This window comes from Arthrobacter sp. MYb221 (genome assembly GCF_002979835.1).
Lineage (GTDB): Bacteria > Actinomycetota > Actinomycetes > Actinomycetales > Micrococcaceae > Glutamicibacter.
The window spans coordinates 399737-486396 of record NZ_PCPW01000001.1; the positions used below are offsets into that span (position 1 = coordinate 399737).

64 protein-coding genes, 2 tRNA genes and 2 pseudogenes are annotated in these 86660 nt (G+C 55.6%); 12 read left to right on the forward strand and 56 right to left on the reverse strand.

Features of this window, described 5'->3' with window-relative positions; genetic code table 11:
* Positions 1-9: 9 nt before the first annotated feature.
* From CQ015_RS01925 to CQ015_RS01935, 3 genes are all read right to left on the reverse strand, one after another.
* On the reverse strand, positions 10-783 hold the full coding sequence (locus tag CQ015_RS01925) for a gamma-glutamylcyclotransferase (protein WP_105649203.1): 774 nt from the start codon (positions 781-783) through the stop codon (positions 10-12).
* A 10-nt stretch (positions 784-793) separates the two neighbouring features.
* Positions 794-1297: an SH3 domain-containing protein gene (locus CQ015_RS01930; RefSeq protein WP_181150326.1), complete on the reverse strand. Its 504-nt coding sequence runs from the start codon at positions 1295-1297 to the stop codon at positions 794-796.
* A 334-nt stretch (positions 1298-1631) separates the two neighbouring features.
* A complete protein-coding gene (locus CQ015_RS01935) occupies positions 1632-3764 on the reverse strand; it encodes an acyltransferase family protein (protein ID WP_181150327.1) in 2133 nt (710 codons plus the stop codon).
* 569 nt (positions 3765-4333) lie between these two features.
* On the opposite strand from CQ015_RS01935, the gene CQ015_RS18855 reads away from it, so the two are divergent.
* Positions 4334-4492, forward strand: coding sequence for a hypothetical protein (locus CQ015_RS18855; protein WP_181150328.1), 159 nt, complete (start codon positions 4334-4336; stop codon positions 4490-4492).
* 83 nt (positions 4493-4575) lie between these two features.
* On the opposite strand, the gene ftsY is transcribed toward CQ015_RS18855, so the two are convergent.
* Positions 4576-5766 carry a signal recognition particle-docking protein FtsY gene (gene ftsY / locus CQ015_RS01945; protein ID WP_105569187.1) on the reverse strand — a complete coding sequence of 397 codons (1191 nt, stop codon included), beginning with the start codon at positions 5764-5766 and terminating at the stop codon, positions 4576-4578.
* A 186-nt stretch (positions 5767-5952) separates the two neighbouring features.
* Between ftsY and CQ015_RS01950 the strand changes: the two genes are divergently transcribed.
* Both CQ015_RS01950 and CQ015_RS01955 read left to right on the forward strand, forming a co-directional pair.
* A complete protein-coding gene (locus CQ015_RS01950) occupies positions 5953-7206 on the forward strand; it encodes an MFS transporter (RefSeq protein WP_181148275.1) in 1254 nt (417 codons plus the stop codon).
* Between the two features lie 107 nt (positions 7207-7313).
* Positions 7314-9476 (forward strand): cell wall-binding repeat-containing protein, encoded by a 2163-nt coding sequence (locus tag CQ015_RS01955; RefSeq protein WP_105649207.1) that lies wholly within the window; start codon positions 7314-7316, stop codon positions 9474-9476.
* 38 nt (positions 9477-9514) lie between these two features.
* Here the strand turns inward: CQ015_RS01955 and CQ015_RS01960 are convergent, their stop codons facing one another.
* A complete protein-coding gene (locus tag CQ015_RS01960) occupies positions 9515-10945 on the reverse strand; it encodes a glycosyltransferase (protein WP_105649208.1) in 1431 nt (476 codons plus the stop codon).
* Positions 10946-11024: 79 nt separating this feature from the next.
* Positions 11025-14597 (reverse strand): chromosome segregation protein SMC, encoded by a 3573-nt coding sequence (gene smc, locus CQ015_RS01965; protein WP_105649209.1) that lies wholly within the window; start codon positions 14595-14597, stop codon positions 11025-11027.
* Between the two features lie 150 nt (positions 14598-14747).
* Here smc and CQ015_RS01970 point away from each other — a divergent pair, with 150 nt between their 5' ends.
* Positions 14748-15563: a serine hydrolase gene (locus CQ015_RS01970; protein WP_105649210.1), complete on the forward strand. Its 816-nt coding sequence runs from the start codon at positions 14748-14750 to the stop codon at positions 15561-15563.
* A 12-nt stretch (positions 15564-15575) separates the two neighbouring features.
* On the opposite strand, the gene mutM is transcribed toward CQ015_RS01970, so the two are convergent.
* Genes mutM through CQ015_RS01990 form a run of 4 tightly spaced genes read right to left on the reverse strand, consistent with a single transcriptional unit; the run spans position 15576 to position 17983 of the window.
* Complete coding sequence (gene mutM, locus CQ015_RS01975) at positions 15576-16502, reverse strand: bifunctional DNA-formamidopyrimidine glycosylase/DNA-(apurinic or apyrimidinic site) lyase (RefSeq protein ID WP_105649211.1); 927 nt, start codon at positions 16500-16502, stop codon at positions 15576-15578.
* Between the two features lie 9 nt (positions 16503-16511).
* The gene (gene rnc, locus CQ015_RS01980) at positions 16512-17210 is read right to left on the reverse strand and encodes a ribonuclease III (RefSeq protein ID WP_105649212.1); all 699 of its coding nucleotides are present in this window, start codon (positions 17208-17210) and stop codon (positions 16512-16514) included.
* A 3-nt stretch (positions 17211-17213) separates the two neighbouring features.
* The gene (gene rpmF / locus CQ015_RS01985; protein WP_060701450.1) at positions 17214-17417 is read right to left on the reverse strand and encodes a 50S ribosomal protein L32; all 204 of its coding nucleotides are present in this window, start codon (positions 17415-17417) and stop codon (positions 17214-17216) included.
* A 2-nt stretch (positions 17418-17419) separates the two neighbouring features.
* Positions 17420-17983, reverse strand: coding sequence for a DUF177 domain-containing protein (locus tag CQ015_RS01990; protein WP_374954785.1), 564 nt, complete (start codon positions 17981-17983; stop codon positions 17420-17422).
* A gap of 349 nt (positions 17984-18332) precedes the next feature.
* Here CQ015_RS01990 and CQ015_RS01995 point away from each other — a divergent pair, with 349 nt between their 5' ends.
* Positions 18333-19529: a CDP-glycerol glycerophosphotransferase family protein gene (locus CQ015_RS01995; RefSeq protein WP_105649213.1), complete on the forward strand. Its 1197-nt coding sequence runs from the start codon at positions 18333-18335 to the stop codon at positions 19527-19529.
* On the opposite strand, the gene CQ015_RS02000 is transcribed toward CQ015_RS01995, so the two are convergent.
* From CQ015_RS02000 to coaD, 12 genes are all read right to left on the reverse strand, one after another.
* A complete protein-coding gene (locus tag CQ015_RS02000; RefSeq protein ID WP_181150329.1) occupies positions 19526-23200 on the reverse strand; it encodes a CDP-glycerol glycerophosphotransferase family protein in 3675 nt (1224 codons plus the stop codon). The two genes, CQ015_RS01995 and CQ015_RS02000, sit on opposite strands and share 4 nt — an antisense overlap.
* 337 nt (positions 23201-23537) lie before the next feature.
* The gene (locus tag CQ015_RS02005; protein ID WP_105649215.1) at positions 23538-27047 is read right to left on the reverse strand and encodes a CDP-glycerol glycerophosphotransferase family protein; all 3510 of its coding nucleotides are present in this window, start codon (positions 27045-27047) and stop codon (positions 23538-23540) included.
* A 61-nt stretch (positions 27048-27108) separates the two neighbouring features.
* Complete coding sequence (locus CQ015_RS02010; RefSeq protein ID WP_146113997.1) at positions 27109-28224, reverse strand: stealth family protein; 1116 nt, start codon at positions 28222-28224, stop codon at positions 27109-27111.
* Between the two features lie 696 nt (positions 28225-28920).
* Positions 28921-29382 carry an adenylyltransferase/cytidyltransferase family protein gene (locus CQ015_RS02015; protein ID WP_105649217.1) on the reverse strand — a complete coding sequence of 154 codons (462 nt, stop codon included), beginning with the start codon at positions 29380-29382 and terminating at the stop codon, positions 28921-28923.
* 66 nt (positions 29383-29448) lie between these two features.
* Entirely contained in the window at positions 29449-30339 is an 891-nt protein-coding gene (locus tag CQ015_RS02020; protein WP_105649218.1) for a glycosyltransferase family 2 protein, read from the reverse strand.
* 18 nt (positions 30340-30357) lie between these two features.
* The gene (locus CQ015_RS02025; protein WP_105649219.1) at positions 30358-31182 is read right to left on the reverse strand and encodes a CDP-alcohol phosphatidyltransferase family protein; all 825 of its coding nucleotides are present in this window, start codon (positions 31180-31182) and stop codon (positions 30358-30360) included.
* Entirely contained in the window at positions 31179-32186 is a 1008-nt protein-coding gene (locus CQ015_RS02030) for a glycosyltransferase family 2 protein (RefSeq protein ID WP_374955673.1), read from the reverse strand. The genes CQ015_RS02025 and CQ015_RS02030 overlap by 4 nt, the downstream gene beginning before the upstream one ends.
* Positions 32187-32224: 38 nt before the next feature.
* Positions 32225-33109 (reverse strand): ABC transporter ATP-binding protein, encoded by an 885-nt coding sequence (locus tag CQ015_RS02035; RefSeq protein WP_258138435.1) that lies wholly within the window; start codon positions 33107-33109, stop codon positions 32225-32227.
* Positions 33099-33947, reverse strand: coding sequence for an ABC transporter permease (locus CQ015_RS02040; protein ID WP_105649221.1), 849 nt, complete (start codon positions 33945-33947; stop codon positions 33099-33101). The genes CQ015_RS02035 and CQ015_RS02040 overlap by 11 nt, the downstream gene beginning before the upstream one ends.
* Before the next feature lie 144 nt (positions 33948-34091).
* The gene (locus CQ015_RS02045) at positions 34092-35153 is read right to left on the reverse strand and encodes an LCP family protein (RefSeq protein WP_105649222.1); all 1062 of its coding nucleotides are present in this window, start codon (positions 35151-35153) and stop codon (positions 34092-34094) included.
* A 120-nt stretch (positions 35154-35273) separates the two neighbouring features.
* A complete protein-coding gene (galU, locus tag CQ015_RS02050) occupies positions 35274-36176 on the reverse strand; it encodes a UTP--glucose-1-phosphate uridylyltransferase GalU (RefSeq protein ID WP_105649223.1) in 903 nt (300 codons plus the stop codon).
* 77 nt (positions 36177-36253) lie between these two features.
* A complete protein-coding gene (gene coaD, locus CQ015_RS02055) occupies positions 36254-36727 on the reverse strand; it encodes a pantetheine-phosphate adenylyltransferase (RefSeq protein ID WP_105649224.1) in 474 nt (157 codons plus the stop codon).
* Between the two features lie 113 nt (positions 36728-36840).
* On the opposite strand from coaD, the gene CQ015_RS02060 reads away from it, so the two are divergent.
* Both CQ015_RS02060 and CQ015_RS02065 read left to right on the forward strand, forming a co-directional pair.
* Positions 36841-38052 (forward strand): aminotransferase class I/II-fold pyridoxal phosphate-dependent enzyme, encoded by a 1212-nt coding sequence (locus CQ015_RS02060; RefSeq protein WP_105649225.1) that lies wholly within the window; start codon positions 36841-36843, stop codon positions 38050-38052.
* Positions 38049-38831: a spermidine synthase gene (locus tag CQ015_RS02065; protein WP_105649226.1), complete on the forward strand. Its 783-nt coding sequence runs from the start codon at positions 38049-38051 to the stop codon at positions 38829-38831. The genes CQ015_RS02060 and CQ015_RS02065 overlap by 4 nt, the downstream gene beginning before the upstream one ends.
* On the opposite strand, the gene rsmD is transcribed toward CQ015_RS02065, so the two are convergent.
* The 4 genes from rsmD to CQ015_RS02085 are packed head-to-tail and all read right to left on the reverse strand — an operon-like array spanning position 38802 to position 43635.
* Positions 38802-39392: a 16S rRNA (guanine(966)-N(2))-methyltransferase RsmD gene (gene rsmD, locus CQ015_RS02070; protein WP_105649227.1), complete on the reverse strand. Its 591-nt coding sequence runs from the start codon at positions 39390-39392 to the stop codon at positions 38802-38804. The genes CQ015_RS02065 and rsmD overlap by 30 nt on opposite strands.
* A 29-nt stretch (positions 39393-39421) precedes the next feature.
* Complete coding sequence (gene recG, locus CQ015_RS02075; RefSeq protein WP_105649228.1) at positions 39422-41611, reverse strand: ATP-dependent DNA helicase RecG; 2190 nt, start codon at positions 41609-41611, stop codon at positions 39422-39424.
* A complete protein-coding gene (locus tag CQ015_RS02080) occupies positions 41601-42566 on the reverse strand; it encodes a DAK2 domain-containing protein (RefSeq protein ID WP_181148279.1) in 966 nt (321 codons plus the stop codon). Before CQ015_RS02080 ends, recG begins: the two co-directional genes overlap by 11 nt.
* Before the next feature lie 22 nt (positions 42567-42588).
* The gene (locus tag CQ015_RS02085) at positions 42589-43635 is read right to left on the reverse strand and encodes an LCP family protein (RefSeq protein WP_105649229.1); all 1047 of its coding nucleotides are present in this window, start codon (positions 43633-43635) and stop codon (positions 42589-42591) included.
* A 66-nt stretch (positions 43636-43701) separates the two neighbouring features.
* Between CQ015_RS02085 and CQ015_RS02090 the strand changes: the two genes are divergently transcribed.
* Positions 43702-44223 carry a DUF3515 domain-containing protein gene (locus CQ015_RS02090; RefSeq protein WP_308727283.1) on the forward strand — a complete coding sequence of 174 codons (522 nt, stop codon included), beginning with the start codon at positions 43702-43704 and terminating at the stop codon, positions 44221-44223.
* Positions 44224-44288: 65 nt separating this feature from the next.
* On the opposite strand, the gene CQ015_RS02095 is transcribed toward CQ015_RS02090, so the two are convergent.
* The 6 genes from CQ015_RS02095 to leuC form a co-directional block, all read right to left on the reverse strand.
* Positions 44289-45401, reverse strand: a complete 1113-nt coding sequence (locus tag CQ015_RS02095) for a D-alanine--D-alanine ligase family protein (RefSeq protein WP_105649230.1) — start codon at positions 45399-45401, stop codon at positions 44289-44291.
* Complete coding sequence (locus tag CQ015_RS02100) at positions 45401-46435, reverse strand: NAD(P)H-dependent glycerol-3-phosphate dehydrogenase (RefSeq protein WP_258138427.1); 1035 nt, start codon at positions 46433-46435, stop codon at positions 45401-45403. The genes CQ015_RS02095 and CQ015_RS02100 overlap by 1 nt, the downstream gene beginning before the upstream one ends.
* 27 nt (positions 46436-46462) lie before the next feature.
* Positions 46463-47236, reverse strand: a complete 774-nt coding sequence (locus CQ015_RS02105; protein WP_258138425.1) for a 1-acyl-sn-glycerol-3-phosphate acyltransferase — start codon at positions 47234-47236, stop codon at positions 46463-46465.
* Positions 47237-47250: 14 nt separating this feature from the next.
* The gene (gene murA / locus CQ015_RS02110) at positions 47251-48570 is read right to left on the reverse strand and encodes a UDP-N-acetylglucosamine 1-carboxyvinyltransferase (RefSeq protein ID WP_105569207.1); all 1320 of its coding nucleotides are present in this window, start codon (positions 48568-48570) and stop codon (positions 47251-47253) included.
* 247 nt (positions 48571-48817) lie between these two features.
* Complete coding sequence (leuD, locus tag CQ015_RS02115; RefSeq protein ID WP_105649231.1) at positions 48818-49423, reverse strand: 3-isopropylmalate dehydratase small subunit; 606 nt, start codon at positions 49421-49423, stop codon at positions 48818-48820.
* 14 nt (positions 49424-49437) lie between these two features.
* Positions 49438-50877 (reverse strand): 3-isopropylmalate dehydratase large subunit, encoded by a 1440-nt coding sequence (gene leuC / locus CQ015_RS02120; protein WP_105649274.1) that lies wholly within the window; start codon positions 50875-50877, stop codon positions 49438-49440.
* 122 nt (positions 50878-50999) lie between these two features.
* On the opposite strand from leuC, the gene CQ015_RS02125 reads away from it, so the two are divergent.
* Positions 51000-51722 carry an IclR family transcriptional regulator gene (locus tag CQ015_RS02125; RefSeq protein ID WP_096287226.1) on the forward strand — a complete coding sequence of 241 codons (723 nt, stop codon included), beginning with the start codon at positions 51000-51002 and terminating at the stop codon, positions 51720-51722.
* A 12-nt stretch (positions 51723-51734) separates the two neighbouring features.
* Here the strand turns inward: CQ015_RS02125 and thiL are convergent, their stop codons facing one another.
* The 11 genes from thiL to CQ015_RS02180 form a co-directional block, all read right to left on the reverse strand.
* Positions 51735-52751, reverse strand: a complete 1017-nt coding sequence (gene thiL, locus CQ015_RS02130) for a thiamine-phosphate kinase (protein ID WP_105649232.1) — start codon at positions 52749-52751, stop codon at positions 51735-51737.
* A gap of 6 nt (positions 52752-52757) precedes the next feature.
* A complete protein-coding gene (locus tag CQ015_RS02135) occupies positions 52758-54332 on the reverse strand; it encodes a GTPase (RefSeq protein ID WP_181150330.1) in 1575 nt (524 codons plus the stop codon).
* Positions 54333-54397: 65 nt separating this feature from the next.
* Positions 54398-56167 carry a dynamin family protein gene (locus tag CQ015_RS02140; protein ID WP_105649234.1) on the reverse strand — a complete coding sequence of 590 codons (1770 nt, stop codon included), beginning with the start codon at positions 56165-56167 and terminating at the stop codon, positions 54398-54400.
* 95 nt (positions 56168-56262) lie between these two features.
* Positions 56263-56335: transfer RNA gene (locus CQ015_RS02145), tRNA-Glu, on the reverse strand.
* 48 nt (positions 56336-56383) lie between these two features.
* A tRNA-Gln gene (locus CQ015_RS02150) sits at positions 56384-56455 on the reverse strand.
* A gap of 129 nt (positions 56456-56584) precedes the next feature.
* A complete protein-coding gene (locus CQ015_RS02155; RefSeq protein ID WP_105649235.1) occupies positions 56585-56932 on the reverse strand; it encodes an HAD family hydrolase in 348 nt (115 codons plus the stop codon).
* 312 nt (positions 56933-57244) lie between these two features.
* The gene (gltX, locus tag CQ015_RS02160; protein WP_105649236.1) at positions 57245-58750 is read right to left on the reverse strand and encodes a glutamate--tRNA ligase; all 1506 of its coding nucleotides are present in this window, start codon (positions 58748-58750) and stop codon (positions 57245-57247) included.
* 122 nt (positions 58751-58872) lie between these two features.
* The gene (locus CQ015_RS02165; RefSeq protein WP_105554566.1) at positions 58873-59637 is read right to left on the reverse strand and encodes a fumarylacetoacetate hydrolase family protein; all 765 of its coding nucleotides are present in this window, start codon (positions 59635-59637) and stop codon (positions 58873-58875) included.
* A 66-nt stretch (positions 59638-59703) separates the two neighbouring features.
* Entirely contained in the window at positions 59704-61887 is a 2184-nt protein-coding gene (locus CQ015_RS02170) for a hypothetical protein (protein WP_146113998.1), read from the reverse strand.
* A 258-nt stretch (positions 61888-62145) separates the two neighbouring features.
* A complete protein-coding gene (locus CQ015_RS02175) occupies positions 62146-63240 on the reverse strand; it encodes a branched-chain amino acid aminotransferase (RefSeq protein WP_105649238.1) in 1095 nt (364 codons plus the stop codon).
* Between the two features lie 118 nt (positions 63241-63358).
* Positions 63359-64417, reverse strand: a complete 1059-nt coding sequence (locus CQ015_RS02180) for a 3-isopropylmalate dehydrogenase (protein ID WP_105649275.1) — start codon at positions 64415-64417, stop codon at positions 63359-63361.
* Between the two features lie 254 nt (positions 64418-64671).
* Between CQ015_RS02180 and CQ015_RS02185 the strand changes: the two genes are divergently transcribed.
* On the forward strand, positions 64672-65790 hold the full coding sequence (locus CQ015_RS02185) for a sensor histidine kinase (protein WP_258138417.1): 1119 nt from the start codon (positions 64672-64674) through the stop codon (positions 65788-65790).
* A gap of 5 nt (positions 65791-65795) precedes the next feature.
* Positions 65796-66485: a response regulator transcription factor gene (locus tag CQ015_RS02190; RefSeq protein WP_105649240.1), complete on the forward strand. Its 690-nt coding sequence runs from the start codon at positions 65796-65798 to the stop codon at positions 66483-66485.
* A gap of 54 nt (positions 66486-66539) precedes the next feature.
* On the opposite strand, the gene wecB is transcribed toward CQ015_RS02190, so the two are convergent.
* The 12 genes and pseudogenes from wecB to CQ015_RS19210 form a co-directional block, all read right to left on the reverse strand.
* Positions 66540-67739 (reverse strand): non-hydrolyzing UDP-N-acetylglucosamine 2-epimerase, encoded by a 1200-nt coding sequence (gene wecB, locus CQ015_RS02195; RefSeq protein WP_105649241.1) that lies wholly within the window; start codon positions 67737-67739, stop codon positions 66540-66542.
* Positions 67740-67742: 3 nt separating this feature from the next.
* Complete coding sequence (gene wecC, locus CQ015_RS02200; RefSeq protein ID WP_105649242.1) at positions 67743-68981, reverse strand: UDP-N-acetyl-D-mannosamine dehydrogenase; 1239 nt, start codon at positions 68979-68981, stop codon at positions 67743-67745.
* Between the two features lie 68 nt (positions 68982-69049).
* Complete coding sequence (locus tag CQ015_RS02205; RefSeq protein ID WP_105649243.1) at positions 69050-70726, reverse strand: glycosyltransferase family 4 protein; 1677 nt, start codon at positions 70724-70726, stop codon at positions 69050-69052.
* The gene (locus CQ015_RS02210) at positions 70726-71922 is read right to left on the reverse strand and encodes a glycosyltransferase family 4 protein (protein WP_105649244.1); all 1197 of its coding nucleotides are present in this window, start codon (positions 71920-71922) and stop codon (positions 70726-70728) included. The genes CQ015_RS02205 and CQ015_RS02210 overlap by 1 nt, the downstream gene beginning before the upstream one ends.
* A gap of 42 nt (positions 71923-71964) precedes the next feature.
* On the reverse strand, positions 71965-73173 hold the full coding sequence (locus CQ015_RS02215) for a glycosyltransferase (protein WP_146114000.1): 1209 nt from the start codon (positions 73171-73173) through the stop codon (positions 71965-71967).
* A 32-nt stretch (positions 73174-73205) separates the two neighbouring features.
* Positions 73206-75956 (reverse strand): glycosyltransferase, encoded by a 2751-nt coding sequence (locus CQ015_RS02220; RefSeq protein ID WP_105649246.1) that lies wholly within the window; start codon positions 75954-75956, stop codon positions 73206-73208.
* 16 nt (positions 75957-75972) lie between these two features.
* Entirely contained in the window at positions 75973-77229 is a 1257-nt protein-coding gene (locus CQ015_RS02225) for a nucleotide sugar dehydrogenase (RefSeq protein WP_105649247.1), read from the reverse strand.
* A 213-nt stretch (positions 77230-77442) separates the two neighbouring features.
* Entirely contained in the window at positions 77443-78993 is a 1551-nt protein-coding gene (gene metG / locus CQ015_RS02230; protein WP_181150331.1) for a methionine--tRNA ligase, read from the reverse strand.
* A gap of 57 nt (positions 78994-79050) precedes the next feature.
* Positions 79051-80055 (reverse strand): NYN domain-containing protein, encoded by a 1005-nt coding sequence (locus CQ015_RS02235; RefSeq protein WP_105649249.1) that lies wholly within the window; start codon positions 80053-80055, stop codon positions 79051-79053.
* 640 nt (positions 80056-80695) lie between these two features.
* A pseudogene (locus CQ015_RS02240) lies at positions 80696-82010 on the reverse strand (transposase).
* A gap of 424 nt (positions 82011-82434) precedes the next feature.
* A pseudogene (locus CQ015_RS19205) lies at positions 82435-83295 on the reverse strand (reverse transcriptase domain-containing protein).
* Positions 83229-83477 carry a hypothetical protein gene (locus CQ015_RS19210; protein ID WP_258138411.1) on the reverse strand — a complete coding sequence of 83 codons (249 nt, stop codon included), beginning with the start codon at positions 83475-83477 and terminating at the stop codon, positions 83229-83231. Before CQ015_RS19210 ends, CQ015_RS19205 begins: the two are co-directional and overlap by 67 nt.
* 1020 nt (positions 83478-84497) lie before the next feature.
* Between CQ015_RS19210 and CQ015_RS02250 the strand changes: the two genes are divergently transcribed.
* Positions 84498-85445 carry a hypothetical protein gene (locus CQ015_RS02250; protein ID WP_146114001.1) on the forward strand — a complete coding sequence of 316 codons (948 nt, stop codon included), beginning with the start codon at positions 84498-84500 and terminating at the stop codon, positions 85443-85445.
* 61 nt (positions 85446-85506) lie between these two features.
* On the opposite strand, the gene CQ015_RS02255 is transcribed toward CQ015_RS02250, so the two are convergent.
* Positions 85507-86235: a DUF6270 domain-containing protein gene (locus tag CQ015_RS02255; RefSeq protein ID WP_105649251.1), complete on the reverse strand. Its 729-nt coding sequence runs from the start codon at positions 86233-86235 to the stop codon at positions 85507-85509.
* Between the last annotated feature and the right edge of the window lie 425 nt (positions 86236-86660).

An 86660-nucleotide genomic window follows, 5' to 3' on the forward strand; every position in this document is an offset into this window, starting at 1 on the left:
GGCCTGTGCCTAGGAGCGCTTCAAGAAGTCGCCGGAGGAGATGTATCGGCCCGAATTCTTGACAACTTTTTCGGAGAAGGCGGTCGTCTTATAGGTCCAGGACTGCGAGCCATCGATCAGTCGCACGTTTTGCCGCGTGTACATGGGCCTGCCCTGGTAGCGCAGCTGGCTTTCGTAGATATCCAGTTTCCTGAGCATGCCCGGTCCCTTGGCATCCGAATACTGGAACTGTTCGGTCGCCACCGTCTTGGGTCCGTTGGTCAAGAACGTCCAGTTCCGGTCCCAGAGCTGGTAGAGCGATGACTGGTGGAATCGCTGATTCATCGCCTTCTGCTGGAATCCACCCATGACGTTATAGGCGGATTGGCCCGTGCGCAACGTCCCGTAGGCCGCCACCGAGTAGGGCGAATGCAGTCGCAGGTTGTCCTTTTCCTTGATGAAGCCGGAAAGCGATCTTGTGGTGAAGCGGGCGTAGTCGGAAACGTTGCTGACCGGCGGGAGCATGCCTGCGGGTTTGTGGCGGTTGTGCACGTCGGTCCAGACCCATTTGCCGTTGACCTTGACCTCGTTGCGGCGGTTTTTGGCGTTCCAGGTCCCCCACTGAGCCTTGGTCCCGCGGCGGATGGTTCCGGTGGCCTTGCCGCTTGCGGTGTAGACCGGACCGGTGCTTTGCGTATAGCGGTATTGCAGGTCCACTCGTTGGCGGTCCGTCACCGAGGTCCAAACCCATTGGCCGTCAACCAGGATTTCGTCGCGCCGGCTGCTGGCAGCCCAGCGGCGCACCTCGTACCTTTCACCGAGGTGGATGCGCCCGAGGACCGTGAATTTCTTCGGGTTCCAGTGCGAGTAGGTGTGAGCTTTGCTGCACGTAGCGATATTGCGTGGACGCCGGCTTGCCGCGCAACAGGCTTTGGGGCTCCTGCTGGGCTTCGCCGCCGGTGTTCAGGTACCGGGTGGCAGACCAACCGGTCTTTGATCCCCAGGTGAGCTGGCTCCAGTTGCCCTGCTCTTTGCCGGTGAGGCTCACGACGGTTCCCTTGGCCATGGTGCCCAGGGATGCGGAACTAGTCTCGGGGCGCTCACGCAGCTTCAGGTTGACCGTGGTGCTGGCCGCGCTGGCTTTCTTCCGGTCCTTCACCGGTGCTATTTGCTCGGATTCCTGCCCGGCGGCTTGAAGCGGTACGGAGTCGACCGGCGCTAGGCCAAGTGCCGGGGGTGCCAGCGACAGCGGCGCCGCCAACGCGAGGAAGCCAACGATTGCCATCAATCGTTGGCCGAGTTTAGGTTGCTTGCGCATTGGACAGCGCGCTCGGCCCATCGCCCACCTAGGAACCGATTTTCTAACCATCGATTACCCACCGGAATCTGTCACGATTCCGAGCAATAGAAAGTCCGGTGATGCCCGCAAGCTTTTTATCGATTGTTTGTAATTTGTTCATCCTTGCAAGCAGTTCACTTGCCAAATTCCTACGCGGCCGGCCGCGCAACGGGGCCGGTCCGCAGGTACCGCTGGGCAAGCACTGGGCGCGGCATGGCTGTGGGGCACGTTTCGCCGACGAAACGTGCCCCACAGCTTTATTCGATTGCCTGCCGCCGAACCGTACTGACGAGGCGCTGGGTTGCATTTACCCTTAGGACGAGGCGAACAGCTTGTCGTTGTCGAGCACCGATTTCAGTCGGGCATCCAGTGGTTTGGCCAGGTGCGCGGCCATGGTCTGCGACAGATGAGAGTGATCCCAAAAGGCGATCACCCCGCCAACAACGCCGTGGCACAACTCGTCCCGGCAGAATTTGTCATTCATGCTCAGCGAGACGATATTCGGATCGTCCAGAGAATTCACCGCATCGACCTGTGGATCCATGGGAATCCATTCTTCGGCCGCACCGCTGCATTCGCCCAAGCGTTGCTCATTTTCGGCTACGCAATCGGGCAGGTTATCCATGGTGCTTCCGGGGAATGGGGTATCACGGATGACCGCGACCTGCGCTCCGGTATTCTCCCACTCACGCAGGGTCTTTTCGAATGCTTTTCTTGCTGGCCCTGCGGAGCCTTCCAGATCTTCCCCGACAACCGGCAACGACTGTCGACTCGATGAGATGACCAAGTCGTAGTCCTTTTTCTCAATCTCACTGGTAACCCACCCGGCGTACTCAGTGCAGCCATCAATGGAGGCTTGCTCGTCATAGTCCTGCGGCTCGCCCATCACTGCGCAGCGACTGATCAGGTAGGTGTCTAGCGCCCAACCGCGTTTTTCTGCAATGGACTTCAGCGCAGGAACCCACTGCCCAGCATGCGAGTTGCCGACGAGAGCAACCTTGATTTTCCCTTCGCCGAAGCTGCACACGGGACGCTCGGCGTAGTTGTCACCTTGGCCGGCGAAGCAGTCGTCCTTGTAGATATCGGGCTTGTCCTCCTTGGCCATGATGGGCGCCGGAGCCAGTTGCTGATATCTGTCCGGAATGCCCTTTTTGGCCACGCAATCATCCGTCAGCCCGTTGGACGCAAAGCAATCGACGCCGACTTGGGCGCTAACCCGCTTGACGGACGCGGAGATGTCCTTGGACTCCTCCATAATGGCGCCGCTCATCGAATAGAACGCGCCGGCGGCCAAGGCCAAGGTCGCGGAGCCTGCAAGCAAGAATCGCGGAGCGCTGAAATGCTTCGATACCTCGATGAACTTGCGGAAGCGGACTTCCACGAGCTTCTGCGTGAGCACCGACAGCATCAAGGTCAAAGCCAGCGCACCGAGCTGGGCCGCCATTCCAAAATCTGCCACCACGTAGGGGGCAAGGATCAGTATCGGCCAGTGCCACAGGTAGATGGCGTAGGAATTATCGCCGAAGAAACCCATGAAGCGGTTTGCCAGCAATTTGTTCGGAGACCACTTGTGTGTCGAATGAGCTAGCAGCAGCAGAGCGGTGCCAAGGACCGGAAGGAGTGCAATGTATCCGGGGAAAGGCATCTCGCCGTCGAAGCTCAGCGCGCTGAACACGATGGCCGCTAGCCCCACCCAGGTGGCCAGCATACTCAGCACGCTGTTCTTTGCGGCGTAGGCTCGCTTGCCCAACGCAGCGACCAACGCGCCTGCGGCAAATTCCCACGCACGGGTGAAGGTCGAGAAGTAGGCGGTACCCGCATCATTGGCCGTAGCGTACATGGAATACCCCAGCGACAAGGCGAAGATCAGCCCGACGCCGGCCAAGGCAACGTTGCGCCGGTTCCATCCCAAACGCACGGCCGCCATGATCAGCGCGCCAATGAGAATCGGCCAGACCAGATAGAACTGCTCTTCGCCCGAGAGGGACCAGAAATGCTGGAAGGGGCTTGGAGAATCCGCTTCGGCGAGATAGTCGACCTTGGAGGTGGCCAGATACCAGTTCTGGAAATAGAAGGTGGCCGCGATGGCCTGGAATCCCCAGTCCTGCCAGAGGGTGATCGGCGCCAGCAACCAAACTCCGACGAGTGCACTGAGGATCACCAGAAATGAGGCGGGCAGCAGGCGTTTGACGCGGCGCATCCAAAATTGCGCTACGTCCTTGAGGTTCTGCGGTGGACGTTTGATCAGGTGCGTGGTGATCAAGAATCCAGAGATCACGAAAAAGACGTCGACCCCGACAAATCCGCCGGGCAGGGCGGTGGGCCAGAAATGATAGAGCACCACGATTCCCACCGCAATGGCACGCAGCCCTTGGATGTCCCCACGAAAAACCGCCGGTTTGGGTTGTGGCGCGGACGCGACAGTCTTGGTTTGCTGCAGGCTCACGTGCGGCGGGATCCTTTGTCCGGGGATAGATTCGCAAGGCAAGACGGGATATGCGCGGCTTGCCAACGTAGAAACGGCCTCGAATACTCGAGGCCTACTTTTCATGTCTATCGATCTAAGCTGAACAAAGACTGAACAGTTACCTAATCTTAGCTTGACGCGGGAGCGGCTTGATCTGCATCTATATATAAACTTCCCTACCCATCGGTGCATTCAAGGTGGTTGTTGCCCATCTGCATCGATGGCATTGTGACCCAAGGCTCAGGAAACTCCTATTAGCTGCGGGCCAAAAAGGTCCCGCGGTGCGCAAGCATGCCTGGCAGCACCGGCAGTTGCCGCTTGCTAAACGCGCAATTGCTCACCAGCTGCCTACTGGATCTGACTCCGGCCGCGCATGGCACACCGCGTGCGGCACCTCGCAAGAACACCCAGCAATGGCATCCGAGGTTGCACTGCTGCAGAATTGGAAGATGGCTCCGCGTACGGATTCGAGCTGATGCCCGCACCTCCACTGGTGCCACATCTCCAATAGTCTGGATCTTGGAGGCCGCGAGTTCACACGAAGACGCTTGCCCACACTCGGCGGCGGGCTTTCCAGCCTCGTCGGCGTTCTTGGCCACCTGCCATTCGAAATCAAGCAGATCTTCTCCCCGGCCAGCGGATCGGTGGCCTTCGCTCGCGAAATCACCAGGCGCCGAGGCGATACCTCGAGCTCTGGCTTCTGTTGAAGTATCCCTCGCCGGTTAATGCAAGAGACACCTGGCCCTGTACGGAAGCACAGGGCCAGGTGCCTCTTGCCGAATTTCGAAGATTAGTCTTCGAGCAATGCGTCCACAAATGCTTCTGGATCAAAGGGCGCCAGATCATCCGGGCCCTCGCCCAGACCCACGAGCTTCACCGGAACACCGAGCTGGCGCTGGATGGCCACGACGATGCCGCCCTTGGCGGTGCCGTCAAGCTTGGTCAGCACGATGCCGTTGACGTTGACGACCTCGGAGAACACCTTGGCCTGGGCCAAGCCGTTCTGACCGGTAGTCGCGTCCAAGACGAGCAGCACCTCATCGATGGTTGCCTTCTTTTCGACCACGCGCTTGATCTTGCCAAGCTCGTCCATCAGGCCGACCTTGTTCTGCAGGCGCCCGGCGGTGTCGATCATGACGATGTCGACTTCCTGGTCGATGCCGGCCGAGACCGCTTCGAAGGCTACGGATGCCGGATCCGCGCCGTCGATCTGCGAACGCACGGTGGGCACGCCCACCCGGTCACCCCAGGTAGCAAGCTGCTCGGCGGCTGCGGCACGGAAGGTATCCGCCGCTCCGAGCAGAACGTCCTTGTCCTCGGCAACCAGCACGCGGGCGAGCTTGCCGATGGTGGTCGTCTTGCCGACACCGTTGACGCCAACCACCATGATGATGCTTGGACGGTCCGGATGCGGGGCAGGCAGGTAGCTGCGGTCCAGAGTGGGGTCCACCAGCTTGAGCAGCTCTTCACGGAGCATTGCCTTCACCCGCTGCGGGTCGCGGCTGCCTTCAACCTTCACTCGCTCGCGCAAGGCGTCCACGAGTTCGAGGGCTGGTTCGGTGCCCAGGTCCGCCAGCAGCAGGGTCTCTTCAATCTCTTCCCAGACGTCCTCATCAATCGAGTCCTGGCTGAGCAGGGCCAGCAGGCCCTTGGAGAACATGTTGTTCGACTTGGTCAGGCGAGCGCGCAAGCGCGCCAGACGTCCCTGCACCGGCTCCGGAACATCCAGTGCCGGGGCGGCGGGAGCCGCCGGCGCAACGGGAGGTTCTTCGGTCAGGACTGCGCCAGCTGGGCTCTGCCCCTCTGCCGGGGTATCGCCTGGCTCGGCTGGGGACGCGCTGGTTGGCGTATCGTCTGCGTCGCGCTCGGAAGTGTACGGAGTCTTGGGCTTGCGCCCCTTGGCCACGAACGCGATGACACCAATGGCCACCACGGCGATGACCGCGACAATGATAATGGTAAATAATAGCTGATCGGTCACGAGTGAAATTCTCTCATAGTCTTGCCAAGCCGATGCTCTTAGGACCCGCACGAGTCTTCGGTCACCAGTTGAACGCCGGCTCGCCAAGACGGCATAGACTTGCTGTGGCCTTACCGCCAGCAGTTTTCATTGTCCTCAAGAAAGGTCTCGCCACGCTGTCGCGATGACAGTTTGGAACCGGTCACCATGCCACGTCAACGTTCGTCTAAGCCACGTCCGCCCATCCCCCGTGAAATCGGGATCCTCTTGGTCGCAGCCTTCATCATTGCCTTGGGCTTCGGGCTCATTGCACCGATCTTGCCGCAGTATGCGGTGAGCTTTGATGTCGGCGCAGCCGCCGCCAGCGTGATCGTCAGCATCTTTGCCTTTACCCGGCTGATCTTCGCCCCGGTCGCGGGCGTGCTGGTGGGCAAGCTGGGCGAACCGCGCATCTATGTCACCGGCGTGCTGCTGGTTGCGGTCTCCACGCTGCTGTGCGCGGTGGTCCAGGATTACACGCAGCTGCTGATCGCGCGCGGGCTCGGCGGCTTCGGCTCCACCATGTTCACCATCTCGGCCATGGCGCTCATTGCCCGTCTGGCACCGCAGGAATCGCGCGGCCGGATCTCGGGCATGTATGCCGGTTCCTTCTTGCTCGGCAACGTGATCGGCCCGGTGCTGGGCAGCCTCTTGGCACCCTTTGGCATGCGCATCCCCTTCGTCATCTACGGCACCGCCCTGGTGATCGCCGCGGCCGTCGTCTATTTCGCGCTGGGACGCCGGCGTGACCTGGACAAGGACCCGGCAAAGAACGGCGCCGCCTCCGCGGTGGAGGTGGTCACCACCCGCGAAGCCTTGAGTTCACCGGCCTACCGGGCGGCCCTGGCCTCGGGCTTCAGCTATGGATGGCTGGCTTTTGGCATTCGCACCAGCATGATTCCGCTCTTCGCGCTGGCGGTCTTCGGCGAGGACCTCGGCCCGAAGGTCGCCGGCATCTCGCTGGCCATCTTCGCCGTCGGCAACGGAATCGCGCTGATCTTCTCGGGCAAGCTCACGGATCGAATCGGACGAAAAATCCCGATCCTGGTCGGTATGACGGTGCTGCTCGGCTCCATTGTGGCCATGGGCTACTTCACCTCGCTGACCGGGTTCATCATCCTCTCGGTCTTGGCTGGTTTCGGCGGCGGCATCTTGGGCCCAGCCCAGCAGGCGGCCGTGGCAGATGTCATTGGCTCGGGACGCAACGGCGGCAAGGCGCTGGCCGGATTCCAGATGTTCACGGACCTTGGGGCGATTATCGGCCCGCTGATCGCCGGGGCCATGGCGGATGCCATCAGCTACCAGGTGGCCTTGAGCGCTTCGGGGGCCGCTTGCCTCGTCGGCGTGGTCGCGTGGTTGCTGGTCCCCAAAACCATTCGCCCGGTTGCCGTTGACGCGGAGAACGCAAACCAAGGCAAATAACTGAAGTCTCCCGGACCCGCACGCGGAACAGGGCGACTTTCGTTTGTCGGTTTTATAGACTGTGGGGAATCACCGCTGACACACTCGCATTCCCTACAGGAGATTTTATGCCTGAACACCGTTGGGCAGGCACACGCCTGCTTGCGCTATCCCTGGGGGCGGCATTAGTTTTGCCGCTGGCCGCCACAGCACCAGCCGTGGCTCAACCCGCCGAAGAAACCGCCCCTAGCGCTTCGCCCTCCCCCACGCCATCACCGGGCGGCTCCGCAGAGCCGGATACCCCCGAACCTTCCGCGCCAGCAAGCACCCCTAGCTTTGCCGGGTCTGCAGCCAAGGCCATTGAAGACGGGCTAGCCAAGCGCACCGATCTTTCGGCGGAGGAACGTATTTCGCTGGCCGACCTGGCCCTGGATGCCCTCGGCGAAGATTTCATCGACGCGACCATGGGCCAAGGCCAGAAGCGAATCGATGAGTCCGGGGATCCAACCGCTCCGACGCTGGCAGAGCTCGCAGACCTCGCGCAAGAGGTGGCCGACGAAACCGGGCAGAAGGAAGAGCTGGACCTCGCGGTGCCGGGGTCGCTCGAAGAACTGCGCACCTGGCGCCCGCCGGGGACATTGGGAATCGACGTCTCCCACCACCAAGGGACCGTCGACTGGACGCAGGCCTATAAGAATGGTGCGCGCTTCGGCTACATCAAGGCCACCCAGTCATGGCCTTCCACCCTCTTCAAAGATCCAAGGTTCAAAGCGAACTACGCCGCTTCGCGCAACGCAGGAGTCATCCGCGGCGCCTACCACTTCGCCATGCCCGCCCACTCTTCGGGTGCCGCGCAAGCAAAAGAGTTCCTGGCCAATGGTGGCGGATGGTCAGCCGATGGCAAGACCATGCCACCGCTGCTGGACATCGAATGGAACCCATACTCGGCCAAGGCCTACCCGCAGGGCAAGGGCGATGTCTGCTACGGCATGTCTCCGGCCCAGACGGTGAACTGGATCAAGAGCTTTGGCAGCACCATCAAGGCTAGCACCGGACGCCTGCCGATGATCTACACCGCCCAGTCCTGGTGGGATAAGTGCACCGGCGATTCCGAGGTCTTCAAGTCCTGGCCGCTGCATGTTTCAGTCTTCCCCACCGCAAACGTTCCCAAGAACCCACGTGAGCTTCCCGAAGGATGGAAGACCTTCAGCGTGTGGCAGTATTCATCGAATTCGAACCTCATTGGCAGCGCAAAGAATGTGGATGCCAATGTGTGGAACGGGGACCTCACCTCGCTGCGTGACTTCGCCAAGAACACGCGCAGCACCCCTTACCGGATGGTGACCTCATATCTTGGCAATGCGGATGTGTGGCCTACCCGGCTGGAGCCCGTACGCCTCTACGGGCACCGCTGGTTCGATACCCCGGTGGCGATTTCCAAGCGCACCTTCCCGTCCTCGGCATCCACCGTGGTGATCACCTCCGGCGAACGCTTCCCCGACGCCCTCGCCGGTTCGCCCCTTGCCTCGTTGAAAAATGCGCCGCTGCTCTTGACGCAGAAGAATTCCTTGCCCTCTTCCGTGGCCGCCGAACTGAAGCGGTTGAAGCCAAAGAACATCGTCGTCTTGGGCGGTCCGATTGCCATCAGCGAGAGTACCGTCAAGAAGATTAAAGCCTACGGCCCGGTGACCCGAATTTGGGGCAACGACCTCTACGACACCAGCGCCTTGATTTCCAAGAATTGGAAGAGCTCCAACCAGGTGTTCCTGGCCACCGGCGAGCGATTCGAAGACGCGATGTCGCTGGCAGCCGTGGCCTCCGGACGCGAGGCCCCGATGCTGCTGACCAAGAAAGCCTCGGTTCCGGCGGCAACCATTCGCGAACTCAAGCGCCTGAAGCCAACGCGCGTGTATCTGGCCGGCGGCCCGCTCGCCATCTCCGCGAAGGCCGAACGCCAGGTACGCAATGCGGTTCCCAACGCGAAGGTGATTCGCTACGAAGGTGCTACGCGCTATGACACGAGTGCGCTGATTGCCAAGACCTTCTGGCCTAAGGGCTCGCAGCGTCAGTTTGTGGCCACGGCCGACGATTTCCGGGACGGGCTCACCGGTGCCGTGATCGCTTCTTACAATGATGCGCCCTTGTTGCTGACCAAGAAGAGCTGCATGCCCTCTTCCGTGGCCAGCGCCATGCGGTCCATGAAGGGCTGGACCAATGTCTTGCTCGGCGGCCCGGTGGTGCTGGACGAGACCGTGGCCTATAAGAAAAATGGCCAGCAGAATATCTGCTGACCATTTTAGCCAGGTAGTACCGAGAGGCTCGGCGGGCGTTAGCCCCGCTGGGCCTTTCGTGTATCCACGCTCAAATAACCGTAGGCGGTGCGGTAGACCCGCACGCCCCCGTGGACCACTTCTCCGGCTTCCTCCGGGAGGCTGATCCGGCGGCGGTCCGTCTCGGAGTAGTGGACAAGTGCATTGCCCAAGCGCGGGATCTGCGCTATCAGCGCGTGGTGCGCGAACTTCGCGACGTACGTATGGGAAGCGGTCGCCACCAGTTCGGCGTTCACGGTAGTTTTTGACTCGCGGTCTTCGAACAGCAGGGCCTTGGGCACCGGGGCTCCGGCCGGTGAGGTCAACACGACCTCGAGAGTGGAATCGGCGGCGCGGATCTTCTCCACCACCGGGTTGGCGGTGGCCTCGATTTCACCGGTGGCCAGGCGTTCCAGAGCTGCCAGGTCTCCGCGGGCGATGAGCTCGACCTTGACCAGCCGGGCAGGATTGAATACCGTCTCGCGGTCGGTGGCGATGAACTCGTCGAGGTATTTCCGGTGATGATCCACCCAGGCTTGGCGTGCCTCGGGCGTGTATTTCATGAAGCGCCGCCCTTCGTAGAAGGACAGGGCCTTGCGCGTGAATAGTCCTGCCATCAGGCGCCGGGTATAGGCGGCATCCTGCTGGGTGTGGTTGCGTACGGTCCGGGCTATGTGGCTGAGCGAAGCGACGTAGCCGGCCGGGTCGATTTTCCCCACGCTGATATTCTGCCCATCGGAGCGCAGCCGAATCTCGTAGTAGTCGTAGTCGGCGAGGATGCTGATGCGTTCGGCCGCCACATAGGCTTGGACCATCGCCATGCCGTCCTCTAGGCGCACCTTGTCTTCGCGGAAGCGTATCTGGTGCTGCTCGATGAGCCGGCGGCGAATCATCTTCTGCGGGGACAAAGAGGCCAGCACGAATTCGAGGGAGATCTCCGGGCGCGTCTTGGCGAAGAATCCTTGCTGGACACGGCGCCCGCCGATTCCGACCATCCGCGGTATGAGGATGTCGAGGTCATGGGTGGTGGCGTAGCTGGTCATCCGCCGCAGTGCTTCGGAACCCAAGCGGTCATCGGCGTCGCAGAAGAAGACGTAGTCGCCCCTGGCATGGTCGATGCCGACGTTTCGCGGTTTGCCGGGCCAGCCGCTGTTGTCCTGATGGATGATCCGGAAGTTGGCGTTCCGCTTGGCGTAGATATCAAGAATTTCATCACCGAAGTCCGTGGATCCGTCGTTCACGGCGATGACTTCGAACTTCTCGGCTGCCAGATCTTGGGTCTCCAGCGAATTCAGCAGCTCGGTGAGGTAGGGCATCGAGTTGTAGACCGGGATGATCACGCTGATCAGCGGCGCCGTGCCGGGTTGTGCTTCCAGGCCAGCGTTTTTCGAACCGTCCGCAGCCGAAGGAACAACGGTTTTGTCCCGTTTGCGATTACTGAACAATGCCATGGAACACCCGCATAATCATTTGTCACTGAATTCGACCAGATGGCCTATGACCAGTATATCGACAGACGTGAAATAGATGCTAAACGGGCTGGGATCGAGCCATCTTCTGGCTGATCACCGTGGAGACACCGTCTCCGCGCATGGTCACCCCGTAGAGCGCGTCGGCAACTTCCATGGTCTTCTTCTGGTGCGTGATGACGATGAGCTGGGAAGCTTCCCGGAGCTCCTCGAAGACGGTGATCAGGCGCCCCAGATTCACGTCATCGAGTGCGGCCTCAACCTCGTCCATCACATAGAAGGGCGAGGGGCGGGCCTTGAAGATCGCCACCAGCAGCGCAACGGCGGTCAGCGAGCGTTCGCCGCCGGAGAGCAGGGAGAGCCGCTTGATCTTCTTGCCTGCGGGTCGCGCCTCGACCTCGATGCCGGTGGTGAGCATGTTCTCCGGATCGGTGAGCACCAGCTGGCCCTCTCCCCCGGGGAAAAGTCGTTCGAAGATTCTTTTGAACTGCACCGCGGTGTCGTCATAGGCCTCGGTGAAGACTCGTTCCACATGTGCATCTACATCCTTGATGATCTGCTGCAGATCGCTTCGCGACTTCTTCAGATCCTCCAGCTGACCGCTGAGGAATTTATGCCGCTCTTCAAGAGCCGCAAATTCCTCCAATGCCAGCGGGTTGACCTTGCCCAGGGCGGCGAGGTCGCGCACGGCCTTTTTCAGCCGTTTTTCCTGCTCCGCGCGGTCAAAGGGCTTGGTCCCCAGGAGGTTGCCTTCTTCATCCACGTTTTGGCGAAGCTCGGCCCATTTGTCATCGGGGTCCGCTTCTTCGGGAATCAGCTGGTCCGGGCCGAAGTTGGCGATCAGGTGATCCGGGGAGAGCCCCAGATCTTCCAAGGACTTGCTCTCCAGGGCCTCGATGCGCATGCGCAGTTCGGCGCGCGCCATTTCGTCGCGGTGCACCGCATCGGAAAGGCGGGCGAGTTCCGCGGTCAATTGCTCGGCTTCGACCCGCTGGCTGGAAAGCAGCTGGTCCAGATCATGCTGCTTGCCGGTCAGCTCTTCGCGTTCCTGGGCCGCCAGGCCCACCGAAACCTCGATGAACTGCAAGACGCGTTCGGCGGCTTGCGCTACGCGTTGCGCGTTGGCCGCTTGCGCCCGGCGTTCCTCGGCTCGGCGGGCGGCCACCTGGCGGTGGGTACGCTCGGCTGCGGCGGTCCGGCGCAGCCCCTCCACGCGCGAGCGCAGGGCGCTGACGCGTTCCTCACTGCTGCGCAAGGCGAGGCGAGCTTCGAGTTCGCGCTGGCGGGCCGAGGAGGCGGCATCTGCCAAGGATGCCCGCCCTGCATCATCTACGGCGTCTTCCTCTTCGTCTTCGGAAGCCATCTCCATGCGTTCGGTGATCTCTTCCAAGGACTCTTGCTCGAGTTCAAGCTTTTCCCGGGTCGCCAGAACCCGCTCGTGCAAGGTCTCTTTATCGGTGCGCGCGGTGCGAAGCTTCTGCCCAAGCTTGGCCAGGTAGCTGGAGATCTCATCGATGCTGGCATCCGACTCGGCCAGCGCACCTTGGGCGTCCTCGTACGCCAGTTGCGCCTCGGAGAGCACCGGGGCCCGGGCTGCCAGGCTGGATTCGCAGTCTTCCAGCTCACGCTGGGCGGTGGCCAGCTCGGAGGCCGTCTGCTCCACCAGAGCCTGCTGGGCAATGAGCGAAGCACCGGCCGAGTCCCCCACGGAGCTGCGCAGCGCGGAGACCGTGGTGCCTTCCAGGGTCGTGAGCTGAGCGAGTGGGTCGACCTGCAGCAGGGCTGCGGCTTCGGCGAGATCCTCCACGACGTAGTGATGCGCAAACAGCGCGTCCAGGAGATTGCCGAGCTCCGGGCCCGCAGCGACAACGTCCCGGGCGGCAATCGCCGCAGACTCTGGCGTCGGGGTGCTTATATGAGTTGCCGAGGCATGGACGAAGCTCGCATGCGTGGCTTCGTCCGAGCCGATGGCCTGAAGCAGCTGCAGCGCCGACGCTTGATCCCGGGTGACCAGGGATTCTGCCGATTCGCGCAGGATTGCAGAAATTGCCTGCTCATATCCGGGAGTCACCGATATCAGCTCGCCGAGCCGGCCCAGGATCGCCTCCGGAGCCTGCTGGATCATCCTTTCGGAATGATCGTCGCGTTTGGTGTTGAGTTGCAACGCATCAAGGCGGGCCTTCAGTCCGGAAATCTGGACCGACAGTGCGCGTTCCTGCGCGGCGGCCTCGGACTGTGCCTTGGTGTGCAGGGCGTAGTCCTTTTCCGCGCGGTCGAATTCGTCGTTCAACGCGGATTCCATGGCCAGGCGATGTTCTAGGTCCACCGACAGCTCGGCATGCGACTTCGCGTCCGCGTCGAGATCCGCGTCAAAGGAGCGCAGCCCGTCTTCCAATCGCGCAATCTCTGCTCGCGTGACATCCACACGGCTGCGCGCCGAGGCTACCTGGGAGGCCAGGCGCGACATGCCTTCGCGGCGGTCGGCGGCCGCGCGCAGCAGCGCGGCCATCCGCTGCTGTTCGGCCCGCGATTGCTCCTCGGCCAGTTCCTTGGCTTCGATTGCTTCGGCCAGGATTTCGTGCCGGTCTTCGACCGACTCCTCGAGCTCTGCCAGCTCTTCGGCTAAGCGCTCCGCTTGGGATTCCAGCCTGTCCGGGTCGCGGCTCGAGTCGAAGTGCGCCTGGTTGCCTTCCAACAGCTTCCCGCGCTCATGTGCCAAGGCGGCCAGGGACCGGAACCGCTCGGACTGGGTAGTCAGTGCTACCCATGAATCGTTGATCAGGCCGAGCCGTGGCGCCAGCAGTTCCATTTCTCCGCTCAGCTTGGCCACATGCTTCTTCACATGTTCCAGCTTGAGGTTGGTGTCTTGCTGGCGAGCTTGGATCTTGGTCTCGTCGTCAATGTCCTGAGCCAACTTGTTATTCAGCGACACCAGGTCATCGGCTAGAAGCCTGGCCTTGGCATCACGCACATCGAGCTGCACACTCTGCGCACGGCGCGCTATTTTTGCCTGGCGTCCCAGCGGCGCCAGCTGCCGGCGCACCTCCGAATTCAGGTCCTCAAGGCGGTCCAGGTTGCCCTGCATGCCCTGAAGCTTGCGGAGGGTCTTCTCCTTGCGCCTGCGGTGCTTGAGCACGCCCGCGGCTTCTTCGATGAATCCGCGGCGGTCTTCGGCCGTGGCGTGCAAGATTCTATCCAGCTGGCCCTGGCCGACAATGACGTGCATTTCTCGGCCCAGACCGGAGTCCGAGAGCAGTTCTTGGATATCCAGCAATCTGCACGACGAGCCATTGATAGCATATTCGGATCCGCCGGCGCGAAAGAGGGTCCGTGAAATGGTGACTTCCGCATAATCGATGGGAAGCTTGCCGTCGGCGTTATCGATGGTCAGCGACACATGGGCACGGCCCAACGGTGCGCGTCCGGAGGTGCCTGCGAAGATGACGTCTTCCATCTTGCCGCCACGCAGGGTCTTGGCCCCTTGCTCCCCCATCACCCAAGCCAGTGCATCCACCACATTGGACTTCCCTGAACCGTTGGGGCCGACCACGGCGGTGACGCCGGGCTCGAATTCAAAGGTGGTCGCCGAGGCAAAAGACTTGAATCCGCGAACGGTGAGAGTCTTCAGATGCACGGCGTAAAGTTCCTATGTTTGGCGTTGTGTCGCTATGGTTGGCTAGGGAAATCTATCCAATCCTTGCTCGTAATTCTAGCGAAGCGATGCCTCGATTGGGTGTTTCCCGCTCGCTTTCACGAGAACGAATATTGAGGGATTGGTCAAATCATGAGCGTCTTAGCCGAGATCGAACAGTGGCCGGCAGATAACGCGGTATCGGTCGTGGTCCATGGAGATGGTTCGATATCCGACCAGCACGGCGACATGCAGCGCGTATATCCTTTAGCCTCCGTGACGAAACTACTGAGCACCTACGCGTTCCTCATCGCCCTCGAAGAAGAAGCAATAACGTTGGAAGATCCTGCCGGCCCGGAAGGTTCCACGGTTCACCATCTGCTGGCGCACACGGCCGGCTACGACTTCGACTCGACCACCATCCGTTTTGCCGTGGGAACCAAACGAGGCTATTCGAACACCGGCTTTGAGGTACTGGCGGAGCATCTGGAACGCGAAACCGGCATGAGCATTTCGGAATACGCCCGGGAAGCCGTCTTCACGCCACTCGGAATGAGCAATACCGAGATTGCCGGAAGCTGCGCCAAGGACGGCAGGTCGACCGCGTCCGATCTTGCGTTGTTCGCAGCAGAATTGCTCAATCCAACGTTGCTGGCTCCGCAGACCATGGCCGATGCGACCAGCGTCCACTTTGAAAACCTGGCCGGCATCCTGCCCGGATACGGAAGGCAGAATCCGAATGATTGGGGCTTGGGCTTCGAAATCCGCTCCACCAAGAATCCGCACTGGACCGGCCCAAGCCACCCGGCAACGACCATTGGACACTTCGGACAATCAGGTACGTTCCTGTGGGTTGATCCAGAGAATCGGATTGCTTGCGTGGCTTTGACCGATAAACCATTCGGGCAATGGGCCGTGGACGCATGGGCGCCATTCAACGAAAAAGTACTTAGCGAATTTACCCAGTAATTCGCAGATAGGTTATCGGCGCCGCCGAGGCCGCGGCTGACATACAGGGCAGCTGTACGAGGAGCGTCCCATGAAAGGATCTCGGCGGATCACCGATTCTCGTCCGTTTCCGGCGCAGCGTTGGCAGGTCTTGCCCTCGCGACCGTAGGCGTTCAGGGAACGGGAAAAGTAGCCACTAGCGCCGTTGACATTGACGTATAGGGAATCGAAGCTTGTCCCTCCGGCGTCAAGCGCACGGGACATCACATCGATCAGTGCCGCGTCCAGGCGTTCGACCTCTGGGCGCCTGATGGTCGCGGTGTTACGGAGTCCCGATAGTCCTGCCTGCCAAAGCGCCTCGTCGGCGTAGATATTTCCAACCCCGGAGATCACCGTCTGGTCAAGAATCGCCCTCTTCAGATCGGTGGTGCGTTTACGCAGCGAAAGATAAAGCGAATCAGTGTCCCTGTAGGGGTCCAAGACATCTCGGGCTATATGCGCGGCGGCTTGTGCAATACACGGTTTATCGCTGCCTGCACCGCCTGGATGCCCATCCACGGTCGGCACCAGCGGGGACAGGAACATTCCGCCAAAAATTCGCTGGTCGACGAAGCGCAGCTCGGATGGTGCGTCGCTGCGTTCGCTGAGCGACAACCGGACCTTCAGGTGCTTTTCATCCGGCGCATCTGGCTCTTCGACCAGGAGCTGACCGCTCATTCCAAGGTGCGCCACTAAGGCTGCCGGCGCAGAAAGGCCTTCGAGGTCCATCCAGAGAAACTTGCCCCGACGTACCACCGAAGCCAGGGTGCATCCGGCCAGGGTTTCTTCGAAATCGCGCACACCGTCGGTATGCCGCCGAACGGACCGTGGATCCAAGACCTGGGCAGATTCAATCAATCGCGCGCGAACCCATTTATCTAGTCCTTCACGGACAACTTCTACCTCTGGCAGCTCAGGCATATCCGTGCCTTAGCGTTTCGGAAGATCTTCACCGGGGTGAAGCATATTCCACGTGTTCCGCGCGGCTTCTTGCTCGGCTTCCTTTTTCGACGGACCGGTGCCTTTGCCGTGCAGCTTATCGCCAATGAGCAGTTCCGCTACGTATAAGCGAGCATGGTCAGGGCCGGATCCGGTGACCGCATAGCGCATTTCACCGTTTTTAGCGGCGGCGACTTCTTCTTGGATGACGGTTTTCCAGTCGGTGGCAGCGCCGAGCAGCTGCGGGTCGGAAAGCAGCGGTCCGACGAGGCGCATCACCATGTCACGCGCTTCATCCATGCCGTGCACCAGATAGACGGCGCCAATAAGGGCCTCTACGGTGTCTGCGAGGATGGAAGACTTGTTAGCACCGTTGGACTGGCTTTCTCCGCGGCCCAGGAGAATGTGCTGGCCAAGTTCGAGGCCTCGGGCAATATCTGCCAAGGCGCGGGTACTGACTACTGCGGCACGCAGCTTTGCTAGATCGCCTTCAGGGAGATCGGGGCACGTCTTATAGAGGTGCTCTGCAACGCTAAAGCCCAAGATGGAGTCGCCAAGAAACTCTAGGCGCTCATTAGTGGGTATGCCACCGTTTTCGTATGAGTACGAACGGTGGGTCAACGAAAGATGAAGCGTCTCGGAATCGATGTCGATTCCGAGACGCTTCAAAAGTTCTTCTTTAGAAGACATGTCTTAGACGTCTGCGACCTTGCGACCCTTGTATTCAAGGAACAACTCGGTACCTGCTGAGTCAGTGACAACCTTTGCCTGGTGAGGCAGGCTGTAGGTTACGCGGCCGTTTTCAACGGTCTTCACCAAGCTCGGTGCGGTAGCCTTCCACTGTGAACGGCGGGCACGAGTATTCGCACGGGACATCTTCCGCTTTGGAACAGCCACGACTACTTCTCTTCTCTCTCGTCTGACGTTTTATCTGTTGCCACATCTTCTGTGGCGGCCTCGGACAGCTGCGCAAGCGCTGCCCAACGAGGATCTACTACCTCGTGGTGGTGCTCAGGTTCATCGTTGAGGCTGACTCCGCATTCATTGCAGAGGCCCAAACAATTATCCCGGCATACCGGCTGGAACGGTAGGGCTGTGCCCACTGCGTTCCGCAATACCGGATCGATGTCAATATAGTCACCGACAACCCAATACTGATCTACATCATCATCTTCTTCGAATTCATCGCTCTCTTCATAGTAGAAGAGTTCCTGAATATCAGCCCCGTAGTTGAACCCGATAGGCGCAAGGCACCGTCCACATTCGCCAGCGATTTCCACCGTGGCAATGCCGGATACCAAAATGCCCTCGTGCACAGCTTCGAGGCGAAGATCTAAGGAAATCTCAGATCCTCCACGAATACCAATGAGTGCGTTACCCACATCAGCGGGTGCCGGAACTTGTTCGTTAAGAGCCTTCATGGAACCTGGCGCTCGGCCAAGGTCCATGGCTGATATAACCAATGGCGAGTTGCGATCGAGTGCGCCATGTGACGATCGATCAGAACGCTTATCGCTAATGATGACTCCTATAAAAACATAGTCCGACATTTCATCTTAGCTTGATTGAAGCTCAGTTCCCAAACCAGGAACGCTTCAAACGGCATAGAATCAATGTTGCACTAAACACACAATATCGCACCTTCCTCTCGCATCGAGACAAGAAGGGGCCCAATTCCGCGATTTTTGCTCGAATGAGCCCAGATCATCACACGATTTGAAATTTTTCTGCCATTTGGCCTGTCCACCAATTCCCGAAATAATCTCTTGCATAGAATGATTCATGAGTTTCTGAGGTTCATGAGAGGGATAAATGCGCGCGATTCCAGTTTTGGCCGGTGCAGCTAAATTTGCCAAGATGCGTTTGGACGCCCGCCAGCAGCGCGCTCATGTCCAGCGGCACGCTCGTCACCTATTCCATCAGCCCACCGGTGAGCAACGGTATCGAGTGGCACTGTACTTTGCCGATGCGATGGTCAATGCGTATCAGATCCGCCAGTGGTATGAGCCGTTGAAGCACCTGGCCGAGTCCGCTCCGGTCGTGGTGATTACCCGCAACGCCGGTACCGCGCTGGCCTTGTCTGATGAATGCCCGCTTCCCGTGTATCTTGCACCCACAATTGGCGATATCGAAGAATTAGTTGATTCCCAGAATCTCAACGTGGTGTTCTACATCAACCAGAACATCCGCAACTTCCAGATGCTCCGCTTCAACGAACCCAACCACGTGTTCATCTGCCATGGGGAGAGCGAAAAGGCCTATATGTGGTCTAACCAGCTCAAAGCCTATGACTATGTTTTCAGTGCAGGCCAGGCCGCTCGTGACCGGCTAGCGCTGAACTTGCGTAGCTATGATGTCGAGCAGCGAACCCGATTGGTTGGCCGGCCGCAGATTGATGCGGAATATCTGGCTCCCTATGCGCTGAATAGCGCGCTGCCCACGGTGCTCTATGCACCCACTTGGGAAGGGGACCGTCCGTCAATGAACTACGGATCGGTATCGAGCCACGGCGTGCAGGTCATCGATTCGTTGATCAATGACGGAGGCTTCAACGTCATTTTCCGCCCGCATCCTCGGTCCGGGGTCAACGTTGAACAATACGGCGCGGACGTTGCCAAGATCCGGGAAAAACTCAACTCGGCGAATTCAAGATCAACTGGACGGTTGCTCTTTGACGACACCGCGCATTGGGGATGGCAATGGCATAAGGCGGACGCCTGCATCACGGACATCTCGGCTGTAGCCTACGATTTCTTTGCTACCGGGAAACCCATATTCATCACCACGCCTGTGTCCTCGGAGGCTGTCGTGGCCGACTCCCCCGCATTGGAACAGCTACCGGGCCTAAGCTCAGTTCAAGCCGCGCACACTGCAGGTCTAGTCCGTGAAGCGCTGGAAACCAAGGATGCCGAGCGTGATGCCCTCATTGAGAAGTACTTCGGGGACATCACGCCCGGCGCGAGCATGACGCGGTTCCTGACGGAGTCGCTCGCCCTGCTCGACTCCTAGCCCAGGCGCGAACCGGTAGGCACTGGCTTTTTCACCAGAGTTTCGAATTGTTCTAGCGCCTGCAATTGGTAGCGTTCGGCATTAAACTCAAGCTCGGCCTTGTACCCGTTGAGATGACGCTCCATGCCTTCGGCCAATCCCTCGACGGAATTTTCGACAAGCAGTCCGAATCCTCCGGTCAAGACGCTGCGCGAACCGACGACGTCGGTGGAGACTGCCGGTAGGCCCAGCATCATCGCCTCAATCATTGCGAGTCCTTGTCCTTCATAGTCCGAGGAGAAGACGAAACAATCGGCAGATTTCAAGGTCGGGAACGGGTTGGCTAGCAGACCGGTGATAACTACTTGGCCGGATAAGCCAAGTTCGGTTATCTGCTCTTCGAGGCTCAGACGCAACGGTCCGTCGCCGATGAGCAGCAGGCGGGTATTTGCATGAGCGGCGTGCACCCGAGCGAATGCGTGCAGCAGCTTTGCCTGCCCCTTTTCGGGGGAAAGACGTGCCATATTCGCGAAGACCGTCAAACCCTCTCCGCTGAACTCGTGCACCGGTTCGGACAGTTCTGCCCAATCCGAAGGCTTGTTCAGATCCAGCAGGTTTTCCGAGACGGTGAATTTTGATTCGTCGATACCGAACCGTTCACCTAGTTGCCGTTGATTGATCTCCCCCACGCTGTCGGTCACCGAAACGAGGGCGTCATAGTGCCCGTAGGTGGCGAACAAGCCTGGCATGGTGCCGAAGCGCAGCAGCCATTCGCCCACCATATCGTTGTGAAGGTAGATGCTCGTGCTAGCTGCGTGGCTGTGGGCCGCGGCGAAGAGCGCGGCCCAGAACCGTGAATATCCTTCAAAATTGATGGCCATGTCAAAGCGAGCGGAGCCGAAGCTGCGGTTCATTTCCCGCGCCATGGTGCCCAGATGAATATTTTCAGCCTCCGCCGAGCTGAAACCGCGCTGCGCATGGAAAGAATCAGATACCCAGCGTTCCTCGGCGGACATCGCCGTGGCTCCTGCGCGCGGCAGCACCTTCACATGGCTGGGCAGCGAATTGAGGATTTCCATGGCAGCAGGGTCGGAACCCGTCGCGTTCATGTCCACTGCCACCGCGACGAGATACTTGTCGGGATCCAAGGAGCCAATCAGGTTCACGAAAGCAGTTGCGATTCCGTTGGGCTTGAATGGGCCCTGGTAGAAGAGGAGTTTGGTTCGAGTGTCGGCCTCTGGGGCGAGTACGTGCGCCTGATCTTCAAAGAAGAAGAATTCGATGACCCGTGCGCTCGCGTTTCCATCCTCCATCGGAGCGAACTCTGCAAGATTCTCCTCGAAATTTGGGTGCGCGATGCCTGCAGTGGCTTCCAGCGTCTGGCGCAGGCTGCTGACCAAATCGTCAATGTTGTCGCTAACTTCTCCGGGCCAGCTTTCGCGCTCGAAATACAGCCCGCGTTCGGCATCATAGGCTTCGAAGTCCGGGGTGTAGAAGAGTACGGGCTTTCGCGCCGGGAGAAAATCATAGAAAATCGATGAATAGTCTGTGATCAGCACGTCGACAACGGCTAGAAGTTCGTTGGTATCAATCGATGCCGGAACCACTGTGGCGTCCAATTGCGCGTCGCCAATGAGCTGTTCGGCGAAGCGGTGCGCGCGGAACAGCATCTGGTGGTCGCCGCGCGCCATTTTGGCTACGTCCGTCACCAACGAATCCACGTTATAGCTTCGGTCATTGAGCTGTCCGCGCCAGGTGGGGGCAAAGAGCACGACAGGTTCATGGTTCTGCGGATCAATCCCCAGCTCGGTGAGTATTTCTGCACGGCGCTGCGCGCTGAGGTTCACCATCGAGTCAACACGTGGGCTGCCGGTCAGTGCCACGGTAGCCGGGAACATCCCGTCCAGGTCGTGATCCTGCGACAGCGTCTTCAGCGTGTGCCGGTTCGGCACCATCAGGTGTGTGGTGTGCAGGAAGTTGCGCTGCACATTTCTATGTTCTCCAACGGCGCCCTTGACGAGCTTTCCCATGAATTTCAGCGGGGTGCCATGCCAGGTATTCAGGACTTGCTGCCCCTCGCGCCTTGAGTAATATGCCGGGAAGGTAGCGTTATTCACCAGGAATTTAGCGGTTCCCAGCACCCGGATATAAGCATCCGAGTGTTGCTTGATAATCGCTACATCCAGATCTTCCGAAAGCTGCGCAGGGACCTCGTTGTGGTCGTTGTAGACCCACGCGTAGCGGAACCCGTCGAAGCGTTCGTCTTGGCGCATGGCCTGGTAAATGGCCAGAGGGTGGCAATGCACGTTTTTTCCATGAGAAGACTCAAAAAGCACCAGCTTCTCATCCAGCGGAAGCTGTTCGCTCGCGTGAATGTATAAGGCGCCCCGGTGCCGCCCCACGCCCTTGAGTGCGGTTCCTAGACCTGCCACCGAAATCTCGGTGAAGAGCAGCATATTCTCAAAATAGCCGCAGGCAACTCGCGGCTCACCGCTCTTGGCTAGCGCTTGTCCTGCACGTGCCTGCCACGTCCGTTGGGTCGTAGAGGTGTGCCATAGCGCATCTCGATACGCTTCCGCGGCGTCATCCCACTGCCCGCGTTCTTCGGCCGCCTGTGCTAGGTCGATATGGTGGGCGGCGCGCGGCCCGGCTGCGGCCGGGACCTTCAGCGTTCCGTCGAGGTAGCCCCACGCGCTAGCCGCCCGAAGGTACACTCTTGCCGCTTGTTCATAATCGTTCATTCGGTGCAGGGCATGGGCATAACGGTAGAGCGCTACAGGTTCTTCCACACGGCTTTGCTCCGGCAACAATTCGACAAAGCTCGAGTAGGTATCCGCGGCACCGGCGGAATTGCCGACACGGGCGTAGACCCGGGCTTGGGCGTATGCCGATAATACCTGCTCCTCTACTGTCGTGGCGGTTGCCCGAGCTTCGCCGAAGTACTTGGCTGCCGCTTCGAGATTGAACAGTTTGCTGTTCACTTCGCCTGCGCGATAGTTGAGTCCTTGCCTCGTCCCCGGGCTGCTGGAGACGGCCAACGCTTCCCGGTAGGATTCCGAGGCTCGCACCCAGTCGTTTGCTCGTTCGTGCAACCGTCCGACACCTAGCGTCGATATTTGTTCGTCATTGCTGGTGAGCACGGCTTGGGCGTCGGCTCGTTGTGCGTTCTCGTATTCGCCTAGTTCCTCGTAGGCACGAGCTAGGCCATACCAGGCCTTGGAATACTCCGGATCCAAGGCCGTGGCCTGCTGGAAATAGTCTCGGGATATTTCGAACCGAGCCATGAATTGTGCCGCCTGGCCGGTGAGCAGCATCCACTTGGCTTCATGCTCGTGCACCGGGGCGTATGCCTGGCGTACTTCGAGCTCACGCCACCGCTGCCCGGTTTGAAGCAGATGATCTGCGAGGGAAGCGGAGCTCGAAGGCTCGGAGGGGAACCTGACGACGAGATTCTCTAATATTGACCCGGCAAGATCCTTCTTGCGGGCAGCAACCGCGCACTTGGCGTAACGGGTGTGCCACCGAATATTTTGCGGTTGTCCAGCGCAAGCCGCCGCGAACAGCTCCAGGGCGCGGTCGAACTTTTTCATCCGCTGCATGTTCATGGCAAGGGCTTGAATCCAGCCGAAGCGGTGGGGTTGGTGGGCAATGGCGGATTCCATATTAACCATGGCCAAGGAATACTTTTTCATCTTGAACTGACAGAATCCCAGCCGGAAACGAATTTCGTCGGATTTCAGGAGTTTCGTTGCCAGCGCCCGTTCATAGAATATTGCGGCAAGGCGGAATTTGCCGCGATGTTCGATACGTCGTCCAATTCCTAGGATGACGCGGGTACTAAATCTATTCACAATGTTCCTTAAAACCATCGGTCCGCGCTGGATCACGCAGGCTGTCCATCGGTGGCTCGCGAGCTACCTGATGATTCTTCCCTATTTACCCGGACAATCAGCTATATTTCAGCCGTGTTGGCCGCCCTTCGCAGTAAAGCCCGGCATCGATAGATCAATGCCGGGCTTTACTGACTAGCTATGAACTGCGTGGGAAGAAGCGTTCAACGACGCGCTGTGAGGCTGATCCGTCGTCGTGTGGCGCGAAACGGGCAATGAAGCTCTCACGGTCCACTCCCCCAATGTCCTTGCCATCCAGAGCTCGCTGCACCGTATCCCACAGCTCCGTTTCGGTCTCGACAATCGGGCCAGGCATTTCTTTCTGGTAATCCAGATAGAACCCGCGAAGGTTATCCCGATAATTTTCCAAGTCATAGGCGTAGAAAACGATCGGTCGACGCAGCAGGGAATAGTCGAAGAACACAGATGAATAGTCCGTGATCAGAACGTCTGCCGCCAGGTACAGCTCCTGGATGTCCGCGTAGCTCGAGACATCCATGATCCGCGTTTGGAGCTCTTCCGGAATGCTGATCGCGTTGGAGACGAGCACGTGCATGCGCAGCAGCAGCACGGTGTCCGCACCGAAGCGCCGGTCAAATTCCTCCAGATCCATGGGAAGTTCGAAGCGGAATCGACCGCGGCCCGTTCCTGCGTCATCTCGGAAGGTGGGCGCATAGAGGATGGTTTGCGCTCCCGGTGCAAGACCGAGCCCTTCACGAATCTTTGCCTCCCTGGCTGGTGCGTCGATGGACATGAGAATGTCGTTGCGCGGATAGCCAAGTTCGGCGGCGATCCCTGAGAATGAATACGCCGATTTCATGATCTCGGTGGTGTACTGCGACGGCGAGATGAGGTGGGACCACTGCTTGGTTGCATTGAGCACACGCTGGACATATCCCTCATCGCGGCCATGGATCTCCTCGATATCCAGGGCCATATGCTTCAGCGGCGTTCCGTGCCAGGTCTGCAAGAAGATGCCATCCTTGCGACGGCGCAGGTAGTGCGGGAAGCTCTGGTTGCTCACCCAGTATTTAGCCCTCGCCAAGTACCAGAAGTACTCGGGAGAGAGCCGTTTGATGGTGATCGTGTTGGAATCGGTGAAGCGATGAGCACCCGAATAGATCCAGACCTTTTTACGGGTATCGCCGCTGCGAACCAGTTCCTCATAGATGTACCGCGGAGAGTCGCCGTATTGCTTGCCCAGACCCGACTCGAAAACAATCAGGTTATCGTCGGCCGGCGTGCGCGACACCGCCTTGAACAGGGCGCGCATGACCGAGAAGTAGCGCTTGTCCTTCCGGAATCGGCGCATGAGCTTCTCGGGCAGTTCAGCCTTCCATCCGTCCTGTGCACGGCGGCGCAACGCGGCCTGCTCGATCTCAGCGGTAACGCGCTGGCTGTTACGTTGGTCCCGGTGGGTCATGAAGGCGTCTGCTCGCAGGACGTATTCGGCCTCCATGGCCTTGTCGCGGTCCATCGTCTGCGCAAGATCCTGCAGGAGGGTAGCGCTGTCAAACGCGATACGCCCCGGCAGCTCGGCATCCAGGTCAAGATGCGAGCCTTGCCTGCCCAGGAAGCGCGCACGGTCGAATTGGAAGTAGTGCACCGGTTTGTGCAGGAAGCTGAAGTCGAAAGCCACCGAGGAGTAATCGGTAACCATCACCGCAGCAGTTTTGATCAGTTCCTGGACATCGACTTCGCCCTGAACGATCAGTCGCGCGGGAGTATCCTTGAAATGCTCGCGGAAGTGCTGCATATTCGGGTGCAGGCTGAAGACAACCTCCAGCGAATGCTCGGCAGCCAATGCCGCGAGTTCCGGAGACGAGAGCAGATCCTTCCACTGCTGCAAGTACTCTGATTCGAGGAATGCTTCCTCGTTCTGCAGCCAATCCCGCCAGGTGGGAATGATCAGCAGCATGTTCTGGTTGGTTGGAATATCTTCGGCAAGCAGGGAGTCGAACCTCGACAGGCCCGTGACTTTGACATCTTCCGCGGAATACAGGAAGTCCGAGACGATGTACTGCTTTTCGCGCTCGGAGGACACCATGAACAAGTCCGTGGTGAAGCCCGGGGAGTTCTTTCCGTAGTTGGGCACCATCCATTTGGTGCCCATGACACCGTGCTGGAGGAAGACTCGGGTCGCGCGGGTTCGGGACGAGAAGCTTTGGTGACGGGTGGGGTACAGATAGTCCGCATGGTGGGTGCCGACAAATCGGGATGCTCTAATGGCCAACTCGAAGTGCTCTTTGCTGCCATGGAACACTACATGATCCATCGAGTCGAAGTTGCGCAGATCCGGGGCATTCTCGTCAATGACATAGTAGGCATCGATGTCCTTGCGCTCGGCACGCAAATAGCGGAACAGATGAAGCCCATTGTCTTGAGCTTTGTAGGACAGCTCTCCGACAATCCAGATGGGCTTGCGCCCGGCCTCAAGAATCGGGAAATGCCGCGCCTTTGAATCGGCCAGGACCGCGAAGGCCTCCTTGTCGAAGACTTCTAGAGTCAAGGACGTGGATTTGGCCTTGAAGGTGAAGTACGGCGAGATTGCCAGCGTCTGGTTCCCCACCTGTACTGCACCGGCACGGGTGGTTGAACGGACCACGAACGGGGTTCTGGTGACACGGATGCGACGTGGTTCGTCGCTTCCCACGGAGGTGACCATCAAGTAGACATCGTAGTTGTCACCCCGGTCGATCAAAGACCAGTCTTCTTTGGAGAAGTCCAGAGAAGTCTGCCAAGAGTACGTAGCCTTGCCAAACCGGCGGTCCGCAAGAGCATCGTCCAATGCCAATTCCACGGGCGACTCGAAAACCAGTTGGGAGCGGCGCCCGACAATGCTCAAGTGCGCCCCGGTCAGCCGATCGGTTTGCGTGTCAAGAATCCCGGCAAGGCTGAAAACTCCCTCATGGACTTGCGTCTTGTCGGTTCGAATCCGGTAGGAGTGCGAAACATCGCGGTTCAACCCGATGGAAACCTCGGCGCGTTTGTTCACGTAGACGCCGGCGCTGCGTTCTCCCGCATGGAAGTGAGCGGCACTGCGCAGTTCGGTCTTTTCGAACCTTCCCATAATGCGGTGCGCGATCACCGGTCCGTCGAGGACCAACGCTTCCTCGGCGAGAAGATCCTTGACTTCCTTGCGGCGCAACAACTCGCCATTGGGTTCTAGCTGTACCCAGGCGATCCCGGTTGGCAAATCTTCAAAGAGGCAGTTGAAGCTGAATGCCAAGCGTACGGTGCCCGCGGGAAGACCCTCGTCGTCCACTGCGGACTCTTCGGATACCGCAACGTCGTCATCATCCGGGACGGTGTTCCCCGCCTCTGCAGCTTTCTGGGCGCGGTAGTCTTCCCATGCATCAAGCAGTGCTGCTAGCTCGATCTTTGCTTTGGCAGTGATCCGTCCGGTATCTGCGTGCTCCTCGTTATCCGTGGGCGTGCTGAACACGAGGGTCCGGCCATGCAGCACCGAGACGCCGGAGGGAGCGTAGTCCAGGCCCGCGTCCACGAGCAGGGCACCGTCGCGTGATTCCAGGCCTAGCGCGTGATGACCAGCGTAGTAGCGGAATGACTTCCTTTTCAGTCGCTGGCCGCGGACATCGCTGACGAGCGACTGGACCAGCGTTTGTGCGGAAAGCTTCTTAAGAACCACTGACGATATTCCTTAAAATTGTGCGTCACTAACTTTCAGATGCTGGCGTTGCGGCCAGAACCTATTTTTCGAATGAAGAACGATACGGATACAGGACTTCGAGCAACTGCTTCACCACGCGCGCTCGCTGCCGGATGTCTGTTGGCTGCCGGACTTCATTCAGGCAGAACATTTGCGGCGGTTTACGCCGGGCTAGCCGAAGCGCCTGCACTGAAAGACTAGGGCTGCCTATATCTAAGTAAGCGTAGTCGAATTCTGCAGGGTATCCGTGACCGGTCCGGGCAGCTAGCTGATGCGCAAGCGACGACGGCAGAGAAATATCGGCGGGGTTTCGAAATTTGTTCATTGCCGTCGCGGCCAGCTCTTCTTCAAATATTTCATGGGCTAGCCGGTGAACGCTGAGTCGCTGGGGGTGCGCGATGTGCTTAAATTTACGCGAGGTAGTGCGTCCGTAGGACGAAACTACGAGCTCGCGATTATTTGCCGCAGCCACGTTGACTGGAAGTTCTGCCTCTGCGGCATCCGCAAAGTGCCCTTGAGCCAGGGAGAACTTCGCTTGCCCAGTCGGTCCGAAGAAGGTGTGGGGCGAAAGCGGTTGCCCGAAGAAGACATCATCATTGACGTAAATAAAATGTTCGCTGAGGCCCGAGATGAACGATAACCGCGATTCGATGGCATGAGAGTTGAACGTTGGCAGGCAATGTGGGTCGAAGATCTCTGCGTGGTCAACCACTGTGAGTTTTGGGTGCTCAGCTACAAGCCACTCGGGCACTTGAGCAGCAGTAACCAGATATATGTTGTTGACCCAGGGAAGATGCATTTCCAGCGAACGCAGCGAATACCGGAGCTCATCATGAGAAACGAATCGCCCTAAGTCCGCCGCACTTGATTCGAGTTCGCCCTGTTCCTCCAACAGTGCCTGCCGATACTCGGTCCGCCAAGTCGGGTCGTCGGCATCTACCCAGGTGTAGACCACATCGATGGGGCCGACAAAGTCCAAGGCATCGTGCGTTGGTTCTATTTCTCCCGGAAATACATTCCATCTCGCTCCGGTGCCTTGGGAACGAGAATCGAGCCGCGAGAGACCCACTGCCCAAGAGCTGGAAGCTGCGTATGAACCAAGCTCCGTGATGGGGTAGCAGAACATTCCAGCCAGTTGGAGCTCTGCTTCCAACACGCGCCAAGAGTCTTGGTTCGTGACGTAGCTAGTGGAATTTTGATCCCAAGAGTAGTTTATGCCCAGCCGATCGGCGACGGCCCTTACTGCATCTTCATTCTCAGAACGCACGTTGGATATAGAAGCCAATGGCGGTAAATCCCCGGATTGCTGGGAAGCTAGGATCTTGCGCAGCAGTGCCGACGGCAGGATCCTGCCTAGTCTGCCACGCCATCCAGCGAATTCCACGACTCTCCCGATTCTTGGTCAACTTAATAGTCCGTACCCATTCTATGGATTGCTGGGTCCGCAGCGGCGAGAACATCCGGGCGTAATCGCCTAGTATTCCCTGATAGTTTTATCCAAGTCTGCCCCGTAGAAGTCCAAGCGTTCGAACTGCTCCATGAACATTTGTCGTGGGTTTCGCAAAACTTATGGCCGGGTCTGTGGCATAAACCCGACCCGAAAAACTCGTCGTACGGGTTCTATTCAAATCACGACGTGACTTTCAGCCCGCCTCGTGCCGGTGAGCGAAGCAGTCAAGGAAATATTCGGAATGCGGAGCAGCCAAGCAGTTCCGGACTTTCTGCGGATACAAGCCGAGTCATTAGGAATGCTCTGTGACTAATCGATGTAGCCGGTTGCCAAGCGACAGCATTCCGGGCAATCAATCGCTTCTTGGGGCATCTTCCTCGGGGAGAAAACCACTCACTCCGACTAGCTCAGTTCCTTAACGATTTGGCTCAACGAGTCCAAGGTATTTTTCAATGATTCAACATGCCGCTCATCGAATTCGCTCAATACGCGTTTCATCTCGGTAGTCGAGATCCCGGCGGTGCGCGGCAAGTAGACTACTTCTACTTCGTCGCCCAGGTCATCAAATTTGCCCTTCCAGTCTTCGCCGATGCCAAAGACCTTCGCATCATATTTTTTGATGTCCAAACGCTTCTGCTCCCAGTTCTCTTCCGGGATCGCCAAATCAACATACTTGATGGCTTGGACGATTTCTAGACGCTGCGCAAACGGAACAACGGGCTTCTTGCCCTTGATCGCATTGAATTCATCAGTTGATACGCCGACGACGAGTCGGTCACCTTTTTCCTTCAGGCGCTTGAGAATATTCAGGTGTCCAATATGGAACAAGTCGAAGGTTCCGTAAGTGAGAACTGTTTTAGTCATGTTTACCTCCGCGCCATTTAGCTGGTGCATAGTTATAGTGGCGAGCTATGTCGCTCGCCATAAGTTTTAAAGTACTGGTGGTCTTCCCGCCATAGTCATTCTAAGCACGGTTGACCATCTAAGCTTAGGCCGAGCTTCTCGATGCCAGGGGCTTCCACGCCAGCCAGCGCGCCAACCAGCCACATATTGACTGACTGCAGAACGATTTTTCCTCATCCTGAGGCACTCAACCAAGAGCCATGAAGTTGGATAGATCCAGCACAAGGGAGCCGGCAGATTTCGACGTGCCAGCCATACCCTGTTTCGTGCGTTGAGCCGGTAAAACTCGTCGTGGCGACGCGGGTCAACCACTGGATGGCCGATCCTCATGTCTCCGGCATACCAAACATAGTGTCCGGTGTCCCAGATGCGCCAAGCTAGTTCGATTCCCTCATGTGCGTACCAGAAACCGGCGGCCCAGCCCCCAGTTTGGTCAAATAGCGCGCGAGGGCTGACCAAGCAGGTCTCCCCCACGTGGAAAACCTTGCTTGGTTCTTCTGCCGTGCGCTTATTCAAGCGAGGGATCCAACGGGTGGGATCATTCTCGAAAGATTTCGGATCGGTAATACGCGGCTGCAGCAATCCCATCTTCGGATAGCTCTTGAAGCGCTCAACTGAGGTAATCAAAAAGTCATCGTCAAGGAACCAAGAGTCATCATCGAGAAAGCAGAGAAATTCGCCTTCAACTAGACTCACACCGGCATTGCGGCCCGCAGGAATTCCAAGGTTCTCCGGAAGGAAATGCGTCTTTATGGATGAAGGGATATCAACAGGGTCCCAACCATTGCCAACGACCACGGCGTCAATCTGTACTGACTCCTGGGCAAGTAGGGAGTCCAAAGCACGCCGCAACTCTGCGGGGCGATTTCCCATTGTCAGCACTACGACACCGACGCGAGGTAATTCTTTTTCAGACATCTTCTTCCTCCCTTCGAACTAACTAGCTTTAAGCCGTGTGGACGCCATGTTCGCGATGAAATGACCAACATTAACCAAGACGGTTGCTGGCAATAGAATCCAAATCATCCACTTTTCGGCAATTCCAGGAACTCCTGCCAGAGCGGAGATGATTGAACAAGCCAAAATTACCAAGCTGAGTTCCACCGCGTGAAGCATCCGGTGGAAGGGCAAGAAGCGGGCCAGCGAACGCAAGCGACCTACGATGGATGTCACTGGAATTGAACGCGCATCCGCGGTATCTGGAAGTTTCGCCAGTCCAGCCATGCTCCGTGCAGCATGCACCATCAAGGACTGGGACCTGTTTAATACAAGCAACACAGCTAGGCACCCAGCCATGAACAGTGTTGGCCAGGCTTGGACTGAGCTTGCTCCGCCTGCCGATAGTTCCAGGAAAACGCGATATCCCAAGGCAATAGGTATTAGGGCTTCGGTCGTATGGTGACCGACCATGTCGATAAAAATGCCACGTGGTGACTGCGTACCACGCCACCGAGCGACTTCCCCGTCCGAACAATCAAAGTAAAGCTGGACTTGCGACAGTACCACCGCGAGAATGGGGCCCCAGATCCCCGGGATCAGCAATGCCAGGGACATGCACCAACCGGCAAGAATCATCAACCCGGTAACACCATTGGCCGAGATACGGGTGCGGACCAACACTGCGGTGAGATAAATCGAGATATGGCGCAGGTACAGCTCAGCTGTCCAGTGTTCCGCGTTCTTGCGCGCGCGGACTTCAGGGGGTTGGCAAACGGCCCGCAGCTCTTCTAGCGTGGGCCGAGTCGGGCGCTCGGCAATCATTTGATTCGCCCTTTGTCGAGAGTACTTCCTGCTCCCACTGCACGGCCCTTGATATAACCGGCGGCCCATGGAAGGTGTATGGCCGGGAAGGTGGCCGCGGTAAGCAGCTTTTCCTTGAGGCCTTCTCCCTTGGCACGAAAGCCGGCGAGCAAGGTGCACACGCCGTAGAGAACCGGAATTGCTTTACTGAGCGTCAGCAGGATATTGACTGGCTTCGGAAGTCTTTCACCAGCCATCGGCTGAATTACTGTTGAAGCTATTCCCGCGCCAATCCCGGCAAGGAGCAATGGAGGAAGGTCATGGCGCAACGACTTGCCCTCTGGGAAACGACGAGCAATTTCCCCGCGCCAAGTTCCGGAGGCAAATGACTGCTTAATCAGGGAAGGGAAGTTGTCCCGCGGGTAGTAGCCAACTTTAAGTTCCGGATCAAACCAGACCTTATGCCCAGCCTGCCGAATTCGCAGGCATAGCTCCCAGTCTTGAGCACGCCACATGTTTTCGTCGAAATAGCCCACTTCTTCAAAAACTTCGCGACGGAAGATACCTAGGTATGCTGACTCCGCTTCGCCCTCGGGTGCGCCCGAATGGTAAGCAGGTCCGCCAAAACCGAACTTCGAGTGATAAGCCGCGGCAACGGCCCGTTGGAGTACAGTGCGGCCACGGGCGTCCATAAGGCCACCCACGTCGTGTGCGCCTACTCGATTCAAAGTCTCAATGCCCTGCTTCGTGTACGAAGCGGGCAGTTCGCTATGCGCATCGACGCGAATAACAATCGGATTCGTCGAGTTGCGGATGGCGAGATTCAGCGCAATCGGGGTTCGCCCTTGCGGGTTGTCTACCAAGGTGATGCGAGAGTCTTGAGCCGCGAGGCGCTGTGCGACATGATTCGTCTCATCCGTGCTTGGACCCAATGCAAGCACCAGCTCCTTGTCACCGTCGTAGTCCTGAGCCAAGATCGATTCAACTGCTTCTTGAAGGTAGTTGGCTTCGTTCAGCACAGGCATTACGTAGGCAACGCCAGGATATTCAGTCATCCGTCCCTTTATTTCTTCTTCAGGTGTGCTTGATAGGCCTTGATCACGGAGTCAGGGTCGCCATCCATTTTCTGGACGCCCTTTTCAATCCAGATGCAACGGTTGCAGGTTTCCTTGATGGAATTCATGGAGTGGGACACGTTGAAGATCGTTCCCGCGTTCTCACGGATTTCGCGGATCTTCGCTTCACTGCGTTTTTTGAACTTCGCGTCACCGACCGCCAAGGCCTCGTCGATAATCAAGATGTCGTGCTGCTTCGACGCCGCTATTGCAAATTTAAGGCGCGCGCTCATGCCGGAAGAGTAAGTTCGCATGGGCAAATCGATAAATTCTTCAAGTTCGGCAAACTTGATGATATCTTCGCGCATCTTCTCGACTTCTTGACGGTTGTAGCCAAGGGCGAGTCCACCAAGAGTAATATTCTTATCTCCCGAGAGTCCAGGGATAAGGGCAGCGCCGACGCCCAAAAGGCTCGGGCGCGATCTTGCAAACACGCTTCCGGAAGCAGGAGGAGTCAAGCCCGTTATGGCCTTGAGCAACGTCGACTTACCTGAACCATTTGATCCGATAACTCCGATTGACTCATTCTCATAAGCTACGAAGGAGATCCCTTTCAGGGCATGAACCGTACGGACACCGCGCATATTTGACTGGAGCAACCGACGAGCGCCAGAAGCTCCCACCGCTTTGCCACTTGAGTACACCTGGTACTTCACGTGGAGGTTATCCACCATGACTACAGGTTGGCGGCTGGAATCAATACTGAGATTCGAGCTCGTGACGTCTTCCGCGCCCACCACATCAATAAATGACGTGTCGTCTGAAAAAATCCGTTCTGGCTCATATTCCGGGTGTAATTCAGGATTGATGAGGTCATCAAAATTAATCCGCACGGCCGTAACGCTCCTCAGCTTTCCAGAAGTAAACAAGCCCGACCACCAAAGTTGCTAATGCCCAAAGACCAACAACAAACCAAGCACGCGGATCATAAGGACTATTATCCATAATCATTGCTCGTGCAATGCTCAGGGTCTGGTACAGCGGGTGATAGTCAAAGATCGCGACCATCCATGGCCATTGGTTCAGGATTCGATCAACACTGAACAACACGCCTGATGTATAGAACAGGACTCGTCCGATCAGCGGCAGAATGTTCGTAAAGTCTCGGATATGAACGGTAATACGCGCACAGATAAGGGCCACACCCATGTTAAACACGCTGAATATAAGCACGAGAGGAATGATCACGAACCAGGTCCATTTCGGAGCTGTGCCCAATATGAGCGCGTAAACGAACATTACGCCTAGCATTGGCGCCAAAGTTAGAAGATTTTGAGTAACTTGCGCTACCGGGAGCGAAAGCCGTGGGAATGCTAACGACTGCACAAGTGCCGTATTTCCTGTAATCGACTTTGCACCGCCATTCATCGAAGTCGTAAAGAATTCGAAAAGGAACACACCGATGACTACGAAGATCGGGAAATCCGCCGGCTTACTCTCACCCTGCAGGACGCCGAAAATGAACCCATACATCAAGGCATTGAAGGTTGGCTTAAGTACCACCCAAATCATCCCAAGACGGTTGCGTTCGTTCTGCGATTGTACGCGGGCCTTGGCAAGTTCATAAATGAATTCGCGACGACTCCAAGTCTGCTTCAGGTAATTAGCCAATGACGGCCTTGCCCCTACTCGGTGCAAGCCGTACTTCTCGGCCTCCTCCGCAACTGTCATGTGCAAAATGTCCTCTTGTCGAATGCTAACTACTACTTGAATTCGTAAGCACAGATGATCAAAGTCTAGTTTACGAGTGGTGGTTACACGTGATTTCGCGCTGCGTACGCGAGTGCAATTGCTCCCACTCGTGCTTGGGCAGGTCTACTCTGGCGGGTATTCAGCCAAATAATTTGCCATCGTATCGGTTTGCAGTGCCTCAGAAATTTGAGCGACTGCAAGTTCGCTGACAAGTTCGATTGACTGCCCATCGGCACTAGTGGAACTACCTGCAGTCGGCATCGTGAACATCTCCAGGTTTTCGGTGTCCACGTTTTTGAGCTGCATGCCCAAACCAACTAGTGTCGCCGCATCGAATTGTGAGTCGAAGGTGAGGTAAGGCGAAACTTTATCTACAATATCGTAGAGCTTCACCGGATTGGTGAGCGTATCGTTGGACAGCATCTGGTTCACAGCCGCAACGAGGAATGTCCGTTGATTCTTGACGCGCTGGTAATCACCGTCGCTGAATGACTTTCGTTCACGTACGAAACGCAAGGCACGATCCCCTTCAAGAGTGACCTCGCCTGCAGGATAGAAGTAGTCCGTGTCATTCGCGGTGAAGGGTATTTCATTGGAGACCGTAACGCCGCCCAGGGCCGTGGAAAGCTCTCGGAAGCCCTCAAAATCTATCATCGCCACGTGATCAACTTTCGTGTCGAATAGACCTTCCACGGTTTGCATCAGTAACGGTACCCCTCCAAGCGACACCGCAGCGTTGAGCTTGTTCTGGCCATATCCTGGGATATCTACCCACATATCTCTGACCAAAGACATGATGTAAATTTGCTCTCGGTTTTCTGGAATATGCACCAGCATCATGGAGTCACTGCGTTGATTCACCGCGCCGTCTAGCGCCGCTGCGTCCGATTGCTCATCATCAGCATGATCTACTCCTAGCATCAAGATATTCATGGAGCCATCGTCGGGATCTTTGACAGGTCTCGAACTCTGCTGCTCATCGCTGTAGTCGATGGACAAGGTATTGGTTTTCGAATTGAACTGATGTTGAAGACTAAATAGGTAGAACCCTGCACTCAAGGCTGCAACGACTACGACCGCAACGACGGATAATAAAACGCCGCGCAGGCGGCGCTTCCGCCGTCGCTCCACACCGTAGCGCGCGCTACGAGACGTAAAGCTTTCACTTGTGTTTTGGGTATTCATTCCTGCAGCTTCTCAAAGAAAATCTAGGGTATGCCCATGTGGCAAGTTCAATGCTCGCTACAGGGGCAAAGAAAAAGACTACTCAAGATAAATGTGATTATCCTGAGTAGTCCCTTATGATTAGTCTTCGAGGTTTGCGACAAACGTCCTTAGCCACGTCTTCATGCCCGCGCCTAGTTCCTCGTTTTCAACGGCCAAAGTCACGTTTGCCTGGAGATAGCTCAGCTTGTCACCAGTGTCATAACGTCGGCCGCGGAAAACTACGGCATGCACTCCGGCTCCTTCATCGCTGCCCACAGCAAGCTCCTGAAGAGCATCCGTCAACTGAATTTCACCGCCGCGCCCCGGAGCCGTGTGCTCAAGCACTTCGAAAACTCTGGGGTGCAGCAGGTACCGGCCAATGATTGCCAGATTGCTTGGGGCTTCCTCCAAGCTCGGCTTCTCAACCAGGGCGTTCACTTTCACATAGTCTTCGCCCTCGACGACAGAAACGTCCGCACAGCCGTAGGCGCTAATCTGTTCAGGCTCGACCTCCATGAGCGCGATCACCGATCCACCGGTCTTCTGCTGGGTTTCTACCATGAGTGAAAGAAGTTCATCGCGTGAATCAATTAAGTCGTCCCCCAGCAAAACCGCGAAGGGTTCCTGCCCTACGTGCTGCTTTGCGCATAGGACCGCATGCCCAAGGCCTCGCGGGTCGCGTTGGCGAACGTAGTGAATATCGCCAAGTTCCGTTGCTTCCTGAACCGAACGCAACTTCTTTACGTCGCCTTTGGCTTCCAAGGATGCCTCCAAGGAAGGAACCCGATCGAAGTGATCTTCGAGAGCACGCTTGCTACGTCCGGTAATCATCAGCACATCATTCAGTCCCGCGTTCACGGCTTCGGCAACGACATACTGGATTGCAGGCTTATCAACTACGGGAAGCATCTCTTTAGGCATTGCCTTCGTTGCTGGCAAAAACCGAGTTCCCAGCCCGGCAGCTGGAATGACTGCCTTGGTAATTTTTGGAGTCAACGCCATTTTGATAATCCCTACTGTTCTCAAAAGGTAATTTAAATCTGATGAAGTAAGCAATCTTCATCTCTCGAGCAATGTTTCTAGCTCTTCTTCGACAATCGCTTGATAACCGCGCGTGGAAAGTATTCATTGACATCGCCACCGAGTGCCTGCACTTCTTTGAGCAGTGACGAAGACAAATGAGTAAATCTCGTGTCCGCCTGCAAGAAGACGGTTTCCACGCCGGTGAGGTGGCGGTTCATGGTGGCCATGGGGATCTCATAGGCATAATCCACGGTGCTGCGCAGCCCCTTGACAATGGCTTCGGCGCCCTGCTCCTTGCAGAAATCCGCGAGGAGCCCTTGGCCCATGGGCATTGCGGAAACTCCGCGAAGACCTCCTACTGTCTCTTCGACAATGGCTACTCGTTCTTCTTCGCTAAAACGATACTTCTTGGAGTAGTTCGTCGACACAGCAACGATTACCTCGTCAAAGAGGCTCGCCGCACGGGCAATGATCTCAACATGGCCATTGTGAATGGGATCAAAAGATCCTGGGCATACAGCTCTGCGCATATATTGAATCTATCAACAAACCGCTGATAGCGCGTGATTTTGAAGGGGCTGTCACGTAACGATTCATGCGTGTTACCTAACGCCAAAATCCTGATACGAAGCATAATTGACCTATGACCTACGAATCCACGCCATGGCGGCGTACCGCACACAGTGCAAACCTGATGGGACCAACGGGAGAACCCGGGGTCACAATCTTCGAGGAGATTACCGGTCTGGCAAATAAACACCAGGCAATAAATTTAGGTCAAGGATTCCCCGACACCGAAGGCCCTCAAGAAATTCGCGAATTGGCAGTCAAAGCCATACATGACGGAGCCAATCAGTACGCTCCAGGCAGCGGTATTCCTGCGTTGCGGCAGTCTATCGCGGCGCACCAGAATCGTTTTTATGGTTTGAAAATTGATCCGGATACACAGGTGGTAGTCTCCACCGGCGCCACGGAAGCTATCGCGGCGACAATTTTGGCATTTGTCGAGGCTGGTGACGAGGTAGTCACTTTTGAGCCTTACTACGACTCCTATGCAGCCATGATTGGGTTGGCAAATGCTGCGCACAAGGTGGTGAAACTGCGAGCACCATCATTCGCGCCAGATCTGGTTGAACTTCGGGCTGCCGTCACCGACAAGACACGATTAATCATTGTCAATAATCCGCATAATCCCACGGGCACGGTTTTCGACGAAAACGTCTTGAATGAAATCATTGCCCTCGCGCATAAGCATGATTGCATCATTATGGCGGATGAAGTCTATGAACACCTCACCTTCAATTCGCCGCATATCCCCGTCGCCTCTCTTGCTGGCGGTTTTGAACGCACGGTCACGATTTCCTCTGCCGGCAAATCGTTTTCCTTCACCGGATGGAAAGTTGGGTGGGCGTCTGGGCCTCGGGAACTCATTACCGCAGTACGAACAGTGAAACAGTTCCTTTCGTATTCCTCTGGACCAGCTTTCCAGCCAGCCGTCGCTGAGGCTCTGGCGCTTCCGGATTCATTCTTCAACAACTTTTCTGCCGATCTCGGTGCGCGAGGTGCACAACTTGCGGACGGGCTAGAAAAGGTGGGGATCCCGGTGATGCGCCCTAAAGGCACCTATTTCTTGGTCGCCGATCTCAAGGGACAGGGTGCAGAAAGCGCCGTGGACGTGGCGAAGCTAATGCCCGAACGAATCGGTGTGGCCGCAATACCGCTATCGGTTTTTGCGCACCAAGAAAATCAGTCGGATTATGCTTCTTTACTGCGTTTTGCCTTCTGCAAAAAACCCGAAGTCATTACACGCGCAGTAGAACTGCTGCAGAACCTACCCGGAGAGCTCGCTAAATGAGCAATAGACCCATCAAACGCTGGCTCGGTGGTGTTCAGGCTCATGCGACCATTTATGACGATGATCTAGTTCCCGGTGCCAAGATTCTCGCCATTGGTGGCGCCGAGCAGTCACATGTAAATTTGGCTGATCCGGAACAGATTTTCTATGAATACTTGGCTCGGATTGCCAATCATTTGAGCGTGTTGCGCCCCGAGCCAGAACCGTTAAAGTTCCTCCATCTGGGTGCCGGAGCGCTGACCTTAGCCCGTTGGGGCGCCCAACGCTATCCAAATAGCACGCACGTTGCTGTTGATATCGAACGCGAACTGCTCGACTTCGTACAGTCGCACCTTCCCTTGCCAAAAGAATGCGATTTACGGGCCATTGTGGCCGATGCCCGTGCGGTGCTTTACGAAGAACTGGCAGGTGAGCTCTATGACGTCATTGTCGTCGATATTTTTAGCGGACCAGAGGCACCGGCGCATCTGACCACGGCAGCGTACTATGCAGAACTTGCGAACTCGCTGGTTGCGGATGGACTGCTCTTCGTGAATATCGGAGATGACCCGCCCTTGGCCTTCACCGATCGCCAGGTGGCGGCCGCGCAAACTGTTTTCGAACACGTACTGCTCAGCTCAACTCCAGAAATGTTTACCCGGCGATTCCCCGGAAACCTCATCCTTACCGCGTCGAAAGCCAGGATCGACGAGCCGGCTATAGAGGCTTGCCAAGCTGCAGGTCCCTATCCGTCAGAGATCAAACATTCTCTAGCCTTGGACCGGTTCGGCAAACCATAGGTGCGTCTCTCCGTATTTCTTATCCGCGATCTTCTCAAGGCTCGACGGCCATTGCGGTTCAGGAGAACGGCTGGAACGTTCAACAATAAGGGTCGCGTCCTCGGAAAGAACCTTGGAGACTTTCTTCAAGGTCGCCGAGAGCTCCTGCTCTGTCAACGGGTACGGCGGATCCATGAAGACCAGGTCAAATGTCTTGCGGGGCAGGGAAGTTTCTTCGTCGAAGAAACCTGCGAGTATAGAATCCACCTTGCCTCGTTGGACCGAAGCAATCTTGTTCTTCAAGGCCTCATTGATTTTTGCGGCATTCTGCTGGCACACGCTTACAGCTTTTGGTGCCAGTTCCACCAGCAGCACCTGACGCGCGCCACGGCTGGCGGTTTCTAGCCCGAGAGCGCCGGAACCGGCAAAAAGGTCCAGCACTCGCGCCGAAGAAATGACGTTCCAGCTTTCCAGCCGGGAGAACAAAGCCTCCTTGACCCTGTCGGTGGTGGGCCTCGTGGCATCTCCAGGAACCGACTTCAAGGTAGTGCCACCGGCTATGCCGGAGATAATACGGCTCATGTGATGCTGCCACTTTCGAAAGATAGATATTAGTTTTTATTCAAGAATTCGCTGGTGGACTGATCGATCCACGATCCTACAACCGAGGCGAGCTGTGAGTGCTCGGTAGCCCAATTCCCGGATCGCATGAGCAGTTGAACGTCGTCACGGGCCGATTCGATCAAGCCACGATCTTTGATGATACTCAATTCACGCAGTGTTGACCGGCTACCGGACTGTTGAACGCCAAGGATATTTCCTTCCTTGCGTTCGGCAAGGTCCGCTTCGGCTAATTCGAATCCATCCAAAGTCGATTCAATGGTGCGCAGCCTATTCACCGACTGGTGATCGGCATCCAACCAGGTAGTCAGCAGGCAGGTACCCGGCAATCCTCCACGGCCGACACGACCGCGCAGCTGGTGGAGTTGTGAGATCCCGAATCTTTCGGCATCCATGATCACCATCAAGGTTGCGTTGTGCACGTCCACACCGACTTCAATCACCGTGGTGGATACCAGGACATCTATCTGCCCGGCTGCAAATTCATCCATGATCTCTTGCTTTTCATAGGAGTCAAGCTGCGAATGCAAAGCTTCCAGACGAACGTCCGTGAACGAAGGCATAGAGGATAGAAGCTCAAACATTGCTTCAACGCTCATGGTTTGGTTGGCCCCGTCTTCGGCGGTGGCTACCAAGATTCCTTGCTCCGCTGCCGTTTCTGAAATTCTCGGACAGACCACATACACCTGATGCCCTTTGGTGACTTCTTCTCGTATCCGTGAGAACAGCCGGTCCCGGTATCCGGTGAGCTGCATGGGAACGATATGCGTGGAGATGGGGGCGCGACCGGCAGGAAGCTTCCTGATGGTGGAGGTGTCCAAGTCGCCGAAGACAGTCATCGCCACCGTCCGTGGAATGGGCGTAGCGGTCATGACAAGGGTGTGAGGTACTGCGTCTTCACCCTTGGCCCGCAACGCATCACGCTGTTCGACACCGAATCGATGCTGTTCATCGATGACGACTAGGCCGAGCTCGGCAAATCGCACGTGTTCGCCGAGCAGTGCGTGCGTGCCGATGATCAGTCCGGTCTCCCCGCTGGCAATGCCTAACAAGGCTTCCCGGCGTTGAGCCGTTTTGGCGGAACCGGTCAGCAGCGCTACCCCAGTTCCCTCGCCCTCACCGAAGAGGCCTGGTTCGGCTAGGTCCCCCAGCATCTTCTTAATCGAGGAAAAATGCTGCGCGGCGAGGACCTCCGTCGGTGCCAACAGCGCCGCTTGTCCCCCGGCGTCAATGACTTGCAAGATTGCACGGAGGGCAACGACGGTTTTACCCGAACCAACTTCGCCTTGCAGCAATCGGTGCATGGGATGCGCTCTAGCTAGGTCGGCGGTGATCGCAGCCCCGACCTCTAGCTGATCGTCAGTGAGTTCGAAGGGCAATCTTGATTCGAATTTATCGGCGAGCCCGTCTTTGACTTGCGTTCGGGCGATTGCTGGCTGACTTCCCAGCTTTCGATTTCGTTCGGCGAGCGAAAGTTGCAGCAGAAAGGCCTCTTCGAAGGCAAAGCGCTGCCGGGCAATATACGCCTGTTTGATTTCGCGCGGGCTATGCCTATCCAGGTAGGCCTTCGCCCGACGAGGGTAATGATGCTGCTCGAGGATCTTCTCTGGCAGGAACTCCGGAAGCTGCTCTTCGGTGAACAAATCGGTGAGCAGGCCCATCAGGTCACGAATTTTCTTATTCGGCATTTTGGCCGAGGCCGGATAGATCGGTATTGGCCGCGGATCGGCCTGCTCGGCCGTGTCCAGAATTGCGTAATCCGGCTGGCTCAGCTGCAAATGATCTTGGTACCAGCCCACCTTGCCGCTGAACATCGCGATGGTTCCGATTTGCAGATCATTGCGCGCTTGGTAACCGTTGAAGAAGGTCATTCGCAGTTCTTGCCCATTGCTGGCAAGTTCATCGCTCACCGTCACTTCAAAGATGAAACCACGCCGTGAGTGCATCTGCCGCTGGCTGACGTTGACCACCTGGGCTACTACGGTGACATGTTCGTCAAAGGGCAGCTCGGCAATGGGGGTCAGCTCCCCTACGTCCACATAGCGGCGGGGAAAATGCCAGAGAAACTCTCCGACGGTGGTGTACCCGAAGGCCTTCTCTAGGGCTCCAGCATTCTTGGCGCCCAGAACCTCGGAGAGTTCGGCAAGCTCAAAAGTCTTCAAACGGACTTCATCCATCATGGGTACACAGATCTGTGACGCTGACGTTCACCGGCTCGCCCTGTTGACGGATGAGGTCTAGCGCAGCCTCTGCTTGGGCAACATGAACGTGGACTCGCCAACGGTAGAATTCTTCGCTGGTCGAATTGACCGGCGACATGATGACCGAATCTCCGACTCGATCCAGTTGGCCACGCAAGGTCGCAGCTCCCAAAGCGTCCAAGGTGATGGTGCACATGACCTCTACACCCTGGGCGTCGTTTTGGATCAGATGCACATGTGGGTCTTGGATATGGTACCCATGGAATCCTTCATAATATTCGAAATCCGTCTCGGTGCCGCGGACTGCAGCGCAAAGCTCATCAAGAATAACCAGCATCCCAACCGCCCCGGCATCTACTACGCCGGCACTTTCAAGGCTGGGCAACTCGTTTTCAGTGCCGTGCACGGCCATACGTGCGGCTTGGGATACCTGGCTTAGCACCGAATCCAGCGCTGCACGGCTTTCGGCATCGGTTTTCAGGTGGGCTAGCGTGGATCCGGCTGCCAGCGCGGCGGCACTGATCACCGAGAGCATGGTGCCCTCCACTGGCTCGCTTAGCGCAGACCATGAGCGGACCTTGGCGCGTTCCAGCCCCTTGGCCAGAATGCTGGCATTCAGCCGGTCATGACCCAGCCAAGGTTCCGCTAGACCGCTGAGGAAGACCGCAAGCAGCGTCCCCGAATTGCCACGCGCCGACTCCATGGCGGCGCGGGCGGCAACTTCCAAAAAGGCGCCGATATCATCGCTTTCCAACTTGCTGACCGCGTCTTGCCCCGCCCGGGCGGTGAGATACAGGTTGCTACCTGTATCTCCATCCGCCACGGGGAAAACATTAATGGCATTCAGCCGATCGGAATGATTCCCGAGACTCTTCACGCTCCGCTGCAACCATTCACCGATGGCGCGCACGGAGGTATCGAGTTTTTGTGTCATGGGAAATCGGGTCTTTCAGTTCTTAGCGGGAAAGGTCCGTGGTATTCACGAATTCTTCCATCTTGTCTTCCTGCAACGCGGTACCAAACTTGTCTATGGTTGCCATATCCGGAATGACAATCGACTGACCGTCCGCCGAACGGCCAGGGCCATTGTTCGGGAGCGTAAAGAATGTCATGTCGTTTGGACGCACATTCATCATCGAGGTGGCATAACCGGCCACGGTAGATGCATCCAACGATTCATCAACCGCGATAAATGGTGCCATCTCACTGACCACGCTATTAAGCTTAGCCGGATTGGTCAGGGTTTCCTTAGACATAATCTGCCCAAGCATTGCTTTGACAAACAGCTGCTGGTTCTTGACTCGTCCATAGTCGCTGCCCGGGAACGATTTGCGTTCACGAACAAAGGCCAAGGCCTGTTCTCCATCAAGGGTCTGGACACCAGCCGGGAAATACATGCCATTGGTAATTGACTGGCGGAAAGCCTGAGGATTGTTAACGGTCACGCCGCCAAGCGCGTCCGTCAATCCCTTGAATCCCTCAAAGTCAATTGATGCTACGTGGTTGATGCGCACCCCGAAGAGGCCCTCTAAGGTCTCAACTGCTTTTGGAACACCTCCGCTGGCAAAAGCACGGTTGATCTTCGCAGTACCGACGCCCGGAATTTCCAGCCAGGTATCGCGCATGACCGACGTGACATAAACGCCGTCGCGGTCAGCCGGAATATGCACCAGCATCATCGTGTCCGAACGACCACCATTGGGCAGTGTGCCAAAGTCATCTTCCGCATCATCAACATCACGAGTGGCTCGTGTATCGCTGCCAAGGAGCAGAATGTTTACGGCGTCCTTTGACTCTTCCTTAACTTCTGGACGAGTCTCCTCGGCCGGGAAAGCCTCGGCGATCTTGTCGCTCTTCTCATCGAAGGTGCGACCAAGATTCCATACGTACCCGCCGGCTACCAATCCGGCAATAACGACCAGTGCCAGAATACCGATAAGGATCCCACGCCCCGTACGTTTCTTCTTCGCACGCGGGCGTACAGGCTGTTCTTCAAAGGACATATGCTACCTTTCACAGTTTCAACTCTTTACATCCTATCTTTCAGAAACGAACGGTAGGCTGATAAAGTGCCAGTTTTCAGTAATAAGAGTCAAGAGTCATCAAAACTTAATCTAAGGATTAGGCGTACAGGAGCGCTATTCGTTGGAGTAGCAGTACTTGCACCGACGCTCTCCGCGTGCGCATCAATTGCCGCCGTTGAGCCTGCCGCAGATGCAGGAAATCCATTGTGCGCCGAGATGATGGTTATCCTCCCCGAATTCGTCGGCGATGCCGAGCGTCGAAGTACCAATTCACAGGCAACGTCCGTGTGGGGCGACCCTTCGAAGGTGGTCCTGCGATGCGGTGTCGAGGTGCCCGGACCAACTACGGATCCGTGCGTATCAGTCAATGATGTTGACTGGATTGCCCACGAGGGTGACGACGGGATTTGGACGCTGACCACCTACGGCCGCACGCCAGCTACCGAAGTTGTGTTGGATCCGCAAGTCATTCCATCCAGTACGGTCCTGGCTTCGCTTTCCCAAGCAGCCTCGCGCATTCCGGCCGAGGGTGCTTGCCTGACCGTCGATAAGAATGTGAATCTCTGATTAATGCAAAAGAAGTGTTTGACCGCGATCCTAATTCTTGCGCGGTCAAACACTTCTTGAGCGGTTTAGCGTAAACCGATTTTCCGCTCGCAGGCCAACGCAATCAACTCGTCAATCAAAGCGCTGTAGCCAATCCCGGTTTTGTCCCACATCTGCGGGTACATGCTGGAAGGCGTGAAGCCAGGCATGGTATTGATCTCGTTGATGATCCACTGGCCATCTGGCGTGTAGAAAAAGTCCACCCGAGACAATCCCTCGGCATCGATGGCTTCGAATGCTTTGACCGCCAGCTCACGAATGCTCGCCGTAGCCTCATCGCTGAGTACCGCCGGGCAGCTAAGTTTCGCGGCAGTGCCATCAACGTATTTGGCTTCGAAGTCATAAAAGGTATGACCATTATCAGCAACGGCGATTTCTCCGGGCATTGATGCACGGGCAGGCGCTGAGCGACGGCCTTCCAGTACCCCGCACTCAATTTCACGGCCACTGATTCCTTGCTCAACAATGACCTTTGGATCTTCAAGACGTGCCGTTTCAATGGCCGCTCGGAGATCTGAGAATTCATCAACTTTGGTGATGCCCACCGAAGACCCGGCCCGTGCAGGCTTGACGAACAAGGGGTACTGCAAGTTTTCGCAACGAGCCAGTGCGGCTGCGCTGTCGCGCAGCCATTGCTTGCTGGTTATCACTTCGTAGGGACCTACATTGAACCCCGCGTTTTCGAACACGACTTTCATAAAATGCTTGTCCATGCCCATGGCGCTGGCAGCAATGCCTGAACCTACGTAGGCGACGCCAGACATCTCAAGCATGCCTTGGATGGAGCCATCCTCGCCAAAGGGCCCGTGGAGCAGAGGGAATACAACGTCGATCTGTCCCAAATCCGTGATTTGAGAGTCCGAGTAATGCAGCAGGGATGTACGTTCAGAATCATTTGAGAGGTGGACCGGCCTGTCAGCCACGGCGATTTCGGGAAGTTTCCCGGAGCTCAACGTCCACCCCGATGAATCTTCATCGACTAAGGTCCAAGCACCATCGCGAGTAATCCCGACGGGGATCACATCAAATCGATCCTTGTCGATTTCCTGCATCACGCCGGCTGCGGTTACGCAGGAGACCGAATGTTCAGAGGAACGGCCGCCGAAGAGTAATAGCACCCGTGGTTTACGCTGACTCATTAATGCTGTTCCCCTTCAGATTTCAATTCTCGTGCCAGAAGTCGCTCAGCCATGTTCTCCACGCTTAAGTTTCCTTCCAGGACCATCACCACTGCTTCGGTGATAGGCATTTCTACCCCATGACTGCGTGAGAGATCAAAGACCGCACGGGCGGATTTGATCCCCTCGGCCGTCTGCGACATCCGGTCATTGACTTCTTCGATGAAAAGCCCCTGACCGAGCAGACGTCCGGCGGTGTTGTTTCGCGAAAGCGAGGATGAGCAGGTTGCGACTAAGTCGCCCAGACCGGACAGGCCAGCCAAGGTGTCCAACCGTCCGCCTAAGGAAATAACCAGGCGAGTGGTCTCCGCCAATCCACGCGTAATGACCGTGGACTTGGTGTTGTCCCCCATCCCCATGCCGTCGCACATTCCAACTGCCAGGGCAATGATGTTTTTTACAATGCCCCCAAGCTCTACGCCGAGCACGTCATCATTTGTATATGGACGGAAATAAGGCGCGGAGCATAACTGTGCGATCCAATGGGCGGTTTCATTGCTGGTGCAGGCAACCACCGAAGCGGTTGGTTGCTCGCGGGCAATTTCCATGGCCAAGTTCGGACCGGAAAGCACTGCAATGCGGTCTGCAGGAATTCCAGTGACCTCTGCCATGACTTCGCTCATACGCAAATCCGTACCGCGCTCCAGGCCCTTCATCAGGGAAAGCAAAACCACGTCTTGCTCAAAGTGCGCGGCGAACTTCGCTAATTCCTCACGAAGCGACTGCGCCGGAATTGCCAAGACCACCAGGTCTGCATTGGCCAGCACTTCTTCAACATTGGAAGATGCAGTCACATTTGCGGGAAGCCTCGTGTCACGCAAATAGCGCGAGTTCGTGTGCCGCTCATTGATTTCCTGTGCGGCTTCATCCCGACGAGCCCAAATTTGCACCGGAATGCCTTGTTCAGGCACCGCGTCCGCAAGCACCTTCGCAAAGGTTGTTCCCCAGCTTCCGGCACCCATGACGGCGATCTTACGTGGTAGCGGCTTACTCAAGGCATTTCCTTCGCTAGGTATTGAGACTTAGTCGTTCGGAGGTTTTGGGGCATCAAATTCCCGACCCGTAGCTGTTTGTCCATGTTCGGTCGGATTCCAGAGCTTCTCGGGCGGAGTCTGCTGTCGCAGTTCGGACTGCAACTCGGTAATCGAAGCCATGATTCGCTCGGTTGCTGCTTGCAGGACCGAACGCGTTCGCGGACCACTACGCAGATCGTCAAGTTGCACCTGATCCCCCACGCTCAAGGTGACGTGTTTTCTCGGGAATGGGTACATCTTCTTGGCATAGCGAGGGAACAGCTCTTGGTCACCCCAATGCGCCATGGGAACTACTGGGGCACCAGTTTGCAACGCGAGTCGCGCGGCCCCGGTGCGGCCGACCATTGGCCACAAGTCAGGATCACGGGTCAAGGTACCCTCGGGGTAGATGACGATGACACCGCCTGCTTCAAGAACCCGTTTCGCCGCACTTAACGAATCTGCCGCGTTGGATCCACTACGTGAGACAGGGATCTGACCGGTGGCACGCAAAGCCGCGCCGAAGACCGGAATCTTGAACAAGGATTCCTTGGCTAACCAGCGAGGCAGACGACCACTGCTATAGATCGCGTGACCGACAACGAGCGGGTCAATTTCAGTGAGGTGATTGGGGCAAAGAATAAATCCTCCGGAGGGAAGCTTGTCAAAGTCCTTCCAGGTCTTGCCGATCAACACGTTCATTGCCGGTCGGACAACCCCGGCCAAGATGGCAAAGACAGTCTTGGTTTTAACTGTTTCCCGGTGCACTAGATTATCTGTCACGATCCAGTGTTCCCCTAGTTGCTCAGTTCAACATTTGCGCCCAGGGCAGTGAGCTTCTCCATGAAGTGCTCGTAGCCACGGTTGATGATTTCAATTCCGGTAACTTTGCTGGTGCCTTCGGATGCAAGCGCGGCAATCATATGGGAGAACCCGCCACGGAGGTCCGGGACATCAATGTTTGCACCTTTGAGCTGCGCTGGGCCCAGCACCACTGCAGAGTGCTTGAAGTTCCGCTGCCCAAAGCGGCATGGGGTGGATCCCAAGCAATCCGTATGCACCTGAACCGTAGCGCCCATGCGCACCAAGGCGTCAGTGAAGCCGAAGCGGTTTTCGTAAACGGTTTCGTGGATCACCGAAACGCCATTGGCCTGCGTCAACGCGACAACCAACGGCTGCTGCCAGTCCGTCATGAAGCCTGGATGCACGTCGGTCTCCAAGATCAACGGATTTAGCTCGCCGCCTGGGTGGAAGAAACGTATACCGTTGTGGGCGACCTCGAACTCGCCACCGATCTGGCGGTAGACATGAAGGAATGCGGTCAGATCCCGCTGCTGAGCATCTTCTACGAAAATGTCACCCTTGGTGACCAGCGCTGCCGAAGCCCATGAGGCTGCCTCATTGCGGTCGGGCAACGCGTAGTGGTCATAGCCGCGCAGTTCATCAACGCCCTGGATACGGATGACACGGTCACGGTGAACCGAAATGATGGCACCCATTTTTTGCAGCAAAGAAATGAGATCCAAGATCTCAGGCTCGATAGCAGCGTTGCTGACTTCGGTCACGCCCTTGGCGCGTACCGCAGAGAGCAGGACTTGCTCAGTGGTTCCAACACTTGGGTATTGAAGTTCAAGCTTGGCGCCGGTCAGCCCCATGGGTGCAGAAATGCGGATACCTGCCGCTTCCTTGTCCACGACCGCGCCGAATTCGCGCAGCACCTCTAAGTGGAAGTCGATTGGCCGGTCACCAATACGGCAGCCACCCAGATCAGGAATGAAGGCTTCACCTAGGGAATGGATGAGCGGGCCGCAGAAAAGAATTGGAATACGCGAGTCGCCTGCGTGGGCGTCAATCGCCTGATTCGAGGCACTCTTCGCCGCGACCGGATCCATGGTCAGGTCGCCTGTTTCAGGATCCTGGGAAACCTTGACACCATGGATCTCCAAAAGGCTACGCACTACCGCGACGTCTTTGATTTCCGGTACGTTGCGTAGTACCGAGGGAGAGCTTCCGAGCAGGGCTGCAACCATTGCCTTAGGGACCAGGTTCTTAGCGCCGCCTACTCGAACGGTACCCTTCAAGGGGACACCGCCATGGACCGTTAGAATCTTACCCATGTATGAATAAACCTCATCGCGTAGTCGTTTTTCCTGCCCGGACCGGTGGGCCAACAAAACAGGCAGGACTTAGCAAGCATACCGCCATCGTGGGAGCAGTTCTGGGCAGTTTAGCCCGTGGCGCACACATTGTGAGCATGCTTTCAGGGTTGGACCATCGATGGACCCGCTCGCAATTGCGACAAAACGAGAAAAGCCTCGCCCGCAGACACTTACTAGTGGGTACGGACGAGGCTTAAATTCGTTGTTAGCCGGCAGTTCTTGCAGGTAAGGTCTGCGGCTTGAACGCTGGACGAGTAGCTTCGAAGGATGTGATGTCTTCCTCATGCTGCAGGGTCAGGCCAATATCATCAAGGCCCTCCATCAGACGCCAACGCGTGTAGTCATCGATCTGGAATGGTGCCAGGATCGAACCGCACTGCACGGTGCGTGCTTCCAAATTTACGGTGACCTCGGTACCGGGATTGTTCTCCAGTTCCTTCCAGATCAGTTCGATATCGCTCTGCGCGACCTCGGCAGCAACTAGGCCCTGCTTACCCGAGTTGCCGCGAAAGATATCGGCAAAACGTGAGGAGATAACCGCTTTGAAGCCATAGTCCTTCAAGGCCCAGACCGCGTGTTCACGGGATGAACCGGTGCCGAAGTCCGGACCGGCAACCAGCACCGAACCATTCGTGTACGGCTCGGTATTCAGGATGAAATTTTCATCCCGGCGCCAGCCGGCAAACAACGCATCTTCAAAGCCCGTGCGAATGATTCGCTTGAGGTAGACGGCCGGGATGATCTGGTCGGTGTCGATATTGCTCTGACGCAGTGGGACACCAATCCCGGTGTGGGTAATAACTTTTTCCATGATGGTGTTCCTTCCTAGACCGATACCGGAGCGTTAATGAGATCCGAAGGCGAAGCCAGCGTGCCACGGACGGCGGTGGCCGCTGCGACCAGCGGGGACACCAGGTGGGTGCGCCCGCCCTTGCCTTGACGTCCTTCAAAGTTTCGGTTTGAAGTGGACGCGCAGCGTTCCTCCTCAGCCAATTGATCCGGGTTCATCCCCAAGCACATGGAGCAGCCAGCAAAACGCCACTCGGCACCAAAGTCCTTGAACACTTGGTCAAGGCCTTCCGCTTCGGCTTCGAGTCGAACTCGTGCCGAACCTGGAACCACGATCATGCGGATCTGCGGGTCCTTTTCACGGCCCTTGATAATCTCGGCCGCGGCGCGCAGGTCTTCCATCCGCGAGTTGGTGCAGGAACCCAGGAATACGGTGTCGACACGGATTTCCTTCATCGGTGTTCCACCGATGAGTCCCATGTATTCGAGTGCGCGTTCGCAGGCCTTGCGATCGTTTTCGTCTTCAAAATCTTCAGGTACCGGAACCCTGGAGGAAAGTGAAACGCCTTGCCCCGGGTTGGTTCCCCAGGTGACGAATGGTTCCAATTCATCCGCGTTCAGGAACACTTCATTGTCGAAGCGTGCGCCTTCATCGCTTTGCAGGGTCTGCCAATATTCAACAGCGGCATCCCAGTCGGCACCCTGTGGCGCATGCGGGCGGCCCTTGACATATTCAAAGGTGGTTTCGTCCGGCGCAATCATTCCTGCGCGCGCACCGGCCTCAATCGACATATTGCAGATGGTCATGCGTGCGTCCATGGACAACGCACGGATCGCGGAGCCACGGTATTCCAACACGTAGCCCTGCCCGCCGCCGGTGCCGATCTTGGCGATGACAGCCAAGATAATGTCCTTTGCGGTCACTCCGGGCTTGAGCGTGCCTTCAACATTGACGGACATGGTCTTGAATGGCTTCAGGCTCAACGACTGGGTTGCCATCACGTGCTCAACCTCGGACGTACCGATGCCGAAGGCCAATGCACCGAAGGCGCCGTGGGTTGAGGTGTGGGAGTCACCGCACACCACGGTCATGCCCGGCTGCGTCAGACCCAGCTGCGGGCCAACCACGTGCACGATCCCCTGTTCCTTGTCACCCAAGGAGTGCAGGCGAACACCGAATTCCTTGCAGTTATCTCGCAAGGTGAAAATCTGTGTCCGGCTGGTCAAATCCGCAATGGGCTTGTCGATGTCGAGGGTCGGGGTGTTGTGATCCTCGGTGGCGATAGTGAGATCTGGGCGGCGCAGCTTGCGCCCGGCCAACCGCAGGCCTTCGAAGGCTTGCGGCGAGGTGACCTCGTGTAGCAGGTGAAGGTCAATGTAGATCAAATCGGGCTGACGGGCTTCGCCCTGCCCTTCTCCCTGGCGCACTACGTGCGCGTTCCAGACCTTTTCTGCCAAGGTCTGGGGCGACTGCATGGTGGACATGCGACACACTCCTCAAGCTACGAACTATCAACACCATTACTTTGACACTTCACAGAACTCCATTTCCAGTATCTGGACTTGAATCTCAAATACTGAGACATGATAATGGTTTTATGACTACAGGTAGCGGTGTTGGTGTTCTGGATAAGGCAGCAGCCATTCTCAATGCATTGGAAAATGGGCCAACGTCCCTCTCGCAGCTGGTAGAGATCACGAGAATTTCCCGGCCAACGGTGCACCGCATCGCCCAATCATTGGTGCACCATGGCCTGGTGGGCCGCGACTTGCACGGCCGATTTGAGCTCGGTGGACGACTTGTCGAACTCGCCAGCGCGGCCGGTGAAGACAGATTGGTCAGCACTGCGGGGCCGGTATTGACCAAGCTGCGCGACCTGACCGGTGAGAGCACACAGGTATTCCGCAAGCAGGGTGAATTCCGTGTGTGTATCGCCAGCGCAGAACGTCCTGTGGGATTGCGCGACACCATTCCGGTGGGTACTCAGTTGTCCATGAAGGCAGGTTCCGCCGCGCAGGTTCTCTTAGCCTGGGAAGACAACGAACGCATGATCGGCGGCTTGCAACACGCTCGATTTACCCCGACCATCTTGGCCGGGGTACGTCGCCGCGGGTGGGCCCAGTCGCTAGGCGAACGTGAACCAGGTGTCGCCTCGGTATCGGCTCCCGTGCGCGGCCAATCGGGTCGGGTCATTGCAGCATTATCGATGTCTGGCCCGATTGAACGACTGACCCGCCAGCCGGGAAAGATCCACCACGATTCCATAGTCAATGCCGCGCGCGAGCTTTCGGACTTGCTGCGGATCCAATCAGAAGGATAATACAGCGGGTGTTTAGCCGAAGTGGTCGAAGCCGCTTCGGTAGTCCAGTTGCTTTCCATCGAGCAAAACATTGGAACGCCGACCCGTCAGAGGAACCACTTCGCCCACCACCGAGAATTCCTCTGGAATCCCAATGCCTGCCGGGAAGCAAGCGAGCAGCCCGAAGTCCTCACCGCCGTGCAGTACCCACTGCATAGGATCAAAGTCCAAGAGCTTTGCCGCTGGTTCCAGCCGATGTGCAAAGACTTCAAGAGCGGAACTATCTAACTCGATGCTGACATGACTCGCCTTGGCCAGTCGTCCGGCATCTCGGACGAGTCCGTCTGAAATATCCATCATGGCGTGGGCGCCGGCTTGGGCAGCCCGCGGGCCAGATTCCAAGGGCGGGGTTGGCTTGCACTGGGCATCGGCAAGACGAAGCACCGCGCGGCTCCAGGACGTTGCTTCGTGCTTTCCCTCTAGCAAGGCTAGCCCCGCCCCAGCTGCACCAAGCCGGCCTGCTACGGCGAGCCGATCTCCGGGCTTAGCCCCCGTGCGAAGGACTTTTCCATATTCGCACTCGCCCAACACGGTGGTAGTCACCGAAATCTCAGATGAACGGCTGAGGTCACCGCCTAAAACGGCCAAGCGCTCGGCCCCGAGCGAAGAAATCGCGGCAGCAATTCCACGAGCGAATTCCTTGGCCCAAAACAGCGAAACCTCCGCTGGCATGGAAAGTGAAATGACGGCACCTGTAGGGACGCCGCCCATGGCGTTGATGTCAGAAACATTTTGAGCTATCGACTTCCAGCCGATGTCATACGCCGCATGTTCGTGTCCGCTGGGCCAAACCAAACGGAAATCTTGGTCTTGGACAATGGTATCCACGGAGACGACCACTTCTCCCCCGGCAACGCGTAGCGCTCCGGCATCATCTCCAGGCCCGAGTCCCGCATCCTTGGCGTCCAAGAGCGGAAGGATCTCGTTCAAGATTCCTTGTTCACCAATGTCGCCCACGGTCGGGCTATTGTCAGTCTGTTGATTAGTCACAGGTTGCTATTCGGCTTTCTTCGCCGCGTTGGAAATCAACGCTGCATAACTGTTGTATTGCTCTAAGTGGTGTGCTGTGGGGTCCACGATATATCGCCGGACGACCCCCGACACTGAATTCTGCAGGTTTCTGAGTGCTTTCCTACGCTTCAGTCTAGCGACCATTCTATTGACAAAAGAACCAAGAATCCCGAGGACTATACCCAGAAGTATCCCGGTGAAGACCATCAGCGTGGGAATCGCGATCCCTTCAACTCGCGGCGTCTGCGGCAACTCGAATTGGAAGTATGCGGCCAACGCTATTCCGCCCAGCCATAACGCGCCGACCAGAGCCACGATGACGCCAAGCCATTGGACAAACTTGGTGACCGGCCACCACCAGGACTTCTTTTCAACGCCCAAGGTGGTGCTGGCAATGGCTATATCAATATCGTTGGCTAGTTCTTCTTTCCGCTCATGAACGCCATCCTTCAATGATTGGGACCAGCGCGGCGACAGATCTTCGGTGGCTTCGCTAAGATAGCGCCCTACCGATTGGTCAACAGCGGCATTTTCGGCCATCGAAAGATCTGGACGAGACGTCAATGAAATTTCTGGCTTTTCGATTCCACGCCCAAGGTTCATGCGTTTGAGCGGATCGTTGCGCAGCCGGGTGAGCCAACTAGTGATTGGCCAGCCCGTATTCGTTGACGCACGTAGCTTATATGAAGTCTGCACAGCCTCGGCGATGCGGTGCGTTCCATGAGCTTTGGCGATATTGCGCTCCAGATCGGATTGCTCCATCACTCCTGGCATTCTGACCTTTGGCACGGCGAGTTCGCCTTCAAGCGTGCGCAGCAGTTCGTCAACATCAGCGCGTAAGCGCCGGGTGGCTTGCACCTTGGTTTTCAGTGCCGAGGCGAACTTTCCGCGAATTTCTTCTAGTCCCTCGCCCGTACGCGCTGAGGCCAAAATAACGGGAACCTGGCCAACCCCTTCGCTTTCAAGCAACGCCGCCAAGGAGCCGCTCACTGGTGCCCGATCATTAGTTGCAATGGTGTCTATCTGGTTGAGCACGACTAAGAGGTTTCCGCGCTGTCCTGAAAGTTCGCTGAGGTATCCATGATGAATCGACGCGTCGGCATACTTCTGGGGATCTAGAACCCATACTAGATAATCGACTTGCCCAGCCAATCGCGAAGCGATCTGATGGTGCTCGGTGGAGGTTGAATCCATATCCGGCAGGTCGAGCAGGATCAGTCCTCCACTTTGGTCCTGTGGTTTTTTTGCTTCCGCACCAAGCACCTGCGAATCAAGAACATGACGCTCGCTGACTTCCAGCCAATCGAGCAGCTCACCGGCGCCTTCCGGCTGCCAAATGGCGGCCACCGTCTTGGTAGTGGTGGGCCGAATGACGCCGGTTTGTGCAATATCTGACCCGACAAGCGCGTTGAAAAGCGATGACTTGCCGCTGCCTGTCGCACCGAACAGCCCGAAGACCACGTGGTCTGCCGACAGTTGGCGGCGGGCTTCCGCTCGTTCGATGACCACCGCAGCGTGATCAACTACTTCAGGTTCAAGATAGTGTTCGGCAATCTGCATTGCCGAAACCACCGCGTTGATTTGCTCGCTAAGCCCCGAATGAGCACGATTCACCTTGCGCTCGCTCATGCCTTGAATCCTCCCTTGCGCAGACCGTTGACCTGTTCGCGTAGTTCTTGCACGATTAGCGGCTGAAGATTAGCTTCGATCTGTCCCCGATAGACAGCCAGGTTCTCATCCATGAGTTCGCGTGTTCTGGCTTCCAGCATGGTTCGTGCGCGCGTGGCCATACGCCGGACTGCCTCTTCACCGAATATTGCTTCCAATAATTTCTGTCCCACAACGGCAGAGCCACCGGCGATGCCTAGTTCCAGCCCGGTCATGCCGGCGGTAGAAGCGAAGACGACAACCATGAGCGCTACCGCCACACCATTGACGCCGAAGGCAGCAATCCTCGCGGTTTTTCGTTTGCCAGCTCCCTCGCTCCGGATCATTTCCAAGACATCTTTCTGCCACGCCCGGATGCTATCCGCAGCCCGAACTTCGAGGTCTTTTCCGGGGCGCTCTGCCGGGAGCGATGCTAAAAGATGTGTCCCGATGGGTGTATTGCGCCAATTACGATCAATGTCTTGGAAGGCATTGGTGATTTCGCTGACCAACACGGTGTGAAGCCCAGATTCTATTGCTTCTTCCACCCGATGGGTCGCCACCGGCTTCCCGCTGAAAAAGGAACCGACTCGGTCTCGAATTCTGCCTATGACGCCTTCAATGCCGCGCAGTAGTTCGCCGGCTCCCACAAAATCTTGCCATCTGGCGAGGATCTCGCCACGAAGGAGCGAACCGTCGTTCAGGGCTTCAGTGGTTTTGCCCACGGCGAATTCAAAGCGTTCGGTCGCGACCTTCCCCAGGGCTTTGAGTTGCGAGTCTTGGTCTTCGGCTTCTTCGCTGAGCGCGTGGAGATCTTCGTGCAATCTCCTGATTGCGCCTTCGAGTGTTTGCTCAGCGATGCGTTGGCGTTCGGTGGCGTCAGCAGCCAAGGAATTCAGCCAAGCCGAAAATGGTTCAATTCGTTCCCCGGGAATCATTGCTTGTTCGTCCAGCTGAACTTCATTGATTACATGGAGTAGTTTGGGGTCCAGGTTTTTTGCGACAAGCAACCGTTCGAGATCTGGAACGATATCCGTTTCGGCGCCGGCCGGGACACGGTTGAGAATCACGCATACCGTGATTTCCCGGACGCCTGCTTCGGTCAGGACTTCCCACGGAATAGCGTCGGCATAGCGGTTTGCCGTGGTGACGAAGATCCAGAGGTCTGCGGCGTTCAAGAGCTGTCCGGCTAGGGCGCGATTGTCATCGGAAACCGAATCGATGTCCGGTGCGTCGAGGATTGCAAGCCCGCGCGGAACGTTCGGATGCGGCACAACAAGCAGCGCGTCGTGGCGGTCCATCCCATGCCCTGCGCTGAAGCCTGCGCCGCTCAGCCGGGTCAGTTCGGGAAGTACCCGTTCGTTTGCGAACCAAGGTTCGTCTGCGGGGTTGACCGCAAGCACGGGCGTTCGCGTGGTGGGTCGCACGGCGCCGGAGCGGCTTATCTGGTCGCCGAGCAGGGAGTTCACCAAGGTGGATTTACCGGCACCGGTTGATCCGCCAACAACAGCCAGCAGCGGGGCGTTCAAGTTCTTGAGCCGAGGTTCCAGATAATCATTAATCTGGTGCAAAGCCTTTACTCTTAGCTGTTCGCCGCCGGGAGCTGAATGCGAGGTGGAGAGGATAAAGTTCAGATCATTCAATGACGATTCGAGCTTGGCAAACCGATCCAGTAACTGAACGGCACCGGCGTCAGGTAGCTGGTTCGCCGGTTCGGTCGGCTCCTGCGGCAATGATGTGGACTCCATAAGCTCCATCATGCCTTATGGAAAGCGCTCTGCCATCAGCACACGAATGCTTTGGCCGGTTAAAGGAAAAAACCACGACCGTGTCGTGGTTTTCGTGACCCCAACGGGATTCGAACCCGTGTTGCCGCCGTGAGAGGGCGGAGTACTAGGCCGCTATACGATGGGGCCGTACGTTGAAGATTTCTCTTCAACTCACCAAATTACTCTGGTGAAGCGCTGGGATACCAGGACTCGAACCTAGAATGACGGAACCAGAAACCGTTGTGTTGCCAATTACACCATATCCCAATGTGACTTGGACGTTTGATCAAAAAACCTCGAAGGGATTCGGATCGCACGCCGTAGCACGAGAATTAACTATACCCACGTAGCCGAGCCATGACAAATTGATCATGCGCGCTTAGAGTCCGTCGTGAGTCATGCGGTTTTCCGCAGCAGAGCGGTGAGCTCTGCCAGGCCGGCCATCGTGGCTCCGGAGTGGGGCTCACGCTCCAATGTGCGGACAACCAAAGCCGCGATGAGTCCTACGTTCTTCGCGCCGCGCACGTCTCTAACGGGATTATCTCCGACGTACAGCGTCCTAGGGGGCAAGGTTGCCGATTCAGAGCATCCTGCCAAAAATAGTGGCGGATTTGGTTTCGGAACGCCCGCGGTACCGGCACCATTCACCACGGAGAATCCTGAGAGGTCCGCCGCCTCCGGCTTCGTTCGCTGGCAAGACGCGTACTCTTCGACCCAGATGCGCAACTCGTCATTGCGGGGCATCTCTTGTCAGGCTAGTGCGAAAGAACGCTTCAGGCGCTGTTGGCGCTGTGCTAGGACTGCGAGTTCTCCGGACATGCATCGCGCGTAGTCGCCCGCTTGATCAACGGCGAAGCCCTCTGCTAAGAGAGCAAAGTACGGCGCGCGTGACGTCTTACAGTTTTTCGGCGGACATCGCGATGAATGCCTCGATGGCACCGTACGCAAATCCGTTAAAGTATCTTCAATATCAAAAAGAACGCCTTCGATACGTCCATCCGAAAGGACAGAGATATCGAAGGCGTTCTTTATTTCACTCATTCAGGTTTTACCCTGCTAGCGGGATTCACCGAACACGCGAAGACGGTTCAGGCTGGATTCCCGGCCCAGAATTTCCATTGACTCGAACAGCGGTGGCGAGACTCGCTTTCCGGAGACAGCGACACGTGCCGGCCCGAAAGCCTGACGTGGCTTCAATCCGAGCTCGTCAATCAGCTTGGCGCGCAGCGCTTCCTGAATGGTTTCGGCGTTCCAGGCCTGAACGCCCTCCAAAGCCTGAATGCTCGCTTCTACGACTTCGACAAGGTTCGTTGGCATTCCCTTCAGGGCCTTGTCGTCAATCACGATCTGGTCATCAGTTTTGAAGAGGAATTCCATCATCTCTGCAGCTTCGCCCAATAGCCCAATGCGTTCCTGGACCAACGGTGCAGCCGCATCAAGGACTTCGTTCTCACGAGCGGTAAGTTCGGATCCAACAAGCTCGGCAGCCTGCAGGTACGGAACCAGCCGGTCGCGGAAGTCCTGTGGCCCGAGCAGGCGTACGTGGGTGCCGTTAATGGCTTCCGCCTTTTTCAGGTCGAACCGTGCGGGGTTAGACAGCACGTCCTTGACATCAAAGGCTTCGATTAGCTGTTCACGAGTGAAGATGTCTTCATCTGCGCTCAACGACCAGCCCAGGAGCGAGAGGTAATTCAGCAATCCCTCGGGGATGAAGCCGCGGTCGCGGTGCAAGAACAGGCTCGACTCGGGGTCTCGCTTGGAGAGCTTCTTATTGCCCTGGCCCATCACGTAGGGAAGGTGGCCGAACAGTGGCATGTACTGAGCCACCTTGATGTCGATCAGGGCGCGGTAGAGCACGATCTGGCGAGGAGTGGACGAGAGCAGGTCTTCACCACGCAGCACGTGAGTAATGCCCATCAAGGCATCGTCCACGGGATTAACCAGGGTGTACAGCGGCTGGCCGTTTGCCCGAACCACCACGAAGTCTGGAATGGTGCCCGGCTTGAACGTGATTTCGCCACGGACCAAGTCGGTGAAGGTGAGGTCTTCTTCTGGCATGCGAATACGCAGCACCGGTTCGCGGCCCTCGGCCTTGAACGCGGCAATTTGCTCGTCGCTCAAGTCGCGGTCAAAGTTGTCATAACCCAGCTTTGGGTCGCGGTCTGCCGCCTTGTGGCGAGCCTCGACTTCTTCCGGGGTGGAGTAGGACTCATAGACGTGCCCGGCAGCGCGAAGCTTTGCAATGACATCCTGATAGATGTCGCCGCGCTGGGACTGGCGGTAAGGCTCATGCGGGCCACCGACATTGACGCCTTCATCCCAATCGATGCCCAGCCACGCCAAGGCGTCCAGCAGCTGGTTGTAGCTTTCTTCGGAGTCGCGCTTCGCATCCGTATCTTCGATACGGAAAATCATCTTGCCCCCGGTGTGGCGTGCGTATGCCCAGTTGAACAAGGCGGTACGGATCAGGCCAACATGTGGAGTGCCCGTAGGCGATGGGCAGAAACGAACGCGAACCGGGGTTTCGTCGGTCACGGTAGGAATCAGCGATAGATCAGTCATGGTGTTTTCATTCTAGTCTCGTTGCAAGGCAAGAAGCACAATAGCGCGTTGGTCTTCGCATCACAAAAGGATGCGAAGACCAACGCGCTACGGTTGAGCCGGCCGTTGCCGGTCACTTTGGCCTAGCGGCGGAAGACGCTACGCAGCGTTCCGATACCTTCAACTTCAATCTCGACGTTGTCGCCTTCAGCGACCAGCCCAACACCTGCTGGTGTGCCGGTGAGGATCACGTCGCCGGGTAGCAACGTGAAAGCTTCGGATGCCCGAGCAACCAGATCATTCACCGACCAGATCATCTCGCTGGTCGATCCGTCTTGGCGGACTTCACCATTAACTCGGCTGACGATTCCCACGTCATCCGGGTTCTCCAGCTGCGTTTCAATCCAGGGTCCCAGCGGGCAGGCGCCGTCAAAGCCCTTTGCGCGCGCCCATTGCGGGTCGGTGCGCTGGGCATCGCGAGCCGTGAGGTCATTGGCCACGGTGTATCCGAAGATCACGTCCGCTGCCTTTTCGGCAGGGACATCCTTGCAGATACGACCGATGACCACGGCCAGCTCGCCTTCGAAGGAAACTTCCTCGGAGAACGAAGGAAGCGTCACCGGGTCGCCGTGCCCAACCACCGAGGTGTTTGGCTTCAAGAACATCAGCGGTTCGCTAGGAACCTCATTGCCGAGCTCTTTGGCATGCTCGCCGTAGGTCCGGCCAAATCCAATGACTTTTGACCGTGGAATGATCGGTGCAACAAGTCGTACATCGTCTAATTGGTGCGTGGCACCCGTGGTCTTGATGCCCTGGAAGAAAGGGTCACCAGCCAAAACATGGACATCGTTTCCGTCAACGACTCCGTACATTGGGTCGCTATCAACTACAAATCTGGCAATGCGCATAGTAATAAGCCTAGGGCATGTCAAACACTTACATACTGATTCTTGGTCAAGTGGTCAGCTCGCACCCTATACGTTGGGACGAGGTGTTAGATCCAATTCGACGAGTGAAGTGTCGTTTAGGACTCCGAAAACACGTCCCGTTGGCAATGAAGCAAGGCGATAACCAAATTTTGCTTCGGATTCCCTATTACCAATCATCGATTTCGTACCAGTCAAAAAATCAACGACAGTAGTCGTATCCGCAGCACTATGAACAATTTTTCCATCGCTGGCGATTGCAATGTCAGCGCTTGCCCATCCAGCTCGTCGCTGCGAATTGTTTGTTGGTGATAAACGGTGCTTCCTGACCAGCGAACCGTCCACCGGATCAATAATAATGATGCCCTCAATATCAGCGACGACTAGCCACCCGGCGATAAGGTTTGGAGCATAAAGTGCACCCGTGTCCGCAATTGGGGAACTCACCCAAACTAAACGCTTGCTCGTAATCTCAAGCTTAAAGATTTTCGCTGGTCCTTTTGTATCCGGAATACCGTAACCGTTTCGAACCGACGTCGTTCCGTATACGTGTGTCTCATCTGCCGAGAGCCCGATAATCGAATGCGCTCTAATAAACCCCTCGCCGCCTCCGTCCAAAACCCAGTCAATATCATTTCTGCTTGGAGAAATCATTCCTAGAACACCCCCCGACCTGCCATAGTCAGGAACGGTTCCAAAAAAAACATTTTTTGAGTTTGCGGCCCACCCAAATGGTCTTGACTGGCCGTACTTACGCTCCAGCCTTTCAAGCCGAAAATATCCCTGGTTGCTATCTAGGCGATTCGAATCGACGCTTACTATGTCCGCATAGCCGTACGAACCGATATATAGGCTCGACGGATCATACTCAATCATCCCCTCAATTTGATTAATCACATTCTGTCCAGGTGGGGACATCCATCGTGCCCCCGAGTCGGGATTGACAGACGCGATTCCGTCTCCCATGTAACCGCCGATATATATGTTGCCGTCCGAATGCCCCATCAGGGATTGAATCTTAAACTCGCCGCTCTCAAGAAAAATTCTTTTGGTTTGCAACCGCGTCATTGATTGAGCATTGATATACATCAAACTCAAACCATCTGGCACTGCTTGTAGGAGCAACACACGTCTAGGTTCGACTGTAATGCTCATTATGGAATTACTTGGTACCGCCCCGAGTTTCTTTTCGTTCCAAGTTCTAGTATCAGTTTCATAGAGCACGCCATTAGAAATGGTATAGAACACTGTCTGCAGTCCGACACGCTTTGCCGAAGAAGCAATACGACCTGACCAGACACGATGAATCGGTTCTTCCCAACTTCGAGTAATTGTATTCAAAACTAGCTGTTCAGAAATACCGCTCACACTCACCACAAGCCGATCGCCCAAAACCGATAAGGTCGAAATGAATCCGTTTGCTTGAGGTTTTGGGAGTTTAATTTCTTGCACCTCCTGTGGAGTGTTGGAAGGGAACACAAAAATCCTCGGGTTCAAGGACCCCGTCCCAACCCAGATGTGGTCTTCATCATCTATTACCAAGCGCCTGGCATAGTCCGTGTCAGGCGCCAGCTTACCTGTCGAAGTTATTATCTTATGGGCCGAGCTAATCCCGTACACGGCTCCCGTTGGATATGCGCCCACCCAGACATTACCCAAAGAGTCCAGTTGAACTCCATATAAGGAACTGGCCTCGGGAATACTCGCGTATTCCATCACTCGCTCTGGCGTCGTTGCAGACCATGTGTGTATTTTATTTGAGCTGGTAAGGAAAATGCACTTTCGAACACGATCCCATACCAATGCGCCAATCCCTCCATCATGGCTGTCGGGCACGGTAAGGACATAAATCGGTGTGTCCTGCTCTGGATCGAGAATTTGCAATTGATTAGAGACACCGATAATCGTTACAGCAAACCAAGGCTTGGCCAAACCACCGAAATCATGAAGTTCTAGAACCTTGTCAATCTTCGTCATGGGAAAGGCACTTTCGTGTTCCCTTAATGCACCTGAAGTTTTCTCGACTCGCTTCAGCGGTTTTAGCAGTTTCCTATCGCGCTCATTCCAATGGTCGAAGGCCGACGAGTCGCGACTCACGTTTTTTCGTCTAGTCGCGTGTGTACCTGGGTTAATGGCTCCGGCGCAGATAACAGAACCGAAGGATGCCAATGCTATGGATAAGATGCTTCGACGAGCCAAATTCCTCGATAGACCATTTTCGCCTTCAATCACTTAATTTTGCTCCCAAATCGAATCCAAATACGGTTATCGACATTAGCAATCAATCCTGAACTACAACTGATTTCGCGTGCGTCTGGTATGTCGAACCAGCCTAATGTGCGGATTCTAAAATGACGGAGCCTTGCGGCGGCAACGACGAATCACTGTTGAACTACTCTCTGAGAAATTCATGTGGTTTTCTAATATCGCCAATACAATACGAAGAGCCGCAGGTTTCCCTACGGCCCTTCGATGACTTCATTCAATGACCTACGCCAAGCGCTCCAGCCAACCGTGACGGTCCTCTACGGTTCCACGCTGGATGCCAAGCAGCTCTTCACGGATCGACATGGTGTTTTCACCTGCCGGTGCATTTTCATTACCGATTAGTTCGTCGCCATTCTTCAGCACGCCGATTGGAGTGATAACCGCAGCGGTGCCGCAGGCAAAGACCTCAGTGATATCTCCACTAGCGATGCCATCCCGCCACTCATCCAAAGTGATCTTTCGTTCTTCAACTTCCATACCGCGATCCTTGGCAAGCTGGATGATCGAGGAACGAGTGACACCTTCGAGGATGGTGCCGGTCAGCGCCGGAGTGACCAGCTTTTTGTCCTTGGTCACGAAGAACACGTTCATTCCGCCGAGCTCTTCCACTGCATTGTCGTTGAAAGAGTCAAGGAAGAGTACTTGCTTGCAGCCGTTCTCTTCTGCCTCGAGCTGAGCCACCAACGACGCCGCGTAATTGCCACCGCATTTGGCCGATCCAGTGCCACCGCGGCCAGCGCGTGCATAGTTCTTGGATACCCAAATCCCCACCGGCTTCAGCTCTCCACCGAAGTAGTTTCCGGCCGGTGAAGCAATCACACGGTAGGAGACTTCGCGTGCCGCACGTACACCCAGAAACGCTTCGGTAGCGATCATGAATGGGCGCAAGTACAGAGCCTCCCCCTCACCGGTTGGAACCCACTCAATGTCGGTAGCAACGATTCTGCGCAGGGACTCAACGAAGACTTCATCATCAAGCTGCGGCAAGGCGAGACGAGCTGCCGACTTATTCAGGCGAGCAGCGTTTGCGTGGGGGCGGAAGGTCCAGACCGAACCGTCTTCGTGGCGGTAGGCCTTCAGGCCCTCAAAGATCTCCTGGCCATAGTGCAATACCGAAGCGGCAGGATCCATGGCTATCGGCCCGTACGGCTCAACCCGCGCGTCATGCCACTGCCCCGAGCCGGGCTCGGAGCTTGCGGTCCAGTCAATGACCACGGTGTGGTCGGTGAAGAAGTCGCCGAACCCCGGGTTGGCCAGAACGGCGGCGCGTTCTTCTGCGCTCTTGCGATTCGATGAAAGATTTTCGTTGAATTCCATCTGCCTCAGGACTTCCTTGCTCAATTAACGAATAACGGGTGCCCCACGCCATTGGCGGAACACCCGTCCGTGGATTTGCTTCTCGATTAGCGGCTAATCGAGTTACATCGCTTTTAGCTTATGCCAGTAGCGAGACGATTGCATCGCCAATCTCGCTTGTGGTGCGGTGATCGGTCAATTCTTGGCGTGAAGTGATCTCTTTTTCGACCGCCTGCTCAACGGTAGCCGCTTCCGCAGACATGCCGAGGTGATCCAGCATCAGGGCCACCGACAGAATTGCGGCGGTCGGATCAGCCTTCTGCTGGCCGGCGATGTCGGGAGCAGAGCCGTGGACCGGTTCGAACATGGACGGGTAGGTGCGGTCCATGTTGATGTTGCCGCTGGCCGCCAGTCCAATGCCACCGGTAATGGCGCCGGCCTGGTCGGTGAGAATGTCACCAAATAGGTTATCGGTCACAATGACATCGAACCGGGATGGATCGGTAGTCAAGAAGATGGTCGCAGCATCAACGTGCAGGTAGTCGTGGGTCACCTCGGGGAATTCCGCTGCCACCATCTCAACCGTGCGCCGCCACAAATGTCCGGCATAAACCAACACGTTGTGCTTGTGGACCAAGGTCACGTGCTTGCGCTCGCGGGCGGCTGCACGGGTAAAGGCATCACGAACTACACGTTCGACACCGTAGGCGGTATTCACTGAAACTTCGGTCGCGATTTCATGCGGGGTGCCGGTACGCACCGAGCCACCATTTCCGACATACGGGCCCTCCGTTCCTTCGCGAACGACCACGAAATCAATGTCGCCCGGGTTGGCCAGCGGGCTTTCGATTCCAGCGTAGAGCTTGGCAGGGCGCAGGTTCACGAAATGATCCAACGAGAAACGCAGCTTCAGCAGGAGCTCACGCTCAATGATTCCCGAGGGGATTCTTGTGTCGCCAGGAGCCGCGCCGACCGCGCCAAACAGGATGGCATCATGCTGTTTGATAGCTTCAAGCGTTTCATCCGTCAGAGTCTCCCCCGTCTTGAGCCAGTGTTCCGCACCCAACGTGTATTCGGTGAGATCAACTTGTTGGCCTCCACCGTTGGTCACGAACTTCAGGACCTTCACGGCCTCGGCAACCACTTCTGGGCCGATACCGTCGCCTGGAATGACAGCAATATTAATGACGTTTCCCATGTTTTCATCATAACGAAGCAAATCCACCATTTGAGAACCCATCTCAAATACTGAGAATCATTTCAATGTAAGTCATGAGAACATCAAACCGTGGCATGAGGACGCAGCCCTGAACGCTGACTAGACTCGAGACATAGCAGTCTTTAGGCACGAGGGAACCGTTGATCTTTAATAACCCACACCGGCGCATCGACCGGTGGATTCGCTCGAACCCTGTCCGGATCGATTTGTTCACCGGCGCACTCTACACACTGATGTGCACAGGATTCGCGCTTGCCATGGGCGCCGGGGGCGGCATGGGATTCGCCCTTAGTTTATTGGCCATCACCATTTTGCAATCGGCCCCCTTGATGGTTCGCCGCCGCTATCCATGGGCCGTCACGATTGTCGTAGCCTTCGCTCACCTCATGCAATTGTTCTTCCAGGGAATCTTCCTTCCCTCGCAGCTATCGGTTCCCTTGCTGATTTACACCATGGCCGTCTATGGAAAACGCTGGCAATCTTTCGCTACCCTAGGCGTGGGGTTGCTGGGTGCGATTCTTGCAACCTCAAATATCTTTGGCCCGGGCGCCTACGGTCAGGCCAACATATCCTTTGACATGATCATCTCCTTTGTAGGCTTATCGCTGGTGGTAACGCTGGCCTGGACCTTTGGTGATCTCGCCCGAAGCCGGCGGCAAACCCTCAATGCCTTGCGCGCCCATGCACAACGTCTGGAAAACGAACGGCTGATTGAACGTGAGCTGGCTGCCTCGGATGAACGCAACCATATCGCCAGAGAAATGCATGACATCGTGGCCCACTCGCTCTCGGTCATTATCACCCAGGCAGATGGGGCACGATACGCGGCAGTCAAGGACCCAAACATCGCGATTGAAACCTTGAAGACGGTCTCTGACGCGGGGCGTTCTTCACTACGTGAAATGCGACGCCTTTTGGGCGTACTGCGCACAGATGAAGAGGTTGATCACCGCCCGTTGCCGACACTGGAAAACATTCCAGAGTTGGTTGAAACTGCCATGAAGTCCGGCGTAGAAGTTTATTTTCAGGTCAAAGGGTCGCCGCGTCGCCAGCTGCCAACCGGAGCGGAGCTGACCGCGTACCGCTGCGTGCAGGAAGCGCTGACTAATGTCATGAAGCACGCAGGCCCAAGATCAACCACGCATGTGACTCTGAGCTGGACCAATCGAGGCGTCGAAATTAGCGTCATCGATGACGGCCGGGGTGCAGGAAGCCTGGGCGTCGCAGGCACCGGCCAAGGTCTGCGCGGATTACATGAACGAGTCTCCCTATACGATGGAACCAGTACCGCCGCTCCGCACCCAGGCGGAGGATTTGCCGTCTCTGTGTTCATCCCCTACTCCGAGGACTAAAAAGAATGACCCCCAGTGAGCCAATTACAGTCGCCTTGGTCGATGACCAGCTTCTGGTTCGTAGCGGTTTCCGAATGCTCATCAATTCCCAGCCGGATATGAATGTAGTCGCCGAAGCTTCCAACGGACGCGAGGCGTTGGCTTCTCCCTCATTGGCCACTGCAGATGTCATATTGATGGACGTCCGCATGCCGGAAATGGATGGAATCGAAACGACCGAACGGCTACTGACTTCTAAGGATCAATCCAGACAGGCGCCTCGCATCATCGTGCTGACCACGTTTGATATGGACGAGTATGCGTTCAGCGCCATTCAGGCTGGAGCGAGCGGTTTCCTGCTCAAGGATGCCCCTCCCGAAGAGCTGCTGGAATCCGTGCGTACGGTAAACCGCGGGGATGCCGTGATCGCGCCTTCGACGACAAGAAGGCTTCTGGACCACATGGCCCCGCTGCTAAAACGCTCATCGCAAACCGACGATACGTTGATGTCCGCCGTGGAGTCCTTGACGCCTCGTGAACGCGAAGTCTTTGGACACATCGCCTTGGGACGTTCGAATCCAGAGATAGCGAGAGACCTGTTTCTATCCGAAGCCACGGTAAAAACTCATGTGGGTCACATTCTTGCCAAGCTCGGTGCCCGTGATCGGGTCCAAGCCGTGGTGATCGCCTACCAAACTGGTGTGGTCAGCGCCTGAGTCATCCTTGTTCGGCCAGTGGATTCCAGAAAAGCCTTGTTATAGGAACGAAGTCTACTCTTGAATCATTTGAGCTGCACGAACCAGTTGTTCTTCGCTCGGATTCCAAGAATTGAATTCTTCTGCTCGTGCTCCAACACCAAGAAGTTCCGTTATCGCCGCTATGCTTCTTGACGAAGCGCTACCATCACCATATGGATTTACTGCATTAGCCATTGAGTTGAATGCATCCTGATCACCCAAAAGACTCAACATTTCCCTGACGATGTCTCCGGCATCAGTTCCCACCAATCTAACGGACCCAGCAACGATACCTTCCGGTCGTTCTGTGTTAGAACGCATAACAAGCACTGGCTTACCCAAACTAGGTGCTTCTTCCTGAACGCCACCCGAGTCAGTGAGTACGATAGTGGATAGACTTAGTAATTTCGTGAATTCTGCATAGTTCAGAGGGTCGGTTACCAAAACATTGCCAAGCCCAGTAATTGCTGGAATTATCTGGTCGCGTACAGCGGGGTTCCAATGCAGTGGCAAAATGAATTCCGTGTCTGGAACCATCTCTGCAATAACCGCAATGGCCTTAGCGATGGATGCCATCCTGGAACCATGATTCTCACGACGATGCGTCGTGACAGTGACCAGTCGTCTACCCGAGGACTCTAATGCCAAAAGACGCGGATCAGAGAAGCTAATCTCATCCGAGAGCGTTTCAAGCAAAGCGTCTATCACCGTGTTACCCGTGACAACGATGCTTTTTTCGCCGATTCCCTCATTCATCAAATTTCGTTTGTTAAACATCGTCGGTGCGAGATGCAGTGTTGCAAGTTGGCTCGCTAATTTACGGTTCGCTTCCTCTGGGAAAGGCGAGAACAAATTGTAGCTACGGAGCCCGGCCTCCGCATGGACCACCGGTATTCCCCTATAAAACGCCGCAATGGCGCCGGCCACGGCGCTGGTTGTGTCGCCTTGCACTAGTACAGCGTCGGGAGCACACGCATCGAAAACGCCATCCAGGCCGTCAATGATGCGTGCAACCAGTCGATTCAACGACTGGCTCTTAGAGAAAACGTCTAGATCGAAATCAGGGACGATACCGAAGAGGGTATTTACCTGGTCCAACATCTCGCGATGCTGACCAGTAACGGCAACCACACACTCTAACTGAGCAGATTTTTTAGCTGCCTGAATAATTGGTGCAACTTTGATAGCTTCCGGACGCGTTCCAAAGATGACCAGCAGTTTCTTTGCTTCCACGGACTAGATATCCAATTCTTTCCACAGACCGCGCGTGTCCACCAAGTCTTTGCCAACCAAAGTACTCTCCGGAATCATTTTAAAGATGTCGTGGTCAACTAGCAATACGAGCAAGTCCTCATTCTCAAGCGCAATCTTAAGTTCTGTATGCTTCACATTATCGAATTCTTGCAATGCCTGCGGAAGCGCATCGATAAAAGGTTCGACAACGCTTAGCGTAACATCTGGATACTGTCGAGCTAGATCTTGCACGATACTGACGGCCGGGGATTCTCGAAGATCATCCACATTTGCTTTAAAAGCCAATCCTAAGAGCGCTAGACTATCTCGATTCTTCTGGCGAAGTTGATCAGCGATCTTCTCCACCACAAACTTAGGTTTCGAATCGTTAACGCTCCTCGCTGAACGGATTAAAGAAGTCTTCATAGGCGCCGACGCGACAAGGAACCATGGATCAACAGCAATACAGTGACCACCAACGCCTGGTCCTGGCTGAAGAATTTGAACACGTGGGTGCTTGTTGGCCAATTCGATTACTTCCCAGACGTTAACGCCGAGATGGTCAGCAACGATTGACAGCTCGTTGGCGAATGCGATGTTGACATCTCTAAAAGAGTTTTCGGTCAGCTTGGTTAGTTCAGCCGTGCGGGCATCAGTGAGGTGTATTTCACCCTGACAGAATGAGCGATACAGATTCGCCGCACGTTCCGCGGAGATCTCGTCATACCCACCTACGACACGATCGTTAGTGACGATTTCCGCCATCATACGGCCAGGAATCACACGTTCTGGGCAGTGAGCGAAGAACAAGTGGGATTCCGTTAAGTCAGGTCTCAGACCGAGCAAGACTTCACGGATCATTTCGGTTGTGCCTACTGGCGAAGTGCTTTCCAAAATGAAGAGATCATTGGCTTTAGCTAAAGGGGCTACCGATTCTATTGCCGATCGAATGTATGAGGTATCCGGCTCGTTGCTTGAATCAATAGGCGTTGGCACCGCAATAATGTACGTATTCGACACTAGTGGAACGGTAGACACAGTGAGATATCCGGTCGTAATGCTGCTTTTGAGTGCCGGGGAGATCCCCGGTTCTTCGAAGGTAGCTATACCGTTGCTCAAGTCGTCTACGACTCGTTCATTAATGTCTACTCCATGTACGCGCCAACCCGCTTCGGCTAATACAACCGACGTGGGCAACCCAATATATCCCATGCCCACGACACAGACATCAATTTCAGACATTCTAATTCTACTTCCGAGGATTATTTACGCTTAGTCGATCAAGTTTGAAGTACTGCGATTTAGGATCTCTACTGCTCACTTCTTCCAGCACACAACGAACTGTACAGACTGGTAATCTTCTCCGCGTTGGCCGCCCATGTCCTCGTAGACAGGACTTTCATACGCCCAGCCCGCCCCATCGTGTCTCGCATTGCTTTGTCATCTAGCAAAACACGAATCTTATCGGCAAGATCGAACTGGTCACCTGCCTCAAAGAGCAATCCATCCACGCCATCATCCACGATCTCGCGCAATGCGGGAAGATCCGTAGCAACAACCGGCACTTCGAAAGCCATAGCTTCTACTGGTTTAAGAGGTGTCACTGCGCGTGTAACATCCAAATCACGACGAGGAACAACGAAAACATCCAACGCTCGATGATATAGCCGAGCTTTGCTCTTCTCAACTCGGCCGGGGAATACAGCCCGGTCCTTGATGCCTAATTCATCGGCTAAATTGATGAGGCTCGTCCGCTCGGTGCCGTCGCCGACGATCACGAGCCGCAATTTTGGATGGTTTGACGAAAGCTCCGCAAACGCCCTAACGAGAAGGTCGAGTCCTTCATAACCAACGAGGCTTGAAACAGTACCGATCAGCTGCCAGTCGTCCGCTAGTCCGAGCTTCTGTCGGCTCGTGGATTTGTCTGGCACGTTCTCGATGAATTCCTCGCCGACGGCGTTCGGACAGATCAGAATACGCTGAGGATCCACTCCCGCCGCAATTAGCTCGTCCCTCATGGTGCTTCCAAGAGTGATGACTGCGTCTGCAGACTTCGCTATCTCTGATTCCCTGGCTTTGAAGTTTATGTACCGGAAGGATTCCCTACTACGATCTGCACATCCGGACAGCCAAGTATCGGCAAGTTGCCCCCGGACTTCATAGATCCACGGGAGCTCCGCCTTTTGAGCCACATCTTTGATAGATATGCCATTCAAGAACTCAGTCGTAGTGTGCAGTACTGCCGGCTTGAACTCAACTACGGCTTTCGATAAAAGTTCTGTCTGTACGGACAAGCGTTCAGTTGCTGTCGCTGGAAGAACCTTAGGCAATAGCCGACGATACGTGACCCCGTCAATGTCGTCAGCGTCGGAATTCGGAAGTACTCCTACAATCCACGGATAACCAACCCGTGAAAATGGGACTACTTCCCATCCAGTCTTCTGAATGGACTTTAGAACACTGTGGCTTCGTTGTGTATAGCCGCTATTTGTGAACGGGAGCGAATTAGTCAGCAGGTGCAGGACACGTTTATGGTTGGTTCGAATGACAGATAGAGTCTTATCTTGATCGATCAGCGGCTTAGACAGTACAGATTTCTCCGCAGCGTACTGCTTAACTAGTCGCCGCCCGGCCTTTCCAGCACTTGCTGCTTGAGCGACAGCAAATTCATACTCCCCCAAGAACGCATAGATTCTGGCACGCGCACACATTGACTTCGCATCGTGCTGGTCTTTAAGCAATTCGATGGCCTCATTGGGCTTGCCATCTAGCAGGAAGATCGAACTACGTACTCTCTTAGTAAATGCGAAGTTAGAGAGTTTATGGGCCTCGAGAAGTCGACCAATCCGTTTGGTGATCCCCAGAAAGAGTCTGCTTGACGCAAATCGACGTGAAACCAACAACGCGAAGTGTACAGGGTCTTCTTTCACGCCGTTGAAGCCAATGCGCGATACAGCAAGTAGTCCGCGAGCTCTAAGATCCGACATCAAACTTCTCTTCTTTCGATTTGCTGATAGTGCGACCTGAGGAGACGGAAATATTCGAGCCCCAAACGTTCAAGATCAAAGCGTTTCTTAAACTCATTTAGAGACTCTGAGTTTGGTTGCCATTCAACAATTTTTCTAGCGTCTGCCATCAATGAATTTGATATCGAGAGAACATCACCGGTGTAGCTAAAACCGAGCTCATAATCCTGAATCAGGGCCTTCGCTTCACCGCTCACAAAACCCGTAATGTGGCAGCCGTATCCTGCAAGCTCAAAAAGTTTTGAAGGAACCGTATATTCGAAACTTTTCCAATCTTCTCGAAGGGAAACTATGCAGGTGTCCGCCCAGTCATACCAGTCAAGAACAGCGCTACCTTTAACGGGCGGATAAAACACTCCGCTTAGTCCTAACTCGTCAGCACGTACTTGTAACGCAGGTAGAGCAGACCCTTTGCCCACTATGCGTAAATCCATCCAGTCCTTGGATACGGCCGCGATGTCCAGGGCCTTCTGCAGTCCTTGGCTTTCCCCTAAGTTTCCTAAATACAGGACTCGAAGAGGACGCGGGCCGTTGCCAGACTGGGTTTTGGTCCTATTGAACTTCTTGAAGCGATACCCATTAGTTACGACTTCAACATCCTTGCAGCCGCCCTTAAGTAGTTTCTTGGCGTGCCCAGGCGTGACAGCGACAACTTTAGAAGCCGTGCTTTGCATGTGGGTTATACACCGCACTGCCATCCGTTCTACTGCTTTCCAATGGATTACCCCCGACTCCTCCAATAGTTCAGGCCATGCGTCCCGCATCTCAACGACGAGGGGAACCCGCCGTAGCTTGGAAATGATGTATCCAGCTACCAGAGTCGGCAATGCCGGCACCGTAACAATGAGAATATCTGGCTTAGGTGCACGTAGAGCACAAGGAATCATAAAAAGGATCATTAAGAACTGGACAAGAATCTTTGAATACCAGCGAAGTGCCCGGAAACGAAACGCAAACGAGTATAAAGAGAATCTACCGCTTACTTTTTCCAGCACGACTTCACTAAACGGCGTCCACGTCTCATCCGACTGACGATTTGGCGCAATCACATCAACATCCGCCCCGTTGGCAAGAAATGTTTCAATGAATGTAGACCACCGCCGTTGCGGAGGAGAAACTTCCGGTCCGAAGGAATGAGTAAGAAGTTGGATTCGCATGCTATTTATCTTTCATTCCATTCGGGCGGCTAATTGGTGATTCTACAATCTTATAGTTTCGCTAATTGCTCGGGCTGCTTCATTACCGTTGTCGATGAATTTTAGGTATCCAGCTACCTGCTTCGTGCTTTGCACTCGGTTTCCAGACCAACCCAGAAGAGCGCCAATGGACGTATCAATCTCATTGTCTGACAAAGCAGTAAAGTGTTTTATATCGTCGCACAAGGCATCAGCGCGAGTTTTCTGATCGTCTGTACTCGCGTTCAGATTGGGAATCACAAGTGAAGGCACTTCCCATTTAATGATTTCGTGGATGCTGTTGTAACCAGCCGCAGAGACGACAAAGTCGAACGCGCGAAGATACGGCGAAATCGGATATTTACGTATGCTAATCGAGTTCTCGTCACTTTGCTCATGATTACTAAGTGGCGAAGACGCAATCACAGGAATAACTGACCCCTTCGACTGCACGCGAATCGCGGTGGTGACTTTCTGGCGTATGTCAGAAATGTCATTGATGTTGCCAGCGCCCAACTGAACGAGTGCGTAGTTTCTATCGGGTGCCAAGCGTAGTTCTTCTAGCGCAGATTCTCTGGAGAAAAGAGCACCATTAGAGAGAACTATCCCCCGAACTTGAGTTTGCGTCTTTCGCTGAGAAAGAGCGCCTTCGTCCAGTCGATCACCGATGTCCCAGGGTGTAAGAATCTGCGCGCAATAAGCTTCCATCTCAGGCAGCTGGTCGATACTTGCAGATTTCTTCCACAGTCCGCGACGTAGCCAAACCAGCTTCAAGTCTGGTTTCTTAACTAATATGTCGAGCAATCCACGGTAAATCCACGTTCCATCGAATACGACGGCGTCGAAGTGATTCTTACGTGTCAGCTCGTTGAAGAACTGGTAAAAGTTATTGTTCCAAACCCGAGCGGGTTGTCCAGTAGTACCAGAACTGGCGAAGTGCAGGTACTCAAAGCCCTGCTGACCTATAACTTCTGCAGAAGATGAGAGGGTGACAAAAGATGCGTGAAAGTCTTTACTTCCGCTATGAGCTATAGCCATACAGCGAGTAATATGCCCCATGCCTGCACCATTGCTCGTCACAAACAGAACATGCGGCTTATTCAGGCTAGGCTTCGAAAACGTCAGGTTCTCGACATTTCCACTAAACATGTTTTTATACGTGGATATTGCGCGCAGCCTATCGATTTTAAATCTTAGGCTGCGCGCAAATGCCCTTAATGAGCTCGAACTCATACAGATATATTTCCCATAAGTTTCAGATGCAGTTAGGCAACAGCAGGTGCGTCAATTGACTCAAGTCGTTGCATAAGGGAATCAATTCCGTACCGAGTCGCAATATAATTTCTAGCCTTTTCCGACTGCTCCTCGTATAGCGAGCGATCTGCCCAGTAGCGCTGGATCAGGCTTTCAATCTCGTTGGCGTCTGCATAGATTGCGCCATCGCCGAAGGTAGTTTCCATGTACCTCGGCAAAATTACTACCTTACCTGCAGCCATTGCTTCCGCGGTCGACATACCAAATGACTCAGTGAGCTTATCGTCGTGGAAGTACGCCCAGAAATCAACAGAGCTCAGGAAGTCATCTACTTCCATCGCACCAAATTCATGAACAGTAATTCCATCAGTTGCTGACTCTCCTAGCTTCTTGCGGAGTTCGTCAGCACCACCAAGGATCTTAGTCTCGTAGTTCTCGGAGACATATGCCGAACGGAACGTCGCAAGAGTGGACGGCCACTTCAACCCATGATCGCGCGAGTGCCGACCCAATACTGGCTTCTTGATAAAGTCAGGGGAAGGTACACTTCCGCTGGCGATGACACCAGGCCAGGTAATGTTCAACAGTCTCGACTGCGGCACCAGCGGTGCGGATAGCTTTCGAGTTAGATCAGACTCACCGATCACATAGGTCTCAGTCTTAAACAGACGATCCATGTTTTCGATGCAAACTTCCAGGTCGAAGACCATACCGCTACCACCCTTATTTACAGGCGGGTTGTTCACGATAAGAAGTGCCCGGTCGACAGAAATCTTGGAATCTGCTCGTTCCAGATACGTGACGACGGTGGGATGTCGGACAATCATTACACGCACATGTGCAACATCGCCGAGGCTGACCTGTTCAACTTGGCCGCTACGCTGAAGCTCGAATAAAACCTCGCTGATTGGCGTAGTTGCCTTGTTCAGAGGTGACTCCAGATGGATGAAGCCCACACGTTTGCCACTTTGAGCGACCGCTTTCATTTCTGCAAGCGTCAGCGTGGTGGTGCCACCTGGAAAACGGAAATCAGTGACGTAGACGACGTCGAATGTTCCCAAGTCAGCACCGCGCATACCTGATTCCATCGTCGAGGGAATCTGGTATTCACGATCCCGACCCCGGTGAATGCTCTCAGGGTTTTCTGCAAATCCAGAGTGCCACTTCGTGTAGCTAGCAAGATACAAAAGTCGCGAAGGATCAATGAATCCACGACTCATCTCGCCTGCGGTCAACGAACCTTCACGAGTTCGAGTGAAGGAAAGCGCCATCTGTCCTACAGAAGGAATTGGCATACCATAGCGCTTCACAACACGGTCACGGAACTCGGCATCGGCCCCACGGTTAACCGTGTCCCAAGGACCGACATCAGTAAACAGTGCACGGCGTACCATCAACGACGAGAAGTTCGGCTGTGCAAACTGCGGATTATTGTTAATCCGCAGGAACTTCAGTTCATCGGTGGAACGGGCGTGAAGGGACATATTTCCTGGTACGTCAGGGTTTGCCAGCAGATGCTTGACCTGCAGGGCAATTTTGTCCGGGTGCGACCAGTCGTCATCGTCGTGCACAGTGATGAATTCACCTTGGGCCACTGCAAGTGCGGCGTTCCTAGCGCAGTATGCGCCAAGATTCTCAGGCTGACGCAGAACCTTGATTTTTGGACTCATGGCTTCTGCTTCTACAAGGTACTGTTCGTATTCTGCACCGGAGCAATCGTCGACCACTAGAATCTCTATATCGTCCCAAGTCTGTTCCAACAGCGATATGAGCGCAGTCTTGAGCAACTCTCCACCTCGGAACGAGGGTACCAGTACAGACACCATAGGACCATCGGTGATCTTTTCGGTTTTGCTTCGCAAACGATCAATAGGAGCAAGCGAGTCAGAGTCTTCGAGGTAAACCTTTGCTAGGCCTTCCTTTGCAAAGAGACCGTTTAACTCGTCCAACCAACGTTCAGAAACACCATCATCAGTTTGGTGTACTGAGTTCAATCGCAGCAGTTCTCCCTGAATAGGGAACTTGTTGCGAATGCCAAAGCGCTTAATGGCCTCGCGTTGTTTCTTTAGTTCACCAGTCTCGGTCAAGACCTCAACGAAGATCAGCCGATCGTTCCGTCCAAGAGCCTTGATTCCGAAATAACGCTCGACTAGGTTGAACAGACGGGCAGCATCTGCCATGTCGCTTTCAAGCGCACGCTGGTTTGCAGCAAGACGTGCGAGAGTCAGAAGCATGTCCTTATTCCAAGAACGAACAACTTCCAATCGCTGACGGTCAATCATGCCCATGTCGGCAACGGTAATCAATTCACGAAGCGGCTTGTACTTAAGCGAGCCGTTTGTTGCGGCCAGTGCAATCGCATCACGAACACGGAGACTCTTGGAACGAAGAGCAAAAGTCTCCATTTCGGGACGAATGTGTGGCATTCTTCGAGCCCATTCGTTGTCAAGACCAACCGCAGGCAACCTCGAGACAGGCGCGTTTGAACTACCAGATCCATCAACGCTTGGCGCGAGAGTTACTGATTCCATTCCGTAGGATAGCTCGCCAACCTTCGAGTCCAGCTTCTTCAGCTGACGCCAAGTCTGGCGGCTAAAAAGCAACAGAAGAAGTGAGGTACCGAGGACGGCAATACCAAGACCAGCAACGATTAGGACTGTAAGCTTCAATAAACTTCCAGCCACCGCGAGCACAAATCCGGATGTGCATGCGGCTAAGATCGCTACTTGCCAAGGCTGAAAGCCTTTTAGTTTTCTTATCATCCGAAAATCACTCTACTTAAAGACGCTCTGCAGCGTCACCCGTGGAAACACCGCGGGTGTCGAAGAATGCTTTGCTGGCGTTAGCCAAAGCGTCTGTGTTGTAGTTCACGTGATTCTGCAGCAAGACCACGACATCTACGTTTGCAACGGCATCTTCCAAGGATTCAACACGGTTGAATGACTTATCGCCCACGAACCATTCTCCGATCTTTGGATCATGGAACGAGATGTCTGCACCGCGCTCCAAGAATGCCTCAGCTACAGGCAGAGCTGGGGAGTGACGCTGATCCGCGATGTCTGGCTTGTAGGTAACCCCTAGAAGTAGGACCTTAGAATTCTTTAGTGCCTTGCCGGATTCGTTCAGCACGTTCTGCACGCGATCAACCACGTATCGTGGCATCGAGGCGTTGATTTCTTCGGCAAGCTCTACGAAACGGAATGGGTAACCGAGGGACTTGCGAACAGAGTAGCTCAAGTAGTTTGGATCAATTGGAATGCAGTGTCCACCTACACCTGGGCCAGGGTAAAATGCTTGGAATCCAAATGGCTTGGTCTTAGCAGCGTTGATTACGTCCCAAAGATCAATGTCCATGTCGTTGCAGAACTTGGACATTTCGTTAACCAACGCAATGTTGATATGGCGGTAGGTGTTCTCCAGGAGCTTTGCAGTTTCTGCTTCCTTGGCACCCTTAGCACGGACTACTGAATCAACGAATTGGCTATAGAAAGCTACAGCGCGGTCTCCGGATACTTCGGTCATGCCGCCGACAACCTTTGGAGTGTTCTTCAGGCCGTAAGTCTGATTACCTGGATCAATTCGTTCTGGCGAGAAAGCCAAGAACAAATCCTGATCGAGAACTGCACCGTTCTCCGTTAAGATCGGCAAGCAAATCTCCTCAGTGGTGCCTGGGTAAGTGGTGGATTCCAGAACAACCAGAGTTTCGCCCGACAGGTTGTCTCGAATGGTCTTCGTTGCACCAATGACTGCACCAAGGTCCGGGCTCCCAGCTTCGCCTAGCGGAGTAGGTACGCAGATTACTACTACGTCAGCATCGGCAATAACAGAAGGATCGCTACTAGCACGGTAGCCCTTATCCAGCAGTACTGACAGGTCATCGTTAGAGATGTCGTCAACGTGGGAGATGCCGTTATTGAGGTTCTCCACCACGGTCGTGTTCAATTCAAGTCCAGTAACCTGAAGCCCCGCATGAGCTGCCCCCTGAGAAAGTGGAAGCCCAACGTAACCTTGGCCTACTACTACAAGTTTTTGCATATTTCCTATGCCCCTCTTTCTAATAATTTCAGTGTTTCGCCTGCTCCTGAGGTGAATCTCCCTGCTCGAAATTCAACTCACAATTGCAACAAACCTTCAGCCGAGCCCGTCAAGCCTCGTCTATTCTAACGTACTTAGATTTACTCGTTTTTACATGAGAACACTACTAAGCAGTAATTCTTGAATCCCTTTTTGCCGCGTACAAAGTTGCGGCTACGTCTGTTCTTCGTACCGTGGGAAAACCGGAGCCGGGGCTGGCAATTCGGTTCCCGGCACCAGGACGGTGTCAAAGTTCTCGAAGTTTCGTGCGGTCCCCTGGCCAACAGCGAGCAGGTCAAGCATGCCGGTCATAGTCTGCGGCAGGACTGGCTGCAGGAGCATTGCGACCTTGCGAACGATTTCAATAGTCACGTAGAGAACCGTTTCCATGCGTGCTGGGTCGGTTTTCTTCAGCTTCCATGGTTCCTGTTCGGCGAAGTACGCGTTGGTGTCGCCTAGGACGTGCCAAATGGCTTCCAAAGCCCGGCTGAAGTCCTGGCGGTTATATGCTTCCTGATTGATTTCCAAAAGCTTTGAGGCGGCAGCCAGTATCTGCTCATCGGCTTCCACCAGATGTCCCGGGGCCGGCACAACTCCCCCGCAGTTCTTGGCCACCATGGAAAGCGATCGCTGGGCGAGGTTTCCAAAATTATTTGCGAGATCGCCATTAATACGCGCAACGATGGTGTCATGGTTGTAGCTACCATCCGCGCCAAAGGTCACCTCACGCAGGAAGAAGTAGCGCACCTGGTCGAGTCCATACCGCGCCACAAAATCATCTGGTGACACGGTATTGCCCAAGGACTTGGACATTTTGACACCGTTGTTGTGCAGGAATCCATGGATCATCACGCGCTTGGGCACCGGCAGCTTAGCCGACATGAGGAAGGCCGGCCAGTAGATGGCATGGAACCGGGAAATGTCCTTGCCGATCACGTGAACGTCTGCGGGCCAGTACTTCTGGAAAGATGCCGATTCCACATCGGGGAAGCCTGCACCGGTCAAGTAGTTCGTCAGGGCATCGACCCAAACGTACATGACATGCTTCTCATTGCCGGGAACCGGAATTCCCCAGTCGAAGGTCGTCCGCGAGATCGAGAGATCCATCAGCCCGCCTTCAACGAAACGAACAACTTCGTTGAACCGCGATCGGGGTGCGCCGAAATCAGCGTTCTCTGTGTAGTGAGCCAGCAGTTTGTCCTGGTATTTGGAGAGCCGGAAGAAATAAGATTCTTCCTCGGTCCAAGTTACCTCGGTGTCGGTTTCGGTCGTGTACCTGATACCGTCTTCGCGAACTTCGGTCTGTTCTTCGGTGTAGAAGGCTTCGTCGCGTACCGAGTACCACCCGGCGTACTTGTCCAGGTAAATATCGTCGTTGGCTTCCATCCGGCGCCACAGCTCCTGCGCCGCGGCATGGTGGTCCGCGTCTGTGGTTCTGATGAAGCGGTCGTAGCTCGTGCCCAATTCATCATTCATCGACTGGAACGCATCTGAGTTGCGCTGCGCAAGCTGCGCTGGGGTGATGCCCTCATTCTCCGCAGTCTGCATCATCTTCTGGCCATGCTCGTCCGTACCGGTCAAGAAGAAGACGTCATGCCCGTCGAGCCGCTTGAAACGCGCCATGGCGTCCGTTGCGACAACTTCGTAGGCATGCCCAATATGAGGGGTGCCATTCGGGTATGAGATCGCTGTGGTGATGTAAAAGGGTTTCTGCTGAGAAGTCACGATACAAATTTACCTTAGTCAGTGCTGGAAGCTGGATTCTTCGAGGCGATCATCTCGTCACATGATCTGATCGAGATAGTCCCAAAAAGCGCCACGAAGGGTACGGCGGATAGTTTGTTGATCTGTTTTCCACTCTCCGAGCACCTGGGCACAGTCCTTAAGCAAGGTCCGGTCGATTTCTGGCGGCAGTTGCGGTTTGTCTGCCACCAGTTCAACCACCTCTGATTGGGTAGTGCTGGCAAGCCAGGACTGGGCTACCTTGGCCCCAATTTCTTCAGCCGCGGTCAGTTCCTTCTGTTCGTAGGCAGCTTGACCATGGAACCCAGAACGTTCGCTGTCTGAGGAGTAAACGACTTCCGCCTGAGTTGTTGGCTCGGCACTGCGCAGAACTTGCGCCTTTTGCGCCAGCAAGGCAGGGGTGGGGATTCCAGGTTTTGCTACCGTCGAAGGCTTCGCGGTTGGCGCACCGGCTACCAATGCAGTCTTATCACAATGATCTTTATCCCAGTCAATGATTCGGGTGAATGAACTATCAATAATGGAATCGGGCATCACTTCAATTGCATCAGCCGTCAGGGCTAGGTGTTCGGCAACCGAGGCTACTCCCAATCGACTCTGGTCCTTTTGCAAACCAAGCAATACGACCTTCATGCCCAGGTCTTGGGCTTCTTCTACCGCTTCGGCCAGATCGTCATCTCCGGAAACAAGATACGCGACCGATGCCGATCCATGTCGTGCTACGCCAACCAAATCCAAGGCCAGCCGGAGATCAACGCCTTTTTGCTCGCCATTATAGGAAATGCGGCCTAGCCGGACTTTTACACCTGGAATCAGGCCAATACGCTTGTGCTGCTCGGTAAATAGACCGTCCTTGGAAGCGTCGTACCAGTAGACTCGAAGGTTATTTAGGCCCGTATTCTTCTTGACAGTCTGGACTATTCCACGAACTAAAGACTCATAATGCGTCGTAAAGGCCGAACGGAGAGTAGTTCCAGCAACCCTGTGCCCACCTAAAGACAATAAAAACCCGGCATCTACAAATATTGCAGTTTGATTCATCATACTTCGATGGTATCTATTGAAACTTGCGAATCGTGCCCCGCCCACACTTGCTTTACCTTGAATCGTCCAAGATGCATTCGTTTTAGTTGTTTCTCTGAGTGACCGTGCACGAGCGATGCGCCGAAGTCGATGATCAGCGAATTGGAGCAACTAGCCAGCCGGCCGGAGTTCCTGGATCCTGCATCAACCCGGGCTTTAGAGCGCAAGCAGCGTTCCCCGGGTGGCGAACCGTCGCGCGAGCGGTTCCGGCTTCTGCTTGAACCGGTCCATGAACCTGTAGATGGTTGTTTCGGAGGCAATGGTTCCGAATATTTACGGAGGCAGCACGCAGGTAGGTGGTCGAGGTCGTATGCTTGATCACCGCCAGATGCGAGCGGCAAAGCGAGGATCCCTAGGATCTTGCCTTGGCTGTGCACCGCGACAGCCGACGCAAAATGCGAGAAACGATCCTCGCAATGCAGTCGGACATGCAGTGTGTTGAGGAAGTTGGTGAGACAGTACAGACCTGCATGGGATACAAGCGATTGGCCGGTGCGTTTGGCAGGATTTGCGGGGAGAACGAGGATAGATTGGTTTCACTGAAAGGTAATCATTTCGAACTGGGTAATGGTGATTAGATACCTCGATTTCCCAGTTCAGATCACCTTTTCGCTTTTAGGGGCTCCTCAAAGATAAGCGTTACGCTGGATGTCCAACTCGGCCGCAAGCATACCGTATATTTAGAGTATCTTGAGTCGATAACAATCATGCCTCTGATTACCCCTTGCCGACACGTCTCCGGTTCTTCGCTGTCAAATTCGCGGCCTCACTCCTGACCTTAGTCAGCCTAGTTTCCTGAAGACCAGCACCTCTCTTCGCCGCGCCGTCAACGTACTGAATAAGGACTTCGTCGCCTTGGTCATTCTCGTTGCTTTCACCGACTTCTCAAGCACCGCCCACCGGGACTGGTACTCATGTATATCCGTAGCTTTCAATAGTCCTCTCACGTTTTTGATCGCGTGGATCCACCCGAGTTCCGGGTACGTTTCCAAGATAAATTTCTGCCGTTCTACTTGATTGGTGGTGTGGTTCTACAGATTTCAGGTCAGTAGTTTTCGGTATTTGTACTCTGAGTCGCTGGGCCTGCCGCGGCGCTCATTTGCCGCGTGTGAGCAGCGCCGGCGTACTTGCGTGATCATCAGATTCGCGAGCCCGACAACGTGCAATCGATCCACGCTGATCATCGTCTTGGGCAGGCTCTCGCGTGCTGTGCTGAATTCCGAGACATGGCGATGGCGATGGCAACCTTTTTGACGCGCTGGGGCCAACACCTCGGCTTAGATCTCAACTATTTCTTCACGGTGCAACAGTGGCGGCCGTCCACAATATCCAGAATCTTCCCGGTATCGAGATCCGTGAAGACAATGATCCACGGCTCAATCCGAACAACCTTCCCGGACCGGCACCGGGCGTAGCGGACCATCCGGAACCGGTGCTCGTCTATGCCCAGCCGACCAGTGCACATCCTATCCACGTCCCCGACTAATTCCCCAACAATATTGGGCCTGGCCATGACCGTTGACCAGGACACCGAACATCCAGAAGCCATCTGGGAGACTGCGCCCAGTTCGCCCATCAATTCGTCCATGAGCTACTGCGAGCGGCGTACGGTGAACCGTGCACGGAACGCGAACTTCTTCGCAGTGCTTTGCTCGATTGAGGGTCGTTCACAGGCCGGTTTCTGGCAGGACATGCGCCGCTTGCGAACCAGGACCAGAAGATCATTTCCACCGGCAGGAAGCGCACGCGGCTTCTGTCTCGATGGGCTCGACAAGGACCTGGCGCACGGCAGGATCTTGGGTGACGTTGGTTACACGCTAGTCGGTGAGATTCAGAAGAGTCGACGCAGCTTCGTTCCATCGGTAACCTGCGACACGGCTCGTAGTTTCTTGGGTATGAATTGTTAAGGTCAACATCCATTTTGACTGAGGGACTGCTAGCCTTATTTCTTTCTTGTGGTCACCACGCTAAAAATGGCCAATAGTCAATAATCGAGTAGGTGGTGCGAATTTCGCGCCCCCACCTCTAACACCGCCGTACGTGCGGACCTCGCATACAGCGGTTCGCTAGGTCGTTTGAATCCGATCCCACGCATGGCGAAAGAGCAACAAGCCCTGACTCGTCCAGTGTTCGTTGGGCAGTGCCCTCTTGAGGGTTGGCGATCCAGCGATACGCCAGTACGCGCGACTGTTGTTGCTCTACTGACACGCCAAATAACGGCGTATCCCGAAACTGCGCAGGTTCGCGACCCGCGTCCGCGGGAGCTTCCATTTCTTCCATCGGGTCTGCCCCATCCGACGCTTTAACCATTTGTCCAGCTCAGAGAACCTTTACGGTGCATCAGACAGCCGAAAGTAGCCGATCCATCCCCGGCCATAGAAATTCAATAATTCGATGCGGCGCCCCTATCGACACTCTCCACTTCCGCGAAGTCAGAGCGCGGATACGATGCTTCATGCGTTTAAACGCCTTCGGAGCAATCCGAACCTTGACCCCGTCCTTAACGAGGTAGAAGCCGAAACCCAACAATGTTGCAGCGTTCGCTGGGATGATCGTGGATTTTTCTTGGTTCACCCGAAGCGACAGGCACCGCTCAAGGACTCTCGTCGCCTGATCAAGCACCCGGATCGCGGCCCTCTTCGATTTCAGGAACAACCGGATATCGTAGGCGTACCGCACGAAACGGTGCCCCCGACCCCAGAATTCCTGATCAAAATCGTCGAGCATGATGTTCGAAAGCAGGGGTGACAAGGGAAAACCTTGACAGGTTCCTTCCGTCGCCTCCCGCCGAACACCATCGGCCATGATCCCCGCCTAAAGATAACGGCGAACCAGATTCAACACCCGCTTGTCTATCGCCTTCCGAGCAACCCTGTCCGTCAGCATGTCATTGTTCACCCGATCAAAGAACGCATCAAGATCAACCTCGACCACCCACCGATACCCCTGCGAGATCACCGTTTGGGCAACCTTCACGGCATCGTGGGCGTTTTTGCCCGGCCGGAACCCGCAGGAGTCCGGCACGAACCCCGGCTCGAAAACCGGGGCCAGGACTTGCGCGAGAGCTTGTTGGATCAAGCGATCCAACACGGACGGAACCCCCAGCATCCGTTGCCCGCCGTCAGGTTTCGGAATCATCCGTGACGCACCGGTAACGGCGCATACGCGCCAGCGTCCAACGCCTCCAGGGTCTCCTCCCATTGCTCGAACAGCCAGCCCCGGATATCCTCCATGCCCAGCCCGTCAACACCGGCAGGGCTCTTGCTGCGCTCGACTCGTTTTAACGCTACCAACAGGTCCCCTTGGGAGAAGACACTTTCCCACTGATCCTGTCGATCTCTGACTTCGTCTCCGGCATCCGCTGGAATCCCACTACTACGCACAGACAGGGTCCCTCCCGGATTCACCCGTACCTCCAACAAACCATCTGCTCCGCGCTCCACGGAATTACGGCGATGCCAATGAATCAAGAGAAATATCTCTTCCAATCATCAATTCCCAGCGTTTAGGCCTTCCCCACCACCAGCACGCTCCCGGTGGGTGCTATGGCGTCTGCTGACTTCTGCCCCGTCACCCACGGCTCTTAAGGCTGAGCCGCTCCACCCCAACATTCGGGTGACGCACCGGGACAGATCTCCCCAGATAAGAACCGTACTATCCCCTGCCGCCGTCGCATTTACACACTGGACGTTTTGGTGGGACACGCATCACCGCCCAATGCCGGTTTGCCCCAGCCAACATGCCTTCTATGCGATTTGTGTCCCTCGGTGCAGGGTTTTGACTCCGACTTACTTCCCAACCCACCTCGCGGTGACGCAGTTATCATTGGCTCACAGTTAAACCACCTTCTCCTTCAGAGCACTTTCACCTCCGAGCAAATGCCCATGCTGGGCGTACACCAGGAACGGCTCGCTGTGGCCGTGTGCCGTTCCTATTGTTTCTTGCGCAATTTCGTATCGTCTGAGTTTTTGCCTGTATTCCTGGATCTTTCGTATCGTTGCCAATCACGGCAAGCTTTGCATCGAAAGTGAAATAAGCCGGAATGCCAGAACAGCTCACCACACCAGGATTGAAAACGATCTGCATGAAGACTGCCCAGCCATCCAGTAGGGCATGACACTACGGTGTCACGCAAGGATTGGGCCGTGCATGCGTGGGAAAGCTCCGTTTCTTGGCCCACCGCTTATGCTTAGGCTTGGCATGTTTATCTCCATTCCTGGTAACGAAACATTCGGTATAATGAAATTTGATTATTTACATTTATCGAACCCGGGTGAATATCGTTGGTAAAAATTGTTCGAACCTTCCCAGGACTAGTATTGAAGAAAATAAGACAAGGACTCGACTTTTGCTCTGGAAAAATCGAAGTGACGGTAAAATCTACCGAAAAGACGATCCCATCAGTGACTACCGAGAAGAAGGCCTCACCCTTGTCTACTGAAGAAACGCGTCCTCAGGTAGATGTCAACCCCATAACCGGGCTAAAAGAACGCAAACACGCGTTCTACAAAGTTCCGATTGTGACACAGCTATCCATCGGAGCGCTAAAATTCAATGGGCAGCAGACAGCCGTCCACAGTGTGCCTATCGGTAGCGGAAAGACACTAGATTTCTTTGCCAAGCTCGGCAGAAGCGACGAATTGATCGTGACTTTTATGGGCGCCAATACAAAGGATAAAAACTTCTACCCACGGTTCTCCCGCGTGGCGACCTTCGGACCGCGGGCCGCGGCATTCATGGCGTTCGCCGACCCGACTCTGAAACTGGATGCAACACGAGAAATGCTGTTGTCGTGGTACTTGGGAGGACCCGAGTTTGACCCAGCAGTGACAATTCTGAAAGCAATACAGAAAGCCAAAGGGAAAACCGGAGCCAAGCACGTTATATTCGTTGGCGGTTCTGGTGGAGGTTTCGCGGCCCTTCGATTGTCATCAATGGTTTCTGGCTCGATGGCCTACGTCCAAGAATCAGCTACAAATATTGCTAACTCATTCCCGCATGCTGTTACTAAATATTTCGATACGATGTGGCCTAGCTACGAAGCAACAGCGTTGCTTTCGGAGAAACCTGAACGTTTCGACATGGCACGACATTACGCAGCTGCGGATCCACGGAATTATGTTTATTTCGCGCAGAGCTCGCACGACGACCACTACATCAAACGTCACTACTCTCCCTTCAAAGACGCCGTAGGGGTTCCGGGTTTGGAAGGAATCAGTGCTGACGGTAAGCGCCGGTTCGTTCTCTACAAGGGCACCATAGAAGGGCATGGAAACATCACTTCGGAGGAATTCTGGGCGCATTTCGACTCTGCACTTCAAGAATGGCGAGCAATCAGGCAAGACCTTTAAAATATATTTGCCTGGGAAATGTGGTGATGCCTCCGCCGAAGTTGGTGCATCACCAGAACATCTACGATTGCTCTCTTCCGACTGCCGCCGCTAGGTCCTCTAACATCGCTGAATAGGTATCGTCGACATAATGGAATGGTGCTGGACCCCACTGATGCCCTTCGGTCCGCGAAATGGCTCTTGACTGATCGATCGCAACGACATTTGCACCAGAGCTCCCGGCAAGCTCTAGGTAACGTTGCGCGTCCGAGTTGAACTTAGAGGCTATCTCGGACTGTCCAGCGTGATTATTGCCGAATTCGTCCACAATAGCCCAGGGTGTGGCATTCAAATACAGTTTTCTTGCGAGACCGGCTTGGTCAAGGACTTGCATGAACTGCCCTAAGGCATGGCCCCACAGTTCGAAATGTTCGTCGGTTCCGAACGTGTAGCGATAGCCAAGAGGACCGGGGTGTATACCTTCAGTTACGTAGTCTCTGGACTGGGTAATCATTCCTCCGCCTGGAATTTTACGGACTAGCATTCGTTCGTCGCATATATCCCAGAAGACCACGTCTGGTTCGGAGCGGCGAAGGTCAAATCTCATATTGCCTTCAATATCATTCTTAGCCATCCTCCGTTGGAACGCGGAAGTGATCTTCGAAAGTTTAAACTCGGCGGAGTCCGCACGTCTAAACGTCGACAAGAGTGACTGCCTTGCCACGTACCCGGCCATTTCCAGATTGAAGTATTTGAACCAGGCAACGGAATCCCTGGTCACGCAGCTACCGTATATGAATACTCTTTTCATGGAAGTAAACTGTATCTAATTCTGTTCAGTTCAAGTGAATCGACTGCCAGCCCCGATAACTCTGAAAGCCATGTTCCCAATGCTGCGGAACAACCTGAGGATGAACGGTACGGACATTGCCCTCGACTTTGGCGAGTGGCATGCCACCACGAGTGATCCGTTCCATCGGGGTTGCCCTACCCAGATCAACAACGTCTATATCTTGATGTCGATTATATGGTCAGTTGTATGACCTAGTGCTTTCGTATGGCATCATTAATGCGCTTCTAGGGCGTTGTGCGATTGATTGGATGCTGCTAGAGCGCGCAATTACACGGCGAATCCGAATTGTTCCAATGTGAAAACCTGGAGCTGTCATGATGTTGTGAGACACGCGTATGTAGGAGAATGAGTGCATGTCCAAACGTCAGAAATTCACCCCGGAA

Bases quoted from the DNA above. Each gene is read 5' to 3' on its own strand.
- CQ015_RS01930 (WP_181150326.1), bottom strand. From the start codon at position 1,297: ATGCGCAAGCAACCTAAACTCGGCCAACGATTGATGGCAATCGTTGGC.
- CQ015_RS01950 (WP_181148275.1), top strand. From the start codon at position 5,953: ATGCCACGTCAACGTTCGTCTAAGCCACGTCCGCCCATCCCCCGTGAA.
- CQ015_RS01955 (WP_105649207.1), top strand. From the start codon at position 7,314: ATGCCTGAACACCGTTGGGCAGGCACACGCCTGCTTGCGCTATCCCTG.
- CQ015_RS01960 (WP_105649208.1), bottom strand. From the start codon at position 10,945: ATGGCATTGTTCAGTAATCGCAAACGGGACAAAACCGTTGTTCCTTCG.
- CQ015_RS01970 (WP_105649210.1), top strand. From the start codon at position 14,748: ATGAGCGTCTTAGCCGAGATCGAACAGTGGCCGGCAGATAACGCGGTA.
- mutM (WP_105649211.1), bottom strand. From the start codon at position 16,502: ATGCCTGAGCTGCCAGAGGTAGAAGTTGTCCGTGAAGGACTAGATAAA.
- rnc (WP_105649212.1), bottom strand. From the start codon at position 17,210: ATGTCTTCTAAAGAAGAACTTTTGAAGCGTCTCGGAATCGACATCGAT.
- CQ015_RS01995 (WP_105649213.1), top strand. From the start codon at position 18,333: ATGCGCGCGATTCCAGTTTTGGCCGGTGCAGCTAAATTTGCCAAGATG.
- CQ015_RS02000 (WP_181150329.1), bottom strand. From the start codon at position 23,200: ATGAAAAAGTATTCCTTGGCCATGGTTAATATGGAATCCGCCATTGCC.
- CQ015_RS02015 (WP_105649217.1), bottom strand. From the start codon at position 29,382: ATGACTAAAACAGTTCTCACTTACGGAACCTTCGACTTGTTCCATATT.
- CQ015_RS02020 (WP_105649218.1), bottom strand. From the start codon at position 30,339: ATGTCTGAAAAAGAATTACCTCGCGTCGGTGTCGTAGTGCTGACAATG.
- CQ015_RS02025 (WP_105649219.1), bottom strand. From the start codon at position 31,182: ATGATTGCCGAGCGCCCGACTCGGCCCACGCTAGAAGAGCTGCGGGCC.
- CQ015_RS02030 (WP_374955673.1), bottom strand. From the start codon at position 32,186: ATGCCTGTGCTGAACGAAGCCAACTACCTTCAAGAAGCAGTTGAATCG.
- CQ015_RS02040 (WP_105649221.1), bottom strand. From the start codon at position 33,947: ATGACAGTTGCGGAGGAGGCCGAGAAGTACGGCTTGCACCGAGTAGGG.
- CQ015_RS02045 (WP_105649222.1), bottom strand. From the start codon at position 35,153: ATGAATACCCAAAACACAAGTGAAAGCTTTACGTCTCGTAGCGCGCGC.
- galU (WP_105649223.1), bottom strand. From the start codon at position 36,176: ATGGCGTTGACTCCAAAAATTACCAAGGCAGTCATTCCAGCTGCCGGG.
- coaD (WP_105649224.1), bottom strand. From the start codon at position 36,727: ATGCGCAGAGCTGTATGCCCAGGATCTTTTGATCCCATTCACAATGGC.
- CQ015_RS02060 (WP_105649225.1), top strand. From the start codon at position 36,841: ATGACCTACGAATCCACGCCATGGCGGCGTACCGCACACAGTGCAAAC.
- CQ015_RS02065 (WP_105649226.1), top strand. From the start codon at position 38,049: ATGAGCAATAGACCCATCAAACGCTGGCTCGGTGGTGTTCAGGCTCAT.
- rsmD (WP_105649227.1), bottom strand. From the start codon at position 39,392: ATGAGCCGTATTATCTCCGGCATAGCCGGTGGCACTACCTTGAAGTCG.
- recG (WP_105649228.1), bottom strand. From the start codon at position 41,611: ATGATGGATGAAGTCCGTTTGAAGACTTTTGAGCTTGCCGAACTCTCC.
- CQ015_RS02080 (WP_181148279.1), bottom strand. From the start codon at position 42,566: ATGACACAAAAACTCGATACCTCCGTGCGCGCCATCGGTGAATGGTTG.
- CQ015_RS02085 (WP_105649229.1), bottom strand. From the start codon at position 43,635: ATGTCCTTTGAAGAACAGCCTGTACGCCCGCGTGCGAAGAAGAAACGT.
- CQ015_RS02095 (WP_105649230.1), bottom strand. From the start codon at position 45,401: ATGAGTCAGCGTAAACCACGGGTGCTATTACTCTTCGGCGGCCGTTCC.
- murA (WP_105569207.1), bottom strand. From the start codon at position 48,570: ATGGGTAAGATTCTAACGGTCCATGGCGGTGTCCCCTTGAAGGGTACC.
- leuD (WP_105649231.1), bottom strand. From the start codon at position 49,423: ATGGAAAAAGTTATTACCCACACCGGGATTGGTGTCCCACTGCGTCAG.
- leuC (WP_105649274.1), bottom strand. From the start codon at position 50,877: ATGCAGTCGCCCCAGACCTTGGCAGAAAAGGTCTGGAACGCGCACGTA.
- CQ015_RS02125 (WP_096287226.1), top strand. From the start codon at position 51,000: ATGACTACAGGTAGCGGTGTTGGTGTTCTGGATAAGGCAGCAGCCATT.
- CQ015_RS02135 (WP_181150330.1), bottom strand. From the start codon at position 54,332: ATGCAGATTGCCGAACACTATCTTGAACCTGAAGTAGTTGATCACGCT.
- CQ015_RS02140 (WP_105649234.1), bottom strand. From the start codon at position 56,167: ATGGAGTCCACATCATTGCCGCAGGAGCCGACCGAACCGGCGAACCAG.
- CQ015_RS02155 (WP_105649235.1), bottom strand. From the start codon at position 56,932: ATGCCCCGCAATGACGAGTTGCGCATCTGGGTCGAAGAGTACGCGTCT.
- gltX (WP_105649236.1), bottom strand. From the start codon at position 58,750: ATGACTGATCTATCGCTGATTCCTACCGTGACCGACGAAACCCCGGTT.
- CQ015_RS02165 (WP_105554566.1), bottom strand. From the start codon at position 59,637: ATGCGCATTGCCAGATTTGTAGTTGATAGCGACCCAATGTACGGAGTC.
- CQ015_RS02175 (WP_105649238.1), bottom strand. From the start codon at position 63,240: ATGGAATTCAACGAAAATCTTTCATCGAATCGCAAGAGCGCAGAAGAA.
- CQ015_RS02180 (WP_105649275.1), bottom strand. From the start codon at position 64,417: ATGGGAAACGTCATTAATATTGCTGTCATTCCAGGCGACGGTATCGGC.
- CQ015_RS02185 (WP_258138417.1), top strand. From the start codon at position 64,672: ATGTGCACAGGATTCGCGCTTGCCATGGGCGCCGGGGGCGGCATGGGA.
- CQ015_RS02190 (WP_105649240.1), top strand. From the start codon at position 65,796: ATGACCCCCAGTGAGCCAATTACAGTCGCCTTGGTCGATGACCAGCTT.
- wecC (WP_105649242.1), bottom strand. From the start codon at position 68,981: ATGTCTGAAATTGATGTCTGTGTCGTGGGCATGGGATATATTGGGTTG.
- CQ015_RS02205 (WP_105649243.1), bottom strand. From the start codon at position 70,726: ATGTCGGATCTTAGAGCTCGCGGACTACTTGCTGTATCGCGCATTGGC.
- CQ015_RS02210 (WP_105649244.1), bottom strand. From the start codon at position 71,922: ATGCGAATCCAACTTCTTACTCATTCCTTCGGACCGGAAGTTTCTCCT.
- CQ015_RS02215 (WP_146114000.1), bottom strand. From the start codon at position 73,173: ATGAGTTCGAGCTCATTAAGGGCATTTGCGCGCAGCCTAAGATTTAAA.
- CQ015_RS02220 (WP_105649246.1), bottom strand. From the start codon at position 75,956: ATGATAAGAAAACTAAAAGGCTTTCAGCCTTGGCAAGTAGCGATCTTA.
- CQ015_RS02225 (WP_105649247.1), bottom strand. From the start codon at position 77,229: ATGCAAAAACTTGTAGTAGTAGGCCAAGGTTACGTTGGGCTTCCACTT.
- CQ015_RS02235 (WP_105649249.1), bottom strand. From the start codon at position 80,055: ATGATGAATCAAACTGCAATATTTGTAGATGCCGGGTTTTTATTGTCT.
- CQ015_RS02255 (WP_105649251.1), bottom strand. From the start codon at position 86,235: ATGAAAAGAGTATTCATATACGGTAGCTGCGTGACCAGGGATTCCGTT.